Source organism: Acinetobacter sp. F16, assembly GCF_052712855.1.
Genome location: NZ_JBRATK010000001.1, coordinates 173,015 through 260,762 on the forward strand (window position 1 = coordinate 173,015; position 87,748 = coordinate 260,762).

General features: G+C 37.7%; 72 protein-coding genes, 1 tRNA gene and 6 pseudogenes. 55 read left to right on the forward strand and 24 right to left on the reverse strand.

The features are described 5' to 3' along the window. The first annotated feature begins 38 nt into the window (after positions 1-38). From ACU0NF_RS00860 to ACU0NF_RS00900, 9 genes are all read left to right on the forward strand, one after another. Positions 39-809, forward strand: coding sequence for a 3-hydroxyacyl-CoA dehydrogenase (locus ACU0NF_RS00860; protein ID WP_445659825.1), 771 nt, complete (start codon positions 39-41; stop codon positions 807-809). A gap of 273 nt (positions 810-1,082) precedes the next feature. After that, complete coding sequence (locus ACU0NF_RS00865; protein WP_445659826.1) at positions 1,083-2,219, forward strand: acyl-CoA dehydrogenase; 1,137 nt, start codon at positions 1,083-1,085, stop codon at positions 2,217-2,219. 264 nt (positions 2,220-2,483) lie between these two features. Then, on the forward strand, positions 2,484-4,130 hold the full coding sequence (locus ACU0NF_RS00870) for an AMP-binding protein (RefSeq protein WP_445659827.1): 1,647 nt from the start codon (positions 2,484-2,486) through the stop codon (positions 4,128-4,130). Positions 4,131-4,286: 156 nt separating this feature from the next. Continuing rightward, on the forward strand, positions 4,287-4,460 hold the full coding sequence (locus tag ACU0NF_RS00875) for a hypothetical protein (protein WP_165494422.1): 174 nt from the start codon (positions 4,287-4,289) through the stop codon (positions 4,458-4,460). A gap of 9 nt (positions 4,461-4,469) precedes the next feature. Then, a complete protein-coding gene (locus ACU0NF_RS00880; protein ID WP_131382771.1) occupies positions 4,470-4,895 on the forward strand; it encodes a DUF4236 domain-containing protein in 426 nt (141 codons plus the stop codon). Positions 4,896-4,984: 89 nt separating this feature from the next. Continuing rightward, positions 4,985-5,740 (forward strand): HesA/MoeB/ThiF family protein, encoded by a 756-nt coding sequence (locus ACU0NF_RS00885; protein ID WP_131382877.1) that lies wholly within the window; start codon positions 4,985-4,987, stop codon positions 5,738-5,740. Positions 5,741-5,798: 58 nt separating this feature from the next. Further along, positions 5,799-7,097 carry an ABC1 kinase family protein gene (locus tag ACU0NF_RS00890; protein WP_445659828.1) on the forward strand — a complete coding sequence of 433 codons (1,299 nt, stop codon included), beginning with the start codon at positions 5,799-5,801 and terminating at the stop codon, positions 7,095-7,097. Positions 7,098-7,219: 122 nt separating this feature from the next. After that, on the forward strand, positions 7,220-7,600 hold the full coding sequence (gene folB / locus ACU0NF_RS00895) for a dihydroneopterin aldolase (protein ID WP_067726224.1): 381 nt from the start codon (positions 7,220-7,222) through the stop codon (positions 7,598-7,600). Beyond that, positions 7,557-7,994 carry a 2-amino-4-hydroxy-6-hydroxymethyldihydropteridine diphosphokinase gene (locus ACU0NF_RS00900; protein ID WP_445659829.1) on the forward strand — a complete coding sequence of 146 codons (438 nt, stop codon included), beginning with the start codon at positions 7,557-7,559 and terminating at the stop codon, positions 7,992-7,994. The genes folB and ACU0NF_RS00900 overlap by 44 nt, the downstream gene beginning before the upstream one ends. 409 nt (positions 7,995-8,403) lie before the next feature. Here ACU0NF_RS00900 and ACU0NF_RS00905 read toward each other — a convergent pair whose 3' ends face one another. Beyond that, on the reverse strand, positions 8,404-10,188 hold the full coding sequence (locus tag ACU0NF_RS00905) for a hypothetical protein (protein ID WP_445659830.1): 1,785 nt from the start codon (positions 10,186-10,188) through the stop codon (positions 8,404-8,406). A 1,001-nt stretch (positions 10,189-11,189) separates the two neighbouring features. Here ACU0NF_RS00905 and ACU0NF_RS00910 point away from each other — a divergent pair. After that, positions 11,190-11,768 (forward strand): DedA family protein, encoded by a 579-nt coding sequence (locus ACU0NF_RS00910; RefSeq protein WP_445659831.1) that lies wholly within the window; start codon positions 11,190-11,192, stop codon positions 11,766-11,768. A gap of 82 nt (positions 11,769-11,850) precedes the next feature. On the opposite strand, the gene coq7 is transcribed toward ACU0NF_RS00910, so the two are convergent. Continuing rightward, the gene (gene coq7 / locus ACU0NF_RS00915) at positions 11,851-12,486 is read right to left on the reverse strand and encodes a 2-polyprenyl-3-methyl-6-methoxy-1,4-benzoquinone monooxygenase (RefSeq protein WP_131317721.1); all 636 of its coding nucleotides are present in this window, start codon (positions 12,484-12,486) and stop codon (positions 11,851-11,853) included. 4 nt (positions 12,487-12,490) lie between these two features. Next, entirely contained in the window at positions 12,491-13,810 is a 1,320-nt protein-coding gene (locus tag ACU0NF_RS00920) for an MFS transporter (protein ID WP_370983234.1), read from the reverse strand. A 178-nt stretch (positions 13,811-13,988) separates the two neighbouring features. On the opposite strand from ACU0NF_RS00920, the gene ACU0NF_RS00925 reads away from it, so the two are divergent. The 3 genes from ACU0NF_RS00925 (at position 13,989) to ACU0NF_RS00935 (ending at position 21,812) form a co-directional block, all read left to right on the forward strand. After that, positions 13,989-16,715, forward strand: a complete 2,727-nt coding sequence (locus ACU0NF_RS00925; RefSeq protein ID WP_445659832.1) for an autotransporter assembly complex protein TamA — start codon at positions 13,989-13,991, stop codon at positions 16,713-16,715. Between the two features lie 22 nt (positions 16,716-16,737). Beyond that, positions 16,738-21,252 (forward strand): translocation/assembly module TamB domain-containing protein, encoded by a 4,515-nt coding sequence (locus ACU0NF_RS00930; RefSeq protein ID WP_445659833.1) that lies wholly within the window; start codon positions 16,738-16,740, stop codon positions 21,250-21,252. Positions 21,253-21,368: 116 nt separating this feature from the next. Then, entirely contained in the window at positions 21,369-21,812 is a 444-nt protein-coding gene (locus ACU0NF_RS00935; protein WP_445659876.1) for an Sbal_3080 family lipoprotein, read from the forward strand. 95 nt (positions 21,813-21,907) lie between these two features. Here the strand turns inward: ACU0NF_RS00935 and ACU0NF_RS00940 are convergent, their stop codons facing one another. Beyond that, positions 21,908-22,117 carry a cold-shock protein gene (locus tag ACU0NF_RS00940; RefSeq protein WP_053577989.1) on the reverse strand — a complete coding sequence of 70 codons (210 nt, stop codon included), beginning with the start codon at positions 22,115-22,117 and terminating at the stop codon, positions 21,908-21,910. Between the two features lie 563 nt (positions 22,118-22,680). On the opposite strand from ACU0NF_RS00940, the gene ACU0NF_RS00945 reads away from it, so the two are divergent. The 7 genes from ACU0NF_RS00945 (at position 22,681) to gltS (ending at position 29,665) form a co-directional block, all read left to right on the forward strand. After that, positions 22,681-22,757: transfer RNA gene (locus ACU0NF_RS00945), tRNA-Met, on the forward strand. A gap of 155 nt (positions 22,758-22,912) precedes the next feature. Continuing rightward, a complete protein-coding gene (locus ACU0NF_RS00950; protein ID WP_131317711.1) occupies positions 22,913-23,272 on the forward strand; it encodes a hypothetical protein in 360 nt (119 codons plus the stop codon). A gap of 156 nt (positions 23,273-23,428) precedes the next feature. Continuing rightward, positions 23,429-23,698, forward strand: a complete 270-nt coding sequence (locus ACU0NF_RS00955; RefSeq protein WP_131266365.1) for a hypothetical protein — start codon at positions 23,429-23,431, stop codon at positions 23,696-23,698. A 296-nt stretch (positions 23,699-23,994) separates the two neighbouring features. Continuing rightward, positions 23,995-26,634: a bifunctional aconitate hydratase 2/2-methylisocitrate dehydratase gene (locus ACU0NF_RS00960; protein WP_445659834.1), complete on the forward strand. Its 2,640-nt coding sequence runs from the start codon at positions 23,995-23,997 to the stop codon at positions 26,632-26,634. 105 nt (positions 26,635-26,739) lie between these two features. Then, positions 26,740-27,909: a putative phage abortive infection protein gene (locus ACU0NF_RS00965; RefSeq protein WP_445659835.1), complete on the forward strand. Its 1,170-nt coding sequence runs from the start codon at positions 26,740-26,742 to the stop codon at positions 27,907-27,909. A 104-nt stretch (positions 27,910-28,013) separates the two neighbouring features. Then, positions 28,014-28,235 carry a hypothetical protein gene (locus ACU0NF_RS00970; protein WP_445659836.1) on the forward strand — a complete coding sequence of 74 codons (222 nt, stop codon included), beginning with the start codon at positions 28,014-28,016 and terminating at the stop codon, positions 28,233-28,235. A gap of 206 nt (positions 28,236-28,441) precedes the next feature. Beyond that, entirely contained in the window at positions 28,442-29,665 is a 1,224-nt protein-coding gene (gene gltS, locus ACU0NF_RS00975; protein ID WP_445659837.1) for a sodium/glutamate symporter, read from the forward strand. Positions 29,666-29,814: 149 nt separating this feature from the next. Here gltS and ACU0NF_RS00980 read toward each other — a convergent pair whose 3' ends face one another. Then, complete coding sequence (locus ACU0NF_RS00980) at positions 29,815-30,675, reverse strand: alpha/beta hydrolase family protein (RefSeq protein ID WP_445659838.1); 861 nt, start codon at positions 30,673-30,675, stop codon at positions 29,815-29,817. A 117-nt stretch (positions 30,676-30,792) separates the two neighbouring features. Between ACU0NF_RS00980 and ACU0NF_RS00985 the strand changes: the two genes are divergently transcribed. Then, positions 30,793-31,257: a hypothetical protein gene (locus ACU0NF_RS00985; RefSeq protein WP_445659839.1), complete on the forward strand. Its 465-nt coding sequence runs from the start codon at positions 30,793-30,795 to the stop codon at positions 31,255-31,257. Positions 31,258-31,348: 91 nt separating this feature from the next. Here ACU0NF_RS00985 and ACU0NF_RS00990 read toward each other — a convergent pair whose 3' ends face one another. Continuing rightward, complete coding sequence (locus ACU0NF_RS00990) at positions 31,349-31,591, reverse strand: hypothetical protein (protein WP_171535857.1); 243 nt, start codon at positions 31,589-31,591, stop codon at positions 31,349-31,351. 502 nt (positions 31,592-32,093) lie between these two features. Beyond that, the gene (gene brnQ / locus ACU0NF_RS00995; RefSeq protein ID WP_445659840.1) at positions 32,094-33,380 is read right to left on the reverse strand and encodes a branched-chain amino acid transport system II carrier protein; all 1,287 of its coding nucleotides are present in this window, start codon (positions 33,378-33,380) and stop codon (positions 32,094-32,096) included. A 359-nt stretch (positions 33,381-33,739) separates the two neighbouring features. Between brnQ and map the strand changes: the two genes are divergently transcribed. After that, entirely contained in the window at positions 33,740-34,534 is a 795-nt protein-coding gene (gene map, locus ACU0NF_RS01000) for a type I methionyl aminopeptidase (protein ID WP_445659841.1), read from the forward strand. 405 nt (positions 34,535-34,939) lie between these two features. Here the strand turns inward: map and ACU0NF_RS01005 are convergent, their stop codons facing one another. After that, positions 34,940-35,839 (reverse strand): LysR family transcriptional regulator, encoded by a 900-nt coding sequence (locus ACU0NF_RS01005; protein ID WP_445659842.1) that lies wholly within the window; start codon positions 35,837-35,839, stop codon positions 34,940-34,942. A 242-nt stretch (positions 35,840-36,081) separates the two neighbouring features. Here ACU0NF_RS01005 and ACU0NF_RS01010 point away from each other — a divergent pair, with 242 nt between their 5' ends. Next, positions 36,082-36,996 carry a LysR substrate-binding domain-containing protein gene (locus tag ACU0NF_RS01010; RefSeq protein WP_445659843.1) on the forward strand — a complete coding sequence of 305 codons (915 nt, stop codon included), beginning with the start codon at positions 36,082-36,084 and terminating at the stop codon, positions 36,994-36,996. A gap of 43 nt (positions 36,997-37,039) precedes the next feature. On the opposite strand, the gene ACU0NF_RS01015 is transcribed toward ACU0NF_RS01010, so the two are convergent. Next, on the reverse strand, positions 37,040-37,957 hold the full coding sequence (locus tag ACU0NF_RS01015) for an alpha/beta fold hydrolase (protein WP_445659844.1): 918 nt from the start codon (positions 37,955-37,957) through the stop codon (positions 37,040-37,042). An 18-nt stretch (positions 37,958-37,975) separates the two neighbouring features. Next, positions 37,976-38,518, reverse strand: a complete 543-nt coding sequence (locus ACU0NF_RS01020) for a PadR family transcriptional regulator (protein ID WP_445659845.1) — start codon at positions 38,516-38,518, stop codon at positions 37,976-37,978. Between the two features lie 137 nt (positions 38,519-38,655). On the opposite strand from ACU0NF_RS01020, the gene ACU0NF_RS01025 reads away from it, so the two are divergent. From ACU0NF_RS01025 to ACU0NF_RS01040, 4 genes are all read left to right on the forward strand, one after another. Then, the gene (locus ACU0NF_RS01025; RefSeq protein ID WP_445659846.1) at positions 38,656-40,680 is read left to right on the forward strand and encodes an FAD-dependent oxidoreductase; all 2,025 of its coding nucleotides are present in this window, start codon (positions 38,656-38,658) and stop codon (positions 40,678-40,680) included. 111 nt (positions 40,681-40,791) lie between these two features. Next, the gene (locus ACU0NF_RS01030; RefSeq protein WP_445659847.1) at positions 40,792-41,202 is read left to right on the forward strand and encodes a nuclear transport factor 2 family protein; all 411 of its coding nucleotides are present in this window, start codon (positions 40,792-40,794) and stop codon (positions 41,200-41,202) included. Between the two features lie 94 nt (positions 41,203-41,296). Further along, positions 41,297-42,388, forward strand: coding sequence for a YheT family hydrolase (locus tag ACU0NF_RS01035; RefSeq protein WP_445659848.1), 1,092 nt, complete (start codon positions 41,297-41,299; stop codon positions 42,386-42,388). A gap of 254 nt (positions 42,389-42,642) precedes the next feature. Then, entirely contained in the window at positions 42,643-42,873 is a 231-nt protein-coding gene (locus ACU0NF_RS01040; RefSeq protein ID WP_067867009.1) for a hypothetical protein, read from the forward strand. Positions 42,874-43,401: 528 nt separating this feature from the next. Here ACU0NF_RS01040 and ACU0NF_RS01045 read toward each other — a convergent pair. Then, positions 43,402-43,893 (reverse strand): lipocalin family protein, encoded by a 492-nt coding sequence (locus tag ACU0NF_RS01045; protein WP_445659849.1) that lies wholly within the window; start codon positions 43,891-43,893, stop codon positions 43,402-43,404. Between the two features lie 782 nt (positions 43,894-44,675). Between ACU0NF_RS01045 and ACU0NF_RS01050 the strand changes: the two genes are divergently transcribed. Continuing rightward, positions 44,676-44,879, forward strand: coding sequence for a hypothetical protein (locus ACU0NF_RS01050; protein WP_131266378.1), 204 nt, complete (start codon positions 44,676-44,678; stop codon positions 44,877-44,879). Positions 44,880-45,103: 224 nt separating this feature from the next. Beyond that, on the forward strand, positions 45,104-45,361 hold the full coding sequence (locus tag ACU0NF_RS01055; protein WP_445659850.1) for a hypothetical protein: 258 nt from the start codon (positions 45,104-45,106) through the stop codon (positions 45,359-45,361). Positions 45,362-45,874: 513 nt separating this feature from the next. On the opposite strand, the pseudogene ACU0NF_RS01060 reads toward ACU0NF_RS01055, so the two are convergent. Beyond that, positions 45,875-46,507: pseudogene (locus ACU0NF_RS01060) on the reverse strand (SOS response-associated peptidase family protein). 905 nt (positions 46,508-47,412) lie between these two features. Here ACU0NF_RS01060 and ACU0NF_RS01065 point away from each other — a divergent pair. The 3 genes from ACU0NF_RS01065 (at position 47,413) to ACU0NF_RS01075 (ending at position 51,004) form a co-directional block, all read left to right on the forward strand. Further along, the gene (locus ACU0NF_RS01065) at positions 47,413-47,580 is read left to right on the forward strand and encodes a hypothetical protein (RefSeq protein WP_445659851.1); all 168 of its coding nucleotides are present in this window, start codon (positions 47,413-47,415) and stop codon (positions 47,578-47,580) included. A 123-nt stretch (positions 47,581-47,703) separates the two neighbouring features. After that, complete coding sequence (locus ACU0NF_RS01070) at positions 47,704-47,958, forward strand: hypothetical protein (RefSeq protein WP_445659852.1); 255 nt, start codon at positions 47,704-47,706, stop codon at positions 47,956-47,958. Between the two features lie 1,888 nt (positions 47,959-49,846). Beyond that, positions 49,847-51,004 (forward strand): MFS transporter, encoded by a 1,158-nt coding sequence (locus tag ACU0NF_RS01075; protein ID WP_445659853.1) that lies wholly within the window; start codon positions 49,847-49,849, stop codon positions 51,002-51,004. Positions 51,005-51,046: 42 nt separating this feature from the next. On the opposite strand, the gene ACU0NF_RS01080 is transcribed toward ACU0NF_RS01075, so the two are convergent. Further along, positions 51,047-52,537 (reverse strand): amidase, encoded by a 1,491-nt coding sequence (locus tag ACU0NF_RS01080; RefSeq protein ID WP_445659854.1) that lies wholly within the window; start codon positions 52,535-52,537, stop codon positions 51,047-51,049. 489 nt (positions 52,538-53,026) lie between these two features. On the opposite strand from ACU0NF_RS01080, the gene ACU0NF_RS01085 reads away from it, so the two are divergent. Then, positions 53,027-53,509: a hypothetical protein gene (locus ACU0NF_RS01085; RefSeq protein WP_131385023.1), complete on the forward strand. Its 483-nt coding sequence runs from the start codon at positions 53,027-53,029 to the stop codon at positions 53,507-53,509. A 91-nt stretch (positions 53,510-53,600) separates the two neighbouring features. Here ACU0NF_RS01085 and accC read toward each other — a convergent pair whose 3' ends face one another. The 4 genes from accC to ACU0NF_RS01105 form a co-directional block, all read right to left on the reverse strand. Next, positions 53,601-54,968 carry an acetyl-CoA carboxylase biotin carboxylase subunit gene (gene accC / locus ACU0NF_RS01090; protein WP_131385025.1) on the reverse strand — a complete coding sequence of 456 codons (1,368 nt, stop codon included), beginning with the start codon at positions 54,966-54,968 and terminating at the stop codon, positions 53,601-53,603. Between the two features lie 18 nt (positions 54,969-54,986). Then, positions 54,987-55,403, reverse strand: a complete 417-nt coding sequence (accB, locus tag ACU0NF_RS01095) for an acetyl-CoA carboxylase biotin carboxyl carrier protein (RefSeq protein ID WP_131385027.1) — start codon at positions 55,401-55,403, stop codon at positions 54,987-54,989. 16 nt (positions 55,404-55,419) lie between these two features. Continuing rightward, entirely contained in the window at positions 55,420-55,875 is a 456-nt protein-coding gene (gene aroQ / locus ACU0NF_RS01100; protein ID WP_131385029.1) for a type II 3-dehydroquinate dehydratase, read from the reverse strand. A 236-nt stretch (positions 55,876-56,111) separates the two neighbouring features. Beyond that, positions 56,112-57,428 carry a Y-family DNA polymerase gene (locus ACU0NF_RS01105; protein ID WP_445659855.1) on the reverse strand — a complete coding sequence of 439 codons (1,317 nt, stop codon included), beginning with the start codon at positions 57,426-57,428 and terminating at the stop codon, positions 56,112-56,114. A gap of 318 nt (positions 57,429-57,746) precedes the next feature. On the opposite strand from ACU0NF_RS01105, the gene ACU0NF_RS01110 reads away from it, so the two are divergent. Then, a complete protein-coding gene (locus tag ACU0NF_RS01110) occupies positions 57,747-57,896 on the forward strand; it encodes a hypothetical protein (protein WP_165492595.1) in 150 nt (49 codons plus the stop codon). 164 nt (positions 57,897-58,060) lie between these two features. On the opposite strand, the gene ACU0NF_RS01115 is transcribed toward ACU0NF_RS01110, so the two are convergent. Continuing rightward, the gene (locus ACU0NF_RS01115) at positions 58,061-58,669 is read right to left on the reverse strand and encodes a LexA family protein (RefSeq protein ID WP_445659856.1); all 609 of its coding nucleotides are present in this window, start codon (positions 58,667-58,669) and stop codon (positions 58,061-58,063) included. Between the two features lie 137 nt (positions 58,670-58,806). Here ACU0NF_RS01115 and ACU0NF_RS01120 point away from each other — a divergent pair, with 137 nt between their 5' ends. From ACU0NF_RS01120 to ACU0NF_RS01155, 8 genes are all read left to right on the forward strand, one after another. Continuing rightward, on the forward strand, positions 58,807-59,163 hold the full coding sequence (locus ACU0NF_RS01120; protein WP_131266282.1) for an immunity protein Imm33 domain-containing protein: 357 nt from the start codon (positions 58,807-58,809) through the stop codon (positions 59,161-59,163). A 320-nt stretch (positions 59,164-59,483) separates the two neighbouring features. Further along, entirely contained in the window at positions 59,484-59,741 is a 258-nt protein-coding gene (locus tag ACU0NF_RS01125; RefSeq protein WP_445659857.1) for a hypothetical protein, read from the forward strand. A gap of 4 nt (positions 59,742-59,745) precedes the next feature. Then, the gene (locus ACU0NF_RS01130) at positions 59,746-60,498 is read left to right on the forward strand and encodes a zeta toxin (protein WP_131385039.1); all 753 of its coding nucleotides are present in this window, start codon (positions 59,746-59,748) and stop codon (positions 60,496-60,498) included. After that, the gene (locus ACU0NF_RS01135; protein ID WP_131385041.1) at positions 60,453-60,710 is read left to right on the forward strand and encodes a hypothetical protein; all 258 of its coding nucleotides are present in this window, start codon (positions 60,453-60,455) and stop codon (positions 60,708-60,710) included. Before ACU0NF_RS01130 ends, ACU0NF_RS01135 begins: the two co-directional genes overlap by 46 nt. A gap of 175 nt (positions 60,711-60,885) precedes the next feature. Continuing rightward, positions 60,886-61,302, forward strand: coding sequence for a YeeE/YedE family protein (locus ACU0NF_RS01140; RefSeq protein ID WP_445659858.1), 417 nt, complete (start codon positions 60,886-60,888; stop codon positions 61,300-61,302). A 1-nt stretch (position 61,303) separates the two neighbouring features. Beyond that, positions 61,304-61,726: a DUF6691 family protein gene (locus tag ACU0NF_RS01145; protein WP_445659859.1), complete on the forward strand. Its 423-nt coding sequence runs from the start codon at positions 61,304-61,306 to the stop codon at positions 61,724-61,726. Next, complete coding sequence (locus tag ACU0NF_RS01150) at positions 61,723-62,595, forward strand: MBL fold metallo-hydrolase (RefSeq protein ID WP_445659860.1); 873 nt, start codon at positions 61,723-61,725, stop codon at positions 62,593-62,595. Before ACU0NF_RS01145 ends, ACU0NF_RS01150 begins: the two co-directional genes overlap by 4 nt. 301 nt (positions 62,596-62,896) lie before the next feature. After that, positions 62,897-63,661: an alpha/beta fold hydrolase gene (locus ACU0NF_RS01155; protein WP_445659861.1), complete on the forward strand. Its 765-nt coding sequence runs from the start codon at positions 62,897-62,899 to the stop codon at positions 63,659-63,661. A gap of 51 nt (positions 63,662-63,712) precedes the next feature. Here ACU0NF_RS01155 and ACU0NF_RS01160 read toward each other — a convergent pair. From ACU0NF_RS01160 to tssH, 6 genes and pseudogenes are all read right to left on the reverse strand, one after another. Then, positions 63,713-64,501: pseudogene (locus ACU0NF_RS01160) on the reverse strand (M15 family metallopeptidase); the annotation flags it as partial. Positions 64,502-64,662: 161 nt separating this feature from the next. Then, on the reverse strand, positions 64,663-65,091 hold the full coding sequence (locus ACU0NF_RS01165; protein WP_445659862.1) for a hypothetical protein: 429 nt from the start codon (positions 65,089-65,091) through the stop codon (positions 64,663-64,665). 14 nt (positions 65,092-65,105) lie between these two features. After that, entirely contained in the window at positions 65,106-65,912 is an 807-nt protein-coding gene (icmH, locus tag ACU0NF_RS01170) for a type IVB secretion system protein IcmH/DotU (protein ID WP_445659863.1), read from the reverse strand. A gap of 15 nt (positions 65,913-65,927) precedes the next feature. Further along, positions 65,928-67,289: a type VI secretion system baseplate subunit TssK gene (tssK, locus tag ACU0NF_RS01175; protein ID WP_445659864.1), complete on the reverse strand. Its 1,362-nt coding sequence runs from the start codon at positions 67,287-67,289 to the stop codon at positions 65,928-65,930. Positions 67,290-67,294: 5 nt separating this feature from the next. Next, complete coding sequence (gene tssA / locus ACU0NF_RS01180; RefSeq protein WP_445659865.1) at positions 67,295-68,422, reverse strand: type VI secretion system protein TssA; 1,128 nt, start codon at positions 68,420-68,422, stop codon at positions 67,295-67,297. A 49-nt stretch (positions 68,423-68,471) separates the two neighbouring features. Further along, the gene (gene tssH / locus ACU0NF_RS01185; RefSeq protein WP_445659866.1) at positions 68,472-71,153 is read right to left on the reverse strand and encodes a type VI secretion system ATPase TssH; all 2,682 of its coding nucleotides are present in this window, start codon (positions 71,151-71,153) and stop codon (positions 68,472-68,474) included. 384 nt (positions 71,154-71,537) lie between these two features. Between tssH and ACU0NF_RS01190 the strand changes: the two genes are divergently transcribed. The 13 genes and pseudogenes from ACU0NF_RS01190 (at position 71,538) to ACU0NF_RS01250 (ending at position 87,583) form a co-directional block, all read left to right on the forward strand. Then, positions 71,538-72,254, forward strand: a complete 717-nt coding sequence (locus ACU0NF_RS01190; RefSeq protein WP_445659867.1) for a hypothetical protein — start codon at positions 71,538-71,540, stop codon at positions 72,252-72,254. 15 nt (positions 72,255-72,269) lie between these two features. Beyond that, positions 72,270-72,773 carry a type VI secretion system contractile sheath small subunit gene (gene tssB / locus ACU0NF_RS01195; RefSeq protein ID WP_445659868.1) on the forward strand — a complete coding sequence of 168 codons (504 nt, stop codon included), beginning with the start codon at positions 72,270-72,272 and terminating at the stop codon, positions 72,771-72,773. Beyond that, positions 72,766-74,247 (forward strand): type VI secretion system contractile sheath large subunit, encoded by a 1,482-nt coding sequence (gene tssC / locus ACU0NF_RS01200; protein ID WP_445659869.1) that lies wholly within the window; start codon positions 72,766-72,768, stop codon positions 74,245-74,247. Before tssB ends, tssC begins: the two co-directional genes overlap by 8 nt. Positions 74,248-74,298: 51 nt before the next feature. Continuing rightward, positions 74,299-74,802: an Hcp family type VI secretion system effector gene (locus ACU0NF_RS01205; protein WP_171538767.1), complete on the forward strand. Its 504-nt coding sequence runs from the start codon at positions 74,299-74,301 to the stop codon at positions 74,800-74,802. Between the two features lie 75 nt (positions 74,803-74,877). Continuing rightward, complete coding sequence (tssE, locus tag ACU0NF_RS01210) at positions 74,878-75,354, forward strand: type VI secretion system baseplate subunit TssE (RefSeq protein ID WP_445659870.1); 477 nt, start codon at positions 74,878-74,880, stop codon at positions 75,352-75,354. A gap of 11 nt (positions 75,355-75,365) precedes the next feature. Next, the gene (gene tssF, locus ACU0NF_RS01215) at positions 75,366-77,174 is read left to right on the forward strand and encodes a type VI secretion system baseplate subunit TssF (RefSeq protein ID WP_445659871.1); all 1,809 of its coding nucleotides are present in this window, start codon (positions 75,366-75,368) and stop codon (positions 77,172-77,174) included. Further along, a complete protein-coding gene (tssG, locus tag ACU0NF_RS01220) occupies positions 77,138-78,130 on the forward strand; it encodes a type VI secretion system baseplate subunit TssG (protein WP_445659872.1) in 993 nt (330 codons plus the stop codon). The genes tssF and tssG overlap by 37 nt, the downstream gene beginning before the upstream one ends. Next, positions 78,130-79,566 carry a hypothetical protein gene (locus ACU0NF_RS01225; protein WP_445659873.1) on the forward strand — a complete coding sequence of 479 codons (1,437 nt, stop codon included), beginning with the start codon at positions 78,130-78,132 and terminating at the stop codon, positions 79,564-79,566. The genes tssG and ACU0NF_RS01225 overlap by 1 nt, the downstream gene beginning before the upstream one ends. Before the next feature lie 35 nt (positions 79,567-79,601). Next, positions 79,602-83,420 carry a type VI secretion system membrane subunit TssM gene (gene tssM / locus ACU0NF_RS01230; protein WP_445659874.1) on the forward strand — a complete coding sequence of 1,273 codons (3,819 nt, stop codon included), beginning with the start codon at positions 79,602-79,604 and terminating at the stop codon, positions 83,418-83,420. A 49-nt stretch (positions 83,421-83,469) separates the two neighbouring features. Beyond that, positions 83,470-83,595: pseudogene (locus tag ACU0NF_RS01235) on the forward strand (type VI secretion system-associated protein TagF); the annotation flags it as partial. Between the two features lie 179 nt (positions 83,596-83,774). After that, positions 83,775-84,470 (forward strand): annotated as a pseudogene (locus tag ACU0NF_RS01240) (OmpA family protein); the annotation flags it as partial. Between the two features lie 208 nt (positions 84,471-84,678). Beyond that, positions 84,679-86,015 (forward strand): annotated as a pseudogene (locus ACU0NF_RS01245) (site-specific integrase). A 1-nt stretch (position 86,016) separates the two neighbouring features. Further along, positions 86,017-87,583, forward strand: a pseudogene (locus ACU0NF_RS01250) (tyrosine-type recombinase/integrase). Positions 87,584-87,748: the final 165 nt, after the last annotated feature.

Consider the following 87,748-nt stretch of genomic DNA (forward strand, 5'->3'; position numbering starts at 1 on the left):
AGTCGAGTGTTCATGCAAAGAATTGACAGGAAAATAAAATGAAAATTCAAGGAAAAGTGTTTGTTGTGACAGGTGGTGCATCAGGATTAGGTGCAGCAACAGCAACTTATTTGGTCGGTCAGGGTGCTAAAGTGCTTATGGTCGATATGAATCAAGAGCTAGGCCTGGAAATGCAGCAACGTTTAGGCGAGCAGTCAGTATTTGTAAAACTGGACGTAACAGATGAGCACGCAGTAAAAGTATTTTTTGACAATATTGAACAAGAGTATGGCCAGTTAAATGGTCTGGTCAATTGTGCTGGTATTGCACCTTCTGCCAAAGTACTTGGACGTGATGGCATACATGATTTTGCCATGTTCCAGAAAGTGTTGAATATCAATGTAAACGGAACATTCAATATGATTCGTTTTGCTGCAAATTTGATAGCGAAATATCAATTACAAGCCGGCGAGGAAGAACGCGGTGTGATTGTGAACACAGCTTCTGTTGCTGCCTTTGATGGTCAGATTGGTCAATCAGCTTATGCAGCATCAAAAGGTGCGGTGGTTGCCATGACTTTGCCTTTGGCACGTGAGCTTGCGCGTGAAGCGATTCGTGTAATGACCATTGCGCCAGGCATTATGGAAACACCGATGCTTAAAGGCATGCCACAAAATGTACAGGATGCTTTGGGACAAATGGTGCCGTTTCCACCACGTTTAGCCAAACCGGAAGAGTTTGCGCAGTTGGTGGGGCATATTTTTGAAAATACTTATTTGAATGGTGAAGTGATTCGTCTTGATGGTGCAATTCGTATGCAGCCGAGATAAATATCAAAGTTTCGAGTAGGAATACGGAGTCTTTACATTATTAAGTAAAGATTAGGTATAACCTTCGGTTCGACCTACTTTTCTTTCGGGAAAAGTAGGCAAAACCATCTCCATTCGCAAAACCTGTTTAATCAAAATTACAGTCCAATTCCTCGCAGAAACATTATCTTTTTAGAAGTATTTCAGGTTGCGAATGGGATTGTCGTGTATCCAATATTGCTTAAATTTTAATAAATATCGAATTTAAAAACCTGACCATGAGAGGGAAGCTCAATGATTTTAAATGATGAACAAAAGATGGTTCAGGACATGTTGCGGGATTATTCGCAAAACAGGTTAAAACCCACTGCCGCAGAGCGTGATAAAACTGCTCAATTTCCTGCACAAGAACTGAAAGAACTCGGTGAGTTGGGTGCTTTAGGCATGACCGTATCTGAACAATGGGGTGGTGCAGGTCTGGATTATGTTTCACTGGTGCTTGCTTTAGAGGAAATTGCCGCAGGTGATGGCGCGATTTCAACCATAGTGAGTGTTCAAAACTCATTGCCGTGTGGAATTACCCAACGCTACGGTACAGAAGAACAGAAACAAAAATATTTAACCAAACTAGCCACAGGTGAATGGTTGGGATGTTTCTGCTTAACCGAACCGCAAGCAGGTTCAGATGCAGGTTCCCTAGAATGTAAGGCAGAACGTGACGGAGATGAATGGGTATTGAATGGTACCAAACAATTCATTACCACTGGTAAACATGCCCAAGTTGCAATTGTCTTTGCGGTGACGGATAAATCGGCAGGGAAAAAAGGCATTTCCTGTTTCATTGTGCCGACAGAAACAGAAGGTTATATCGTCTCCCGTCTAGAAGAAAAAATGGGACAGCATTGTTCCGATACCGCGACCATCATTTTTGAAAATTGCCGCATTCCTGCCGAAAATCTACTGGGCAACGAAGGTGAAGGCTACAAGATTGCATTATCCAATCTTGAATCAGGCCGCATTGGCATTGCCGCACAATCCGTCGGCATGGCGCGTGCTGCACTTGATGCTGCGGTGGAATATGCCAATCAGCGCAAAGCATTTGGGGTAGAGATTGTACAGCATCAGGCCGTCGCATTCCGTCTGGCGGATATGGCGACTCAAATTGAAGCGGCACGGCAACTGATTTTCCATGCAGCAACTTTAAAAGATGCAGGCTTACCGTGTTTAAAAGAAGCCTCAATGGCAAAACTGTTTGCATCCACGATGGCTGAACGCGTCTGTTCAGATGCGATTCAGATTCATGGCGGTTATGGCTATGTATCTGATTTCCCGGTAGAGCGAATCTACCGTGATGTACGGGTCAGCCAGATTTATGAAGGTGCATCGGACATTCAGCGTTTAGTCATTGCCCGTGAAGTGACTAAAATCTAAATAGTAATTTAAAGGTGATTAAATTTTATACTTTAGTCGTTGCTCAAATCCTGCACATTTTTTGATGGATTCGGAAATTGCAGGATGTCAGCAATCATGATTATCTAAAGCAAGTAATCTAAGTAATTATTTAAGTCGATATTGAAGTAAAAAGCTTAAAAATGCTAAATGAGTTTTAGGATTTTTAGACTGAGAACAATAAGCAAAATGGATCAAACAAGGCTGGAGCTTTGTTCATAAAATAACGGATGAGAGGTTGTCGCTATGAAGACATTAGAACAAGCATATCAAGAGTTTAATTACGATCATTGTCTTGCGGAACAACTGGTCGGTACATCTCAGGCAGTCAATGCCTATGTCGAATGTTGTGAGCGTTATCTCGGTTTAAATAAAACAGCCTTAATCTGGGAAGGCAAAAATGGCGAATCTGCACAGTGGACATTTGAACAGCTGGCAGAAGCGTCTGGAAAACTGGCAAATTATTTTGGCTCAATTGGCTTGAAAGCAGGTGATTGCATTGCCGGTTTATTGCCGCGTACACCTGAATTGCTGATTACCATTTTAGCGACATGGCGTATGGGCGCAATTTATCAGCCTTTATTTACCGCATTTGAGTCGAAAGCCATTGAGCACCGGATCAATACCGCAAAAACCCAATTGATTGTGACCAATGCAGAACAACGCTCAAAACTTAATGGCGTGACTGTACCGCATATTTTAACCGTACATCCAAGCGATGCTTCAAGCCATGCAGATGCCGATTTTTGGACAGAACTGGCTCAGCAATCAGAATCTTTTGAACCGGTGATGCAGACTTTTGCAGATGATTTCTTGATGATGTTTACTTCAGGAACAACAGGTTTGGCAAAATCAGTTCCTGTACCTTTAAAGGCGGTATTGGCATTTAAAGGGTATATGACTCATGCTGTGGATTTGCGTGAAGATGATTCTTTCTGGAATCTGGCCGATCCGGGTTGGGCATATGGTTTGTATTACGGTATTACTGGGCCTTTAAGTCTAGGCCATAGCATCATTATGGACGAGCGTGCATTTAGTGTAGATAACGCCGTGCAAGTGGTTCAAAAATATAAAGTCAGCAATTTAACCGGTTCACCGACAGCATTCCGTATGTTCTTCGGATTTAAAGAAAAATTTGATCCTTCAATTAAAGAGCATTTACGTGTGGTGAGCAGTGCAGGTGAGCCTTTAACGCCTGAAGTGATTCACTGGTTTAACCATGATCTAAATGTGAATATTTATGATCAGTATGGACAAACTGAGCTGGGGATGGTGATTGCCAACCATCATGCTTTAGAACATGAAAAGAAAGTTGGTTCAGCTGGATTTGCCAACCCCGGTCATCGTTTTGCGGTATTGAATCAAAACAATGAAGAAGTCGAAAAGGGTGGAATCGGTACATTGGCCATCGACTTTTCTCAGTCACCTTTAACCTGGTTTAAAGGTTATGGCGGAAATAATCTTAAATCTTTCGTTGGCAAATACTATTTAACGGGTGATACGGTTAAGTTAAATGAATTTGGCGGGGTAGATTTCATTGGTCGTGCTGACGATGTCATTACAACGTCAGGCTATCGTGTGGGTCCTTTCGATGTAGAAAGCACTTTACTGGAATGTGCAGAGGTTTTGGAGTCTGCAGTGATTGGTAAGCCAGATCCGGAACGTACCGAGGTGGTTAAAGCTTTTGTAGTGCTTAAACCGCAATTTTCTGCTTCGGATGAGTTAAGCCATAAACTTCAGGAATATGTACGCTCACGTTTATCGAAGCATGCGTATCCTAAAGAAATAGAATTTGTCGAAGGCTTACCTAAAACCTCAAGCGGTAAAATTCAACGCAATTTACTCAAGCAACAGGAAATTGCCAAAATGCAGGGAATCCAAAAAGTCAGTTAAACCCTTTTTCGTTTTTTAAAGTTTCATGCTCTTGCACCCGAAAGGGTGCTTTTTTTATTTGAATTATTTACAGCACTGCTTGAAATAATATAAAAGTAATGGAGAGATAAATTTTATTTTTAAAATTAGTATGTTAATTATTTTGGGGGATAAAAAATGAATAAAATATTGTATTTAAGTCTTTTAGCTTTATGTATCAGTACATCTGTAGAAGCAGAAAAAGGACGTCAACCTTGTTCAGGTAAAAAAGGTGGTATTAGTCACTGTCAGGGCACAAAATTTATTTGTCATGATGGATCAATGAGTGGCTCTAAGAAAACTTGTAGATAAGAGTATTTTATGGGATTCAATTTTCGTAAGAGTTTTAAAATTGCTCCAAGTGTTCGTTTAAATGTAGGAAAGAAAGGGATAAGTAGTGTTTCTGTAGGTGGAAAAGGTGCACGAGTAAGTATGGGAAAGAAGGGCACAAGAACTACAGTTGGTATACCGGGTACAGGACTTTCTTATAGTTCTCATCAACCATTTAAAAGCAATAAGCAGCAAAAACCAAGAGAACAGCCTCCTACATTATTCAATAATGATATGCCACCTCCATTAAGCAGCAAATATCAGGAGGGTAACCGTGAGGTTTCAATTTTACTTGGATTAGGAATCTTTTTTCTTCCTTATATATTTTCTTGGTTTACCTTGAGACAAGGACATACAACTCTATCTAGAGTTTTAAGCTTTGGATGGATGATTTTACTTATTTTAATGATGAAGTAATGAAGTCTTCTACACTATAATCTTTCCTGTTTTTATGACTTATTTCAAGTTTCGATAGGATAGATAAACACGTGACCAACCCACTCGACATGGACCTAGAGTTAAGCGATGAAGAAATGCATCTTTACAGCCGTCAAATTCTGCTTGAGGGCTGGGACATTGAAGCACAGGAAAAATTGAAACTGGCCAATGTTTTAATTGTAGGTTGTGGTGGAATTGGTTGTACCACAGCTGAACTGCTGGCTCGAGCAGGTGTGGGGCAAATTACCTTAATTGATGCTGACACCATTGAAATGAGTAATCTGCAACGGCAAATAGCCTATGTAGAAGAAAATATTGGTTTTTATAAATCTGAAATACTGGCCAAGCGTTTACAGCAGATCAATCCGCATATCCGTGTTGAATTTCAAACAGTAAAGTTGGATGAAAGCAATGCAGAAGCACTAATTTCAGCTCAAGATCTGGTCTTGGACGGCTGCGATAATTTCACCACACGTTACTTAGTTAACCAAACCTGCAAGCAATTTAATGTGCCTTTAATCAGTGCTTCCGCGATTGGTTTTCAGGGACAGCTATTTATGGTGGAAGGCGAGTCTGCCTGTTATGAATGTCTATTTCCCAAAGAACAACATGCCAATGAAAACCTGCGCTGTGCCGATTCTGGTGTATTGGCGACTACACCCAATGTTATGGCCAGCTTGCAAGCGCATCATGCCTTGCTGTATTTAGGTTTGTGTAAAACACCACTGAAGCAAAAACTGATGCTCTGGGATGGTCTAAGCATGAGACAACGTTTACTTGCTTTCGAAAAAGATACAGATTGTCCAACCTGTCAGGCAAGATAGACCTGCAAGCTCATATTTTTTTGCTACACTCACTACAATTTAATTCTAAGCTGACATTATGAAAAACAATATCTGGTTAGATGGCCTGCGTTCGGTTGCCCGTGTGGGGGAAACGGCTGTCATTGCAGCAAAAGCTGGCTTTAAATATGCCACAGAAAAACCAAGTAACGCCAAGTTGATGCGTGAAACTTTTGAATCATTAGGTTCAACTTATATCAAGCTGGGACAGTTTATTGCCAGCACACCTTCATTGTTCCCGCGTGAATATGTGGAAGAATTCCAGGGCTGTTTGGATCAAACCCCGTCATTGCCATTTAGCTATGTGCAGGGTGTTTTGGCCTCTGAATTTGCAGGCAGAAATCTGGATGAAATCTTTGCTTCGATTGATGAAAAGCCTTTAGCTTCAGCCTCTATTGCACAAGTTCACGCAGCTAAACTGGTGACCGGTGAGGATGTGGTCATTAAAGTGCAAAAGCCGGGTGTAGAAACCATTCTGTACACTGACTTAAATGTCTTGCACTGGGCCACCAAAATTTTAGAAAAAGCGGTACCGAAAGTTAAATTTGCATCACTTGCCGATATTGTCGAGGAAATTAAAACCCGTATGGTGCGTGAAGTCGACTTTATTGAGGAAGCGCAAAACCTGGATGATTTTGTCAATTATTTGAATGTCACTCAAAACCAGAAAGCGACAGCGCCAAAAGTTTATCATCAATATTCAACCCGTCGTGTTTTGACCATGCAACGCTTGTATGGCGTGCCATTGACTGACTTTGATGTGGTAAAAAAAGTATCTAAAGATCCATCGCAAGTGTTGATTACCGCCATGAATACCTGGTTCGGTAGCTTGATGATGTGTAACAGTTTCCATGCAGATTTGCATGCTGGCAATCTGATGCTGCTTGAAGATGGTCGTGTCGGTTTTATTGATTTTGGTATTGTCGGTCAGCTTAATCCGGAAGTGTGGACAGCCTGTATTGCATTTATGGATGCACTGCAAAAAACCGATTATAACTTGATGGCAGAAAACATGCTGAAAATGGGCATGACGGATAAGCAGATTGATACTCAAGTACTTGCAGCTGACCTAGAGCGCCTATTTAGTGGGGTGCTTTTATCAGATCCACAAGAATTGTTGACTTCAAATCCTGCAGATTTAAATGACATCATGATGGATATGGTTGGAGTAGGCGAGCGTCATGGTATTCGCTTCCCACGCGACTTTGCCTTGCTGTTTAAACAAATGCTGTATTTCGATCGCTTTATGCGCATCCTTGCACCGTATACCGATATTTATGCAGACCAAAGATTGCAAATGGTGCAAACTCTGGATCCGAATGTTTTGTTAAAAAACTAAGTTGTTTTTAAGAAAAAACCCCTAAATTCCCCTTTTCCAAAGAGGGACTTAAAAGCTCCTCCCTTTAAAAAAAAGGGAGGTTGGGAGGGATTAAAAAATCAAAGTCTGTAAAGGGTAAAAACATGGACGCAATTATCATTGAAGGTTTAAAGGTCGAAACGGTGGTGGGATGTTTCAATTGGGAACGTCAAATCATTCAGCCTTTAATGCTTGATATGACCATCCAGACCAGTTTAGAACAGGCTTCTAATTCTGATGAACTGGAACATACGCTGAATTATGCGGAAATTTGCGAAATTTCTGCCACGGTTATTCAAAAAGCCCAGCCAAAATTGATTGAACATGCAGCAAAGCTTGTTCTCAATGCGCTTTTTACTACCTTTCCTGCGGTTGAATCGATTATGATTACCATCCGTAAGCCTGCCATTATCGCGCAAGCAAATTCTGTAGGAATTCGTCTTGAACGCCACCGAAACGATATTCGCCTTAGCTCTGGCGAGTAATTGTCATCCTGAATACCATTTTAAGCAGGCATTTGCCCAGATTGCTGAAATTGGACAAGTTCAATTTTCTGAAATTTATTTAATTCCATGTCGTGATGGCGTTGGTGCAGATTATTGGAATGCTGCGTGTTTGCTTAAAAGTAAAATCAGCATCGAAGAAATGATCTCAATCCTCAAAAAAATGGAAGATGATTCAGGTCGTGTACGTCCATCGCATCAAATTTCTTTAGATGTGGATCTGATCGCGTGGGGAGAAGACTTGTCTCATATGCAATTTAATCCAAAGAAATTACCTCTCGCAACTGATGTCAAAATTCCAATGCTGGATATTTGGCAGAGTATTGAGTTTCAACACGAAAAGCATGAATTTCCAATTGTCCATTGGGTAGATTAACTTTCACTAAGTTCATTATAAGATGCTTCTAGTTTTTAAATAGCCTAAGCAACCACGGTTTTAATCTAGAAGTATTATTCCGAGTTGGCTCTAACAACAGAAAATATGGTAATAGGTGGGTGTGGGTAGAGTTTGACTGATTAAAATTGAAAAAATCATCAAATCTTAGGCTTGGAACGTGATATATCATTTAAAAAGCCCATTTGAGGGTAAATGGGCTTTTCAATAGTATATAAGAAATTGATTTTTAAAGGAATAAAAATAGAATTTCGTATAAGGTGTATTATGTTAATTTTAGAAAAATTAAACACAAATTTAATTTATAGGCGCCAAAACAAGGATTCTCAAGTGCTCTGGCTATATCGGTTGCTATACGATAATCTGATTGTTTCGTTTATTTAGCATTCATTCATTGATTGAGAAAATTTAGACTGGGAACAAGATTGTATATATCTTCAGGAGTAATGCTAGTAACGTGACTTATTAACTGTTCAACTTGGAATATAGGTGCTGTTTCCATTCTAGGTTTGGAATAATCGTTAGGACTCGTTTCTGCTAGATTTAAATACTTTTTCAAATAATAGGTCATCATATTACGAGTATGACTATTACCCGTAGATTCCCCCATATGGTGAAATGAAACAGCATTTTTAACAGCGCTAAAAGCTATATAAGAAAATTTTCTACAGCTAAGTTTAGCACCAGATATTTTCTTTTTAAAATCTTCAGGTATTTCATATTCCTGAATCCATTCATCTGTGACATTTCCTGAATAGTATTCATAGCTTGAATAAAAGTAAGAATAAGATAATGATTTCCATGCATTAAGACACACTTCTAAAATATCAGAACGACGTAATAATTCCTCATGTAAAACCGATAATATAATTGTTCTATCACCAGTAAAACCAATAATATTCACCTCAAATGGAGCATTTAAGTAACTTTCCCAAAGATTTATTTTACTTTCTGGAATTAAATCAAAATGATTTTCTTCAATTTTGATAATGTGATTTGAAATTAAGTCATACAGTAATGCAAATACAGTTCTTTCTGAAGGAAATATGTATCTCAACTTTTCCCTGATTAAAAACATCCCTTTTTTATCACTAATTTCTTCTAAAAGTGTAATTAATCCAAATAAATTCTTGGTATTAACATCAACTAGATCAACTGCTGTGGCTAGATAAGGAGAAAAATAATGATCTACTTTTGAGTTTATTTTTTTTGGTTCCGATTTATTGTCTTGAGAAGAATTATTCTGTTTTTCTATTTGTTTAGCTGCGGCACTTTTAAAAAACTCTTGAACTTCTGGATTATCTGAACCTATATCTTTGCTTAAAATTCCAAAAAATTGATCAAACAACATCCAATCTGAGTGGGTGATTGCATCTCTTACTGCATTTTTATATAAACTAGTAGAATAGTTATAAGTCTTTGAATAATTTGGAGCATCTAGAAAAGCCTTTGCATACTGCTTTTTTTCATTATGATCATAGGATAAGTGATGAGCAAACATTAATAAAGTTTGGCTTTTTTGTTGAACTGCACTCAAAACAATCCTAGTTAATTGCCTAAAGTTAAATCCTCCTTCAGATAAAAGGACATCGTCGTGGATTATTTCATACAAAGCTAGTAGCACTTTATCATGATCAAAAAGGTTGTTATCACGACAATGCTTATAAATTGCATGATTATTTATAACTCCACATAGAGATTCTGAAAATTTAATTGAGTCAAATTCAAATGTTTCGTTATCTGAAAACATTGCAAATGCAATTGCCAGATAAGGATGTTCTAGCTTAGTTGCAACAGTAGTGTGTAGTTTTAAATATCCAAGACTGTATAAATCAAGACCAAAGTCTTCAAAATCAATTATTTGATCTCTTTGATTATCATTAATATACCAAGGAAAATACGAATAATTCATCAAAAAAATCAAATCAAGTGCTAACTTTCTTGCATTATGTCCCTGAGATTTCATGCCTTTCAAAGTAATCATTTTGGCAAAAATATATTCTGGGGTGTACTGAACGTCCTCATTATGTTTATAGCCAACATAAATATTTTTGCAAAAATCAGTAAAGCAAAAACCAACTATGTCATTAAATACTAATGCAGAAGGAACAAATGGGGCCTTGTACTCTTTTTTAACAGGCCCACCAATGATTTTATATGTTTTACTTATTTCCATTTAAAACTTACACCCTTAGACTATTTTCAAAAATATTTGCGAAGTAAATTGTAATATTAGACTATTAGTTTATACATTTTACCTAGAGCAGTACTAAAGATCAGTAATGTGTGCTGAGAAAAATAGAGATTTTCACTTCATAAACATAAATAGGAATCAAGAGCTTATCATAAGCAAAAATAATAGTTTTTTATCCCATTTAAAATAATGGTGCTTATACGAAACTCAATTGAAATAATATTGTAATATCAAAAAGTTAAGATAAAAGAAAAACTCCAGATATCAGCAGAATTCCGGCTTGGAAACAAGTCGGATTTTTTTTAATCAATTTTGAGAACTTTTGTCAATTAATTCGCTTAATAAGTAATCAGATCCATGCTTTATTGTAAGTTATCCATCCTACCAGATCAGAATACTCCCTAATCTCTGCGGACAAAACAGGATGCTTTTTTAGCCAGTCTTGTACGCATTTGCTCACATCAATCTCGGCCCTTTGCGGCTAGGCGACCAGACTGTAATTTCCTATGATGGGGACATAGAGAACAGGATGTTCCAAGCAATAAAAAGAATAAAAAACAACATAAGGAATGTGCGGTACGACAGGAGTTATACCTAAGCATCAAATCTGAAAAAGCCCAACAGGATGTTGGGCTTTTTTATGTTTGAGCAATTATTATGTAATGCGGGTTGCAGACAATCTTAATGATCTTCCAGAGGGCAAACATAATTGATTATGTTTTTAATGATGATTTTAAATTGCTTTCTTATACAGCTAAAAGGTTCTCTGCATAATAGCTGGCTCTATTGATTGTCATTAATTTGAACCAGACATTTGTCTGAAACAATTTCTATGCGTTGAGTAACTTGGGTTTCAATTAGGCAGAGAAATCACTTATTTTACTGATGAAATATAAATGCTTAAAAAAGCAACCAGAGTTGTCTTGGCAATCAATAGTGATGTGGCGAACATGGTAAAACTGTGATCAGACATATAAAAAATGATGAACTGGACCGATCTCATCCAATACTATGGTTATTTTGCCATTTTGGTTGGCAGCTTCTTTGAAGGTGAAACTGTTCTTATGCTGGGAGCATATGCTGTACATCAGCATATCTTCAATTTCTGGTCATTAATTATGGTTGCCATGCTGGGCGGGTTTTTGGGTGATCAACTTTATTACCAGATCGGCAAACATTATGGCATCGACTTTATTCAAAAGAGACCAAAACTGGCGCAAAAGTTTCAGCAGGCAAGCCAGTTTATTCAAGATTATCCTGTTTTGACTATTTTACTGATGCGGTTTGCCTGGGGGTTGCGTACGATTTTACCCATTTTGATTGGAATTAAAGGCTATCCTTTGCTGACATACATGCTGGTGAATATTGCTGCATGTTTTATCTGGGCATTTATTATTGTGAGTGTTGGTTTGCAAGTGAGTCATTGGCTGCATATGTTCTGGCAGAAAAACTTACCTTATCATCACGATTTTTATATTGTCGCTAGTGTGATCGCGTGTATTTTGATAGTGCGTATTGCTTACAGTATTTGCACTTATTACCGTAAAAAATACTTTAAATAACTACAGTTCAAGAAACTTGGAAAAACAGCGTAAAAAACCCGCAATAATGCGGGCGTTAAATCACTCAAACACGCTAATCCAGTTAAATATAATAACTGGTCTTGGTCATTAATTTTGAAATACCGGTCATTGCAATACGCACTGGGGCAGGTAAATCCACACCGCCAGCATTCAATGCTGTGTCTCTATGATGCAACTCATCTTCATTCATCTGTACCAAGATTTTACGCGAACGTTCATCTTGTTCAGGCAACTGCTTGATATGGTCTTCTAAATGCAGACTGACTTGACGTTCTGTTTCTGCCACGAAACCTAGGCTGTATTTATCGCCGGCAATTCCAGCAATGGCACCCATACCAAATGACAAACTGTACCAGACTGGATTGAGCAAACTGGTATGGCTATCCAGTTCTTTTAAACGGTCTTCACACCAAGCCAAATGATCTTGTTCTTCAATCGCGGCCTGTTCCATTTCACGGCGTACATTGGGTAGTTTTGCAGTGAGTGCCTGACCATGATAAAGCGCTTGGGCACAGACTTCGCCGCTATGATTCACCCGCATTAAACCAGCAACATGACGTGCTTCACTGACACCGAGTTTTGTTTCAACAGTACTGCCCGGATTTTCACGATGTGCAGAGGTCGTTCCGGGAACCAAACTGCGAAGCGCCTGGTCAAACGAATGAATAAATTTGTCGATACCGGTATATTGACGCATAAAATTAATCCTCTAAAGCTTCTTGTTGTACTGCAAGCATCGGCTTGAGCCTAAACAGGAGCCATGTAGTGAAAATGGCGCTTAGAATAGCGGTAATACTGAAAAGTATTTTAATATCAATCTTGAATATACTTAAGATGATAATCGAAAATATAGCAGAGGATACCATGAATACGGCATTTAGGATGTTGTTTGCAGCCACCACACGCGCACGATGTGAGCGCGGAGAAAAGGCCTGCATCATGGCGTATAAAGGTACGATGTAAAAACCGCCACTAATCCCGAGTAATGTCACAGCAAGCATGACATGGTAATAGCTCCAGCCTTGGGTAAATACCTCTTTTAAACCTAACAGGTCACCGCTACGCTCAGGTACAAAAGCCAGACTTGCGGCTAAATAAAAAGCAAAAACCGTTAAGCCAATGGCACCAATCGGGACCATCTTCAAATTTACCTCTGTACCGCCAATTCTGCGGCACAATAATGAACCGACACCAATCCCGACAGAGAAGAAGGTTAAAAGCAGACTGACGACATTTTCAGAAGCATGTAGATTCTGCTGGGTTAACTGTGGAATCTGGGTCAGATAGGTTGCCCCATAAAACCAGTACCAGGAATTACCCAATAAAATTAGAAAAATGATTGGTAAGCTTTTGGCATATTTTAAGGTCTGAAAACTGGTTCTAAAAAAGTTCCAGTCAATTTTAATGTCAGGTGAGGTTACATTTTGCTTTAACACAAAACGACTCGAGATATAGCCTAAAACAGCAATGGTGACTACAGTCAGGCTAATCCAGACTAAATTGCCGTCTGATGCAGAAATGACAGCACCGCCTAAAATCATACCAATCAAAATGGCCATAGAGGTGCCAGATTGAAACAGGGCATTTCCGGACATCAGTTCATTTGGTTTTAAAATTTCAGGTAAAATGGCATACTTGATTGGCCCAAAGAAGGTCGAATGCACACCCATTAAAAATAAAGCCATTAACAATAGCCACAAATGACCCAGTAAAAAGCCAGCAGAGCCAATTAACATGATCACAATTTCGAGTATTTTAATACCGCGTACAAGCTGTGAGCGTTCATATTTATCTGCAATCTGGCCGGCTGTCGCAGAGAAAATAAAATAGGGTAAAATAAACAACAAGGCTGCAAGATTATTCAGGGTACTGACACTGGCGCTTTGCTGATTGATCCAACCATAGGTAATGACCAGTAACAAGGATTGTTTATAGACATTGTCATTCAGTGCACCGAAAAACTGAGTGACGAACATCGGTAAAAACCGACGTGTGCCTAAAAGATGTTCATTTTTTTCCATGGTTTTTGGGCTTCATTAAGTTTTATTAAGAAATGTGAGCATTTGGTAAAACACTATAAAAAATCATGTATTATATTTTAAACCTATACTTTAGTGAAAATTCCAATAGATTTGAGTTTGTTAGCAAGCGAATATTGGGCATTTCCATTACAAATATTATATTAGTTTAGAGTTGTTTATGCTTTCAAAACTGAATTTTAAAAAGTCGACTCTTACACTAAGTGTCAGTTCCTTCATACAGTGGGATAATCAACATAAACGATTTTGTTTAAGTCTCTTTTTAATGTTACTTGCACAGCAAGGTTTTGCACAAGTTGCACAGCCTGATCCAACGGTCACTCAAACAGAATTTGAACAACAACTCAAGAGTGAAGCTGTTAAGCAAGGCATGGACAGTCCCGAAGAACTAGAAAAAATTGAGAACTTTCAAGAAAAACAAGCTGAACCTGATAGTTTGCAAATGCTGCGACAACAAGAACAGGCGGGGCAGACTCTAGCAGAATTTAAGCCGATTGAATTTGAAGATTTAGAAGAACTGCCGATTGAGCCAGTCAGTCAGGCAATGGCAGACGAAATTTTTCGTGAGGCTGAAAATGCGAAAAATCAAGCACAACTCTACCGTGCAGGACAGGTCACAGAAGTCGTGGTTTCTGACGCAACCCAGCAAGAACTGGTTGAAATTAATCAGGCGCCTGTAAATGTCGATCAATTGATGTCGAGCATTCAAAACGATAGCAAAATTGTGGTTGAAGCCAATGAGGCTGCTAGAACTTTACCTGAAATCAGGCCGGCGGACGAAGTTGAAGAACCAAACTTCTTTAAGCGCTGGCTTTATAAAATACGACCTTCACGTCAAATAAATGCTGTGAAAGTTCCGCGTATTAGTGCGGATGTCGTGTTTGCCTCAGCCCAAAATAGCAGTGAGGTTTCAAGCAAGGCCTATGCTCAGGCGCTAGAGAATCTTGAAACTAACATTAAAGGCAAGCTTTCCAGTTTTACCCAGGAATCCTTTAGTGATTTTCCTTCGGCACTGCCGCAATTAAGAACAATGTCGAATCAGGCTGCGCAGGCAGTTGGCTTTTATAATGCTGAATTTAAATTTGAAAAACTCAGCGAAAACCGTGTTCGCGTCAGAGTAACGCCGAATGCACCGGTGCAGATTAAAGAGCAAAATATTGAGTTGAGTGGCGCAGGTCAACAGCAAGCGCAGTTCCAGGTCATTAGTGTGCTACCCGATCAAGATGTCGGCGACATTTTCAATCATGGTTTATATGAACAAACCAAAACACGAATTAATGATGCAGCGACCAATAACGGCTACTTTGATTCATACTGGCGTTTACATGATGTCAAAGTGGCCCAGCCGCAAAATACTGCCGATGTAAATTTGCGTTTTGAAACAGGTGACCGCTACAAACTAGGCCCTGTTGAATTTCGTATGAGTGATCCATCGAAACCATTCCCAATAGATATGGATGTCTTGCAAAGTATGGTGTCATGGGAAGACGGTTCGGATTACACCTTCTGGCGTGTCAATAATTTAGCCAACAACTTAACCAACTCGCGTTATTTTAATTACACTTTGGTGGATGCTGTACGACCGGATCCGATTGAAAAACCGCTGGAACTTCCACCTGATATCCAGGCTTTGGTAGATCAGCAAAAACTATCGGAAAATGAAGCGAGCGTGCAGGACAAAAAGCAGGTTGCTTCTGCAAAAGAAGTCACTCAGTCAGTTGTAGATGAAACACAATTTGCAGGTAAAACAGATGCAGAAGGTGATCAAAATCTGCGTCAAATGCGTGTAGAACAGGAAACCAAACAATCTGAAGAAGAACGTTTAAAAGCGCAAGCACGTGAAGAAAAGAAAATCCCGGTGATTGTCACGTTAAATGCCGACCGTTTAAATACCGCAGAAGTCGGTGCCGGTTATGGTAGCGATACCGGTGCACGTGTCCGTGGTCAATATCGCCGTGCCATTGTAAACCGTCGTGGACATTCCTTTGATGCCAACTTGGAATTATCTAAAATCCGCCAGTCAATTGACGGTCGCTATAACATTCCTTATCACCATCCACTCAATGACTATATTAGTCTGGTGGGCGGTTATGAGCGTGAAGAACGGGATGATGTTGCACAAGGCAATGGATTAATGATTGAATCTGCAGTTGCAGGTGTGGATCGAATTATTAAAAGACCACGCGGAAGCTGGCAACATACTTTTGGCATGCGTTATCGTTTAGATCGTATTACACAAGACGGTATACTCGATGCTGAAGAAATTCCTGATGCATTTTTAGCAAACACCAATGAGCAGCAACAATCCTTATTATTCGGTTATGAGGTTGCGCGTACCACCAGTGATAAACGTGTTAACCCGGGCAAAGGTTTTAAACAGACTTATAAAGTGGAACTTGGCAGCGAAAGTTTATTGTCTGATGCCGATATGGCCATTGTAAATGCCGGTTGGCGTTTTATTTATTCATTAGGTGAAAATGATAACCATCAGTTTGTGGGACGTGGTGATGTAGGTTATATCTTTACAGAAGATTTTACCAAAGTTCCTTATAACCTGCGTTATTTTACTGGCGGTGACCAAACTGTTCGCGGTTTTGACTATAAGAGTTTATCGCCAGAAGAAAATGGATTTAAACTTGGTGGCCAAGCGTTGGCTGTGGGCTCCTTGGAATATAACTATCAATTTAAAGAAGGCTGGCGTGCAGCTGTATTTAGTGATGTGGGGAATGCGTACGACAAAGATTTTAATACGCCAACTGCATATAGTGTTGGTTTGGGGGTTCGTTGGGCATCGCCAATTGGTCCAATTCGTGTTGATGTAGCTTCAGGTATTTCTGATGATGATCATCCGATCCGTATCCATTTCTTTATTGGTTCACAATTATAAATTTTAGGTTTTAGAGAGCATTATGGCTGAAGTAGAACAGCAACCAGAGACGGAAATCCCTCGACCAAAAAAACGTCGTATTTTGAGGAGTGTTTTATTCACACTCCTTATTGTGTTGGTTCTACTTATTGCTTCCTTTGCTGTCATGTTTACCACCGATAAAGGCAGTAAATTCTTACTCGATCGTGTATTGGAACGCCAACAGATTATTCATTATGAATATGAAGGCGGTAATCTGTTAAACGGAATTATTTTAAAAAATATTCTGGTCACCTTAAAACCTGTTGATGTCAAAATTGATCGTGCCGACGTGACTTTGGGTTGGCGCGCCATCTTAAAAAAAGAAATTCATTTAAATCGGGCCGATGTACGCAATCTGCAAATTATCTCCAAGAATCCATCGAGTGATGACCCGTTTAAATTCAATGAAATCCGTTTACCTTTTGTTCTACGCTTAGATACGGCGGATATTGATCATCTACTGATTAAAACTGCAACCAGCAGTGTGAAATTTAGCGATGTTCATCTGAATAATTCACTCTGGTCAGGGACAGAGCTTAAGTTTGAAGATTCCCGTATGGATATGGGCTATCTTTCGGTAAAAAATGCCACAGGAAACATGAAGTTCGAAGGAAAGTATCCTTTAAATGCTGTGGGTGATCTGAATATACCCTCATTAAATAAAAGCCTGAATATTCATAATATTAAAGTGGTGGCTCGAGGTACTCTGGATACGATCCAAGCCGGTGTGGCAACCAATACACCTGATCTGTTAACTGGTTGGGTGGTGCTCCATCCAGTACGTAAACATGTGCCTATGTTTGGTGAGCTGCAGTTCAAGCAATATCACTGGCCATTAATGACCGAACAAAAGCTGTTTAGTAAAGATGGTGTGGCGAAATTTAATGGTGATATTGAACGCCTAAATATCGATGTTGCGACCGATTTAAGTGGTAAAAATATTCCACAAGGTCAATATAACGGTAGCATGCATACCGATCTGGTCAATCAGTTGGATATTAGCAATTTAAATGGCCAGCTCATGAATGGCGCCGTGAATGTTGCAGGTGTGGTGAGCTGGAAAGATCAGGTGACTTGGGATGTGAATGGTCGTCTGGACAAAATTAACCCTAAAGACAAGCTTATTCCACAAGTCATCCAGGATTTTCTGCCGCCAAGTCTGGATGGTAAAATCGCGTCTAAAGGCAGTTTGGACAAAGGTCTGCACTTGACCGCAATGGTCGATTTTGACCGGTATGAAACCTGGAATCTCAAACTCGATCAAGCCGAGCAAAAAGGCAAAAAGCCCAATCCGATGCTACTTGATGTTGCGTGGCAGAATATTGACCGCGCCGTACCTTATGTAGGTTGGCTCAGCAGTAAATCGGGTGATGTCAAATTAGCCTTGGTGGAAGGCAGTCAAGATATTTATGTCGCAACTGCTGTGACTAAAAATGATCAGGGAGTATTGCCAGAAGGGTTCTATAAGGCGAAACTCAACCTTAAGAATAATAATTTAAATGTGCCGAGTTTTAGCTATGTGGCAGGTAAAGGCAGCTTAAGCGGAAGCGGGAAAGTCGACTTGCCGACTGAAAAGCGCCAATTAAAATGGAATGCCATCCTAAATGCCAAAGATTTTAATCCACAAACTGTAGTGGATGCTGCACCCGTAAACTTGTTGAATGGACAGATCAAAGCCAATGGTTTTGCCAAGCCGAATCAGCAAATTATTCAGTTAAATGGCATTAACTTAACCGGTCGTCTGGCACAGCAAAATAGCAATGAAACTGTCCGTTTAACCGGGCGCAGTACCGTTGCCCTGATTTTCCATAATGAAAAGTCAGGCGGTGGCTTTAAAAGTTTTGCGGTGAATTATGATGGTGCATTGAATGCAAGTCATATTCAGGCAAGTGAAGGTTTACTCAAATTTAAAGTTTCAGGTACACCTGAATTGATTAAAATTGCTGAATTACAGCATTCAGGCATTGCAGGGAAAATTTTTGCCAGTGGTTTGGTCAATCTGAAAAATGGCATTGGCTGGAATGTAAATGCTTCCCTGGTCCGATTTAAGCCGCATTATTTTGTGTCGTCTGTACGTGGTGAATTATCGGGTAATGTGAAAACTGAAGGGGTTTGGTCAGACCGCTTAAAACGCATTAATATCGAAAAATTAAATTTAGCCGGTATCATCAATAACAAACCTGTTCGCGGAACAGGGAATTTGGCGATGGTCATCGATTCAAATCAAAAAGGTTTCTTGCCGAAACAATTTGAAGCCAATAATTTGTATCTGTCCTATGCAAAAAACCAGCTTCAAGCGACGGGGAATGCACAAAACTTAAGATTAAAAATTAATGCACCTGCCTTGTATGAAATTTATGCTGGACTCAAGGGCCGTGCCTACGGCTATTTAAATGTGCAATCGCAACCACGTGTACAAGCCACTGCAAATCTGGCGGTTGATGATTTTGGTTTTAACAATGTATTCAGCATTAAAAAATTACGGGTACAGGGTCAGCTACCGACTTCAGAATTAACTCCGACACTTCTGACTGCGAAAATGGAAAGTTTGCGTAGTGGTACGCGTGAGATTCAGCAAGGTGAAATTTCACTGGCAGGGACACGTAAGGCCCACATATTGAAAGTTCAGGCAGAAAACAGAATTTCCAAATTTTATGTGCAGTTGGCCGGTGGCTTTAATGCACAGAATGATTGGCTGGGGCAAATCCAGAAAGGTGATTTTGACTCTTTACGTGCCCGATTGGTGCAACGTCAAAATGCCTCGGTCATTTACAATACTGCAAAATCTGAACTATTTGTCGGTGCACATTGCTGGTCCAGTCAGCAAAGTCAATTGTGTTTCGATCAACCGATTCGTGTCAGCAAAACCAAAGGTAATGTGTCTTTCGTTACCCAAAATGTCGATTTAAATGATTTTGCAGCCTTTATGCCGGAAGGTTTGGCCATTACCGGTAAAGTCAATGGTTACGCAAAAGCTGCATGGGCTCAAGGGGCTAAACCGAAAATTGATGCAAGACTGGTCACACGCAATGGTGTGATTGGTCTGGCAGCTGAAGATCCACAGGATGTGGGTTCTACATTAAGATATAACGAAATTGGTTTAATTGCGAAAAGTGTAGCCGAAGGTTTGCAGGTTCGTTTAGATGTGAAAACTCCTGAAATTGGTACCGGTTATGCCAATGTCATTATTGATCCTTATAAAGCCAACAAGCCTATGCGCGGTGAAGTTGCCTTTGACCAGGTGCAACTTAAAGTCTTTAAACCCTTTATTCAAGATGTTCGCTCACTCGCTGGGACCCTGTCTTTTGCAGGCAAAATCGCAGGAACGCTGACTCAGCCATTGTTTAATGGTGAAATGCGCCTAAAAGATGGCGCCATCAGCATGATTTCATTGCCTGTAAACTTGAGCAATATTCAGGTTTATTCATCTATTCGACAAGATCATGCTAGCATTAATGGGGCATTTAATAGTGGTCGAGGCGTAGGTGCATTAACGGGTAATGTGGACTGGAAAAATGATCCACGTATTCAATTGCATTTAAAAGGTGAAAACCTGCTGATTCGCCAAGCGCCACTGATTACCGCAGTGGTTACACCAGATTTAACTTTGGATGTTTTGCCATTCCAGAAAAAATTAACCTTAAATGGCAAGGTTGAAGTACCACGTGCCTTAATTTCTATGCCTGAAGCTTCGGCACCGGTGATCAATGTATCGTCGGATGTACGTATTGTTCATGAAGGGCAAGATCAGCTTGCAATATTGAGAGCGGCTCGACCATGGGATATTCGTGCAGATGTTATGGTTAATTTAGGCAATCAAGTGATTTTCCAAGGTTTTGATAGCCGCATTCCAATGCTTGGGCGTCTATATTTATCACAACGCGGACTTGAAACAGCAATGCGTGCCAATGGTGCAATTGGTGTGAGTCAAAAGGTAAAAATTGAAGCCTATGGACAAAGTCTGGACTTGAACCGTGCAATTGCCCGTTTCAATGGACCTTTATATAACCCAACTTTGGATATTGACGCCAATAAGAGTGTTCAAGGTAGCACAGTGGGTGTGCGGGTTACCGGAACAGCAACCAGTCCAAATATTCAGGTTTATAACGATGCCGGTTTGTCTGAACAGGAAGCGTTAAATGCCATACTCACTGGTCGTATTAATGAAGGCACCAGTGGCATTAGTCAAACAGAAGGCTTTAAGTCCGATGTTAATAATACCATTGCTGCGGCAGGCATCAGTATGGGCTTGGGTGGTACACGTGCCTTGACCAATCAGATTGGACGTACTTTTGGCTTAACTGGCTTAGCACTGGATGCTCAGGGAACAGGTGATGATACCCAGGTCAGTGTGACTGGTTATATTACGCCTGATCTGTTTATTCGTTATGGTGTGGGGGTATTCACGCCTGTGAATAAATTGACCTTACGTTATCAAATGAACAAACGCTTGTATCTAGAAGCCAGCCAATCCTTGGAGCGGGCTGTGGATTTATTTTACAACTGGCGGTTCTAAAACTGATATCCCTAAGATTTTCTTGCATCATTTAATACCGCCTTCGGGCGGTTTTTTATATGACAGAAGACATTGTTTTTTTTAGATTGTTATTACTTTATAACAATGGAAAAGTAGTGAAAAAAATACTTATTGCGGGGATACTGGGATTTGGATTGGCGGGGTATACTGCTATTCAAGTCAACAATACGACTGGATTTAATCCAGATTCAATTAAACAGGTGTGTATTATTCATAATCCGAAAGTCATAATTAAGGATTTTGACAAATTAGTAGAAAAAAGTTTTGCTAGATATAACATCCTGGCTGAAACACATCAAGAAACAGATAATTTAAGTTTCTGTCAAACTACACTAAATTATACAGCGCTAAGATCTTGGGATGTGGTTCCTTATATGGTGTCTGCGCAATTTAATTTAATACAAAATGGTCGTCAGGTATCAGAAGCATCCTTTAGATTAAAAGGAAATGGCGGGTTGGCTCTGAATAAATGGAGAAGCACCGAGACTAAAATCAATGAGCTAGTCGATCAATTATTAAATAAGGCTCCGAAAGAATAATTTAAGTTTTTATAAAGCCCAGATGTGCAAAAGCGAGAGTGAACTCTCGCTTTTTACTCTTAAACTATCTTACTGATGTAAGAATAATTTTAGAATTATAGTGCTACGATGTTTACAGCATTCGGGCCTTTTTGACCTTGAGTGATGCTGAATTCAACTTGTTGGCCTTCAGCCAAAGTTTTGAAACCAGAGTTAGCGATTTCGCTGAAATGAGCAAAAACGTCAGGACCGTTTTCTTGTTGAATAAAACCGAAACCTTTAGTTTCGTTGAACCACTTAACAGTACCTTTAACAGTATTAGACATAATACAATCCTATAAACTTTAATATTTTTTGGTTTACTTAAAAACCGGATGTTAACTTGAAAATATGAATGGAACTTTAAATCTGAAAAAACGAAGGATTATGACTAAAACTGCGAAATACAAAAAGATTTACCAGAACAAACTATTTTTCTAGTTGAGATAAAGAATACAGGTATATTTAAGAATGTGCAAGCTAATATTCAATTATTGAGGCTTTTTATACTCTAGAGTTGTAAGTAAATAATTATTTTTATTAAATCAATAATTTATATTTTGAGTCTGATGGTCTTTTTTTGAGTTAAAGCCATGGCCGGATTCTATTTAGAATATTTAAACCGCATTATTTGGAAAAATGACTTAAATTTTTCCAGATTGGACATTTTATGCATTAAAAAATATCTACATGCTGACTTAAAGCAGTCCTGATTATATTTTTATGGTTCTTATATAGGTGAATTCAGAACTTTAACAGGGCAATGAATGCTTAAAAGCATTATTTTTCAATTAAAACTGAATAAAGTTTGCTTTGTAGTGGCTTAGGGCGTATAAAGCTAATTCGTTGATGCGGGATGGAGCAGTCTGGTAGCTCGTCGGGCTCATAACCCGAAGGTCGTTGGTTCAAATCCAGCTCCCGCTACCAACGAAAGAATAAAGAGTTTATAGCCTAATCTACACAGATTAGGCTTTTTTTATGCCTTTCCTTTCAGTTTAAACTCGGATTTTCTCTATATAAAGGCCGCATTATTTCTTATTTTCTTTAACTTTGATTATGATAGAGGCAATAGGAGAAGGTTCATGAATAAGTTATTCACTTTAATGGTATTGGTTGCTTTGGTCGGTTGTGCTGAAAAAAAACCATTAACCGCTGAAGAGCAGTGGAAAGGCTATTGTACAAGCGTGGGAAATGCTGCCAATACAATTATGTATGATCGTCAAAATGCAATTGATAAAGCAGCTGCGTTAGAGCATGCCGGTAAAATTGAAGATGAAACCACAAAAACCTTTATCTTGGATATTATTGAACAGGTTTATGCGTTTCCATTGGCTGAAATTAATGCCGACCCAGATGCAAGTCGCAAGCAATTTAAGCAAAAAACCATAGAAAAATGTCTTGTGACTCCGCACGACAAAATGCCAGATTACAAACCGTTCTAAGGAACGGTTTTTTTTATTTATCTTTTATTTAAATCGTTGAAAATAGCCTAAGTATGGGTGGCATAAATTGTGACATTTGAGTAAATCATAAATATAGAAAAGCTTATATAAATAGTGAATAATGAAAATAACGACAAAAAAACAAAGGGGTGCTATATGGATGTTGTGGGTTATTTACATAATGCAGACCTGCTCTTGGAAGATGAACAGGGTGTTGTGGTGATGGGCGGGAGTCACTATGTACTCAGTTTGGGCGATAAAGTCTATCTTCAGCATATGATTGATCAAGAAACGAAGCTTTATCAGGTTCATATTTCGTTTGCCAGCGCAGAGCATGCTATGCTGCATGAAGATGAAATTCAGGTTAAATTTGAAGGCTGTCGCGATGATTTACGTGAATATATCAATGCAACGACAGTCCACTAAGGTTGAATGTTTTTCTTTTTTAAAAGAGGGCAACATTAAGTTGCCTTTTTTATGTATGAATTTCAGTTAAAAGTTAATTATCATCAGCATTAAAGGTGTACATTGGGGTGGGCGTGATTACTGAGTGATCAATATGGGCATCATTTAGATACTAAATAATGGACATCATAAAGAAACACTCTACTTGCATTAACTTTTAACTGGAATTTTAGTAAAATTTTGCAGTCCATATTATTTGTGAAGCTTTATAGAAGCTGGAATTCACAGATAATTTTTTAAAAAAGAGGAATAACACCGTGCTAGAAGCTTACCGCCAACACGTTGCAGAACGTGCCGCACTCGGAGTCCCACCGAAGCCACTTGATGATGTTCAAACAGCTGACTTGGTTGAACTATTAAAAAATCCCCCAGCTGGTGAAGAAGCTTTTTTAGTTGATTTGCTAGAAAACCGTGTTCCTGCAGGTGTTGACCAAGCTGCTTATGTTAAAGCTGCTTTCTTGGCTGCTTTGGCAAAAGGTGAAGCAACTTCTCCACTTATTTCTAAAGAACGTGCGGTTTACTTACTAGGTACTATGCTTGGTGGTTATAACGTAGCGCCTTTAGTTGCATTGCTTGACGACGCTGAACTTTCAGAACTTGCTGCTGAAGCGTTGAAAAAAACCCTTCTTGTATTTGATGCGTTCCATGACGTTGCAGATAAAGCAAAAGCGGGCAACGCAAATGCACAAGCTGTTATGCAGTCTTGGGCTGATGCTGAATGGTTCACTACACGTCCAGACGTTCCATCTGAAATTAAATTGACAGTTTTCAAAGTAACTGGCGAAACAAATACAGATGACTTGTCTCCAGCTCAAGACGCTTGGAGCCGTCCAGACATTCCATTGCATGCAAATGCAATGTTGAAAAACGTACGTGACGGAATCAACCCAGAAGTTCCTGGTGAAGTGGGTCCACTTAACCAAATTAAAGAACTTATTGCGAAAGGCAACCAAGTTGCTTACGTAGGTGACGTTGTGGGTACGGGTTCAAGCCGTAAATCTGCAACTAACTCTGTACTTTGGTTCTTCGGTGACGACATTGCTCACATCCCGAACAAAAAAGACGGTGGTTACTGCCTAGGTTCTAAAATCGCTCCAATCTTCTTCAACACTATGGAAGATGCTGGTGCGTTACCAATCGAGATCGACGTTGCTAACATGAACATGGGCGATGAAATCGTTCTTAACATTGATCATGCTGCTGCGAAAGTTTCTGCGTCTAAAGACGGTGCAGTGATTGCTGAAGCTGAACTTAAAACTCCAGTACTTCTTGACGAAGTTCGTGCGGGTGGTCGTATCAACTTAATCGTTGGTCGTGGTTTGACCACTAAAGCGCGTGAAGCTTTAGGTCTTCCTGTATCTACTTTGTTCCGTACTCCAGTTCAACCTGCTGCGACTGGCAAAGGCTTTACTCAAGCACAGAAAATGGTTGGTCGCGCTTGTGGTCTTCCTGAAGGTCAAGGCGTACTTCCAGGTACTTACTGTGAACCACGCATGACAACTGTAGGTTCGCAAGATACTACAGGTCCAATGACTCGTGACGAATTGAAAGACTTGGCTTGCCTAGGTTTCTCTGCTGACCTTGTTATGCAATCTTTCTGTCATACAGCTGCGTATCCAAAACCAGTTGACGTTCAAATGCAACACTCGCTTCCTGATTTCATCATGAACCGTGGTGGTGTGTCTTTACGCCCAGGTGACGGTATTATTCACTCTTGGTTAAACCGTATGCTTCTTCCAGATACCGTTGGTACTGGTGGTGACTCGCATACTCGTTTCCCAATTGGTATTTCATTCCCAGCGGGTTCTGGTCTTGTAGCGTTTGCTGCTGCTACTGGTGTTATGCCATTAGACATGCCTGAATCTGTTCTTGTTAAGTTCAAAGGTAAAATGCAGCCTGGTATCACTCTACGTGACCTAGTACATGCTATTCCTTACTACGCGATTCAAGCGGGTGACTTGACTGTAGAGAAGAAAGGTAAGAAAAACATCTTCTCTGGTCGTATCCTTGAGATCGACTTAACAGAAATGGAAACTGACTTAACTGTTGAGCAAGCGTTCGAACTTTCTGATGCTTCTGCTGAACGTTCAGCTGCTGGTTGTTCAATCACGCTTTCTGAAGAGAAAGTTGCTGAATACCTTAAATCAAACATTACAATGTTGAAATGGATGATTTCTGAAGGTTATGGCGATGCGCGTACAATGGCTCGTCGTGTTGAGAACATGGAAAAATGGTTGGCTAACCCAAGCCTTCTTAAAGCTGATGCTGACGCTGAATACACTAAAGTGTACGAAATCGATCTTGCTGACATTAAAGAACCTGTTCTTTGCTGCCCGAACGATCCAGATGACGCTAAATTGCTTTCTGACGTTCAAGGCGTGAAAATTGACGAAGTATTCGTTGGTTCATGTATGACGAACATCGGTCATTTCCGTGCAACTGGTAAGTTACTTGAGAAAGTTCCTGGTGGCGTACTTTCAACTCGTTTGTGGATTGCTCCACCTACGCGTATGGACGAACGTCAATTGATGGAAGAAGGTTTCTATAACATTTATGGTAAAGCTGGCGCGCGTACTGAAATGCCAGGTTGTTCATTATGTATGGGTAACCAAGCACGTGTAGCGCCGAACACTACTTGTGTATCGACTTCTACTCGTAACTTCCCGAACCGTTTAGGTCAAGGCGCTAACGTTTACTTGGCTTCTGCTGAACTTGCATCTGTTGCTGCTGTACTTGGTAAATTACCAACTCCAGAAGAATACCAACAATATGCAGCTCAAATTGACAGCATGTCAGCTGACATCTATCAATACCTAAGCTTCGACAAAATGGGCGAGTACACAGACGCTGCTGCGAATGTAGATACCAAGAAAATTGCTGCTGCTCAGTTGACTTAATTGATTGATAGTTAAGCAATAAGTGGTATAGGATAAGGGCTGATTAATCAGCCCTTATTTTTTATGACTTATTTAATATTTTTATTATTTATTGGGTTTCTATTCATGATTTATAAAATAAAAAATGGGATACTTAATTTTTTTAAAACTATATATTTAGATAGAGTATATTTATTTTTTATTATATTAATTATAATTTTTTGTTTTTTAGTAATTTATTATTACTTTGGAAGAGATATTCTTTACATCATAAAAAAAGCTTCTGATTATGAAGATTTTATGACAAACCGTGATATAAATATTTTAAAAAATGATGTAATCACTACAGCTAATCAAGCAGATAACTATATTGTGCATTTAGGATATATTGGTGATTATCTGACAGGAACAGTTGGGCTTAGTATTTCTATTATCACTGTATTTTTGGTTTTTATTACGTTTTATAATGAAAAAAGAAAGATAGAAAGGCAAAGATTTGAAGATCATTTGTTTCATCTGCTGAAAAATCAGAAAAGTAACTTAACCCAAATGAAAATTGAAAAAAGGATTTCTAGTCAGCATTCTGATCTTAAACTTAAACAGGGAGACTATGTGTCTGAAAAAGCAGTTCTTCAAATTTTTAGAGAATTCTTCAAGATCCGAGAAAAGGTTAAATTATCGAACGTTGGGTTGAATAATATAGAAATTATTAAAGTTAGCTATATATTTTTATACTATGGTCTTGGTGAGCGTAGTTTTAATATTGTGGAAAATTTATTAGATGATGATGGTAAATTAGACAAAAAGCAACAAGCACGATTATTCGATATTTTTACAGATGGGAAAATAAAAAATAAGGTAAGAGAGAAGTATGCCCTAAATAAAGATATAAAATTGTCTAGCTTGGAACAAGAAATTAAAAAAATCACAGAAAATAACTTATATCGTAAAGAAATTTCTGAGTATTTAAACTACCCAGCAGTAGGTGGACATCAAACACGCTTAGATCATTATTTTGCAAATTTATTATTCTGTTTCGATTTAATTAATGAACAAAAAAAGTATATGTTAGAAGATGACTTGAAAATATATAAAAAGGAATTGATGTCACAGTTAAATGTGTATGAAAAGATTTTATTGCTAATACACAGTACTAGTCCAATGGGAGAGGATTTTCAGAATTATGTTCTAGAGTATGATATCAAAGGATACATTCCTAAGGGGATGATTAAAGAGGAAGAGTTTAATATTAGTTCCTATTTTGCTGAATTAGAAAATAAGTATAGGACGAAATAAATATTTATTAATTTAGCCCTCAGAAAATAGAGGGCTAAAATTTTTTGGTGGTAATAAACTATTTAGTTCGTTAAAGTTCTTACTATTTGAGATTCATTGTAAAAATGTCCAAACAATCCCGATTCCTCTGTATTGGCGGTTTCCTCAACGGAACTCAAGTTAAAGACCAAGGCGATAGTTTTGTCTGTGTCGAAAATGCCAGACAAGTCACTTATCACAAACGTGAAATTTTTCATCCAGATGCTTGGGATCACGGCTACTATGTTTGTGAAACTACCACAGAAAAACAAGCAAAAAATTGGGTTTACGATATTAAACCTAATTAATTATTCATCATTAAACGGATTTCAAATGCACTACTCAAATATGAAAAATGATTTGAGTATTTTTTATAAAAATAAAACTTGATAAATCAAGATTGATGAACCTAAAGTGAATTACTAAAAACAACAACTTACACAACATTTCTCTAGCTGAGATTTCTTACTTCTTTAATAAAAATGTATAAAAATAAAGCCAATAGGGAAGTGTTATGAATATTGAAATTGATGCCTTTGGCACCTTGGTAATTGCGGTATTTTTTCTTTTTATCGGACGTTATCTTGTTAGCAAAATTAGCTTCTTTAGAAACTATAACTTACCTGAACCAGTGATCGGCGGTTTAGTCGCAGCGATTACGGCTTTTATTCTCTATAAATTGTTTAATATCAGTGCCACATTTGATGCACAAATTCAAACCATCCTGATGCTGATGTTCTTTACTTCTGTTGGCTTAAGTGCAGACTTTTTGAAACTGAAAGAAGGTGGAAAATCGCTCCTGATCTTCTTGGTCTGTGTCATTTTATTTGTAGTCGTGCAAAATGCTGTCGGCATGAGTTTAGCCACAGCACTTGGACTTGATCCACTAATTGGCTTGATTGTTGGTTCCGTCACTTTAACTGGTGGTCATGGTACCGCCGGTGCCTGGGGCGAGGTTCTGGAATCTCAATATGCGATCGAAGGGGCGATTGTCCTTGGTATGGCCAGTGCTACGTTTGGTTTGATTATTGGTGGACTTGTGGGCGGTCCGGTTGCCAAGTTCCTGATTAAACGCAACCAACTGGCTGAAACGGTAGCGCAAGAGACCAATGAACAACAGCTCGAATCGCACATCAACACCGCACCCTTTGAATATCCAAAGAAAACCCGATTGATTACAGCCAGTAATGCCGTGTCAACTTTGGGTATGTTTGCCCTGTGTATTTTTGTCGCTAATCAAATGACTGACTTCAGTCAGGGAAGATGGTTTGAATTGCCCACTTTTGTCTGGGCTTTAGGCACAGGTGTGATTGTGCGTAACGTCTTGGAGCATGTGCTGAAAGTTGATATCTTTGACCGTGCCATTGATGTATTTGGCAATGCGTCTTTATCGCTGTATTTATCTATGGCTTTACTATCACTGCAACTCTGGTTACTGGCCGATTTGGCAGGTCCGCTCATTACCATTTTATTGGCGCAGACAGCGGTATTGATTTTATTTACCGCAATTGTGACCTTTAGAATCATGGGGAAAAATTACGATGCTGCGGTATTAGTGGCAGGGCATTGTGGCTTTGGTATGGGAGCAACACCGACAGCGATTGCCAATATTCAGGCGGTGACCAATAGCTATGGTCCATCACATAAAGCTTTTTTAATCGTGCCGCTGTGTGGTGCATTTTTTATTGATATTGTGAATGCTGTGGTGATCCAAAGCATCATTGCATTTTTCGGCTAAATGTTAATACATTTTAAATCATTCAGACAATAAAAAGCCCCATGGTTAGGGGCCGGCGTATACAGGTCAAGCCTATATACTGTAAGAGGCTCATCTCATACTGAGTGTATTAGAACACAGCAGCCTTTAAATAACCATCTAAATCTGACTTAAACAGCCAATTGTTGTGCAATTACTGGCCATAAATTCTGATGTGATTTTTTAAACATCAGCATATGGCCAATGGCTTTATGCTCATAACTTTTAGGCTTTAACTCGATCATTTCTGTCTGTGCTTTTGGATATAAGCGCAGTAGATCTTTTACGTTTGCAGACGTTGCAATTTCATCATCTGAAGACCAAAGCACCGTGATGGGGCAATCAATTTCAGCGTGATAATCTTCAAACACAGTTTTACCCATCGCATTCATGACATAACCGGGTTTGCTACAAAATTGCGCCCATTGTTTGGCCACATCTTTAGGCAGGTTTTCACCCATGCCAATGGCTTGGGTTGGACCATAACCTTTAGTAATACGCGCTAATGGGAAAATGACATTGAACATGACCGGAGCAAGCAGTTTGGTTTTACCTTTTAGGCCTTTCAAATGTCCAGTTGAACCAGAAACCGCAATCACTTTGGCAACTTTTTGATAATTTGGCACGATGCCTAAAAGCTGACCGCCGGCACTATGACCCAGTAAAATGACTTGCTCGGATTGTGTCTTACATAACAGGGTATCTATTGCCGCAGGAATATCTAGCTGTCCCCAGTTGACAATACTAGCCTCAGACTTACTTACAGGACCATGTAGAGAGCGACCAATACCACGGAAGTCAAAGCTTAAAACATCATAACCTTGGGTAGCCAACCATTCTGCAAACGCCTGATAAAAATGTTGGGTGATCCCCGTTGCAGGGCAAATTAAAACGGGGTAATTATTTTGACTGGAATTTTGTTTTGGGTAAAAACGTCCACTGAGAGAATATCCATCTTTACAGCTGATTTCTAATGTTTCAAAAATATTCATATTTAGAACATGCGTTCAATTTAACTTGTTACTACTGTACCCAAGTTCCACAAAGAAACTTGCATAAATCATGACTTTAAAGTCAGAATAGCACTCTAAAAATAAGGATATAAATCAATGGACATTGAAAGTTTAAATCAGTCTGTTTCGCTGGCCATCATATTTAGCGGTGTTTTTCTTTGGGTCGGCATGCTGACTGGGGTATGGAAATATTATCAAATACGCCATTCTGAACAGGCTCGAGCACATTATTACGTCGATATCGCGCATAGAAGCAGTTTACTGTATGCACCTGCCAGTTTAATTCTTGCAGTACTGGCATTTTTTTCAGTCTGGGCTGAGGGGCTTAACTTAATTTTCGTGCTGATCAATCTATTCTTTTTTAGTTTTTCAATTTTAAGTTATGTCTTACATGGCTGGCTTAAAGATACCAGCAACCAGTTTAAACAGCCACACCAGATGGGACGTTGGCATTTGCCAAAATGGATACTCGGCAGTGCGATGATTTTTTTGGTGATTGGGGAGTTAGGCGCGACAGCAGGGTTGTTAATGGGAGCAATAATGGGGCTGAATGGATTGTGATTAAGAGTATTTAACTAAATAATATTTATAATTTTTGGGTTTTTCTTTTCTGTTTTTTCTTTTCTGAAGATGGGTGATAGTCACCCATCTTTTATTCTGTAGTGTTAATTTGTTTCTGTTGGCGATACTTTTGATCGACCAAAGCCCAAATATAAAAGGCAACTGAAACAATAAAAGCATATAAAAAGTATTCAGGTTTTAAATTGTCTTGAATCAAACCATGAATAATAAGTGTCACGAGCAGAGCAGCAGTCGTACTCAAATAGGTGACCATGTTCTTATTTGCTTTTAGAGCGTTAATGAAGACTTCTTTATTGAAATGTATTGATAACATCTCCACCCCTCCTGTTGTTTTTGACTTAAACCTAATTGTTTTAGTCAGATTAGTCTCTATTGTTGTACTGCTTATTTAATGTTGTTTCAATAGCTATTGTCATTATTTTGTAATAAAAGCATGTTAATGCATAAAACCAGAGATGAATCCTATTTAAAATACAAAAAATATGTATTTTCAGGCCCTGAAATAACTATTGTTCATGGTTTAACTATGCAGTAAATAAGCTTTATTCGATAATAGTAGATAGAGATATATAAAAAGCAATATTGATGCCAGTAGCATGTATGTAATTCAGTATGGAGAAGGAGAAATAGAAGATTTTGCGGAAACAACGATGAATCATCGCTTAATATTTTTACATTAAAATGTATACAACCGGAAACTGTGCCAATAAGAGATGTAAACAATAAAACTCTGTTTGGGTAAAACACGATGTTTTATTGATCACGCTTAAAATCATGTTTGGGTAAAACTTGATTTTAATGACCTCAGCTTTCGGTTACTTTTTAACTCTGTCGATCACAATAGCAATTATCAGCACAATGGTGGATGGAATAAGCCATGCCAAATTTTGTGCATTTAAAGGTAAATGTTGAATGATGTCAGGCAAATTGAAACCTGCAACTTTAAGTCCATCCAATATGCCAAATAAAAATGCAATCGCGGTTACGGGCGCAACAACGTAAGCAGGTTTATTGAAAAACTTCCAGAAGAAGCTGAGCAGAATAACCACAATGGCTGGTGGATAAATTGCGCTTAAAACAGGTACAGACACTGCAATAAGTTTGGTTAAACCCAAGTTTGAAATGATGAACGAGAAGCCAACCAAAACAAAAACCAAGATTTTATAAGGAATTTTAGTCAGTCCAGAGAAGTATTCTGCACATGCACAGGTGAGACCAATGGCTGTAACCATACAGGCAAGGAAAATCATTCCGGTTAAGAATAGCGAGCCAATATCGCCAAACGCATGTTGTACATATGCATGCAGGATCACTGCACCATTTGCTGCATTTGGAGCAACATCGTGACTGCCTAAACCTAATTTGAACAGGCTTAAGTAAACTAGCGTTAAACCTACACCAGAAATCAAACTAGCGATTACTGCATATTTCGTCACCAGTTTCTTGTCTGTTACGCCACGTGAATGAATCGCGTGAATAATGACAATACCAAAGACCAATGCGCCTAAAGTGTCCATGGTTAAATAACCATTAACGAAACCTTCAGAAACAGGAGCAGTCACATAATTGTCAATTGCAGGTGGAATGAATCCGGCAGGAATTGCAAATGCGGCAATACCCAACACAGCCAAAGAAATGATCTTTAAAGGTGCAAGGAAGTGACCTACAGTATCAAGCAATTTATTTGGGTATAAAGACACAACAGTCACAACGGCAAAATAAATTGCACTGTAAATGAGCAGACTGCTACTTTCTGTACCAAAATAAGAAGAAAAACCGATTTCATAAGAAACCGTTGCTGTACGTGGAGTTGCAAATAAAGGGCCAACCGCTAAGTAACACACGACAGTTAAAATCAGACTTGCGATTTTACCTAAAGGAGAACTTAAATTTTGGATGGATCCTTCTACACGTGACAGCGCCATAATGGTGATAACAGGCAGACCAACTGCGGTAATGAGAAAACCTAAAGCAGCTAACCATACATGTTCACCCGCTTGTTGAGCGACAATCGGAGGAAAGATAATATTGCCTGCACCAATAAAAAGTGCAAATGTCATGAAACCTAAGGCAATAATATCTCTTGTACGGAGACTTGTCATAGAGGGGAGATGGATTGACCAAAAGAGGCAATTTTAGAGGATAGAAAAGCATTTGGGTACCTTATTTTATTTAGGTTATGGCTTTTATTTATATTGATATATTAATTTATGAATATAAAGCTGAATTGAGGTTGATTTATATTATTGATTATTGAATGAAAATTAGAGAATATTAAAAAATAGTGTGCATTTTTAAATATTTACGTACTATTTTATTTTTTTTGTAATGACAGTTTAAGTGTATAAAAATCAGTCATTAAAGTCCTAAGATTACGGTGCTATTCGCTTTATGCACTGTAATTAAACAAAAAAATGGTAAAAGGTTTATAATCATAAGCCTTATTTATGAGGATGATGCAATGAAAGCTTCCACTATTACCATTAAAACTGAGCAAGATCTCGAGAAACTGCGTATTTCCGGGCGTCTGGCTGCTCAGGTTTTAGAAATGATAGGGAAGTATGTCAAGCCGGGCGTAAGTACAGAATATCTGGATGACATTTGTAATGATTTCATTGTAAACACTTTAAAAGTGATTCCAGCCAATGTTGGCTATTATGGTTATACCAAAACCACCTGTATTTCACCCAATGAAGTGGTTTGTCACGGTATTCCATCGCCAAATACCATTTTGCAAGAGGGTGACATTATCAATATTGATGTTGCGATTATTAAAGATGGTTATTTTGGCGATACCAGCCGTATGTATTATGTGGGTACAGTTAAACCAGAAGCTAAAAAACTGGTTGAAACCACCTATGAAGCGATGGTTGCAGGTATTCATGCGGTAAAACCGGGTGCAACGCTGGGTGATATCGGTTTTGCCATTCAGTCGGTTGCGCATCGTGAAGGTTATAGCATTGTGCGTGAATATTGTGGTCACGGGATTGGTAAGGTTTATCATGAACAACCGAATGTTTTGCATTATGGCCAACCGGGTCAGGGACTTATACTTAAAAAAGGCATGGTGTTTACCATTGAACCGATGGTCAACGCCGGTAAACCGCGTGTGAAAGAACTTAAAGATGGCTGGACAGTGGTTACAGCAGATCGCTCTTTGACTGCACAATGGGAACATATGGTTGCTGTGACAGACACCGGTTTTGAGCTTTTATCCCCTTGGCCCGAAGGTACAGGTTCTTATCCTACAATTTAATAGATATGATTTAAATGAAATAGATTGTTTTATACTTAAGTAAAAGGCAGTCTATTTTGTATACTAATAAAGTTTTAAAAACGATTAGTTATAAATTTAAGTATTTGTTTTAATTTAAAAAATAATTTCTCATATTTTTTTGTAAGATATTTTAAATATTAGATTTAACTGTATTTATTTTGTACTATATACATATAGATTCTAGCTGTAGTTTCTTTTTCAAAGTTTATAGGCTTACCCACCTCGGGTAAGCTTTTTTTTGCCTAAAATTTTAATTACATCAAGTGATATTTCATGCTTTGTTTATCAATATCATTTTTTGTCCTGTGCAGAGATGACTGAAATTTGTCAGCAGGTCACTTTAAATATTCAGCCATCATCCCTTACTATCTAATGATCAAAAAGTTAATGTTTGCTGAGCTGTTCAACTAAATAGTCGATAAAGACACGCACAGCAGGCAGTAGTCCACGGCGAGATGGATAAACGGCATGGAAAATACCATGGGGCGCTTTCCAGTTCGGAAGTACACGAACCAGTTCACCGCTTTGGACGTAGTCTTGCACAATGGTGTCTGGTAATAAGGCAATCCCGCAATTTTGTCTGGTGAGTTGCGCCAGCATCATTAAATCAGAACCCATCACCATGGGATTCACCTTGATTTTTTTCTGATTGTTTTTTTCATCATGTACCACAATATGCTGATCTAGATGTTCATCTACCATACTCAGAATTTGATGCTGGCTTAAATCTTCCGGTTGTTTTAATTCACCAAATTCATTCAGATAAGCCTGACTGGCAAATAGGTGCTGTTCGATATTTTCAAATTTTCGTAAGACCAGACTTGGATCCTCATCTAAATTTGAACGAACACGTAATGCGATATCAATACCTTCATTGATGACGTCAACACGGCGGTTACTGACAATGAGCTGAATTTTGATTTCAGGATAGGTCTTGAGGAATTGAGGCAGAATCTTGGCAATTTCATTCTGTGCGATGGAGACAGGTAGACTGACCTTAATCAAGCCGCGTGGCTGGGTACTCAGATGATCAACCAGGTCATGGGCGGCTTGCGCAGCATTCATCATGACTTGTGCATGGCGATAAATATTCATGCCAATGTCTGTCACTGCGAAATGGCGTGAACTGCGTTGAATTAATCGAACCCCCAAGTGCTCTTCCAGATTATAAACGCGACGACTGAGTTTTGATTTGGGGATATCGGTTGCGCGTTCTGCTGCGCTAAAACCCCCATGTTCAACCACCAAGGCAAAGCAATAAAAATCATCAAGATCAGACAGCATGTGAGAATTCCATTTATGCAACAATATATAGGATTAAAGGTTTATCGTTTCAGTTTGTCAATTTAATTTTTCAGATTTTAATTGTCTATATCATTGAGATAGCAAGGCTAAAGTGGAATATCTATATACAGGGCTTTTCTTTAATTTGATGGGTGGCTGCTTTGAGTTAAAACAAGGCTGGATTTCTCCATTCTTATGATGGCTTTTTATAAATATATGGATTTGAATAAAGGAAAAATGTCATGGAATTAAGGCATTTACGCTATTTTGTAGCAGTGGTTGAGGAGCAGAGCTTTACCAAGGCTGCTGAAAAACTGTTTATTGCCCAGCCTCCTTTAAGCCGTCAAATTCAAAATCTTGAAACTGAGCTGGGCGCTTTGCTGTTTGAGCGTGGAAGTCGCCCGTTAAAGCCTACTGCTGTGGGGTATTTCTTTTATCAGCAAGCGGTCAAGCTGTTAGCCAGTGCGGACCAGATGAAGTCGATCACCATGCGTGAAGGCATTATCAAAAAAACCATTACCATTGGTTTTGGCGGTTCACTGTTGTATGGATTATTACCCCGAGTGGTTTATTTATTTCGCCAGCAACAGCCGTATTTGAAAATCAAACTGGTTCAAATGAATGCGATGGAGCAAATAGACGCGCTTAAAGAGGGACGGATTGATGCCAGTTTTGGTCGGGTTAGAATTTCTGATCCTGCAATCAAGCGAATTTTATTGCGTGAAGAACCATTGATGGTCGCCGTGCATTCAAGTCATGCGCTTGCTGCAAAAAAACAAGGGGTCAAACTCGAAGAAGTTGTTGAGGAACATGTGTTGTTGTATCCGAATCTACCCAAACCGAGTTTTTCAGCCCAAATGAAAGGTCTATTTTCAGAATATGGTTTAGAGCCTAAAAATTTAACTGTGGTTGAAGATATTCAACTGGCTTTAGGTTTGGCGGCTGCAGGCGAAGGGCTGTGCATTGTTCCTGAGAGCGCCAAAACCGTGCAGTTTAAGCATCTGAATTATATTCCTATATTGGATGATGACGCCGTCAGTCCGGTCTTTTTGATTATCCGGAACGCTGATCACAGTGAATATATCCGTTCATTATTGGATAGTGTTTATCAAGTCTATGACCTAGAAGCCATCAAGTATGATCGTCAGATTTTTTAATATTGATCGATAGTGAATGACTCTATTTAATTGTTTAATTTAACTACTTTATTAAATTGCCTTGTTTTAGAAATTGAGCAATTTCGCGGCCGAATTTGATCGGTTCACTGATTAACGGCGTATGCCCAGATTTTTCAAAGATAATCTGTTTGGAGTTTTTTACGCTATTGGCAATTATTTTTTGCCCTGCTGCAGGATATAGCCTGGATTGTTCACCAATAAAAAAAGTGCTGGGGCAAGCAAGCTGTGCAATGGCATCACGATAGTCTTCTTGATGATGTAAATAATTATTCACATACCAGGCCAAATAGTCCAAACGCTGCATCGGTAAAACAAGGGACTGTAATTTTGGCTGTTTTAATGCCATTTTGACCACTAAAGGTGCAACTTTATTGCTCGCTTGAAGCTCAAGAAAGCCAAACCAGAGCTCCAATAAATGTTGTCGGGATGCTAGGTCTAGATCAGATAACTGAAGTGCATGAGGTTTTGAGGCAAGGAGCTGTGAAATCTCTGCCAAGAGCTGTTTAAATTTAGGCTGTTGCTGACTAAATAAACCGTATTGCCAAGTTTCATCCACCGAAATTTTTGGTGTTTGATCAATATGCAGATAACGGGTTAATTTTGTATTTAAATTACCGTAATGCATGCCATGCATGGCCGTGGTTGCACCCATGGAATAAGCAATCACCGAGAATTGATCTAATTCAAGTTGTTCAATCAAGCTGTCTATATCACGCCAATGACTGGAAATGGCATCCAGTTCAGGAATGCAGCAGTGCTGTGAGCCACCAAAGCCACGCCAGTCTGGAATAATGAATTTATGGTTCTTGGCTTGGGGATACAAGAAAGGAAGCCATTGCCAACTTTGCATGCCCAAACCTGACAGAACCAATATGGGCTGTCCTTGGCCAAATTCGCGGACAGAAAGTTGTTCGCCATCAGGCATACGGTAATGTGACATGGTTGTTTTCCTGGTTTATTATTGTTGATCGAATGCTTTTAATTGTGGAATCATGCTTTCTAACCACGAAATCCAGCCCATTTCCAGATCAATTCCAAGTTGCAGAATCATTTTATGAATAAACTGGGTTCGGTCCTGATCTTGCCCATTGGCGAAATCTTTTGCAAAAATAGTTTGGTAAATTTTTAGATTTTCTTTGTGTAAAATCAGATGCCGTTCCAGTTCAGGCAGTACAGTATTGCCGCCCAGTTGAGCTTCTGCACGCAGACGCACCATGAGTTCTTCACGTAACTGGGCAGGTGGGCTTTGTTTGACCATCCAGTCTGCTAATTCAGTACGGCCCAGTTTCTCAACTTGATAGGTTTTTTTTCGACTGGTCGAGTCATGCTCTTCAAGGGTTGAGATCCAGTTTTTTTGCTGCATGCCACTCAGTTCACGGTAAATCTGCTGATGCGTTGCATTCCAGAAGAAGCCCATGGAACGGTCAAAGCGACGTGCTAAATCAATTCCCGTACTGGGTTTTTCAATTAAGCTGGTCAATAAAACATGGGCTAAAGACATAAACGACTCAGTCAGTAAAAATTTACCAGATCATTATGCAACATGTTGCATAAAAATCAAATCTAGAATATAAATTATGCAACAAGTTGCATTAAGCACCCTATTCGCCAGCTCAAATGGCACGCCAAGGAGATCATATGTCTAATTACCCTCATTTATTAGCACCTTTAGATTTAGGCTTTACCACGCTTAAAAACCGTGTCTTGATGGGATCCATGCACGTGGGCTTGGAAGAAGCACCCGGTGGTTATGATCGTATGGCTGCATTTTATGCTGAACGTGCTCAAGGCGGTGTGGGGCTAATTGTGACTGGGGGAATTTCACCGAATGATGCAGGCTTGACCTTTGCCGGTGGCGCTAAATTAGACAGCCGTGAAGAAGCGGAAAAGCATCAAGTGATTACTCAAGCCGTGCATGATGCAGGCGGCAAAATAGCCATGCAGATTTTACATACTGGCCGTTATTCTTATCAGGCTGATCTGGTCGCGCCGTCTGCCATTCAAGCACCGATTAATCCAACCAAACCGCATGCTTTGACTACAGCAGAAGTGAATCAGACCATTGCAGATTTTGCTCACTGTGCCAAGTGGGCACAATATGCAGGCTATGATGGCGTAGAAATCATGGGCTCGGAAGGTTATCTGATTAATGAATTTATTGCTGCACGGACCAATCATCGTGATGATGAATGGGGCGGTAGCTATGAAAACCGGATTCGTTTCCCGATTGAAATCGTCCGCCGTACCCGTGAAGCAGTCGGTGAAAATTTTATTATTATTTATCGTTTGTCGATGCTAGATCTGGTTGAAGGCGGCTCTACTTTTGATGAAGTCGTGCAACTGGCAAAAGAAATTGAAAAAGCCGGTGCAACCATTATTAATACCGGGATTGGCTGGCATGAAGCACGAATTCCGACCATTGCCACCAAAGTGCCGCGCGCTGCATTTACTTGGGTAACCGAAAAGCTCAAAGGTTTGGTCAAGGTTCCACTGATTACCTCAAACCGCATTAATACCCCAGAAATGGCAGAGCATGTTCTGGCTTCTGGTCATGCTGATATGATTTCCATGGCGCGTCCAATGCTTGCCGATGCATTCTTTGTGCAAAAAGCAGAACAAGGCCGTAGTGATGAAATCAATACCTGTATAGGCTGTAACCAGGCCTGTCTAGATCATATTTTCTCGATGAAAATAGCCACTTGCCTGGTCAATCCACGGGCTTGTTATGAAACGGAACTGATCTTTAAAGAATCCACTGTGGCTAAAAACATTGCGGTGATTGGTGCAGGTCCGGCGGGGTTAAGCTTTGCCACCTATGCGGCAGAACGTGGGCATCAGGTGACTATCTTTGAAGCGGCCAATCAAATTGGTGGTCAGTTCAATATTGCTAAAACCATTCCGGGCAAAGAAGAATTCTATGAAACTCTACGTTATTTCAAACGCAGAATTGAATTACTGCCCAATATCCAGTTACGTCTAAACCATCAGGCGAGTTATGAGGAACTTAGCGCATCAGAGTTTGATGACATCGTCGTCGCAACCGGTGTGACTCCACGTCATTTAGAGATTGAAGGGATTGACCATCCTAAAGTGCTGACTTATCTGGAAGTATTAAAAGAACGCAAGCCAGTCGGTCAGCGTGTCGCGATTATTGGTGCGGGAGGTATCGGTTTCGATACGGCTGAATATCTAACCCATGAAGGAGACAGCGCAAGCCTGAATCCTAAAAAATTCTATAATGAATGGGGCATTGATACCACCTATGAAAATGTCGGTGGTTTGAAAGCAGCTGAAGTCGAACAATCCAATCGTGAAATCTATTTATTGCAGCGTAAGGCAAAATCAGTGGGTGCAGGCTTGGGTAAAACCACGGGCTGGATTCACCGTACCGGTTTAAAACACCGTGATGTGAAAATGGTGGCAGGTGTAAGCTATGAAAAGATTGATGATCAAGGCTTACATATCTTAGTGAATGGTCAGCCTACTGTTTTAGAAGTGGATCATGTGGTGATCTGCGCCGGTCAGGAACCCTTTACTGCGATGTTTGATCAACTTCAAGCGGCTGGCAAAAATGTACATTTGATTGGGGGTGCCAAAGAAGCCGGTGAACTGGATGCGAAACGCGCAATTCGTCAAGGTGCCGATTTGGCGGCAGTGATTTAGAAAATAAATAGACCTCTCCCTGACCCTCTCCTAAAAGGAGAGGGAATTTACTTAGGTTTTAAATTGGGAATAAATAGAATTCAAAAATGGATTTAAATAAAGGAAATAAAAATGGCTTTAACAACGACACAAGCATCGGTGCAACGATGGCATGAAATGCTACAAACAGGTGATATGTCTATCTTGAATGAGCTGCTTACTGAAGATGTGGTTTTTCGTTCACCGGTGGCGTATCAGCCTTATCCGGGTAAACAAGTGGTTTTTTTTATTTTGACCAATGTCATTCAGATTTTCGAAAACTTTACTTATCACCGTGAATTTTATTCAGAAGATGGACTGAATGTGGTACTGGAATTTTCTGCCAATGTCGGTGCAAAGAAACTTAAAGGCATAGACATGATTCAGTTTAATCAACAAGGTCAAATTATTGATTTTGAAGTGATGCTTCGTCCAAAGAGCGGTCTGGAAGCATTGGCTGCGCAGATGGGACAACGCATGGCTGCTTTTTTGCCCAAAGCATAAATTAGGGTGATATAGTAGGGATATAGATATAAACAGTCATGGAGTGGCATTTACTGAATATTTTCAGTTGCATCATTTTTAAGGTGGAGCGAATATGAAATTTTTAGTGAAAAAAATCAGTCTGTTGGCACAAGAAGTGATCGACCAGATTACAGGTGCAGAATTCCCTACGCTGTATTTCCATCCACAAGGTGAAGCACGGCAGATGCTCGATGTTTTACCGCAACTGAAACAGAAATATCGCCCAACGCCGTGGTTGTCAAATACGCATTTGCATTTGATGTATTTTGACTTGATTAAAAAGAAAACCATTCAGCTTAAATATGATGCCATTGAACAGTTGCATATGTCTGATGGCGGTATCACCGGTATAGCTTGGTATGGGCATGATCTTCCGCCAGACACTCCGACCATTATATTAATGCATACCCTGACTGGCACACCTGAAAGTATGTCGGAACTGGTACGTGACTTAAATAGGTATACAGGTTGGCGTGTAGCGCTGTGTTTGCGCCGTGGTCATGCCAATTTACCCATGCCGATCCCCAAAATTTCTATCTTTGGCTCAACTGATGATTTGCGTGAACAAATTCAGCATATTCAAGCAAAATTTCCAGATTCTCCTTTGTATGCCGTAGGTTCATCTGCAGGTACCGGATTGCTGGTGCGCTATTTGGGTGAAGAAGGTAAACAAACGCCCTTTAAAGCCGCGTTTGCACTTTGCCCGGGCTATGACACTGAACATGGCTTTAAAAATGTCCATCCTTTTTACAGCAAGGTCATGACCAGAAAACTGTTTAAATCTTTTATTTATCCTTATACGACAACCTGGGAAAAAACGGCATCTTTAGCACAGGTGCTGGCGAGTACCAGCCTGTTAGAATTTCAATATCAGTGTTTTGAACTGGCGGGCTATAGCAGCTTTGAAGACTATAATCAGGCAACTAACCCGATCCTGGTCTTTGAAAATGTCAAAATTCCATTGATGATTTTAAATGCAGAGGATGATCCAGTTTGCCATATTCAAAATTTTGCCCCTTATAAAGAAGCCATTCAACAGATGTCGAATATTATGGTGGTGACCACGAAAAAGGGGAGCCATTGTGGTTTCTATGAGGGCGTAAACCATACGCAATCATGGTCGGCACGGTTGATTGCAGACTATTTAATTGCGCAACATTACTAAATTTAAAAATGTGAGATTGAGTTATGAGTTAAAGCTTTGAAATGTTTTGATGCAATTGTCATTGGTCATACTGATAAATAGTTAGTATTTAAATCAGTATTTCTGTTATAATCATCTCAACAATAAAAATGACATGAAAGTGTTCTTTTTTTAAATTGATATAAGTCTTATTTAATCTGAATTATCAAAGTAAAGGTTGTTATTTTGAAATGCCAATGGTGGCGTTTCTGTATGTGTTGAAAAAATTGGTGTAAATGTTGAATATAATTGAAAATTTAGTAGCAAAATCTGTAAACGGTAGTGAAATTATTGTATCGCTGGTACCTTCAAAAAAAATGCAAAGTACTCGCGATGGGTTTAAATGGGTTGAAGTTGGTAAAAGAGTAATGCTTCAGTCTGGTGTTGAAATTGATTTGAACCTTGATGGTCGTAGCTTCTATACAGGTGTTAATGAAATGTTCCGATTCACCTCACGTGTGAATTAAACATTTAAATAATCACTGATCCAAATTAAAAACCGCCTTGATGGCGGTTTTTTGCTATCTGCTCATCTATTTACAATTGCTGTTTTGTATCAATAAAAAGTCTCTTCTCACTCATCATTTAACGATCAGTGATATTTCTTTATTTGTGCAAGAGTGCATGTGATTTGCGGTTTAGAGGATTTGAAGGTTTATTTATATCTTTTCAATTACAAATAAATTTATTTTTTAGACATTCTAAAGAAATTAATTTTTACAATTTTGTATGGTTTTGAGCACTTTTTGTCACTTTTTGTCATTTATTGGTGAGTATTATAAGGGTATAAAAAGTAATCCACTTTATATAGGGGAGTGGTATATGATGAGCACACTAGAATTATTATTAACTTCCTCATCTGTGCTGATGTTGATGCTAGTGATTTATGCCTTTGGGCAAATGTTTAATTAGTTAAAAATATGCTGTATAAAAAAGCACCTTAGGGTGCTTTTTTATTGAACTGAACTTTATTCACTGAGTTTTATTAAAGCACTTTAGGCTGTTTTATGCCCTGTATGTACAGTGTGAATGAGTTCAGATAAATCATAGCCCAAGCTTTCCGCATAAGTTAAATATTCTTGTTTGGTCGCTTCATCCAAGGTTACATCGCGATTAAGGAGCCACAAGTATTTTAAGTCAGGTTCACCCACCAGGACTGTGTTGTAATTAGCGTCAATTTTTAAAACCCAATAATCGCCTTTGGTAAAGGGAATCCAGCGTAAACCTTCAGGCAGAAAACTCACTTCAAGTTTGCCATTTGGTCCATCCACAATAGTGGCTTCCGCAATGGCTTCATCTAAAGCTTTGTCCTTATCTAAGCAGCGGTTTTGCACCCGAACTGTGCCATTTTCATTTAAGCTATAAACAGCAGAAATATCCGTACTATCTTCTGGTTGATGCTTCATGGGCAAGCGGGCTATTTCATACCACGTGCCAAGATAACGATTTAATTCAAAATTAGAAACTGTTGGGATTTTATCAGACATTTTTTATCCTTATTCATGTTTTATTAGGCGACTTGAGTAGTGTTGCCGATAATTAACATATTGAATATATAGAATTTGTTTGGTTATGTAATTTTATATTTTTAAAACATTATATTTTTTTAAAAGTGATTTATATATTTATTTTTAAATTATGATCACAAATAATTTACATCGCTAAAAATTTATATTAAGTTATTTTTATCTATATTTGATTTAAGAATCATTAATTTTTCTATCTTTATTTATTCACTAATAGGTTATTTGATAATAATATTTAATTTTATAAATATACTTTTATTTTTATATTATATTTTGATACATCATCGCTATTTTTATTAACTTAGCTTCAGTATATGCTGATATTGTGATTAATAATTGGACTGATATTGTCATTAAGTGAAATGACCAGCAAGGATACTATTATGTCTAAATCGAAATCTCAGAATCCACCGGAATCTACTAATCAACGAAATCAACCCATAAAACAGCCTCACCACTTACCGGAGCATGACCATAGGAATAATGAGAAACGATCGCCTGAAAAGCCAGCACAGAGCGAGAAATAAAATAGCTTATTATATCAATAGTATGTTGAAAGGGGGCTAGGCCTCTTTCAACAGGATAACAGGAATAAATTATGCATATTAAAACCGTAAAAGTGTAAATGAAAGATTAATTAGAATTATGGGGACTTATCAATGGGCTTTAAATTCTACCCGAGGGATTTTTTATAGACCAAGATCTTCTCGATTTCACCGATTAAAGGGTTATGTAAAATGAACATGACAACAACCTATCCGCAAAAATTAGTCACATTTTATAAACTGGAAAGTCCTGATATTCAAAGAGGTGTTTGGGCTAATTATGATAAAAATGGAAATTTTATAAATCTTACCAATTATTATGGTAAAAAATTAGAATTAATTGGGCCTGATCGTGTCCGTATAGATGGAGAAGTATGGGTATGTAAAGATCATTTTAAATAGATGTTTAATATAATTTATTTAGATTATTCTGTCGACTGTAAATATAAAAGCTATATATAAATTAATAAAAAATATAATTATGTAATTAGATTTTAAAAAATTGAACTTTGAATCATAACTGATAAATCATTATTAAATAAACTTAGTGGCGATGAAAAATTAAAGAAAATTCCAACAGAATCATATATATTTGTATTTTTATAAAGCTCATAGGGCAAATAAAAATGATCTCAAAACAATTAAGAATACTTAGCTCTGTTCTAGCGGTTCTTGGTATCTCTGTATTTTGTGCATTTCAATATTTTTTACAAACCGAAGAGTTTGGTGGCTTTAAGGAAGGGACTGAACAATACAATGGTTATCGCTATGCCCAAGACAATCAACTGAAGTCTATAGATCAGTGCGATGATGAAAGAGATGATCCCGCCATGAATTTTAATCCTGATTTTTTGCAAGGCTGTAAGCAGTATTTTAATCAATAGAATGGACTGTTAGTGGTGAAGGTTATTCTTGTTGATCTCACTTAAAATATAATACAGCAAGCTAAAAACAAGCCCTTCCAAATAGGGCTTGCTCGCTAAATGGTTATATCTAATTTAAGCAGCATCCCAATTATTTTTTACTTCTTCTGAGGCTACATGAAGAAGAACTTGATTATCTTTAATCTCACTCACCCGGGGAAATGCAATAAGAGAATGGCTGCCTTCTTCATTAAGTAAGTATACTTGAGTAGAGAATTATAATTTCAACCTAAGATTTTAGGTTTTATAGTGTTGAACGCTGAATAGATTCTTTATTTAATTTTATAAATGATTGAAAATGAAATAATCATTTAAAAATGATTGCTGGTGTTTTGATCTGATGATTCAAAGCTCATAGTTGAGATCTTTTATAGTAATAAGCCCTTATTTATTGAATGAACAGCATAATTCATATGACGGAACTGAGAGCTTTTAAAGCTCTTATGTATCAAAAATACTATTACTGGAATACTACTACTGGCGTTTTTCTGACTTGCGCTGTTTGGGCGTTGCCACATATTCATCTTTCATTTCAAAGAAGAATTGATTTGCTTCACTAGCGTTGCAATTTAGCCAATCCATTCTATTGTCTTAAGGTATCACAATAATAGAACGCTTTTCATCATTAGGTTTATGGAATTGCTTCATAAATGGATGACGATCCGCATTGATGGTGAGCAAGCTCATTGATCTGACCTGTTTATTGTCGATTACCGTATTTTCATAGATCGCTGCAAGTGTAAAAGGCAGTCCGTCCTCATGAGAAATTCCATACCAATGCGGTGTTCCATCTATATATTTGGGTTCAAAAATTGTTTCAACAGGAACGAGGCTAAACTGGTTTTTATGCCATGCATGTCGAAAACTCGGCTTTTCAGCCACACTTTCAGTTCTTGCGTTATAGGTATGACGACCGTATTTTAACTCTTTGGCCCAAAAAGGAATAAGGCCAAATTTGGCCAGATCCCATTCGGGTTGATCTGCGCCATGCATTAAAATTGGCGCGTCATATAAAGGGAAAATATCATTTGGAAATTCAAATGGAGGCTCCGGAAGATCCAGAAGAAATGCTCTATTTCTTTTTATTGCTTCAAAATTTGCACACATGAGCGATCTCTTTATTTTTATTCCTCCTCATTAAACCAAAAATAATCAGCAAAAATAATCAATCTTACAAATCTAGAACCATTTCTATAAATACCAGGCATTTTTAGAACTTTAATCATATCGCGTTTAAGGAAAACTAGAAGGGTGGAGTGTACCAAGCCTGATCTGTGCTTAATTATTGAATTGAAAAGCTTTGATTTAATGCGTAGAGTTTAAAATAATTTTATGTTTCCTGTTCCGTGTTGTCTTTAAAAAAAGAATATATAGCCTATCTTGATAATATGATTGTTTGTTTAGATTAATTGATATAAGGAATTTTTTGCCAATGAGTTTAATTCATTATATCTGGAAAATAGATAATAGAAATTAGTTGAAATTTATATAACCTCATCCTGAGGTATGTTTTAGTCAAATCATTATGAAGTCATTATAGAGGGTGCGCCCACTATAATTTCGTGGAGACAACAGTATGCTTAATTCCCTTCGTAAACTATTCTGCTTTCATGTTTATGAATTTAACTGGAACCATAAGCATGGATATACTCACGAATGCCGAAAATGTGGTAAAGCCGATTAATAACTTTTTCAATGAGTTGGAAGTCCAATAAAATCCTGCTAAATAATAAAGATTGGCAGGATTTTTTCTTGTTTATTTATGGAATTGGGTTAAAACAACGATGAGTTACTGAGCTTAGAAATAACTCATTAATCAAATTAATACTTCTAGTGCTTTCAGTAAATAATGTGAATTTAAATTTAAATAATATATTTTAAATCAATAATATATATTGGTTAAGCTTACATGGAAAGAAATTGAAACAGATGCAAGATAGGATAATAAAATTTAAGGAGTAGAGTGAAAAGTCGTAATGAGTATTTCTAATCACTAATAGGATACAAATAAAATGGCTAATCAGCAACCAATGCAGCAAAGTCAGCATAATCAGCAGCCGGATCAACAGAAGCAATCGAATCAGCCACAGTCGGATCAGCAGAATCAGCACATTCAGGAATCTAATCCACAGAAGCAGCCCAATCAGCACCCTCAAAATCCGCAAAAGCAACCGAGATAAACCTTGCTTTATTCGCCTTGAATTCAGGTATTCAGGGCTTTTACTGCTTTAAATTTTTAATAGATAAACTGCGCAATTGTTTTTATGGGTCTTTATTTCCTGCAGAGGTAAACAATAAATAAAATGAACTTAAAACCATTCAAAATCATAAGTGCTGTTTTAGCCATTATAGGTATTGCAACCTTTTTATATTTTCAATCTTCAATGAGACCAGAAGAATTTGGTGGTTTCAAAGAAGGAACTGAACAATACAATGGTTATCGTTATGCGCAGGACACGCTTAAGTCGGTAGACCAGTGTGATGATGATAAAGATGATCCGGCCATGAATTTTAATGAAGAATTTTTTGAAGGCTGCAAGAAGTATTTTGAAAAGTAAAAGTAACTTTCCAAATAAGTTTTCTTACCCAAAGTTAATAGGCACTGATTCCTCAGTAGTTTAGTCATCCTCAATAATAACGTCTGCCTTTCTAAGAACTCTCTGCAAGGGGCTAGAATAAAAATCTCAGCATCTCTAACTGCTAAAGTTTTTGAATCATCTTTATCAGACCTTCACTGCCATTGACTAAAAATGTTAAAATGCAGTTAAATTACTTTTTACGTATGCGAATCATTAAATTAATCGTAATAAATTAAAAAAAATTTCATCCTGAAAAGAAAAATTACTCAAAATGGACGAGAATAAACGGTTTCTCTATATTCGCTATACTTTGTCATAAATTTTTGGTGCTATATTTTTTACTACTCCAAGAAGTTAAAGCAGTAAAAATAATTAAATGGTAAACAGAATACTGGCCCGCTTAATTCCCCGATTAAGCGGGCTTTTTTATGTATTAAAATATCATTAGTTAAACTTTTGTAATATTTGAACTATTTTCTGTATTTTTTAAAGTTTTAGTATGTTTTTTATTTTTCTAACGGTATATAAAAAATATAGAAAAGCGCTGTAGTTTCTTAAATTTACTTTGAAATATTAAGTATGGCTCATTTAGTTTGCTCATATAGTTTTAAGTGAGCCTTTTTATTTTAGGAAAAAAGTATGCTCCATTTTTTAATGTGTTTATTGGGTCTTCATGGTGCTACAGAGATTAATTACACGGTTGATGGTGAACAAGCAAAGTGTGCCGTGATTGCTTGAGAGAAGTAAAATAGTTATCCAAATTGCCAGACGTATTACGGCACATAAAGCCCCGCTCAATATGCATTATTGGCGGGGCTTTTCTTTTCATATTGAGAGTAACCGTGACAGTTCGTATACAAGCTAAAAAAGATTTACAGTTTTGTTATGATGAGCTGAGTAAATAGCAAAACTTAAGTCGAACGGTTTTAAGGCGTACTAAACTAGTCGCTATGGATAATATTATGATTCGCTTAAAAGAGTTATTGGTAATTTACGAACGCTTCTGCATTCGCGATTCTAAAAGATGAGTTACGGCTCGATTTCACACGAAATAGATCTAAAAGATCATTTTGCTGATGTCTACAAGAGAATATTTTTGAATGATTCTTAAAGTTGGATATTGAAAAAATATTTAAAAACAATAATTTGTTTGCTTTTGTAACATAAATCCTGTAACTTGTTGCACTTATACACACTATAAGTTAATAAATTGCGAATCTATTCCTCTACAACTATTGCACTCACATTTTTAATTTTTGGGATGATGATTTTTTCCCACCTACAAAGAACCTATATTACTATTCCCATTTAACCTGATTTACCGATCTGTATAAGCTGTAGCCTCCTTTGGGAGGTTTTTTTAATACTGAATATTTTCATAATTTTTTACTTATTTCATTAAAGTTTTCTTGATGAAAATTCGCATCATGAAGTATAAAAATAGAACAATAAAAATAGGAGGGAAATGGAATGGATACAATAGATATACTGGAAGTAGTGGTAACATCATCTTCAACTCTTATTCTTATATTTACGGTTTACCAGTTTGGGCAAATGTTTAATTAATATCTCCGGAAAGAAAAAACCTCCTCATTGGAGGTTTTTTTAATGGAATTCATTTGACTGTGCCGGATGATTTGAAGTGGGATTGGGTAGCATAGAATAGATATCTTAAATAAAAAAGCTCATCAAATAGATAGGCTTCTTTTATTAACCCAACATGCCGTAAATTTATTTTTTAATATTTTGTAAACAGGTTTGTAGACTAATTTCTAGGCTTTTAAATTAAAATGGATGAAAAATCCATCCCATGAAATGCAACTATCAATTATATTAAGTTATTGAAAATAAAATGGAATACAGCTAAATGCTAAGCTTGCCCATCCAGCATAAACTGGCAGGATTCTACTTTTTCTACTATTCGATAGTAGGAACCTTCATGCCTTTTTGGAGCCTTTATCTTGAAGATCAAGGTTTTAATTATCAAGAAATCGGGCTTTTATCTTCCATTGCGATTGTGACACGCTTTTTTGCGCCATTTATTTGGGGATGGATTGCAGATAAATCTGGCAAGAGAATGTTGCTGGTACGCATCGCAACATGGATGGAAGCCTGTATCTGGTTCATGATTTTCCTGATTCCAAATACTTTCCAGTCCGTCGCCTTACTTATGCTGATTTTTAGTTTTTTTCAAAATGCCATTTTAGCGCAATTTGAAGGGGTGACTTTATTCTGGTTAGGTGAAAAGCGAACACAACTCTATGGCAAAGTCCGAAAGTGGGGTTCAGTCGGTTTTATTGTAGGCGTTTTTGGCATCGGGGCTTTATTGGAAGTTGTTCCAATTTCAATGTTACCTGTCATGTTGCTGTGCATTGCATTTCTGGCTTTCATCTGGTCCTTTAGCATTAAAGAACCGAATGCAGCACCGCACGCACAGCAGCAATTAGAACCACTGTTACCGATATTAAAACGACCGGTCGTAGCTGCGTTTTTTGCAATTGAATTTGTATTGTTATTTTCCCATGCGCCATTTTATAGTTTCTATAGTAACTACTTGCATCAAGTAGGTTTCGGCACCACTGAAATCGGTTTTTTATGGTCCGTTGGGGTTGTAGCTGAAATTATCATGTTCGCTTTTGCCAATATGTTTTTAACTCGATTTTCCTGGCGTAGTCTGGTTAGCCTGTGTCTGGTGCTGACCGGAGCAAGATGGATTGTGGTTGGTCTATTACCATATTCATTTATTGCGCAGTTTTTAGCACAAACCATCCATGCTTTTAGTTTTGGCTTGTTTCATATGATTGCCATGCGGATTATTTTTCAAAATTTTTCAATGGGGCAACAAGGTCGTGGACAAGCGATGTATAGCACCATGTGGGGCTTGGGTGTAGCTATAGGGAGTATTTTGGCAGGAAGATATTGGCAACTGATCTCTGGGGAGACGGTTTTTATTATTGCCGGACTTTCAACTTTATTGGGCTTGCTGTTTGTTCGATGGCTACCGAAACAGATCCAGCAAGCCTAGACCTAAGGCTTAATACTTAATCAATATTATTGAGAGTCTATTTTATAGCTGGATTTCACTGTATCGATTGAACCAGGGTTGGGCTTGTTCAAGTTGATTTGCGAGTTGCAGTAACAAGTCTTCACGGGCAAAAGGTGCAATAAACTGTGAACCTAAAGGCAGATTGTCTTGATTCCAGTAGAGTGGGACAGACATTGCTGGAAGACCGGTGATATTGGCCAACTGGGTAAAAGGAACCCATTTTAGATTTTCTTTGACAATTTGATCGACCAGTTTTCCTTGAGCTAGTAAATGGGCTTTGCGAAGTTTTAATAGGCTTTTTAGAATCGGTTTTTGCCAGTTGGGGATTTTAATTTCACCATTTTTAGGTGCGACCGTGGCGGTGGCAGGAGTTAAATATAAGTCATAGCGATCAAAAAAATGGTTCATTTTTGTGGCATAGACACCCCAGTTATTCAGGTTGTGAATATATTCAAGTGCAGTGGTTTGACCGCCAAATGCAGCAAGTGCAAGTGAATCCAGTTCAAAATCGCTATTTTTTGCCTGATATTGTTGTTTGATTTGGTCAAGGATATAAGAAAACTGACTGAACCAGGTGGTAATAAAATCTTTGGCTAGTGCCATGCCGTCAATTGGTGGTGTATCTTCCACCACAGTATGGCCTAACGACTCCAATAATTTCGCCGTATGTTGAACGGCAGCAATTGCATCTTTAGAAACATGGGTACCTATAGGTGAATGGGTACTAAAAGCAATTTTTAATTTCTTAGGCGGATGTTGCATGGCGTCTAAATAGCTACTTTGAGGATGTTCAATTTTAAACAAAGAACTATGTTCAGCGCCGTGGGTCGCATCCAGCATTGCTGCGCTATCGCGTACCGTTTTTGCGAGGATGTGTTGAATAGCGGCTCCATGCATGGCTTCACTCATTTGTGGGCCCCACGGGGTACGTCCACGGCTCGGTTTTAAACCAAATAAGCCACAGTAAGATGCTGGAATACGAATAGAGCCACCGCCATCTCCAGCGCCGGCAATCGGAACAATCCCTGCTGCAACCGCAGATGCGGAACCACCTGAAGATCCGCCACTATTGTGTTTTAAATTCCAGGGGTTGTGACAGGTTCCCCAGGCATCAGGTTCGGTAATTCCTTTAATGCCGAATTCTGGGGTGTTGGTACGACCAAAGGTGACAATGCCGGCATTTTCCCAACGGTTCACAATTTCAGAATTATGTTCAGAAATATGATTGATGCGTTTTAAGCCTTTACACCCATATGAAGTGGGATAGCCTGCATATTCTTGAAATAAGTCTTTCACTAAAAAAGGCACACCAGCAAAAGGACCGGTTAATTCTTGTTGAGTGCGTTTCTGTGCATAGTCATGCATGGGGATAATAATGGCGTTTAATTGGGGATTGGTATGATTTGCGCGCTGTAAGGCTAAATTCAGTAATTCTGAAGATGAAACTTCTTTGTTTGCAACTAATTCCGCCAATCCTAGCCCATCATATTGTAGATATTCAGAAAGATTCATTAAGGTCCTGGTTTTATTTTTGATATGAACTTTAATGTTTGTAATGGATTTTATATAAAGAAGCAATACTGACCCGATTTACCCCCAGAAGCTCTAGATTGATAAATAACTGGAGCAACGATAATTAGAAAAGCGTTGGCTTGCTGCTCCCTAAAGGATCATTTAGGCGATCCAGTTAGGTTCCCAAAGGAGGGAAGTTCTTGATCGCTTTAGAATATAGCCTAAGTGTTAAAAATTTAAGTTTCTATCCTGAAATTTAAACAAGAAAATTTTGATCATCAGTTAAAAGATAGGAGGTTATTAAAACTCATATTAAGTAGATCAGTAATATTCAATTGCATAATGAATAATTTAATATTTTCAACTCACTATCTTGCTATTTTTTAGATAAAAATGAGTGAATATATTGTTGTAATATGGTGATAAATACTGGTTTTTCATAAAAATATGCTAAGTTATAGAGAGAGATTTTTAGCCTTGAACTTCTGTATGAAAAACGCATATCTAACAATTTTACTTATATTATGCTCATCTGTAACGATGGCAAATGACAATAAAGCAGTTGTGGCAACAGAAGCTGACGCAGCTGAAACAGAAAGTTCAAATACGATTCGTATCGCCACTCGTCCTGAAATTGTTGGTCTATGGGGAATGCAAGTTGCCAATAATAAAAAATGTATTGAATATTATAATTTTAAAAGTAATAACAACGTCGTCATAAAAAGTGGGGAAGAATGGTCATCAGGCATTTATGACTATCAGCAATCCCAAGAGGAACGTACTTTATTGCCTGCACTGGTTTTGCAGGTAAAGTATGACAATAATGAAAAAGATTGCTCGGGTCTTCAGGAAGATCAAACCGGTGAAATTTCCCAGTATTTTGTGCAATGGAAAAATCCGTCGACTATCAATTTTTGTAGTAATGAAAAAGCAGAACAATGTTTTGCGACATTACGCCGTGTTTTACCTTAATCGCTGAAACCTAAGCTGTACAATTATAAATATAAAAACCAAATATAAAAAACCGCTCTTCAGGAGCGGTTTTTTATATAAGACGCTTGTATTAAGAAGCTTCTTTTTGTTGACCTTCCAATTTCTGGAGCAAATGCTTTTCAAGATAATGAATATCCATGGCTTGAGCACAGAAGTTTTCATCTTGCAAGATCAGGTCTTTATGCAAAGGAATATTGGTTTTAATTCCAGTTAAGATCATTTCTTCTAATGCTTGTTTCATACGTGCAATACAAGTTGTACGATCTTTACCATGCGCAATGAGTTTTGCAATCATTGAGTCATAGTAAGGTGGAATGCTATAGCCTGGGTAGATGTGTGAATCCAGACGAATACCTGCACCACCTGGCGCATAATAATGCTCAATTTTTCCCGGAGATGGCATGAAATTGCTTGGATCTTCCGCATTAATACGGCATTCCATCGCATGGCCATGACATTCAACATCAGCTTGTTCAATCTCTAGACCAAGGCCGCCCGCAATACGCAGTTGTTGTTCAATAATGTCGATACCAGTGACCATTTCAGTGACTGGATGCTCAACTTGAACACGGGTATTCATTTCAATAAAGAAGAATTCATCATCTTCAAACAAGAATTCGAATGTACCCGCGCCACGATATTGCATCATCTTACATGCATTTACACAGGCTTCTAAAATATCAGCGCGTGCTTGTTCGGGTAAGTTTGGTGCAGGTGCTTCTTCAAGCACTTTTTGATGGCGACGCTGTAAAGAACAGTCACGGTCAAAAAGGTGAATGGCATGGCCATTACCATCAGCCAAAATCTGTACTTCGACATGACGCGGCTTTTGCAAGAAGCGTTCCATGTAGACAGTGTCATCACCAAACCACATTTCTGCATCACGCTGTGCTGCCTGAACAGACTCAAGTAAGGTATCTACACGTTCTACAATACGCATACCACGACCACCACCACCTGAAGCGGCTTTAACAATCAGTGGGAAGCCAATTTCTTTCGCTTCAGCCAAGGCATTGTTGGTGGTTACTGCATGAGCAGAACCTGGAACGGTTGGAACACCGGCTTTACGCATCGCGGTAATGGCAGAAACCTTGTTCCCCATTAAGCGGATATGTTCCGGACGTGGACCAATGAAGATAAAACCTGAATTTTCGACAATTTCCGCAAATTCGGCATTTTCGGACAAGAAGCCATAACCCGGGTGAATGGCATCTGCACCGGTAATTTCAGCAGCAGTAATAATTGCTGGAATGTTTAAATAGCTTTCACTACTTGCACCCGGACCAATACACACAGCTTCATCTACAAAGCGAAGGTGCATGAGGTCTTTGTCGGCATCGGAATAAATACCAACGGTTTTAATTCCTAAAGTTTTGCAAGCGCGGGTAATGCGTAAAGCAATTTCACCACGGTTTGCAATTAACACCTTTTGCAACATTTATAAATCCCCGTGGTTTTACGCGCGATAGCGGAAAAGTGGTTGACCGAATTGAATGACTTCACCATTTTTCACTAGAATTTCTTCAACCACACCGCTTTGAGTCGCTTCAATCGGATTCATGATTTTCATGGCTTCAATGATGCCTAAAGTATCACCCGCAGAGATGGTTTGACCCACTTTAACAAATGGAGCTTCGCCAGGGCTTTGTGCAGCATAGAACACACCAACCATTGGTGAGGTTTCTACAGCACCACGTGGGGTTTTTGCCACAGGTGCCGCTGCTGGAGCAGCAGCCATGGTTGGAACGCCTGCCGCAACCACTGGATTGCGACGAGTCAAGGCGATGGATTGATCACCTTCTTTAACTTCTATCGCTTGTAAGTCAGATTCAATCATCAGGTCGATGAGTTTCTTGATTTTACGGATATCCATGAGACAGTATTCCTAATTATGATTGCGTAGAAAGTTGAATTTTTTCGATGGCATAATTTAGTGCTGCGGCATAGCCTTGAGCACCTAAACCGCAAATTACGCCAACGGCTTTATCGGACAAATATGAATGATGTCTAAATGCTTCACGAGCATGCACATTCGATAAATGAACCTCAATAAACGGGATCGCGACACCAAGAAGGGCATCACGTACTGCAACAGAACTATGGGTCAATGCAGCAGGATTGATAATGATGAACTGAACGCCGTCTTGTTGGGCTTGATGAATTCGGTCCACAATTGCACCTTCCCAATTACTTTGGAAAGTGTCTAAAGAAAGAGATGAATTTTGAGCTTGAGCGATGAGCTTCTGATTAATATCTTCTAGGGTGAGATGTCCATAAACTTCAGGTTCCCGCTTTCCTAATAAATTTAAATTCGGTCCATGAATAACCAAAATGGTCGAGCTCATTCAGCTTGCTCCAATTATAAGTTTGCAAATTCACCTTGCAAGATGTCAGCAAAGTTTGCGTATTATGGCATATATTTCCACATTTTTATTATGAGCTGTTTGAATCAATGCGGAAGCTACGTGTCAAAACTGAGCTATATAATGAAAACTTTGCAAGGAATTGGCAATGTTAAAAAATGACATTTTTTATAATTATTACTATTTTTTACATTGTAAACTGAATTGACCAAAACAGTTCATTTATTTTGTGTAACTGTCATGGCTGAATCGTCGATAGTCAGAAGTTCTTGCCAACATGTCGTGTAGCGTGGAGATCGGTGATGTTGTTTCATTTGCCATGCCGGGCTGGTGGAATGGTAACCAACCTGTATGCAATCTGAACCGTAGCGCTGCTTCATTTCCAATAAGGTTTTCATCAAATCATCACGCTGTTGAATCAGATCTAATGGCTGCCATAAATCATGAATATGCTGTTGCTTGGAATGCAGCGCCGTAAACATCACTTCAACTTTGACATATTTTTTATTTTCTTTAAATAAAACATCTATTTGCTTTAATGCTGCGTGGCTTAAAACCAGTAAGTCATCGGTGGTATATTCAAGTCCTACTGCATGGGAATTACTCTTTTTGTAAGGTGGATTAGGTATTTTTTCATATAATGCAACATGCACACATGCGCAAAGTTGCTGTTGTGCAGTTAAGCGTTTATAAGCACGGTTTACATGAAAAGTAAGGGCTTGTTTGAGGATGGGCTTTTCGCTTAAAGCTGACGCAAAACTACGGGAGGAAAGGATTCTTTTTGAAGGGGTCGCAGGATCATCCAAGGCAATACAGGATTGACCTTTTAGCTCACGGATAGTGCGTGCAATGAGCACCGAGAACTGCCTGGCAAGATGATGTTCATTGGCAAAAGTTAAGTCATAGCCATTATAAATTTTATAATCTTGAAGTTGCTTGCTGATTTTACAACCAATACCCCAAACATCTGCTACCGGTGTTTCTTGAAGCAAGCTTTCATAACTACATAAGTCCAAGTCAGGTAAAAAGCACAGTGACTTAAAGCCGGTTCTTTTTTTCGCAAAATGATTCGCCAGTTTGGCTTGGGTTTTGGTCGCACCAATGCCTATACAACAGGGTAAGCCTATCCATTGATTAATGGTGTTGATTAAATCATGGCAGTATTGTTTAAGATCCAGGTTTTTTACATAAGGCGTTAAACAAATAAAGCACTCATCTATAGAGTAAGGTTCCAGATCCTCTATATGAAAGTATTGCTGCAAGATTAAAAAGAAGCGCCGTGACATATCGCCATATAAAGCATAATTGCTTGAAAATACTTTTACTCCCGCCTGTAAAGCCTCTTTCTCAATTTCATACCATGGAATAGCCATCCCAATATTTAAAGCTTTGGCTTCATTACTACGGGAAACTACACAACCATCGTTATTGGAGAGCACAACCACAGGTTTTCCATTCAGCTGCGGGTTAAATACGCGTTCACAGCTCACGTAACAGTTATTAATATCTATTAAAGCAAACAGTTGTTGTTTCATTATTTTTGATCTTGATTTTGTAACGTTATCAAGTAAGCATAAAGAGATGAGCAAGCAAACTCAAATTAAAAATTTGTGAATAATCAATAGGGGATCAGATGCGGAGGTTTAACCTCATGTAAGCTTCAGTGTAATTCGGGTTAATAGCGTAAAGGTAGCCAAGAGTGACTTACTACAAATCAATAAATTAATATTCTGAATATTACAATGAATCAAGTCGATACAGTTTGCAGGTTGGTGAAACTGAAATATGCGTTAGATTAGTAAGAGTCGTAATTAGTACGGCATATCCCTAACAACTAAAGGATGGATATGGAAATGGCTAATCAACAACAACCCAATCAACAGAACGACAATCAACGTCAACAACAGCAAAGCAATCAACAAAGTGACAAACAGCAACAACAGCAAAGTGATAAGCAACAGCAACACAATCAACAACAGCAAAAAAATCCTCAGCAACGCTAAGGGTTAAGCAAAAAGCCTCAAGATTCCTCTTGGGGCTTTTGTCTATCTATAGAAGTGGCAGATATAGAGCTAGGAGATTTTGTGCTAATAAAACATTCTCTATTTGACTAGAGTGTTTATTCATACAGAATAAAACTAAATTTTATTGCACTTATATAATTTTATTATCGTAATTTTTTTAGAATACAGGTTACAACGCCCCAAATAATTAGCTGTTCTTCACTGCGTAAATAAATATCCGGATATTCCGGATTTTCTGCTTTCAACCAGATCTTGGCTTGAGCATTGTTTTGTTTCTCTTTCATCAGGCGTTTTACCGTGAACTCATTATTGATTAGGGCTAAAACAATATCGCCGTGTTCTGCGTTTAAGCTACGATCAATGAGAATCTGGTCATCTATATCTATACCTGCATTTTTCATCGACAAAGAATTCACCCGTAATACAAATGTACTCAGAGGGTTATGGATCAAGTATTCATTTAAGTCGATAAAGTCTTCTGTGTAGTCTTGAGCAGGAGAAGGAAAACCCGCAGCGACCGATTCCAGAGGATAAGGAATATCTAACTGTGTTCGGATTTGAATTGGATGCAGTTCAATGTTCCTGATGCGATCATCTTCAGGCTTTGGCTGTAACCATGCCTTGATTTCCAGCACTTTTGATTCTGGTACCCGCATAACCACCGTTTTTTCTTGATACTGGGTTTTTCGCCCGGCATTTTTGCGTCTGCCGCCGTGGCTATGTTCTATTATCGTGGGATCTTTAGCTTTCATTGTTATTTCTTGATTTTGTAACTATTTCAAGTTTAACAAAAAACACTGAAAATAAAAAGATTGCCTACATATTTATGATCTAGTTTATTATCTAAGATAAAATGTCCTATTCAGCTCAATTTACCAAGGTATAAGCCATGAACCAGAAATCTCCATTAGAAGAATTAATCGCAGAACAAAAGCTATTATGCGAGGAATTTGATTCTGCTTATATCAAAGTCAGTGGTGACGATGTTGTTGCGGTTGCTGTAGATACCTTAAATCAGGAACCGATTGTCGGGATTCGTAAAAAGCCTGAAACTGAAGAAAATGTCGCCTGGTTTATCTATGGTGGGGAAATGGGAGAGGGTGAAGATTTTTTTCAAACCATGACTGTTCGAGAGTTGCAGGATATTTTGCCTGAAGTCCTTCCATACCTGGCTTTGGCTGAAGGTTTCCGCTTTATGATTGATCGTGAAGATTATGAAGATGTATGGAAAGAAGGCCAGGCTTAAGTAACAATAAGCCGATCAAATTGATGATAGGAGCCACTGAATAAGTGGCTTTTATTTTTTAAGCATCTGGATCTAAAAGTAAAAATATTTAAAATATGGATTAAGACTTTAATCAATACTTCTGCAATGATCAAAGAGTGATTAAAGCCGATTCTAGTAAGTCGTGCTAAGTCACTTAATCGCTTTAAATGAAACGGCAGGATTAAATGTTGAATCCATCAAGCCATGGGTTACATTTCTATGTTGGTGTATAAATAGACAATTATTTGTACTATGTTAATATGAGATAGAAATATACCTTGTGTAACGGGAGTTGTTCCATGACAGCTTATACCATCATGAAAGCAGGCAAATATGAGGATGATATGATTCCTAAACTTGCTATACATGCATTTCGTCATGCCTTTGACAAAGCATGTACGGTCGCGACAGTCGTTTATACAAAAGAACAGCAACTACTACAACGCGAAGTGAATGGACAGGAAACCGTGATTCGTGACCTGTCTAAGGCTTATGTGAGCGTGGATCATCTGCCTAAAGTTTTAAAGCGCAAGAAAACCCAAGAGGCAGCTGTATAATTTAATGCCTCAACCAAGAATAAGAATGTTTGCCGGTCCCAATGGATCTGGAAAGAGTACAGTCAAAGAATATTTATTGCCCCATCATATTGGGGCTTATTTAAATGCCGATGAATTAGAACAAAACCTGAATACTCGCCATCAACTGGATTTGAGGGCTTATCATCCTGCTTTAAAAGCACAAGATCTAATAGATTTCCTCAAACAGAAAAAACGTCCGAGTGCTGGTCAGTTGGTTACTTTGCTAAAAAGCGAGCCTGTTTTATTAGAGAATGGGAACATTCAGTTTGATACATCGGAAATAGATTCCTATCTCTGCGCACGTATTATTGATTATATTCGCCTGGAATTTTTACATTTGAAGATTAGTTTTACTTTTGAAACGGTGATGTCGCATATTTCTAAAGTGGAATTTCTACAACAAGCCAAATGCCAGGGTTTTAAGACCTATTTATATTATGTATCGACTGTAGATCCGATGATTAATATTGCTCGAGTTAAATATCGAGTCAGTGTGGGTGGACATCCTGTACCAGAACAAAAGATTGTGGAACGCTATTACCGTAGTATGGATTTACTTATGCAGGCGGTAGATGCCAGTGACCGAACCTATTTGTTTGATAACTCTTCCAATGGTGAAAAGGCTGCATTTATTGCAGAAATTCAATCGACAGAAACTTTAAAAATGAATCCTGAGCTTCAGCAATTGCCATGGTGGTTTGCAGAAAAAGTCCTGAAAAATTTTATAGAAGAATAAGAAATCTTCTTGGATCATTTCATAAGATAAAAACCATTGATGCAGATATTGATGTACCCGAAATTGAGCACGAGCAACAACACAAGAATCACAATATAGATATGACTTCAGAATTGGAAATATTTGATTTTGCAGCAGCAGTAGGCAGTAATTTAATTGATATATTAGTTGACGCGTGGAATCCATTTGGATTTTTAAAAGGTCTGCAATAAATTAAACAAGATTTAACCATACTTTATAGTAGTTACGCTGTGTAAGACGTATAGTGATTTATAGGGTGGTTTTGCCTAATTTTCCATCTTTCGATATTCAATTCACAAAATATCCATCATATAAATATATTTTTATATATAATATTTAAAAGTATATTGTTTGGAACACTAACACATGCACGATTTCTTGCTCGCATTTCTAGGTGGAACACTTATAGGTTTGGCCGTCGTGGGATATTTGTACGTCAACGGTCGTATTGCTGGGGTGAGTGGCCTGATTGCTCAAGTATTAAATCCTCAAACGATATTTAAGACCCCAGCATTATGGTTTGTGCTCGGGTTATTTGTGGTGCCATTTTTCTATGGCATGCTGCAAACGCCCAATATTGAATTTAAGGCAAGTCCGTTGATGATGATTGTTGCGGGATTATTGGTGGGCTTTGGTACCCAAATGGGCTGTGGGTGCACCAGTGGGCACGGGATTTGTGGCATAAGCCGACTGTCTAAACGTTCAATCGTTGCAACATTGACGTTTATGTTCGCAGGGTTCGTGACGGTTTATATCATTCGCCATATTACTGGAGCATTCTGATATGAAAAATCTTTGGGCTTTTGTCTTCGGGGGAATTTTTTCAGTTGGGCTTATGCTGTCCGGCATGTCTAATCCGAAAAAGGTATTGGATTTTTTAGACCTGTTTGGTCAATGGGATCCAAGTCTTGCATTTGTGATGCTTGGGGCGATCGCCGTGACATTTATTCCATTTCAAAAAGCAGTGCATCAGCAGGCGCCTAAAACAGTGTATGGAGATGCCATTGATTTATCTAAAAATAATAAGATAGATTCTAAGCTTGTAACGGGAAGTTTGATTTTTGGGATCGGTTGGGGGATTGCAGGAATTTGCCCAGCACCAAGTCTGACTCTGATTGGTCTGGGATATTATCAAGCCCTTTATTTTATAGCCGCAATGATGATTGGCATGTTAATTCATCGTAAATTGATGGGAAGAAATTCATGAAGCAACATCCACAAGTGCAGCATTTTTTTGATGAGCAGACCAATACCTTTAGTTATGTCGTGACAGATCCTATAAGTCAGCGCTGTGCAATTATCGATAGTGTTCTGGATTATGATGCGCCGTCTGCGACAACCAAGACCACGCATGCCGATCAAATCATTGACTATATATATCAAAATAGCCTAAGCGTAGAATGGATTTTGGAAACCCATGTCCATGCAGACCATCTCACAGCATCGCAGTATTTAAAAGAAAAATTAGGTGGCAAAATCGCAATGAGCAAAAAAATTGCCATTGTGCAGGAAACATTTGGTGCAATTTATAATATAGACATCAAACACTTAAATGCTTATCAATTATTTGATCATTTATTTGAAGATGGCGAACAGTTTAACATTGGTCAATTGACTGCCTATAACATCCCAACGCCAGGGCATACGCCAGCCTGTCTAAGCTATGTGATTGATGATGCGGTATTTGTCGGGGATACCTTATTTATGCCGGACTATGGCACAGCGCGTTGCGATTTTCCGAAGGGCAGTGCTGCTGATTTATTTGATTCAGTCAAAAAGCTCTATCAATTAGATGAAAATATCCGGGTTTTCCTGTGTCATGATTATTTACCCAAAGAACGGCAGCAATATAGCTGTGAAAGTAGTATTGCTGAGCAGAAGAATACCAACATTCATCTGAATGCTAGTACCACTAAAACTGCTTTTGTTGAGATGCGAAACCGCCGTGATGCTACCTTGTCCATGCCTAAACTGATTTTACCTGCGATCCAGATCAATATGAGAGGCGGACAGTTTCCAGAAGCTGAAGCAAATGGCATTCGCTATTTAAAATTGCCCTTAAATTATTTTAAATAAGCGATTTTACTGCAGGAAGACATGAGGAAAGGTCTGAATATGGATAAAGATTAATCTTATAGGTTTTTATTGTAAATATATGTTTTTAAATATATTATAAATTCAACCTCATGTATTTCTTGATCTTGCTTGTTCTTAAAAATTATCCAAAGGGAATGATATTCCGAGAAGGAATCTTTTTTATCCATTTTATATAGTTGTAAATAGCCTAAGCAAAAATATATTTTTAAAAAATGGCAATTGATTAAATACCTATTATCAATAAACATAAGACTATCTAAAAATGTAATGAAAGAAATCCATGATTCTCAACTATCAAATTCATCTCAATGAAGCGGCTACAGAAAAAACACCTCTGGTATTTATTCACGGTCTTTTTGGCAGTTTAAGCAATTTGGGCATGCTGGCGCGTGCATATTATCAATCCCATTCAGTGATTCAAATTGATGTCCGTAATCATGGACATTCAGCCCATTCGCCAGAAATGAATTATCCAGTCATGGCAGCGGATATTCTGGAAACACTGGATGCTTTGAATATTCAAAAATTCTCCGTGATTGGCCATTCTATGGGCGGAAAAATTGCCATGCAATTGGCGAATAGTGCAGGAGAGCGCTTAGAACAATTGGTCGTGCTGGATATGACTCCATTTGCATATAAAGAAAGTCATCACGATCAAATTTTTAAGGCCTTATTTGCAGTACAAAATGCACAGATTGAAAGCCGACAACAGGCAATGCAGATCATGCGTGAATATTTGCATGAAGAAATGGTAATCCAGTTTTTAATGAAATCGTTTAACAAGGGACAATGGCTATTTAATGTTGAGGCTTTATTTAACTATTACCCGGATATTATAAATTGGGATGTGATACAGCCTTGGCAAAAAGAAGCATTGTTCATTCGTGGCGGTAAATCTGCATATATCAGTAAAGATGAACATTTTGCTGCGATCCGGCAGCAATTTCCCCATGCTAAAATTGTAGTGCTAGAAGATGCAGGACATTGGTTACATGCGGAGAAAACCCAGCAAGTTCTGGATGAAATGAATAAATACTTAAACTAGGCTCAAATATTAAAAGTAGCAGCTGATAAATTCAGCTGCTGCTGTAATTGATTAATTTATATTATTTGCCAACAGTTGACCTTCAGAGGTGAGCTGTTCAGCCATTTCAGCCGTTTTTCTAAGTCCTGGCATGCGATATTCTGTATGACCATAATCCTGAATGGATTTCCAACGGCCACCCCAAGTCAAACCTACCGATTCTGCAACTTCCCCATATAATTGGTAGCCTTGCATTGCCCATGGGTCACGTTCAGAAATAACCACTTTGCCATTGCGCTTAAAGGCCACATCGGCGGCTAAACCAAATTGATGATAACTTTGAAAACCTCTGGCACGGGTAATATTGCTATTACCCGCCAAGGAATTTTGACGTTCAGGACTGCGATAACCCTCTAATAACACCATTTCATAACCATGACGTTGCTGCATGATTTTAAAGACCATCAGTAAACGCTGTTTATAACGCGGATTCATTTTGTGCCACTTGCGATCAGCCGCTGCCAGATCGGCATGTGAATGCTGCATATGCACATCTTCAACATTTGGGTTAAATACTTTTGCCTGAACATTGGGCTGAGCAGACTCAATATTCGTTGCAGCAATAATAGCTTCTTCAATGAGTGATTCTTCCACTTCGGGTGGTGGTGAAAGTATTTGTCCCTCAAGCAAGGCATAAATTTGAGGATCCACATCTCTTAAATAATCGGCTTCAATTTTGGTTGGATTAATCGATCGCGTAAATGCAAAAAACAAGATACTGGTAAACAGAAAAAAGCCGGCAGCCAGAATCCACCATTGTTGTAAATGCCAATGCGACTGGATTTGTTCAGGAGCTGCAGCATTATTCAACTGTTGAGCAAAATACCTGACAGAGTTTAATTGCTTCTTACTTTGAGGAATAAGCACCAGAAAAGATTGTTGTACTTTAGCGCGTAATTCATAAGAAAATAATAAAGCCAGGCTGCAAGCCAAACATATAAAGCAAATAAAGATGACAACAATCATGGAGCCACGGCGGTTTCTTTGGGCACTGCTGGCGTTTTGTTTAAGCTTTTTGCCCCAAGTTTTGATTGGACCTGAGGTATAAATATTTTATTTAAATCATTCTTTTGAGGTCGAGGAAATTCAATAGAATATTCCATATCTTGCCCTGACTGATGGGTATGAATATCCGGTTTAATGATACGAGTGTCTAGCTCTGTAGTAAGCAGCTTATTTTTTAGATTATCTTGTTCGAGGTGGTCTGTATGGGTGGATAGCAAGCTACTTTCAATTTTATTATGAATGAAATGATGTAAATAAACAGAACCTGCAATAGCGCTAAAAATAACGCCCATACAAAAACCTAAAACTGCATACGATACGGGTGGGTGAGGTATCTTTTTTGCAGGCTGTAATATTCTCAAAGAAATCTGTTTTTCTTTTGCCATTTTTTTATTTTCTTTTATGGTAAATGAATGGTGATATAGGCTTGTTCGGCAGGTGAACTAATAATGTTCTGATAACCTGCTAATGAATTATTATTTTGCTTGGAAAGCATAAAATTCAAGCCAATAAATGACAATAAGGCAAAAATTGCTAAAAAGATTAAAATCCCAAAAAATGGTAATTCGCGATGAATAATATTTTTAATTTGATCAGGCAAGGCAGCAAATGGAGAAAAGGCGGTTTTTTTGCCTTTTAAAAAGTCAATTTCATCTCCAACACGTGCCACCAGATGACTTAAATTTTGTATAGACTCAATTCTGAATTTTCCATGAAAACCCAGAAGCATGCAGTAATGAAAGACTTCCAGTGCTGCCAGCCGTTCTTTACCGTGACTACGAAGTGATTCCAGGATTTCAAAAAAACGATAGCCTGCCAGTTGTGAACCAAAAAGGCTTAATTGTAATGGGCTAATCATCCAGTGATTCTGCAACTCAAAAAACTGTGCATCTTGTTGTGTGACAATGGTTTCATCCAGTAATGCACAATAGGCATATTTGGCATCATGAATATCATCTGCTGAAAATTGCAGCTTTCGCGCCTGATTTTCAAAGCGGTTTAACAGATTCAAGATCTTGTCACGAAATTCATCTGCATTGGCTGGAACATATTGGTTTTTCAGTAAAAAAACGATATAGAAACCATCATATAATAAATCGACAAGATTAGCCGTACTGGTGATTTTAGATTGAGTTATGCTTGGGTTCAGACCTATCCCAATTTTGCCATCCTCAAAGAGCGAAGGGGCATTATTATTTATAGTCATGGTAATGATCCTTAACTATTGCATCACTGCAATCAGTTCAATCGAGATATCCTGAAAACCTGCAGGGATATAAATACAAATCGATTCCGCTTCTAGCATCCGTTGGTATAACTCATTATTCGGTTCAATTTCGAAATAACTGACACCGGAACGTACTGGAATAGCGGTTGGAACTTGCATTAAGTGATGTAAAGGAATGACTGGAAGGGCTGCAACTACACGCTGTTCAACATCCATGATATTACCAACTTTAAAACGTAGCGGTACCAACTGAACCAGTTCATGGTTTTGCATCATGCCACTTGAAACTGCAATATAAAGTCGTGTTTCACGCGTAATTTTGTCTGATTCCAAGCTTCCAAGCCAATAAGATGGGCGCATTTCTTTTAAGGCAATACTGATATAGCGATTTGAAATAATCGTATCGAGTAAATCGCGTAAAATAACATCTAGCTGGGAAAAACTTTCTTGCAATTGATGGTGCTTATACTGTGGTAATTGATCAACTTCATATGCAGTAGAAAAGGTGAGCAGTGATCCGGTTAAACGTAATAATTCAAAAAACAGTCGTTCTGGATGAATATGCGGATATTGTAATAGATGATTCAGGGTCGCATGTGCAGTATTTAAGGCATTGACCAACCAAAAAGAGACAATATCGCCTGAACGGAATTCAATCAACTTTTGCTCATTTTCACGATTGTTGCTTTGAATGGTTTTAATCTTGGCCTTGATCACATTCAAGGTACGTTTTAACCCGGAAATCAGCGTTTCGCATGCTTCAATATGCAGGATTGGAGGAATAAACTTGCGATCAAGTTCAAAATTTCCAGAACTTTGACGTTTAACTTTCGCTACGGGTAAATACAAAAAGCCATCTAGTTCATGGTTGGGTTCAACACTGGATTCAAATAATTTAAATTCCGCACGGCGTCGTAATAAAGTGATATCTGCTGCACTCGCATCAGTAAACAAATCATGAGTTTCTGTATGATGTGAATGATAACGGCTAGGCTGGGTACTGGTTTCAAACGCTACATTACGTTTATTCGGCTGAATCAACGGTAAGGCCAAATAAACCATTATTTCACCACGTAAACTTAAATCATCCATTTGAATGGGTTGGGGTAATAAGTCGCGTGCAGGCGCCTGGTAAATATCTCCATCTTGCCAAATCATGTTCACTTTTTCCAAAGCCAGGACATGATTACTTAATTGCACTTCATCAAATTCGATGGATTGCACACCATAAGCAAAAGGAATGGTCGAACGAATCGTATGATTCAAGCGCTGTTCATGATAGGCATCCTGTAATTGAAAATGTTGTGGGCGTAAAAATAAGCCTTCGCCCCAAAGAATCTTTTCTGCTTTAAACATTTAAGTTACCCATCGATATTTGTGTCATGATTATTTTTTTGTACACCTAAAAGTTCATGTACAGTTTCTAATGGATTTTCATTTTTTATGACTTGGCTGAGCCATTCATGTAACGGCATCTGATTCCATTTAATGGTTTTTTGCAGCATATAGCTGACCGGGCTATGCGGCTCATTGGCTTGAAAATAATCAGCAATGTCTTGTAGAACTTGCATAGCTTGTTCACGATTTGCCACATGATTTTGAAGTTGGGGTTGAAATTTTTGTGGATGCCTTGTGGTTATTGTGGATGCAATTTCAATCGGTGAATGAATAGCTTCAGGCAAAATTTCTGTTCCAGATTCAAGATTTATTTTATTTATATCTTCTTGTTGCGAACCGAAGGCATCCGCTTTATATATTTTTTTTAGATTACTATGAATGGATTCCAGTTGAGAATCGATCAAGGCAAAACTTGGAGCATCTAGGCCCATTAAGCCATTCAGGACATCTTTTAAAATATTCCACTGTTTCAAAATTTCTAAATATGTTTGATAATTTTTATACTGAAAAGATTTAGAAGTATTAAAAAGTGCTTGTTGAAATTGTTCAAATGATGAGTTCAAGTTAACTTCATCATTATCTTCAGTATGTTTACGGCGTAAATTTTGTTGATGCAGTAAAGCCTCATAATCAATTAAACAATAAAAAGGTGATGCATTCACCACAGGGATATTTTTGATTGATACTGGCAGCTGATTAATCAGTCCTTGCAGTAAACCCAGACGTTGATCCAAATCATCATCTTCAATTTCTGGATGCAATAACATCCAGAAATCACTTAAGCTCCGTTGGGTTAACTCCAAACCTTTGGCTACACCTTCAAAGCCATATATATTTGACCATGCTTCAATCAACCAGCTATACAACCGAATATCCTTGGTTTTTTCAGTCAGCAATTCAGTGGCTTTGCTATTTACAAAGTTCCAATCGGCCTGTTTAGGCTCAGCAATCCAGTCACCCTGATCTAACAATGGATCATCCTGAGTTTTTGCTTTCTTAATGGCATGAAACTCATTGGAAAATGAACAATCCATCCCGCACGGGGCTTCAACTGAAATTGCTTTTAATAATGCTTCGAGTTCTAGACTCATGTCCTGCCTTTCTCTTTTTTTAATTTTTTTAAAATAAAGTTTTTTAAAATTATGCTTCTATAACTTTGGCTTTTTTCGTACGTTTTTTTGTTGTTTTAGCTACCGGGTCAAGTTGATAAACAATTTTGTCATCCAGAACATTAATAAATATTTGTTTAGGTAACTTCTGTTCTGCCAAGCAAACCAGAATCTCTGTGGCTAAAGCAGGCAATACCGATGCATTCAGGATGTTATCCACATTGCGTGCGCCACTATCGACTTCGGTGCAACGGCTAAGCAGTAATTCAATCAGATCTTCACTATAGGTAACTTTGGTGGTGTATTGTTGTTCTAAACGTGCAGTAATTTTGCCCAGTTTATGTGTGATGATGCGTAGCAGTAATTCATCATGTAAAGGAAAAAAAGGAACCACACGCATACGACCTAAAAATGCCGGTTTAAATCGTTGATATAAATTTGGCTTTAAATGAACGATTAATTCTTCTGCTGTTGGCCATTCTTTAACAGGCAAGTTTAAGCAGGCTTGCATAATGGCACTCGAGCCTGTATTGGAAGTTAAAAGAATCGTGGTATTTTTAAAGTCAATTAAACGGCCTTCGCCATCTTCAAGCATGCCCTTGTCGAAAACTTGATAAAATAATTCCTGAACATCGCTATGTGCTTTTTCAATTTCATCCAGCAAGACAACGCTATAAGGATTACGGCGTACCGCTTCAGTTAAAACGCCCCCTTGACCATATCCCACATATCCTGGGGGAGCACCTTTAAGCGATGAAACGGTATGTGCTTCTTGATATTCAGACATATTGATAGTAATCAAGTGAGACTCACCCCCATATAATTCGTGAGCAAGGGCTAAAGCTGTTTCAGTTTTACCTACACCACTTGGACCCACCAATAAAAATACACCTTGTGGTTTATTCGGGTCTTCGAGTTTTGCTTTTGAAGTTTTGATGCCCTGAACCAGTTGCTGTAATGCATAATCTTGTCCCATCACACGTTCAGCAAGTTTGTCTTCTAAAGTCAGAACCTGTTTAATTTCATCACTAACCATTTTCCCTACAGGAATGCCGGTCCAGTCTGAAATAATTTCATTAATCATTTGAGCATTTACACGTTCGAATACTAAAGGTGTTGAACCTTGTGTAGCGGTCAATTGCTGACGAAGGGCAGAAATCGTATGTTTATCTTGATCTGAATATTCAGCTAACTGATCTTTGTTTTCAAGTGCTTGAATATTTTGAACAATTTCAAGTTCAGATTGCCACTGTTGTTCAGTAGCGATAATTTCAGATTCAAGTACTTCAATTTTTTGACCCAATGCTTCTAAACGTTCATGATGAATCGGTAAATTTTTATGCTCGTTTTCCAGAATATCGCGTTCAAGATTTAAATTATGCAGTTGTGCTTGGAGTTGATCCAACTTTACCGGTTGAGCATTCTGCGTAAGTGCAACACGCGCAGCTGCTGTATCGAGTACGCTAATCGCTTTATCGGGAAGTTGACGACCACTCATATAACGATGAGAGGAGTGTACTGCTGCCACAATCGCCTCATCATCAATCTGCAAATTAAAATGCTTTGCCATCACCGGAATCATTGCGCGTAGCATATCTATTGCAACAGCTTCTGTTGGTTCTTCAATCTTAACCACTTGAAAACGACGGCTTAACGCAGCATCCTTTTCAAAATATTGCTTATATTCAGCCCAAGTGGTTGCCGCAATGGTACGTAATTCACCACGAGCCAAAGCCGGTTTGAGTAAATTAGCCGCATCATTCTGACCTGCCTGGCCACCCGCACCAATCAAGGTATGTGCTTCATCAATAAATAGGATAATGGGATGACTAGAATTTTGAACTTCCTGAATCACTTGTTTTAATCGGTTTTCAAATTCCCCTTTAACGCTGGCACCTGCTTGTAATAGCCCCATATCCAGAACATGCAAATGGACATTTTTTAAGGCATCTGGAACCTGATTGTTGGCTATTTTTAGAGCCAAACCTTCAACGACTGCGGTTTTTCCAACTCCGGGTTCGCCTGTTAAAATCGGATTGTTCTGACGACGGCGCATTAAAATATCAAGCATCAAGCGAATTTCAAATTCACGGCCAATCACCGGGTCAATTGCACCATTTTTTGCTTTTTCAGTTAAGTTAATGGTGTATTGCTCCAGAGCCGGTGTTTTTTTCGAGGTTTGTTCTAATTGCTCTAGATGTATTGTTGGATCTTGATAATGTTCATTTTGTTCAGATTCCTGTTCAATACTGTGTAAACATACCTCCAAAAACTTATGCTTCATTGTATCGATCGGGAACAATTCAAATAAACTCGAAGCACGGGTCGCAATTTGATAAAGATCGGATGCAGTCAATATTGCAACCAGTAAATGCCCACTTCGAATTAATGGTCTTTGTTCTGCCGAAGCCAATAACCAAGCTTGTTCTAATAGACGTACAATTGATTTTGCAAAAATAGGGGTTCGTGCATTGCCTTTAGGTAATTGTGAAATACTTTGTTTTAAGTCAGCAATTAAACCATCAGTTGAAATTTTGTACTTTTCTAATAACAGGTGTAAATCATTTTTTGCAGTATTCTGTAGAAGTTCTAAAAAGAAATGTTCAATTTCTATTTCATAATTTTGTTGAGAAATACAGGTGTTGGCCGATTTTTCCAGTGCTATACGGGCACAAGAAGATAATTTTGTGATCAAAATTTTTAAATTATTCATATGTTACTCAACATTCTAAAAGAACAATCAGTTTTTATTTTTATTTCAAGCCGAATGGGACGGATCTTATTATTTTTTAATTTTTATTAAAAACAATACCTTATATTTTTATCTGTTAAAGCATCTGGCACATTCTACACATTTCTTTCGAAATGTTAAAAATTATTTGATCAAAATTAGCTGCTTTTACATAAATACACAATAAATTATGACAAATAGTCTTGGTTACTGTTAATTTCCTGTTGACTTGAAGTGATTATTTTTTGTTAAATTCGCAACGTTGATTTGAAGTCATAAAAATTAAACTAAATTGAGAAAATCGCGGAACATGATTTAACTCAGATAAACAATAAAATTTAAAATTAGAATAATTAGAGGCATCTTTTGAATAAAAATATATTTTTTATCCCCTTGATTGTAATGATCTCGGTGAGTCAATTAACCCTTGCTAATGAAAAACCAGTCGAACTAAAAAAAGGATGTATAAAAGATTATCCTTTAGTTACTGGTGAAACTGACCGCGATTTACTCAATATTTATAGCCAGATATGCGATAAAAAGAATAAGAAAAATATCGCCTTGCAAAATGAATTATTAATTCAAGCTGCACAAAAATATCAGCAACTTGGGAAAAATCTGAAAGCATTGCAGTTGGTAGAGAATTTACATCAACAAAATATTCAACGTGCTGCTCTTACGGATGTTGCTTTTCTTGCAGGGGTCGGTATTGCCGAGAGTTCTTTGCAATATATGCGTTCCAATGAAGTGCGTTATTTAAGTGCGCAAACGACTTATCCTGCAGCTAAAAAATTATCGGATCATATTCAGGTCTCATTACCTGAACCGGATACGTCTGATGCTCAGGCCATCACGGATGCGTCAATTAAACAAAAAAAATTCTCAAAAAACACTTTCAATAAAAATGCTTCCTTGAACCGTTCGGCTTATAAAGCCACTCAGGTGAATCACCAAAAAAATAACAATGGACAACTCAAAATAGCTAAAGCATCTACACGAAACACCATAGCACAGGCCAAACCACAAAATGGCAATACGATAGCTTCTGGTTCAAGCCCATTTGCTTCATTTAATAAGAACTAAAATAGGAGAACATCCATGGCTAAACGTGAAAGTGTGCAAAAGAAATTACAACGAATTCGTCCGCCACGTGTACAACTGACTTACGATGTAGAAGTGGGTGATGGTAAAGAAGTAAAAGAATTACCTTTTGTAATTGGGGTATTAGGTGATTTTTCAGCGGCTTCAGAATTAGAAAAAACAAAGTTAAAAGATAAAAGATTTATCAATGTTGATTTGGACAACATTGATGAGGTGATGCAATCACTTGCGCCACGTGCAAATTTTCAGGTCGAAAACACTTTAACTAAAGAAGGCGGACGTATGGCAGTCGATTTAACTTTTAACTCAATGCAAGATTTCCGTCCGGAAAATGTAGTGCAGCAGGTTGATCCTTTACGTAAATTGGTTGAAGCACGCGAGCGTTTAACCGATTTACGTAACAAAATTTCGAATAATGAACGTCTTGAAGACTTACTTGATGAGGTTTTACAGAATACTGATCAAGTTCGCAGATTAAGCGCGGAGGCAGAACATGAATAATTCGCAAACTGCTCATGTGACCAATACCGATGTTGAAGAATTCACTTTGCTGGACTCTATTGTGGAGCAAAGCCGTATTGCCCGTAATGATGAAGAACATGACCGTGCAAAAAGATTGATTGGCGAATTAGTTAAAGAAGTTATGGCGGGAACTATTATCGTTTCTGAAAATATGACTTTGTCACTTGATAAGCGAATTGCAGAAATTGATGATTTGATTTCAAATCAGTTAAGCAAAATTATTCATCATGAACAATTTCAAAAAATTGAATCAACATGGCGTGGTTTATATTATTTTTGCCAGGAAACACCTTCACATTCTCTCATCAAAATTCGTATGCTTAATACGACTAAAAAAGAACTGACGAAAGATTTCCAGGGTGCGACAGATTTTGACCAAAGCACATTGTTTAAAAAAATCTATGAAGAAGAATATGGTTCTTTTGGTGGTGCGCCATATGCAACTTTAATTGGTGATTTTGAATTTGATCGCACGCCATCAGATATGTATTTGTTGGCGCAAATTTCTCATGTTGCAGCTGCTGCACATGCACCCTTTATTTCAGCAGCAAGTCCCAACATCCTTGGGCTTGAATCATTTACAGATATCGATCGACCACGTGATGTTTCTAAAATTTTTGAAACAGCTGAATATATTCAATGGCGTTCATTCCGTGAAAGTGATGATGCACGCTATGTCGCATTAACCATGCCACGCGTATTAGGTCGTCTGCCATATCATCCTAAAGAAGGTACTGTGACTGAAGGATTTAACTTCGTAGAAGAAGTGTCTGGTCAAAATCATGATGAATATTTGTGGATGAATGCGGCTTATGCATTTGCGACACGTTTAACCAATGCCTTTGATATGCATGGTTGGTGTGCAGCCATTCGTGGTGTTGAGGGTGGTGGCCTAGTTGAAGGTTTACCCGTACATACCTTTAAGACAAATGATGGTGAAGTGATTTTTAAATGTCCAACTGAAATTGCCATTACCGACCGTCGTGAAAAAGAACTCAGTGATTTAGGCTTTATTCCGCTGGTGCATTGTAAAAATACAGATTATGCCGCTTTCTTTGGTGCGCAATCGACTCAAAAACCGAAAAAATATGATAGCGATACAGCAAATGCCAATTCAGCTTTATCTAGCCAGATTCAATATATTATGGCGGTTTCTCGTATTGCCCATTATTTAAAAGCCATGATGCGTGACAAAGTGGGGAGTTTTGCCTCTGCTGGAAATGTTGAAGCATTTTTAAATGAATGGTTATCGCAATACGTTTTGTTAGACGATGGAGCCTCGCAAGAAGCGAAAGCACAATATCCGCTTCGTGAAGCTTCAGTAAAAGTTGTAGAGAATCCAGCTCAACCTGGACACTACAAGTCTGTGGTCTTTTTAAGACCGCATTTTCAATTGGATGAGTTATCAGTTTCTTTACGACTCGTTACTGAGTTACCTCAGTCCTCTCATTAATCAGAGCGCAATTTATAATAACTTAAAATAAAAATAGGAAAACTTATAAAAATGAAAGATATATACGTACAATTCCGAGGAAAATATAAAGTTGACGGCGAATCTCGTGACTCAGAGCATAAAGATTGGCTTGAGGTGAACTCTTGGGCACACAATATCCGCCAACCAAAATCTGCAACATCTTCAAGTGTGGGTGGACATACTGCTGAACGTGTTGAACATTCAGATATGCTGTTTATTAAAGATCTGGATGCAACAAGTCCAAAACTTTGGGAAGCTTGTTCAGCTGGCCATACCTTTGATGAAATTCAAATCGATTTTTACCGTGCCAATGGTGATAAACGTATTAAATATCTTCAAATTAAGTTGAAACATGTTCTGGTATCTAGCGTAACGCCACACGTAAATGAAGAAGGTGTACCTACTGAATCATTCGGTTTGAAATATGCGGCGGTAGAGTGGACCTATAATCAACAAGATATTAACGGCACACAAAAAGGTGCTGTAACCAAAAAATGGTCACTATCAAATAATACAGCATCTTACGCTGCTTAATTTGGTGATCAGAATAGTGGCTAACCTATGTTGGCCTCTATTTCTTCATCAATTACATGAATAAATAAGAAAAACATGAATCTAGATCAACTCTATCCATATGGTTTTAGAACAACTTTATTTAACCGTTTATTGCCTGAAACAGAGAAAAACTATCAGGGAATATCGCTTCAACAACTGCGGGAATCTGTTGCCTCGGATTTAGAGGATTTGCTAAATAGCCGTATGGCAAAATTGGATGACTTAATTGATGATTTCCCTTTAGCAAAACAATCTATTTTACAATTTGGAATTATTGATTTTGTTGGGTTATCCACCGCGAATCCAACTGATCGGGACAAAATCTGTCAATCCATTGAACAGTCAATCGCTGCACATGAACCGAGGTTAAGACAAATTAAAGTCGAGATGTTACTCGATGGTCATAATATGGGAGCGCTATGTTTAAGCATTCAAGCCTACTTAAACATTTATCCTCTATTTGAACCGGTTATTTTTGATGCTTTATTAAAACCAATAACACAACAATATGTTATTTCCGCACGATCTTAAGTGGGTTTTCTGTGATTGAAGAACTATTACCGTATTATGAAAAGCAATTACAAGAATTTGGGCAACAATCGCGTGAATTTGCGCAAAAATATCCAAAAATTGCTCAGCGTTTATCGCTCAACCAGGAACAAATTGATGATCCGCATATTGAGCGTTTGATTCAGGCTTTTTCACTGGTGGCTGCGCGTATTGATAAAAAGCTGGCGGACAGTTATGACGTTTTTACCCGCTCCTTATTCGAGGTGATGTTTCCTCAATACCTTAAACCTTTCCCTGCATGTTCAGTAGTGAGTTTTGAGGATATCCACAAGATTAAACAACTGACTGCAGTACATGAAATTCCTAAATCAACCGCATTAAAGTCACGTAGTTTTAAAGGGGTACAGTGTGAATTTACGACGACGAGACCAGTTAGATTACTGCCTATTTTATTGAATCAACTAAATTTTAAGACCAATCCAAGCGCATATATGCATTTAAATCAAAATGCGACCTTGAGTTTTAGTTTTGAAATTTTCAATCAAAGCATAAAACAGTTAATTCATGAAAAATTGCCGATTTACCTGGATGCAATTTCCAATTTCCCATTACAGGTTTTAGATAATGTATTTAATAAAAGTACTGGATTTTCATTAAAAGTAGGAAATGATTTTATTGAAATCACCAATCCATTTGAAGTGGTGGGTTTTGATGAAACAGAAAGTTTATTACCGATCGATCAGCATACTCATCACGCTTACCGTTTGTTAATGGAATATTTTTGCTTTCCTGAAAAATTTAATTATCTAAATCTCAATTTAAATTTTTTAAAGCATTTACCAATCGAGCAAAACGAATTTGAAGTGCTGATTCATTTAAAGTTAAATCTGAATGATCAGGCATGTATTCAAAATTATGCTGAATTAAATGTTGCTAACTTTAAATTGTTCTCGACACCAGTTGTGAATCTATTTAATAAGCAAGCAGAACCCCAGAAAATCAATCATAAACAACTGGAATATTCCTTGGTGACAGATGCTCATCATCCCGAATTTTATCAAGTTTATTCAATTCTTGAGATGAATATGATTCGGGAGAAAAGTAATCAAGATCAGAGAACTTTTCCTGTTTTGCCATTTTTTGCGATGAGCCATTATCATCAGAATGACGTTCAATTTTTCTATAGTGTCAATCCAACGCAATTACAAAATAAATTTGTTGGAACAGGCTACTCTATTATTTCAAAACACTTATCGCCACAGAGTACCAAGTCTGATTTTATCAGTACCAGGTTATTGTGTTGCAATCGAGATTTGCCGCATGAGGCTTTAAGTCAGGCCAATAATATCCTGAATTTGAATGATAGTAACTTGGCACGGCGCGCACTTGTATTAAAGCGACCCAATAAGCCCTATTATTTTGAGCAAAATAAGAAAGAACAATGGCGTATTATTTCGCATCTGTCTTTGAATACCTTGTCCTTAATGAAAGACAATGCGGTCAGCCATATTAAAGAACTTTTAGAACTCTATAATTTATCTAAATCAAAAGAAAATCATCTCATTATCGATTCGATTAAAAATATCCATTTTTCTTTGACCCAGAAACTGGTTGAGGCGAAACCTTTTCCATTATTTGTACGAGGCGTTAAAGTTAATTTAAGCCTTGATGCACAAGTTTTTAGAGGGCATAGCCTATATATATTTACTCAGCTTTTAAGTCATATTTTTAATTTAAAAGTTCAGATGAATAGTTATGTAGATGTCATTGTCAGTGATTCAAATAGTCAACAGGAGTTATACCAATGCGTGCAGAACGTTGGTGGCAAGAAGCTTCTGTAATAGATGATCTAATCACCATACCTACGGCTTATGAGTTTATTCAGGCAACTCGTTTGTTGCGGCACGTGCCGGATTCATTCAGAGCTGGGTATTGGGCGAATAACTTTAAATTTCACAGTTCTTTAAATCTTAATTTTCCGGTATCTGAGATTGAAACATTAAAACTGGATAATGAACACATACATATTACCAATCTAATGGTCGGTTTAACCGGTATGCAAGGGGCTTTACCTTATACCTATAGTCATAAAATTAAACACAGTAGTCGGCAGCAGAAAGTAGAATCCATTAACTTTCTGGGATTGTTCAATCATAAGCTCACTGCACAATATGTAGATGCAAGCTTAACTTATCATTTGCCAGTACGTTATGAAATAGAAAAAGAAAATGATTATCTTGATATTCTGCATGCTTTAAATGGTTATGTCAGTTCGCAACAAGATCAATGTGAATTAGATGACTATTTCGCTGAATTTTCAGGTTTAATGCAGGGGCAGAATAATACGGCTTATGCTTTAAGCACCATACTAAACTGTATTTTTAAAACTGATTTTCAAATCAAAGAGTTTATTAAAGAAAAATTCAAATTAGACGATGCACAAAAAATAACTTTGGGCGGCTTAAGCACAAGTTTATTGGGTGTGAATACCTTCTGTGGTGAAAGTATTCGACAAATCGACGGAAAAATAGAAATCCAGATTGGTCCATTGTCCCGAACAGATTACCTCAGCTTTTTACCCCAGCAGAAAATGAGTGAAAAACTTAAAAAAATCCTCACCACCTGGTGTAGTCCAACCCTCATGGTGGATTTACGTTTGATATTAAAAAAAGAAGAACTACAGCCTCTTTGTCTAAATTCCAACTTACAACTTGGCTTGGCGCAGGGGGCTTTTTTAATGCCTAAACCTGCTGAACATAATTCAGAAACCTGTTATGCATTATTGGGGGATATTTAGTGATTAAACTCGTTTTAGCAACGTTTAGCAGTATATTTCTAGTGGTCAGCATAGCGATTATTTATTATTGGCGTGATGTGCAATATGATCCATCTAGCATGAATTTATTGTCCTATTTTATTGTTTTACCATTAGTTTTATCTTTAATTCTGCTTGCACCCTATTTAATTTATAAAGCTTACCATGCATATAAAAAGCGTAAACAGCAGCAAAAAATAGCCTTATTGGAACCACAGTCGAATAAAAAAACATCAGAAATTAATGAACAAGTTGAAGATGTTGAATGGCTGAATTTAAATATCTTCTCATCATCTGTATTCAATGCATTCGGTGAAAATAAGAGCATTATTAATGCATTAAAAAACTTTAAAAGTCCTGAGTTGGATCGGCACTTAACCAATGCTTATGGCTTACCTGTGTTGTCATACAGAATTACAGCATTGGATAATGTATTGGAACAACAGAACGATGACGACGATATAGAAGAGAAGCAGGGGCGTTTGCAACGAATCCAAACCTTGATTCAACACCAGTTAGAGCAGCAAAGTGAAATTCTATTGCAGGTGGCTCAACATTTAAAACAGTCTGCATTCTTTTATGATAGTGAACTGGCATACCAATATCGCATGCATCCTGCATGGATCGACCCCGACTATCAAGCACAGCATGAAGATGATCAAGACGTTCAGGTTGAACAAGTGCCGCGTCTAAATCGATTGAATATTCATATTTTATTAGCAGACAACTTATTGCATGTTTGGGATGAAAATTCAAACAATGAAATGCTGCTTAATTTTGTAGAATCTCTGGGTATTATTCCGCAGCAAATATATATCGAACATCATTTTATCAATTCGCAAAGTTCATATAAGGACTGGCTGAATTTATTAGGTCAAATATCAACACAATTACATGAAGTGTCATTGGTGATCAATGTGGATTCTGAAATTGATCAAGAGTTGCTGGAGGAAAAAATGTGGCTGTCGGATCATTATTTGGCAGCAGAATTTGCATCCAGTTGGTGCGTAGCTGCTCGGGACGTAAAGATTGACCATGCAGAAGCCATCAAGTCACTTAAAATTGCTTTCAATGTCCATGATCTAGCAACATGTCTAAATCAGGCCGTACCTCGTCATACGAAATACACCCAGCAGGAACAACCTTTTGTACTGGTTTTAGATGATGCAACTGATATCACGGTGATTAAAAAAATAAATCAGATATTTACCCCAGCTTTAATAGAAAATCATCATTTTGTATACATAAAACAAATGTTTGGGAATACACAATCACTCGCAAAAATTTTTGGCTTTATGTTAGGCATGCATATGCCAGAGGCAGGTATGGCAATGATATACAGTACAGATCAAGTTTCAACCCATGCTTTTTTTCAAGCGGTTACTGAATCAAATCAATTTGAAGAACAAGTCATTTAAATACTAATAAAAATTAAGAAAATAACGGGAATCGCATGTTTTATATCATTTTAGGTTATGTCTGGCAGTATCTAACTCATCCTAAAGCCATCATTGCATTATCTTTTTTAGTGGCATTGGTTTCTTCATATAATGTCATTCCCCAAAATATTTTTTGGGCATTAGTCACAGCTTATATTTTGACACTTATCGGCTATGGCATATATTGGCTGATTCAAAAATATCGTCATGCTCGACAAGGGCAGGTCCTTGCTGAGGCCATTCAAAACGATACCCAGGCTGAATATGGCAAACAGAAAGATAAAGATGAATTACAGCTGATCAATCAGCAAATGAAGGAATCGATCCAGTTGATTCGTAAGTCAAAACTGGGAGATAAAAAGGGCAATGCTGCCTTATATGAATTACCTTGGTATATGCTGATTGGTAATCCGGCAGCAGGCAAAAGTTCGGCTATTTATCATTCAGGGCTGAAGTTTCCCTTTGAAGCATCCCATCAAAAAATGCTTTCTTCAAGCTTAAGTGGGACGAGAAACTGCGACTGGTTTTTCTCGACCGAAGGGGTGTTGCTCGATACTGCCGGACGTTATTCGGTTTATGCTGAAGATCATTCTGAATGGTTAGGTTTTTTAGGTTTATTAAAGAAAAGCCGTTCTAAAGCACCAATTAACGGTTTAATTGTAATTGTTAGTATTGCCGAGCTAGTAAGTCAAAGTCCTGAAAAATCAATCAAACTGGCGAAAAATTTAAGGGCGCGGATTCAAGACTTAACCGAACGTTTAGAGATTTTTGCACCGGTCTATCTGGTTTTTTCCAAAATGGATTTGATTGCAGGATTTACTGAGTTTTTTGAATGTTATGAAGTCAATGAATCTGATCAGGTGTGGGGTGCGACCCTAAAGTATGATCCGAATTCTGCCAATCATGCCGTTGAACTTTTTGAGCAACATTATTCTGTTTTATATGAGGGTTTAAAAGGGCTAAGCATTACGCATCTCAGTCGTCGTCATTCGCAAAATATCTCACCGAGTGTAATGACATTTCCTTTGGAGTTTAAGAGCCTAAAACCAGTCCTAAAAACCTTTATTGGGACTTTATTTGAAGAAAATCCGTATCAATTTAAACCGGTGTTCCGTGGCTTCTATTTCACCAGTGCCTTACAGGGAGGCATGATCGAAAGTCCAATGACAGAACAACTTGCACAGGATTTTAATTTATTTAAAAGCCAAAATAATGAAAGTGGCATACAGACCAATTCGATTTCCCAAAATCATGGTTACTTCCTGAAAAGCTTATTTTCAGATGTGATTTTAAAAGACAAAAATCTGGTTAAACAGCATATTAATCCGGGACGTAGGAAACATCGTCATCTTGCTTTTATTGCGGCTTTGTTAGGTGTGTCGATTATTTTAAGTTTATGGGTATGGTCATATCGTAATAATCAACAATTGATTGCTGATGTTCAGGCTGATCTGGACAAGGTTGTGCAAATTGAAAAACAGTCAGGACAAGAACTGTCCACCCAATTAAACGCCTTGTTGATTTTACAAGAGCGTATGCAACAACTCGATCAGTTTGAGCAAGATCAGCCTATTCAATTGGGTTTTGGTTTGTATCAAGGCAATGAATTGCGTGACAAGTTAAAAGTGGAATATTTAAAAGGCGTGAAGCAAATTGTTTTACAGCCGACACAGCAAAATATTGTTCAGTATTTGCAACGGGTAAAAAGCAATGAAACCACCTTAAAAGCCAATCATATCAATGTAGAAGTAAAACAGGTTGCTAAAAATCAACAATATTTAGAGCCGTCTGAAACCAATCCTCAAGATGCTTATAACGCATTAAAGGCTTATTTAATGATGAGCAACGCACAGTATATGGATGCAAGTCATTTAAGTGATCAAGTGACACGCTTCTGGCGCTCCTGGCTGGATTCAAATCGAGGACAAATGCCACGTGGTGAAATGATCCAGAAAGCGGAGCAAATTTTATCCTATAGTATGACCCTAACCAATGAGCAGAAATTTCCTATTCTTGAATCGGATACTTTGCTGGTAGATCAAACGCGTCAGGTGTTATTATCCGTGATTCGTGGCATGCCTGCACGTGACCGTGTCTATAATGAAATAAAAATGCGTGCAGCAGTTCGTTATCCAGCAGTCACTATGAAGCAGTTAGTCGGGGAGAATAACCAAAATACAGTACTGGGCAGTTATGCCTTACCGGGCATTTTTACCTATAAAGCATGGTCTGATTATGTAGAAAAAGCCATTGATGAAGCAGCGAACCGTCCAACGGATAGTAAGGATTGGGTGTTAAACAGCACACAATCCGATGACCTGACTTTTAGTGGAAGTCCCGACCAGATTCGCAAGCAGTTAACTGCATTGTATAAACAGGAATATATCGCTGAATGGCGTAAATTCTTGAATGGCATTTACTACGCAAAAACCAATAATTTTAAACAACAGGCAAAAAATATAGAAATATTAGGTGAACCAGAAAATTCACCAATTCGTTTTATGATCACTCATATTACGAGAGAAACCAGTTGGGATAATCCAGTCGTTCAAGCAGAACTTGCTGCACCACAAACAGGTTTCATGGCATGGTTTAAAGCTAAAGTTTTAAGTAATAATAAAGCTAAAATTGCACAACAATTATCGAATCAGGCACAGGGCGTGATTTCTAAAGAATTCCAGATGTTTTACCAAATGCTGCGTAAGCGTGATGATCAGCAGAACAAATCTTTATTAGATGAATATATGCAATCACTTGCCCAAGTACGGAGCAAGTTTAACGATCTGAAAAGCGCAGGGGATATTGGTCCTTCAGCCATGAATTTAGTCAAACAAACCATTAGTGATCAAAATTCAGTCTTTAATAGTACCCAAAAAATTATTGACGAAAAAATGTCCGTTGGTCTAAATGAATTGGATCAACAGGTTTTACAAAAAATATTGATGAGTCCGTTAACACAGTCATTTGATAGTTTATTGATTCCTGCTCAGGATGAGATTAATAAATTGTGGATGCTACAAGCCAATCAGCCCTTTACAGCAAATTTAAGCCAGAAATATCCATTTAATTCTTCTGCTAGCTTACAAGCAACCAGTCATGAAATTAATCAAATTTTGGGTGAAACTGGCAGCATTGCACGCTTTGTGAAAGACAATCTTGACCCATTGGTGATTCGTCGTGGCTATACCTTGACCTCTAAAACATGGAAAGATTTAGGGTTGAGTCTGAATCCTCAATTTGTCATGAATTTTCAGAGTTATGTAGCACCAAGTCATGGTATGGCAACAGGAGAATTGAATCAGACCACAGCACCTGCGGCGATTAATCAATCTAATTTCCAGTTTTATCCATTGGAAAATACCCAGCTATTTTCTTATACCATTGATATTGATGGACAAAGAATGGTCTATGAAAATGGTATTCAACAATGGGTGAATTTTGTCTGGCCAAACCCGGGATCTATTCCAGGTGCGCGTATTACAGCCGTAGATTTGGAAGGGCAGACCCATACGATTTTTGATGAACCGGGTGAATATGGTATTAATCGCTTAATTGATAGTGCGCAACGTACCCAACGCGATGGTAGCTTTGAATTGATTTGGAAAGATCAAAAAAATCCGAACTTGGCTGTGAAAGTGAATTTTCGTTTGATTAGTGGCAATTCAGGACAGATTGGTTCAAGCCGTGGCTATGCTGGCATGCGATTGGTTAATCACGTGGTAAATAATAAATCCATACGTGTTGTCGCTGCGCAAGCAGCACCGACATCTGTAACGGCAGTTAAAGCCAATGCAACGTCGTTATTAACGGATCTTCATGGAGCAACACCATGAAGGATAAAAGATTAGTCATCAAAATAATAAAAAAAGCAGGAGTTTTTTGATGCATGAAATAAAAACGTTACTACTTTATTATGGTAAATGTCCTGCACGTGACGATTTCCTAGAAAACCGTGGTCAGTCTGCTCTAATTCAGATGATAAATCAAATAGTTACTGAAGAACTTGAGTCAATGACTTATTCATTTTCACAGTTAATCAGAATAATTGCTTAATTGTTATTTTTGAGCTTAAGCCAAGCTATAAAATTATTTAAACAAACATTTATTAATGAATAAAAATTATGAAAAAACAAATAATTAAAATCATTTTTTATATTGCTTTCTTTATGCCTAGTGTCTCAGTTAATGCTTATGCAGAACCGATTATAGTTGAAGGTGCTGTACCCAATGAAGCGAGTAAACAAGCGATTTTGAATAAAATTTTTGCTGTTTACGGTGCAGATCAAGTGGTTGATAAAATTCAGGTTCGTACTGTATCTGCACCAAATGGTTGGAGTGATTCTGTTGCAAAAGTCATTACGGAAGACTTAAAAAAAGTTAAACAAGGGAAATTGTCTGTACGTAGTACGCAGGTTGAATTAACTGGAAAAATATCAAATCAAAATGATATTCAGCCCATCACATCAAATTTTCAGAGTTTGGTTGAAACACCATATCGTTTAAATGCTAAATTAACAGTGAATCAGGCAGAACAGAAAATTATTGATGAGGCTTTAAAAAACCGAATTATTGAGTTTGAATCTGGAAGTGCAATATTGGCTGAATCAGGCGCCAAAATTTTGGATGAGATGGCAGTTGCATTAAATAAGGTTGCTGGAAAGAAAGTAAAAGTTATTGGTCATACGGATAGTTCAGGTGATCCAGCTAAAAATTTAACTTTAAGCCAGGATCGTGCAAATGCTATTAAAAATTATTTAATTGGAAAGGATATTTCAGCAGATCGTTTAAGTGTTGACGGTTTAGGTTCAAATAAGCCGGTTGCAGATAATACAACACCCGAAGGTCGCAAGAAGAACCGTCGGATTGAGTTTGAAGTTCTGTAAGATATTTATAAGGAGCTACTAGTATGTGGCTTTTTATAAATATCTTGAATTTCGTATAATGTATATTATGTTAAATTGAGTACATGATACTTTTAGTTCATCAACTCTATTCCTAAACTAAAAAACAATTACTTAATAACGCTTTTCAAATAGACTAAGATCAATTATGTTTATATCTTAAATAATTCATAAAGTTCTTAAAAAATATATGTTCTTTATAAAAACAATTCGACTTTCAAAAAAATATTCAAATGAAAATAAAATCATTTTATTATTTGATGCAACAATATCTGCTCCTTGCCTCTATCCTCTATTGTATTGCATGGGAAGTCTTCGATTTCAAAGTATAGCTACTCAACAATCAGATTTACTCGCAATTAAAACTTGGTATGATTTTTGGTTTAAAAAATATAAAACTATTTTCTGTGAATCATTTATCACATCAGGATATGATCCAGAAATATATTTGAGTGAAATCGATAACTTTATTGTTTTTCTAGAAAATAATAAAAAACTTGAGAATAACTTAATACGTATTAGAGCAAATTCTGATATTAATTATATGACTATTACGCAACGTATACGATCGTTGTTTAAATACTTTAACTACTTATTGGATGAATATTGGAATGTTTGGAATCAAGATCTTACATTAAAAGAAATAACAAATCGTAGAAAAAAATCGATATTTTCTTGATGAATAAAAAAAAGGTTTTTAATAAATTTTCTAAACGTAGCTTCACAGTTAAAAGTAGAATTAATTATCATTTTAAAAGCTTAGACAATGAAATGACTTGTAGACTTTATGAAATTATTCGTCCCAACAAGAAAGCTAATATTAATGTAAACAATCCTTTCATCACACAAAAACATCAACTTCGTAATTTCTTGATCGTACACTTAATGATAAACTATGGTTTACGAGTTGGTGAATTGATGCTTTTAACAACTAAATCAATAAAAAAATCAATTAATTCTGATGTTTATAATCTTATAATTACCAATACTGAAGATGAATATGATATTAGGAGTAGAAAACCAAGTATAAAGAATGAGCTCTCTTATAGGGTGATCAAATTAAGTAATTTCGACTACGAATTTATTAATGTATACATTGAAAAAATAAGAAATATAACACAATCAGACATATTATTTACTTCTTTAAAGCCACCCTACTCTGCACTAAGTTATTCATCTATAAATGCAATTTTTAACAAAATAGATATAAAATTTAGAGGTCTCTATCCTATATATTTTGATGATACAAATATTGACTCAATTCATAAAATAACACCTCATGTGTGTCGACACACATGGGCATATATCACATTAGCATTTGCTATAAAAAAATATAAGAACGAAAATCGTTACCAACAATCCATCAGTAATGATGAAATTATGCAAAAAGCACAAGAGGATTTACGCGTCTTAGGTGGTTGGAGTCCTAATAGTATAATGCCTAGCTACTATGCAAAACGTTTTATTTTAAATAGAGCTAATCTATTGAATTTACAACGTATATTAGATGAAAAATGGGAAATCTAACATGTCTAAACTTGATCAATTTTCAGGACATAGAGCAGATTTGGAATCGTTTTTTGATTCCCAACAAATAACTGCACTTCAGAATATTAACGAAAAACTTCCAAAAATTGTAAAGTTTTTAATTGCTGAAAAATTTGATGATAAATTTTTAGTATCAACAAGTAATATATGGAATTTTTTTTATTCAGGTAATAGAGAAAAAATAAATTTTTCAAAATTTTCTCAAAATGAAACTATTTTGTTGAAATTTTTTCTTATTGTGTTTAGCCAAAGGAATACCCCCCTCTTCATTAGGTCAAAAGTTATATTCATTTACAATTTTATTAAATTACCTGAAAAAAAATAACCTAAATTTTAGTTACGAAAATCTGAAATGTTTTTTGATAAATATTGCGCCCATTGAAGAAAAATCACTGGTTTATTCACATATAAAGTTTTTACTTCGTTTATTAATCGTTGAGGATTTTCCAAAGTTTGATATAAGTAATGATTATGAATTAGAGTTCATTCCACGACCTAAGTCATTTAATTCAAAATTATTTTACCAGCAATATGAAAATCCTATTGATTATCCTCTTATTTCTATAATTCAAAAAGGATTTATTAAGGTAAACAAGGATATAAATGATTCTGAAAATACTATAGATGATCAAACACTTCTTTATACTTCAATATTAGGATTAACTTACACAACAGGTCTTCGACCAGTACAATTAGCTAAGTTATCTGTAAATGATATAAAATTAGATACTACTAGGAGCATAGATCAATTTAATCGTTATAGTATTTTAATTCCATACGCAAAACAAATACGTTACGTATATGAAAGGATAGCTGTCAAATTACCAGAAGAAATCGCTCAAATTATCATTGCCTATATTAAAAGATTCAATTTAAATCCTAATGATAAATTATTCGATATGGGAGAAAACTCATCACGCTTTTGTTCAATTGCTATAAATACTCAATTATTAGATTTTTCTCCTAAATTATATCGAGAAGCTGTTCTTGCAGGAGAACTTTTACAGCAAAAATATTCATTTTCGGATTTTAGACATCATGTTGGATATAGTTTAGCAATGGCAGGAGCATCTGCAGAAGAAATATCCTATATTCTTGGACATTCTGTATTAGTTACTGCTAGACACTATATATTCTCCACACCTGAACTAGCACAAATTAGAGCTAACGCACTTGGGCGTAACTTTCTATATAAACATATGATTGCTATGTTGCTTACAGGGCGTTTAATTTATAAAAATGAATGGAAACAAAAAAAAGTTTTAGGAAATATTGGGTCTAACATTCATTATGATATTGGAGGATGTGCTTATCCAGATAAATGTCTTTTTCAACCAGTGCGAAATTGTTATGGTTGTATGTATTTTCACCCTTTTATTGATGCGAATCATACGGCAGTACTACAAAGTATTCAGAATGAAATCGATGATTTAATAAAATTATCTGATAGCATCGGTATTGCCAGAAATCCTTTAATTAGAATTCATGAATCTACAAAGTTTGAAATCGAGTCTGTAATTGCTCGTTGTAAAATTTACAAGGATTAAACTTCATGAAAGTTGAACAGTTGAATAGCCACCGATTTTGTAGACACTCTTTAGTTAGATAATGGACTGCCACCACTCTCCTAGACAAATTTCGTCTATTCTTTTTGCATAGGAGAGAACATTATGAGTGGACAACGATACACCCCAGAATTTAAAGATGAAGCT

Coding starts and splice junctions, on each gene's coding strand:
- ACU0NF_RS00860 (WP_445659825.1), top strand. CDS start 39: ATGAAAATTCAAGGAAAAGTGTTTGTTGTGACAGGTGGTGCATCAGGA.
- ACU0NF_RS00865 (WP_445659826.1), top strand. CDS start 1,083: ATGATTTTAAATGATGAACAAAAGATGGTTCAGGACATGTTGCGGGAT.
- ACU0NF_RS00870 (WP_445659827.1), top strand. CDS start 2,484: ATGAAGACATTAGAACAAGCATATCAAGAGTTTAATTACGATCATTGT.
- ACU0NF_RS00875 (WP_165494422.1), top strand. CDS start 4,287: ATGAATAAAATATTGTATTTAAGTCTTTTAGCTTTATGTATCAGTACA.
- ACU0NF_RS00880 (WP_131382771.1), top strand. CDS start 4,470: ATGGGATTCAATTTTCGTAAGAGTTTTAAAATTGCTCCAAGTGTTCGT.
- ACU0NF_RS00885 (WP_131382877.1), top strand. CDS start 4,985: ATGGACCTAGAGTTAAGCGATGAAGAAATGCATCTTTACAGCCGTCAA.
- ACU0NF_RS00890 (WP_445659828.1), top strand. CDS start 5,799: ATGAAAAACAATATCTGGTTAGATGGCCTGCGTTCGGTTGCCCGTGTG.
- folB (WP_067726224.1), top strand. CDS start 7,220: ATGGACGCAATTATCATTGAAGGTTTAAAGGTCGAAACGGTGGTGGGA.
- ACU0NF_RS00905 (WP_445659830.1), bottom strand. CDS start 10,188: ATGGAAATAAGTAAAACATATAAAATCATTGGTGGGCCTGTTAAAAAA.
- ACU0NF_RS00910 (WP_445659831.1), top strand. CDS start 11,190: ATGAACTGGACCGATCTCATCCAATACTATGGTTATTTTGCCATTTTG.
- coq7 (WP_131317721.1), bottom strand. CDS start 12,486: ATGCGTCAATATACCGGTATCGACAAATTTATTCATTCGTTTGACCAG.
- ACU0NF_RS00920 (WP_370983234.1), bottom strand. CDS start 13,810: ATGGAAAAAAATGAACATCTTTTAGGCACACGTCGGTTTTTACCGATG.
- ACU0NF_RS00925 (WP_445659832.1), top strand. CDS start 13,989: ATGCTTTCAAAACTGAATTTTAAAAAGTCGACTCTTACACTAAGTGTC.
- ACU0NF_RS00930 (WP_445659833.1), top strand. CDS start 16,738: ATGGCTGAAGTAGAACAGCAACCAGAGACGGAAATCCCTCGACCAAAA.
- ACU0NF_RS00940 (WP_053577989.1), bottom strand. CDS start 22,117: ATGTCTAATACTGTTAAAGGTACTGTTAAGTGGTTCAACGAAACTAAA.
- ACU0NF_RS00950 (WP_131317711.1), top strand. CDS start 22,913: ATGAATAAGTTATTCACTTTAATGGTATTGGTTGCTTTGGTCGGTTGT.
- ACU0NF_RS00955 (WP_131266365.1), top strand. CDS start 23,429: ATGGATGTTGTGGGTTATTTACATAATGCAGACCTGCTCTTGGAAGAT.
- ACU0NF_RS00965 (WP_445659835.1), top strand. CDS start 26,740: ATGATTTATAAAATAAAAAATGGGATACTTAATTTTTTTAAAACTATA.
- ACU0NF_RS00970 (WP_445659836.1), top strand. CDS start 28,014: ATGTCCAAACAATCCCGATTCCTCTGTATTGGCGGTTTCCTCAACGGA.
- gltS (WP_445659837.1), top strand. CDS start 28,442: ATGAATATTGAAATTGATGCCTTTGGCACCTTGGTAATTGCGGTATTT.
- ACU0NF_RS00980 (WP_445659838.1), bottom strand. CDS start 30,675: ATGAATATTTTTGAAACATTAGAAATCAGCTGTAAAGATGGATATTCT.
- ACU0NF_RS00985 (WP_445659839.1), top strand. CDS start 30,793: ATGGACATTGAAAGTTTAAATCAGTCTGTTTCGCTGGCCATCATATTT.
- ACU0NF_RS00990 (WP_171535857.1), bottom strand. CDS start 31,591: ATGTTATCAATACATTTCAATAAAGAAGTCTTCATTAACGCTCTAAAA.
- brnQ (WP_445659840.1), bottom strand. CDS start 33,380: ATGACAAGTCTCCGTACAAGAGATATTATTGCCTTAGGTTTCATGACA.
- map (WP_445659841.1), top strand. CDS start 33,740: ATGAAAGCTTCCACTATTACCATTAAAACTGAGCAAGATCTCGAGAAA.
- ACU0NF_RS01005 (WP_445659842.1), bottom strand. CDS start 35,839: ATGCTGTCTGATCTTGATGATTTTTATTGCTTTGCCTTGGTGGTTGAA.
- ACU0NF_RS01010 (WP_445659843.1), top strand. CDS start 36,082: ATGGAATTAAGGCATTTACGCTATTTTGTAGCAGTGGTTGAGGAGCAG.
- ACU0NF_RS01015 (WP_445659844.1), bottom strand. CDS start 37,957: ATGTCACATTACCGTATGCCTGATGGCGAACAACTTTCTGTCCGCGAA.
- ACU0NF_RS01020 (WP_445659845.1), bottom strand. CDS start 38,518: ATGTCTTTAGCCCATGTTTTATTGACCAGCTTAATTGAAAAACCCAGT.
- ACU0NF_RS01025 (WP_445659846.1), top strand. CDS start 38,656: ATGTCTAATTACCCTCATTTATTAGCACCTTTAGATTTAGGCTTTACC.
- ACU0NF_RS01030 (WP_445659847.1), top strand. CDS start 40,792: ATGGCTTTAACAACGACACAAGCATCGGTGCAACGATGGCATGAAATG.
- ACU0NF_RS01035 (WP_445659848.1), top strand. CDS start 41,297: ATGAAATTTTTAGTGAAAAAAATCAGTCTGTTGGCACAAGAAGTGATC.
- ACU0NF_RS01040 (WP_067867009.1), top strand. CDS start 42,643: ATGTTGAATATAATTGAAAATTTAGTAGCAAAATCTGTAAACGGTAGT.
- ACU0NF_RS01045 (WP_445659849.1), bottom strand. CDS start 43,893: ATGTCTGATAAAATCCCAACAGTTTCTAATTTTGAATTAAATCGTTAT.
- ACU0NF_RS01050 (WP_131266378.1), top strand. CDS start 44,676: ATGACAACAACCTATCCGCAAAAATTAGTCACATTTTATAAACTGGAA.
- ACU0NF_RS01055 (WP_445659850.1), top strand. CDS start 45,104: ATGATCTCAAAACAATTAAGAATACTTAGCTCTGTTCTAGCGGTTCTT.
- ACU0NF_RS01065 (WP_445659851.1), top strand. CDS start 47,413: ATGGCTAATCAGCAACCAATGCAGCAAAGTCAGCATAATCAGCAGCCG.
- ACU0NF_RS01070 (WP_445659852.1), top strand. CDS start 47,704: ATGAACTTAAAACCATTCAAAATCATAAGTGCTGTTTTAGCCATTATA.
- ACU0NF_RS01075 (WP_445659853.1), top strand. CDS start 49,847: ATGCTAAGCTTGCCCATCCAGCATAAACTGGCAGGATTCTACTTTTTC.
- ACU0NF_RS01080 (WP_445659854.1), bottom strand. CDS start 52,537: ATGAATCTTTCTGAATATCTACAATATGATGGGCTAGGATTGGCGGAA.
- ACU0NF_RS01085 (WP_131385023.1), top strand. CDS start 53,027: ATGAAAAACGCATATCTAACAATTTTACTTATATTATGCTCATCTGTA.
- accC (WP_131385025.1), bottom strand. CDS start 54,968: ATGTTGCAAAAGGTGTTAATTGCAAACCGTGGTGAAATTGCTTTACGC.
- accB (WP_131385027.1), bottom strand. CDS start 55,403: ATGGATATCCGTAAAATCAAGAAACTCATCGACCTGATGATTGAATCT.
- aroQ (WP_131385029.1), bottom strand. CDS start 55,875: ATGAGCTCGACCATTTTGGTTATTCATGGACCGAATTTAAATTTATTA.
- ACU0NF_RS01105 (WP_445659855.1), bottom strand. CDS start 57,428: ATGAAACAACAACTGTTTGCTTTAATAGATATTAATAACTGTTACGTG.
- ACU0NF_RS01110 (WP_165492595.1), top strand. CDS start 57,747: ATGGCTAATCAACAACAACCCAATCAACAGAACGACAATCAACGTCAA.
- ACU0NF_RS01115 (WP_445659856.1), bottom strand. CDS start 58,669: ATGAAAGCTAAAGATCCCACGATAATAGAACATAGCCACGGCGGCAGA.
- ACU0NF_RS01120 (WP_131266282.1), top strand. CDS start 58,807: ATGAACCAGAAATCTCCATTAGAAGAATTAATCGCAGAACAAAAGCTA.
- ACU0NF_RS01125 (WP_445659857.1), top strand. CDS start 59,484: ATGACAGCTTATACCATCATGAAAGCAGGCAAATATGAGGATGATATG.
- ACU0NF_RS01130 (WP_131385039.1), top strand. CDS start 59,746: ATGCCTCAACCAAGAATAAGAATGTTTGCCGGTCCCAATGGATCTGGA.
- ACU0NF_RS01135 (WP_131385041.1), top strand. CDS start 60,453: ATGGTGGTTTGCAGAAAAAGTCCTGAAAAATTTTATAGAAGAATAAGA.
- ACU0NF_RS01140 (WP_445659858.1), top strand. CDS start 60,886: ATGCACGATTTCTTGCTCGCATTTCTAGGTGGAACACTTATAGGTTTG.
- ACU0NF_RS01145 (WP_445659859.1), top strand. CDS start 61,304: ATGAAAAATCTTTGGGCTTTTGTCTTCGGGGGAATTTTTTCAGTTGGG.
- ACU0NF_RS01150 (WP_445659860.1), top strand. CDS start 61,723: ATGAAGCAACATCCACAAGTGCAGCATTTTTTTGATGAGCAGACCAAT.
- ACU0NF_RS01155 (WP_445659861.1), top strand. CDS start 62,897: ATGATTCTCAACTATCAAATTCATCTCAATGAAGCGGCTACAGAAAAA.
- ACU0NF_RS01165 (WP_445659862.1), bottom strand. CDS start 65,091: ATGGCAAAAGAAAAACAGATTTCTTTGAGAATATTACAGCCTGCAAAA.
- icmH (WP_445659863.1), bottom strand. CDS start 65,912: ATGACTATAAATAATAATGCCCCTTCGCTCTTTGAGGATGGCAAAATT.
- tssK (WP_445659864.1), bottom strand. CDS start 67,289: ATGTTTAAAGCAGAAAAGATTCTTTGGGGCGAAGGCTTATTTTTACGC.
- tssA (WP_445659865.1), bottom strand. CDS start 68,422: ATGAGTCTAGAACTCGAAGCATTATTAAAAGCAATTTCAGTTGAAGCC.
- tssH (WP_445659866.1), bottom strand. CDS start 71,153: ATGAATAATTTAAAAATTTTGATCACAAAATTATCTTCTTGTGCCCGT.
- tssB (WP_445659868.1), top strand. CDS start 72,270: ATGGCTAAACGTGAAAGTGTGCAAAAGAAATTACAACGAATTCGTCCG.
- tssC (WP_445659869.1), top strand. CDS start 72,766: ATGAATAATTCGCAAACTGCTCATGTGACCAATACCGATGTTGAAGAA.
- ACU0NF_RS01205 (WP_171538767.1), top strand. CDS start 74,299: ATGAAAGATATATACGTACAATTCCGAGGAAAATATAAAGTTGACGGC.
- tssE (WP_445659870.1), top strand. CDS start 74,878: ATGAATCTAGATCAACTCTATCCATATGGTTTTAGAACAACTTTATTT.
- tssG (WP_445659872.1), top strand. CDS start 77,138: ATGCGTGCAGAACGTTGGTGGCAAGAAGCTTCTGTAATAGATGATCTA.
- tssM (WP_445659874.1), top strand. CDS start 79,602: ATGTTTTATATCATTTTAGGTTATGTCTGGCAGTATCTAACTCATCCT.